The 115,343-nt window shown below is 60.9% G+C and carries 95 protein-coding genes and 1 other RNA gene (2 of these 96 cut by a window edge); 47 read left to right on the top strand and 49 right to left on the bottom strand.

The window, feature by feature from the left end; genetic code table 11:
- Together rpoD and dnaG are read right to left on the bottom strand one after the other, a co-directional pair.
- Positions 1-2,082, bottom strand: the 5' portion of a protein-coding gene (gene rpoD, locus ACTHND_RS04570) for an RNA polymerase sigma factor RpoD (protein WP_440176186.1). 33 nt of this gene lie to the left of the window's left edge; 2,082 of the gene's 2,115 nt are visible here — the first part of the coding sequence; its start codon is at positions 2,080-2,082; its stop codon lies off the left edge, out of view.
- A 112-nt stretch (positions 2,083-2,194) separates the two neighbouring features.
- Positions 2,195-4,102, bottom strand: coding sequence for a DNA primase (gene dnaG / locus ACTHND_RS04565; protein WP_440176184.1), 1,908 nt, complete (start codon positions 4,100-4,102; stop codon positions 2,195-2,197).
- A 98-nt stretch (positions 4,103-4,200) separates the two neighbouring features.
- On the opposite strand from dnaG, the gene ACTHND_RS04560 reads away from it, so the two are divergent.
- Complete coding sequence (locus tag ACTHND_RS04560) at positions 4,201-5,205, top strand: cellulase family glycosylhydrolase (protein WP_440176182.1); 1,005 nt, start codon at positions 4,201-4,203, stop codon at positions 5,203-5,205.
- A 119-nt stretch (positions 5,206-5,324) separates the two neighbouring features.
- Complete coding sequence (locus ACTHND_RS04555; RefSeq protein WP_440176180.1) at positions 5,325-5,696, top strand: hypothetical protein; 372 nt, start codon at positions 5,325-5,327, stop codon at positions 5,694-5,696.
- Between the two features lie 6 nt (positions 5,697-5,702).
- On the opposite strand, the gene otsA is transcribed toward ACTHND_RS04555, so the two are convergent.
- Positions 5,703-7,100, bottom strand: a complete 1,398-nt coding sequence (gene otsA / locus ACTHND_RS04550) for an alpha,alpha-trehalose-phosphate synthase (UDP-forming) (protein WP_440176177.1) — start codon at positions 7,098-7,100, stop codon at positions 5,703-5,705.
- Complete coding sequence (gene otsB / locus ACTHND_RS04545; protein WP_440176175.1) at positions 7,075-7,902, bottom strand: trehalose-phosphatase; 828 nt, start codon at positions 7,900-7,902, stop codon at positions 7,075-7,077. The genes otsA and otsB overlap by 26 nt, the downstream gene beginning before the upstream one ends.
- A 425-nt stretch (positions 7,903-8,327) precedes the next feature.
- Here otsB and ACTHND_RS04540 point away from each other — a divergent pair, with 425 nt between their 5' ends.
- From ACTHND_RS04540 to ACTHND_RS04530, 3 genes are all read left to right on the top strand, one after another.
- Positions 8,328-10,127: a glycoside hydrolase family 15 protein gene (locus ACTHND_RS04540; RefSeq protein WP_440176174.1), complete on the top strand. Its 1,800-nt coding sequence runs from the start codon at positions 8,328-8,330 to the stop codon at positions 10,125-10,127.
- Positions 10,128-10,425: 298 nt separating this feature from the next.
- A complete protein-coding gene (locus ACTHND_RS04535; RefSeq protein ID WP_440176173.1) occupies positions 10,426-10,785 on the top strand; it encodes an ArsR/SmtB family transcription factor in 360 nt (119 codons plus the stop codon).
- Positions 10,766-11,257, top strand: a complete 492-nt coding sequence (locus ACTHND_RS04530; protein ID WP_440176171.1) for an SRPBCC family protein — start codon at positions 10,766-10,768, stop codon at positions 11,255-11,257. Before ACTHND_RS04535 ends, ACTHND_RS04530 begins: the two co-directional genes overlap by 20 nt.
- Here the strand turns inward: ACTHND_RS04530 and ACTHND_RS04525 are convergent.
- Positions 11,254-12,894, bottom strand: coding sequence for a Na+/H+ antiporter (locus tag ACTHND_RS04525; protein WP_440176169.1), 1,641 nt, complete (start codon positions 12,892-12,894; stop codon positions 11,254-11,256). The genes ACTHND_RS04530 and ACTHND_RS04525 overlap by 4 nt on opposite strands.
- A 184-nt stretch (positions 12,895-13,078) precedes the next feature.
- Between ACTHND_RS04525 and carA the strand changes: the two genes are divergently transcribed.
- Complete coding sequence (gene carA, locus ACTHND_RS04520; RefSeq protein ID WP_440176167.1) at positions 13,079-14,254, top strand: glutamine-hydrolyzing carbamoyl-phosphate synthase small subunit; 1,176 nt, start codon at positions 13,079-13,081, stop codon at positions 14,252-14,254.
- Here the strand turns inward: carA and ACTHND_RS04515 are convergent.
- From ACTHND_RS04515 to ACTHND_RS04505, 3 genes are read right to left on the bottom strand one after another with little or no spacing between them, the layout of a single operon-like run.
- Positions 14,251-14,856: a hypothetical protein gene (locus tag ACTHND_RS04515; protein WP_440176165.1), complete on the bottom strand. Its 606-nt coding sequence runs from the start codon at positions 14,854-14,856 to the stop codon at positions 14,251-14,253. The genes carA and ACTHND_RS04515 overlap by 4 nt on opposite strands.
- A 23-nt stretch (positions 14,857-14,879) precedes the next feature.
- Positions 14,880-15,449 (bottom strand): hypothetical protein, encoded by a 570-nt coding sequence (locus ACTHND_RS04510; RefSeq protein WP_440176163.1) that lies wholly within the window; start codon positions 15,447-15,449, stop codon positions 14,880-14,882.
- Positions 15,446-16,294 carry a hypothetical protein gene (locus ACTHND_RS04505; protein ID WP_440176161.1) on the bottom strand — a complete coding sequence of 283 codons (849 nt, stop codon included), beginning with the start codon at positions 16,292-16,294 and terminating at the stop codon, positions 15,446-15,448. The genes ACTHND_RS04510 and ACTHND_RS04505 overlap by 4 nt, the downstream gene beginning before the upstream one ends.
- Positions 16,295-16,632: 338 nt before the next feature.
- On the opposite strand from ACTHND_RS04505, the gene carB reads away from it, so the two are divergent.
- Positions 16,633-19,935, top strand: coding sequence for a carbamoyl-phosphate synthase large subunit (carB, locus tag ACTHND_RS04500; protein WP_440176159.1), 3,303 nt, complete (start codon positions 16,633-16,635; stop codon positions 19,933-19,935).
- A gap of 51 nt (positions 19,936-19,986) precedes the next feature.
- Here the strand turns inward: carB and ACTHND_RS04495 are convergent, their stop codons facing one another.
- A complete protein-coding gene (locus ACTHND_RS04495) occupies positions 19,987-21,465 on the bottom strand; it encodes a nucleoside hydrolase-like domain-containing protein (RefSeq protein ID WP_440176157.1) in 1,479 nt (492 codons plus the stop codon).
- A 183-nt stretch (positions 21,466-21,648) separates the two neighbouring features.
- Here ACTHND_RS04495 and ACTHND_RS04490 point away from each other — a divergent pair, with 183 nt between their 5' ends.
- The 4 genes from ACTHND_RS04490 to ACTHND_RS04475 all read left to right on the top strand — a co-directional run bounded on the left by ACTHND_RS04490 (position 21,649) and on the right by ACTHND_RS04475 (position 26,583).
- Positions 21,649-22,239, top strand: coding sequence for a hypothetical protein (locus ACTHND_RS04490; protein ID WP_440176156.1), 591 nt, complete (start codon positions 21,649-21,651; stop codon positions 22,237-22,239).
- Positions 22,240-22,473: 234 nt separating this feature from the next.
- Positions 22,474-24,765, top strand: a complete 2,292-nt coding sequence (locus tag ACTHND_RS04485) for a DUF6311 domain-containing protein (protein ID WP_440176154.1) — start codon at positions 22,474-22,476, stop codon at positions 24,763-24,765.
- Positions 24,766-24,975: 210 nt separating this feature from the next.
- Positions 24,976-25,449 carry a transcription elongation factor GreA gene (gene greA, locus ACTHND_RS04480; protein WP_090650332.1) on the top strand — a complete coding sequence of 158 codons (474 nt, stop codon included), beginning with the start codon at positions 24,976-24,978 and terminating at the stop codon, positions 25,447-25,449.
- A 147-nt stretch (positions 25,450-25,596) separates the two neighbouring features.
- Positions 25,597-26,583, top strand: coding sequence for a mitochondrial fission ELM1 family protein (locus tag ACTHND_RS04475; protein WP_440176152.1), 987 nt, complete (start codon positions 25,597-25,599; stop codon positions 26,581-26,583).
- A gap of 66 nt (positions 26,584-26,649) precedes the next feature.
- On the opposite strand, the gene ACTHND_RS04470 is transcribed toward ACTHND_RS04475, so the two are convergent.
- Positions 26,650-26,910 carry a GlsB/YeaQ/YmgE family stress response membrane protein gene (locus ACTHND_RS04470; protein WP_090650335.1) on the bottom strand — a complete coding sequence of 87 codons (261 nt, stop codon included), beginning with the start codon at positions 26,908-26,910 and terminating at the stop codon, positions 26,650-26,652.
- Between the two features lie 220 nt (positions 26,911-27,130).
- On the opposite strand from ACTHND_RS04470, the gene trxB reads away from it, so the two are divergent.
- Entirely contained in the window at positions 27,131-28,171 is a 1,041-nt protein-coding gene (gene trxB / locus ACTHND_RS04465) for a thioredoxin-disulfide reductase (protein ID WP_440176151.1), read from the top strand.
- 143 nt (positions 28,172-28,314) lie between these two features.
- Entirely contained in the window at positions 28,315-28,800 is a 486-nt protein-coding gene (locus ACTHND_RS04460) for an Hsp20 family protein (protein ID WP_440176150.1), read from the top strand.
- 228 nt (positions 28,801-29,028) lie between these two features.
- Here the strand turns inward: ACTHND_RS04460 and ACTHND_RS04455 are convergent, their stop codons facing one another.
- The 11 genes from ACTHND_RS04455 to ACTHND_RS04405 form a co-directional block, all read right to left on the bottom strand.
- Positions 29,029-29,367: a hypothetical protein gene (locus ACTHND_RS04455; RefSeq protein ID WP_440176148.1), complete on the bottom strand. Its 339-nt coding sequence runs from the start codon at positions 29,365-29,367 to the stop codon at positions 29,029-29,031.
- A complete protein-coding gene (locus ACTHND_RS04450; protein WP_440176146.1) occupies positions 29,357-29,785 on the bottom strand; it encodes an EVE domain-containing protein in 429 nt (142 codons plus the stop codon). Before ACTHND_RS04450 ends, ACTHND_RS04455 begins: the two co-directional genes overlap by 11 nt.
- Positions 29,782-30,156, bottom strand: coding sequence for a GFA family protein (locus ACTHND_RS04445; protein ID WP_440176143.1), 375 nt, complete (start codon positions 30,154-30,156; stop codon positions 29,782-29,784). The genes ACTHND_RS04450 and ACTHND_RS04445 overlap by 4 nt, the downstream gene beginning before the upstream one ends.
- A 52-nt stretch (positions 30,157-30,208) precedes the next feature.
- Positions 30,209-31,462, bottom strand: coding sequence for a pentapeptide repeat-containing protein (locus ACTHND_RS04440; RefSeq protein ID WP_303829633.1), 1,254 nt, complete (start codon positions 31,460-31,462; stop codon positions 30,209-30,211).
- Between the two features lie 62 nt (positions 31,463-31,524).
- Positions 31,525-32,151, bottom strand: a complete 627-nt coding sequence (locus ACTHND_RS04435; protein WP_440176141.1) for a bifunctional diaminohydroxyphosphoribosylaminopyrimidine deaminase/5-amino-6-(5-phosphoribosylamino)uracil reductase RibD — start codon at positions 32,149-32,151, stop codon at positions 31,525-31,527.
- Positions 32,148-32,861, bottom strand: coding sequence for a 2,3-diphosphoglycerate-dependent phosphoglycerate mutase (gene gpmA, locus ACTHND_RS04430; protein WP_440176139.1), 714 nt, complete (start codon positions 32,859-32,861; stop codon positions 32,148-32,150). The genes ACTHND_RS04435 and gpmA overlap by 4 nt, the downstream gene beginning before the upstream one ends.
- Positions 32,862-32,907: 46 nt before the next feature.
- Entirely contained in the window at positions 32,908-33,711 is an 804-nt protein-coding gene (locus ACTHND_RS04425) for an MOSC domain-containing protein (protein WP_440176137.1), read from the bottom strand.
- Complete coding sequence (locus ACTHND_RS04420) at positions 33,708-33,914, bottom strand: hypothetical protein (protein WP_440176134.1); 207 nt, start codon at positions 33,912-33,914, stop codon at positions 33,708-33,710. The genes ACTHND_RS04425 and ACTHND_RS04420 overlap by 4 nt, the downstream gene beginning before the upstream one ends.
- The gene (locus ACTHND_RS04415) at positions 33,914-34,282 is read right to left on the bottom strand and encodes a hypothetical protein (protein WP_440176133.1); all 369 of its coding nucleotides are present in this window, start codon (positions 34,280-34,282) and stop codon (positions 33,914-33,916) included. The genes ACTHND_RS04420 and ACTHND_RS04415 overlap by 1 nt, the downstream gene beginning before the upstream one ends.
- A gap of 8 nt (positions 34,283-34,290) precedes the next feature.
- Positions 34,291-35,364, bottom strand: a complete 1,074-nt coding sequence (prfA, locus tag ACTHND_RS04410) for a peptide chain release factor 1 (protein WP_440176293.1) — start codon at positions 35,362-35,364, stop codon at positions 34,291-34,293.
- 102 nt (positions 35,365-35,466) lie between these two features.
- Positions 35,467-36,066, bottom strand: a complete 600-nt coding sequence (locus ACTHND_RS04405) for a glutathione S-transferase N-terminal domain-containing protein (protein WP_440176130.1) — start codon at positions 36,064-36,066, stop codon at positions 35,467-35,469.
- 207 nt (positions 36,067-36,273) lie between these two features.
- Here ACTHND_RS04405 and ACTHND_RS04400 point away from each other — a divergent pair, with 207 nt between their 5' ends.
- A complete protein-coding gene (locus ACTHND_RS04400) occupies positions 36,274-38,511 on the top strand; it encodes a putative bifunctional diguanylate cyclase/phosphodiesterase (RefSeq protein WP_440176128.1) in 2,238 nt (745 codons plus the stop codon).
- Between the two features lie 214 nt (positions 38,512-38,725).
- Here the strand turns inward: ACTHND_RS04400 and ispG are convergent, their stop codons facing one another.
- Together ispG and ACTHND_RS04390 are read right to left on the bottom strand one after the other, a co-directional pair.
- Positions 38,726-39,841, bottom strand: coding sequence for a flavodoxin-dependent (E)-4-hydroxy-3-methylbut-2-enyl-diphosphate synthase (gene ispG, locus ACTHND_RS04395; protein ID WP_440176126.1), 1,116 nt, complete (start codon positions 39,839-39,841; stop codon positions 38,726-38,728).
- Positions 39,842-40,007: 166 nt separating this feature from the next.
- Positions 40,008-41,207 (bottom strand): helix-turn-helix domain-containing protein, encoded by a 1,200-nt coding sequence (locus ACTHND_RS04390; protein WP_440176124.1) that lies wholly within the window; start codon positions 41,205-41,207, stop codon positions 40,008-40,010.
- 163 nt (positions 41,208-41,370) lie between these two features.
- Here ACTHND_RS04390 and ACTHND_RS04385 point away from each other — a divergent pair, with 163 nt between their 5' ends.
- On the top strand, positions 41,371-41,784 hold the full coding sequence (locus tag ACTHND_RS04385) for an acyl dehydratase (protein WP_440176123.1): 414 nt from the start codon (positions 41,371-41,373) through the stop codon (positions 41,782-41,784).
- A gap of 175 nt (positions 41,785-41,959) precedes the next feature.
- Here ACTHND_RS04385 and ACTHND_RS04380 read toward each other — a convergent pair whose 3' ends face one another.
- Both ACTHND_RS04380 and ACTHND_RS04375 read right to left on the bottom strand, forming a co-directional pair.
- Positions 41,960-42,754, bottom strand: a complete 795-nt coding sequence (locus ACTHND_RS04380) for a SapC family protein (protein ID WP_440176121.1) — start codon at positions 42,752-42,754, stop codon at positions 41,960-41,962.
- A gap of 328 nt (positions 42,755-43,082) precedes the next feature.
- On the bottom strand, positions 43,083-45,086 hold the full coding sequence (locus ACTHND_RS04375; RefSeq protein ID WP_440176119.1) for a TonB-dependent receptor: 2,004 nt from the start codon (positions 45,084-45,086) through the stop codon (positions 43,083-43,085).
- A 128-nt stretch (positions 45,087-45,214) separates the two neighbouring features.
- Between ACTHND_RS04375 and ACTHND_RS04370 the strand changes: the two genes are divergently transcribed.
- The 3 genes from ACTHND_RS04370 to ACTHND_RS04360 all read left to right on the top strand — a co-directional run bounded on the left by ACTHND_RS04370 (position 45,215) and on the right by ACTHND_RS04360 (position 47,692).
- Entirely contained in the window at positions 45,215-45,700 is a 486-nt protein-coding gene (locus ACTHND_RS04370) for a transcriptional repressor (RefSeq protein WP_440176117.1), read from the top strand.
- 206 nt (positions 45,701-45,906) lie between these two features.
- Positions 45,907-47,103, top strand: a complete 1,197-nt coding sequence (locus tag ACTHND_RS04365; protein WP_440176116.1) for a pentapeptide repeat-containing protein — start codon at positions 45,907-45,909, stop codon at positions 47,101-47,103.
- A gap of 91 nt (positions 47,104-47,194) precedes the next feature.
- A complete protein-coding gene (locus ACTHND_RS04360) occupies positions 47,195-47,692 on the top strand; it encodes a DUF305 domain-containing protein (RefSeq protein WP_440176114.1) in 498 nt (165 codons plus the stop codon).
- Here the strand turns inward: ACTHND_RS04360 and ACTHND_RS04355 are convergent, their stop codons facing one another.
- The 5 genes from ACTHND_RS04355 to ACTHND_RS04335 form a co-directional block, all read right to left on the bottom strand.
- The gene (locus ACTHND_RS04355; protein ID WP_440176112.1) at positions 47,693-48,658 is read right to left on the bottom strand and encodes a magnesium transporter CorA family protein; all 966 of its coding nucleotides are present in this window, start codon (positions 48,656-48,658) and stop codon (positions 47,693-47,695) included. It abuts the gene before it with no gap.
- 58 nt (positions 48,659-48,716) lie between these two features.
- Positions 48,717-49,601 (bottom strand): CHAP domain-containing protein, encoded by an 885-nt coding sequence (locus ACTHND_RS04350; RefSeq protein ID WP_440176111.1) that lies wholly within the window; start codon positions 49,599-49,601, stop codon positions 48,717-48,719.
- 89 nt (positions 49,602-49,690) lie between these two features.
- On the bottom strand, positions 49,691-50,788 hold the full coding sequence (locus tag ACTHND_RS04345) for an acyltransferase family protein (protein ID WP_440176110.1): 1,098 nt from the start codon (positions 50,786-50,788) through the stop codon (positions 49,691-49,693).
- 278 nt (positions 50,789-51,066) lie between these two features.
- Positions 51,067-51,453 (bottom strand): YdbL family protein, encoded by a 387-nt coding sequence (locus ACTHND_RS04340; protein ID WP_440176109.1) that lies wholly within the window; start codon positions 51,451-51,453, stop codon positions 51,067-51,069.
- 21 nt (positions 51,454-51,474) lie between these two features.
- Positions 51,475-51,657 carry a YnbE family lipoprotein gene (locus tag ACTHND_RS04335; RefSeq protein WP_303829601.1) on the bottom strand — a complete coding sequence of 61 codons (183 nt, stop codon included), beginning with the start codon at positions 51,655-51,657 and terminating at the stop codon, positions 51,475-51,477.
- A gap of 149 nt (positions 51,658-51,806) precedes the next feature.
- On the opposite strand from ACTHND_RS04335, the gene ACTHND_RS04330 reads away from it, so the two are divergent.
- Positions 51,807-52,856, top strand: a complete 1,050-nt coding sequence (locus tag ACTHND_RS04330; protein ID WP_440176108.1) for a potassium channel family protein — start codon at positions 51,807-51,809, stop codon at positions 52,854-52,856.
- Between the two features lie 107 nt (positions 52,857-52,963).
- Here ACTHND_RS04330 and ACTHND_RS04325 read toward each other — a convergent pair whose 3' ends face one another.
- Positions 52,964-56,530 carry an intermembrane phospholipid transport protein YdbH family protein gene (locus tag ACTHND_RS04325; RefSeq protein WP_440176107.1) on the bottom strand — a complete coding sequence of 1,189 codons (3,567 nt, stop codon included), beginning with the start codon at positions 56,528-56,530 and terminating at the stop codon, positions 52,964-52,966.
- Between the two features lie 532 nt (positions 56,531-57,062).
- On the opposite strand from ACTHND_RS04325, the gene ACTHND_RS04320 reads away from it, so the two are divergent.
- The 3 genes from ACTHND_RS04320 to ACTHND_RS04310 all read left to right on the top strand — a co-directional run bounded on the left by ACTHND_RS04320 (position 57,063) and on the right by ACTHND_RS04310 (position 59,843).
- Positions 57,063-58,526, top strand: a complete 1,464-nt coding sequence (locus tag ACTHND_RS04320) for a M23 family metallopeptidase (RefSeq protein WP_440176105.1) — start codon at positions 57,063-57,065, stop codon at positions 58,524-58,526.
- 319 nt (positions 58,527-58,845) lie between these two features.
- A complete protein-coding gene (locus ACTHND_RS04315) occupies positions 58,846-59,640 on the top strand; it encodes a DpnI domain-containing protein (RefSeq protein WP_440176104.1) in 795 nt (264 codons plus the stop codon).
- Positions 59,637-59,843 (top strand): MT-A70 family methyltransferase, encoded by a 207-nt coding sequence (locus ACTHND_RS04310; RefSeq protein ID WP_440176102.1) that lies wholly within the window; start codon positions 59,637-59,639, stop codon positions 59,841-59,843. Before ACTHND_RS04315 ends, ACTHND_RS04310 begins: the two co-directional genes overlap by 4 nt.
- A 1-nt stretch (position 59,844) precedes the next feature.
- Here ACTHND_RS04310 and ACTHND_RS04305 read toward each other — a convergent pair whose 3' ends face one another.
- Positions 59,845-61,119 (bottom strand): MFS transporter, encoded by a 1,275-nt coding sequence (locus ACTHND_RS04305; protein ID WP_440176101.1) that lies wholly within the window; start codon positions 61,117-61,119, stop codon positions 59,845-59,847.
- A gap of 77 nt (positions 61,120-61,196) precedes the next feature.
- Here ACTHND_RS04305 and dapE point away from each other — a divergent pair, with 77 nt between their 5' ends.
- Positions 61,197-62,357 carry a succinyl-diaminopimelate desuccinylase gene (dapE, locus tag ACTHND_RS04300; protein WP_440176100.1) on the top strand — a complete coding sequence of 387 codons (1,161 nt, stop codon included), beginning with the start codon at positions 61,197-61,199 and terminating at the stop codon, positions 62,355-62,357.
- Here the strand turns inward: dapE and truA are convergent.
- The 4 genes from truA to rmuC all read right to left on the bottom strand — a co-directional run bounded on the left by truA (position 62,306) and on the right by rmuC (position 65,939).
- A complete protein-coding gene (gene truA, locus ACTHND_RS04295; RefSeq protein ID WP_440176098.1) occupies positions 62,306-63,088 on the bottom strand; it encodes a tRNA pseudouridine(38-40) synthase TruA in 783 nt (260 codons plus the stop codon). The two genes, dapE and truA, sit on opposite strands and share 52 nt — an antisense overlap.
- A complete protein-coding gene (gene fmt, locus ACTHND_RS04290) occupies positions 63,088-64,017 on the bottom strand; it encodes a methionyl-tRNA formyltransferase (RefSeq protein WP_440176096.1) in 930 nt (309 codons plus the stop codon). The genes truA and fmt overlap by 1 nt, the downstream gene beginning before the upstream one ends.
- 65 nt (positions 64,018-64,082) lie before the next feature.
- Entirely contained in the window at positions 64,083-64,616 is a 534-nt protein-coding gene (def, locus tag ACTHND_RS04285) for a peptide deformylase (protein ID WP_440176093.1), read from the bottom strand.
- 24 nt (positions 64,617-64,640) lie between these two features.
- Positions 64,641-65,939: a DNA recombination protein RmuC gene (gene rmuC / locus ACTHND_RS04280; protein WP_440176092.1), complete on the bottom strand. Its 1,299-nt coding sequence runs from the start codon at positions 65,937-65,939 to the stop codon at positions 64,641-64,643.
- An 82-nt stretch (positions 65,940-66,021) separates the two neighbouring features.
- Here rmuC and ACTHND_RS04275 point away from each other — a divergent pair, with 82 nt between their 5' ends.
- Positions 66,022-66,573 carry a VUT family protein gene (locus ACTHND_RS04275; RefSeq protein ID WP_440176090.1) on the top strand — a complete coding sequence of 184 codons (552 nt, stop codon included), beginning with the start codon at positions 66,022-66,024 and terminating at the stop codon, positions 66,571-66,573.
- Here the strand turns inward: ACTHND_RS04275 and recR are convergent.
- The 4 genes from recR to ffs form a co-directional block, all read right to left on the bottom strand.
- Positions 66,570-67,172, bottom strand: coding sequence for a recombination mediator RecR (gene recR, locus ACTHND_RS04270; protein WP_440176088.1), 603 nt, complete (start codon positions 67,170-67,172; stop codon positions 66,570-66,572). The genes ACTHND_RS04275 and recR overlap by 4 nt on opposite strands.
- 113 nt (positions 67,173-67,285) lie before the next feature.
- Positions 67,286-67,618, bottom strand: coding sequence for a YbaB/EbfC family nucleoid-associated protein (locus tag ACTHND_RS04265; RefSeq protein ID WP_440176291.1), 333 nt, complete (start codon positions 67,616-67,618; stop codon positions 67,286-67,288).
- Positions 67,615-69,435 (bottom strand): DNA polymerase III subunit gamma/tau, encoded by a 1,821-nt coding sequence (locus ACTHND_RS04260; protein WP_440176087.1) that lies wholly within the window; start codon positions 69,433-69,435, stop codon positions 67,615-67,617. Before ACTHND_RS04260 ends, ACTHND_RS04265 begins: the two co-directional genes overlap by 4 nt.
- A 191-nt stretch (positions 69,436-69,626) precedes the next feature.
- Positions 69,627-69,720, bottom strand: an RNA gene (gene ffs / locus ACTHND_RS04255) — signal recognition particle sRNA small type.
- 235 nt (positions 69,721-69,955) lie between these two features.
- On the opposite strand from ffs, the gene ACTHND_RS04250 reads away from it, so the two are divergent.
- From ACTHND_RS04250 to ACTHND_RS04180, 15 genes are all read left to right on the top strand, one after another.
- Entirely contained in the window at positions 69,956-71,581 is a 1,626-nt protein-coding gene (locus tag ACTHND_RS04250) for an alpha-amylase family glycosyl hydrolase (RefSeq protein WP_440176085.1), read from the top strand.
- Positions 71,582-71,685: 104 nt separating this feature from the next.
- Positions 71,686-72,186, top strand: coding sequence for an arsenate reductase/protein-tyrosine-phosphatase family protein (locus tag ACTHND_RS04245; protein WP_440176084.1), 501 nt, complete (start codon positions 71,686-71,688; stop codon positions 72,184-72,186).
- A 40-nt stretch (positions 72,187-72,226) separates the two neighbouring features.
- Positions 72,227-73,258: a class I SAM-dependent methyltransferase gene (locus ACTHND_RS04240; protein WP_440176083.1), complete on the top strand. Its 1,032-nt coding sequence runs from the start codon at positions 72,227-72,229 to the stop codon at positions 73,256-73,258.
- Positions 73,255-73,956, top strand: coding sequence for a pseudouridine synthase (locus ACTHND_RS04235; RefSeq protein WP_440176082.1), 702 nt, complete (start codon positions 73,255-73,257; stop codon positions 73,954-73,956). The genes ACTHND_RS04240 and ACTHND_RS04235 overlap by 4 nt, the downstream gene beginning before the upstream one ends.
- A gap of 269 nt (positions 73,957-74,225) precedes the next feature.
- Positions 74,226-75,344 carry an ABC transporter ATP-binding protein gene (locus ACTHND_RS04230; RefSeq protein WP_440176081.1) on the top strand — a complete coding sequence of 373 codons (1,119 nt, stop codon included), beginning with the start codon at positions 74,226-74,228 and terminating at the stop codon, positions 75,342-75,344.
- Positions 75,344-76,258 (top strand): carbohydrate ABC transporter permease, encoded by a 915-nt coding sequence (locus ACTHND_RS04225; protein WP_440176079.1) that lies wholly within the window; start codon positions 75,344-75,346, stop codon positions 76,256-76,258. The genes ACTHND_RS04230 and ACTHND_RS04225 overlap by 1 nt, the downstream gene beginning before the upstream one ends.
- Positions 76,258-77,127: a carbohydrate ABC transporter permease gene (locus ACTHND_RS04220; RefSeq protein WP_440176077.1), complete on the top strand. Its 870-nt coding sequence runs from the start codon at positions 76,258-76,260 to the stop codon at positions 77,125-77,127. The genes ACTHND_RS04225 and ACTHND_RS04220 overlap by 1 nt, the downstream gene beginning before the upstream one ends.
- Complete coding sequence (locus ACTHND_RS04215; RefSeq protein ID WP_440176076.1) at positions 77,124-78,422, top strand: ABC transporter substrate-binding protein; 1,299 nt, start codon at positions 77,124-77,126, stop codon at positions 78,420-78,422. Before ACTHND_RS04220 ends, ACTHND_RS04215 begins: the two co-directional genes overlap by 4 nt.
- Positions 78,419-79,996, top strand: a complete 1,578-nt coding sequence (locus ACTHND_RS04210; protein ID WP_440176074.1) for a glycoside hydrolase family 28 protein — start codon at positions 78,419-78,421, stop codon at positions 79,994-79,996. The genes ACTHND_RS04215 and ACTHND_RS04210 overlap by 4 nt, the downstream gene beginning before the upstream one ends.
- Positions 79,993-81,156: a glycoside hydrolase family 88/105 protein gene (locus ACTHND_RS04205; protein WP_440176072.1), complete on the top strand. Its 1,164-nt coding sequence runs from the start codon at positions 79,993-79,995 to the stop codon at positions 81,154-81,156. Before ACTHND_RS04210 ends, ACTHND_RS04205 begins: the two co-directional genes overlap by 4 nt.
- Before the next feature lie 276 nt (positions 81,157-81,432).
- Positions 81,433-84,402: a TonB-dependent receptor gene (locus ACTHND_RS04200; RefSeq protein WP_440176070.1), complete on the top strand. Its 2,970-nt coding sequence runs from the start codon at positions 81,433-81,435 to the stop codon at positions 84,400-84,402.
- Positions 84,403-84,489: 87 nt separating this feature from the next.
- Entirely contained in the window at positions 84,490-86,082 is a 1,593-nt protein-coding gene (locus tag ACTHND_RS04195; protein WP_440176069.1) for a family 43 glycosylhydrolase, read from the top strand.
- 1 nt (position 86,083) lies between these two features.
- Entirely contained in the window at positions 86,084-86,938 is an 855-nt protein-coding gene (locus tag ACTHND_RS04190; protein WP_440176068.1) for a rhamnogalacturonan acetylesterase, read from the top strand.
- Between the two features lie 10 nt (positions 86,939-86,948).
- Entirely contained in the window at positions 86,949-88,256 is a 1,308-nt protein-coding gene (pelA, locus tag ACTHND_RS04185) for a pectate lyase (RefSeq protein WP_440176067.1), read from the top strand.
- Positions 88,253-89,872, top strand: a complete 1,620-nt coding sequence (locus ACTHND_RS04180; RefSeq protein ID WP_440176066.1) for a carboxylesterase/lipase family protein — start codon at positions 88,253-88,255, stop codon at positions 89,870-89,872. Before pelA ends, ACTHND_RS04180 begins: the two co-directional genes overlap by 4 nt.
- Here the strand turns inward: ACTHND_RS04180 and ACTHND_RS04175 are convergent.
- Positions 89,853-90,602 (bottom strand): alpha/beta hydrolase, encoded by a 750-nt coding sequence (locus ACTHND_RS04175; RefSeq protein WP_440176064.1) that lies wholly within the window; start codon positions 90,600-90,602, stop codon positions 89,853-89,855. The genes ACTHND_RS04180 and ACTHND_RS04175 overlap by 20 nt on opposite strands.
- Entirely contained in the window at positions 90,602-91,963 is a 1,362-nt protein-coding gene (locus ACTHND_RS04170; protein ID WP_440176062.1) for a pectate lyase family protein, read from the bottom strand. The genes ACTHND_RS04175 and ACTHND_RS04170 overlap by 1 nt, the downstream gene beginning before the upstream one ends.
- 168 nt (positions 91,964-92,131) lie before the next feature.
- Here ACTHND_RS04170 and ACTHND_RS04165 point away from each other — a divergent pair, with 168 nt between their 5' ends.
- The 3 genes from ACTHND_RS04165 to kduD all read left to right on the top strand — a co-directional run bounded on the left by ACTHND_RS04165 (position 92,132) and on the right by kduD (position 94,984).
- Positions 92,132-93,190 carry a LacI family DNA-binding transcriptional regulator gene (locus tag ACTHND_RS04165; RefSeq protein ID WP_440176060.1) on the top strand — a complete coding sequence of 353 codons (1,059 nt, stop codon included), beginning with the start codon at positions 92,132-92,134 and terminating at the stop codon, positions 93,188-93,190.
- Between the two features lie 127 nt (positions 93,191-93,317).
- Positions 93,318-94,178, top strand: a complete 861-nt coding sequence (gene kduI, locus ACTHND_RS04160; RefSeq protein WP_440176059.1) for a 5-dehydro-4-deoxy-D-glucuronate isomerase — start codon at positions 93,318-93,320, stop codon at positions 94,176-94,178.
- A gap of 50 nt (positions 94,179-94,228) precedes the next feature.
- Complete coding sequence (gene kduD, locus ACTHND_RS04155; protein ID WP_440176057.1) at positions 94,229-94,984, top strand: 2-dehydro-3-deoxy-D-gluconate 5-dehydrogenase KduD; 756 nt, start codon at positions 94,229-94,231, stop codon at positions 94,982-94,984.
- Between the two features lie 4 nt (positions 94,985-94,988).
- Here kduD and ACTHND_RS04150 read toward each other — a convergent pair whose 3' ends face one another.
- From ACTHND_RS04150 to ACTHND_RS04140, 3 genes are all read right to left on the bottom strand, one after another.
- Positions 94,989-95,747 (bottom strand): FadR/GntR family transcriptional regulator, encoded by a 759-nt coding sequence (locus tag ACTHND_RS04150; protein ID WP_440176054.1) that lies wholly within the window; start codon positions 95,745-95,747, stop codon positions 94,989-94,991.
- Positions 95,748-95,825: 78 nt separating this feature from the next.
- Entirely contained in the window at positions 95,826-97,466 is a 1,641-nt protein-coding gene (locus ACTHND_RS04145) for a GH35 family beta-galactosidase (RefSeq protein ID WP_440176052.1), read from the bottom strand.
- Positions 97,467-97,563: 97 nt separating this feature from the next.
- Positions 97,564-100,647: a TonB-dependent receptor gene (locus ACTHND_RS04140; protein WP_440176050.1), complete on the bottom strand. Its 3,084-nt coding sequence runs from the start codon at positions 100,645-100,647 to the stop codon at positions 97,564-97,566.
- A 609-nt stretch (positions 100,648-101,256) separates the two neighbouring features.
- Here ACTHND_RS04140 and manD point away from each other — a divergent pair.
- The 4 genes from manD (at position 101,257) to ACTHND_RS04120 (ending at position 108,858) form a co-directional block, all read left to right on the top strand.
- A complete protein-coding gene (gene manD, locus ACTHND_RS04135; RefSeq protein ID WP_440176289.1) occupies positions 101,257-102,465 on the top strand; it encodes a D-mannonate dehydratase ManD in 1,209 nt (402 codons plus the stop codon).
- A gap of 209 nt (positions 102,466-102,674) precedes the next feature.
- Positions 102,675-103,955 carry an MFS transporter gene (locus tag ACTHND_RS04130; protein WP_440176049.1) on the top strand — a complete coding sequence of 427 codons (1,281 nt, stop codon included), beginning with the start codon at positions 102,675-102,677 and terminating at the stop codon, positions 103,953-103,955.
- Positions 103,956-103,964: 9 nt separating this feature from the next.
- On the top strand, positions 103,965-106,064 hold the full coding sequence (locus ACTHND_RS04125) for an alpha-glucuronidase family glycosyl hydrolase (protein WP_440176048.1): 2,100 nt from the start codon (positions 103,965-103,967) through the stop codon (positions 106,062-106,064).
- An 85-nt stretch (positions 106,065-106,149) separates the two neighbouring features.
- A complete protein-coding gene (locus ACTHND_RS04120; RefSeq protein WP_440176047.1) occupies positions 106,150-108,858 on the top strand; it encodes a glycoside hydrolase family 3 C-terminal domain-containing protein in 2,709 nt (902 codons plus the stop codon).
- Here ACTHND_RS04120 and ACTHND_RS04115 read toward each other — a convergent pair whose 3' ends face one another.
- Together ACTHND_RS04115 and ACTHND_RS04110 are read right to left on the bottom strand one after the other, a co-directional pair.
- Positions 108,859-109,026, bottom strand: coding sequence for a hypothetical protein (locus tag ACTHND_RS04115; protein WP_440176046.1), 168 nt, complete (start codon positions 109,024-109,026; stop codon positions 108,859-108,861). It lies immediately after the preceding gene.
- 90 nt (positions 109,027-109,116) lie between these two features.
- Entirely contained in the window at positions 109,117-110,475 is a 1,359-nt protein-coding gene (locus ACTHND_RS04110; protein WP_440176045.1) for an FAD-containing oxidoreductase, read from the bottom strand.
- Positions 110,476-110,696: 221 nt separating this feature from the next.
- On the opposite strand from ACTHND_RS04110, the gene egtB reads away from it, so the two are divergent.
- The gene (gene egtB, locus ACTHND_RS04105; RefSeq protein WP_440176044.1) at positions 110,697-112,844 is read left to right on the top strand and encodes an ergothioneine biosynthesis protein EgtB; all 2,148 of its coding nucleotides are present in this window, start codon (positions 110,697-110,699) and stop codon (positions 112,842-112,844) included.
- Here egtB and ACTHND_RS04100 read toward each other — a convergent pair.
- A complete protein-coding gene (locus ACTHND_RS04100) occupies positions 112,828-113,634 on the bottom strand; it encodes a quaternary amine ABC transporter ATP-binding protein (protein ID WP_440176043.1) in 807 nt (268 codons plus the stop codon). The two genes, egtB and ACTHND_RS04100, sit on opposite strands and share 17 nt — an antisense overlap.
- Positions 113,627-115,343: the 3' portion of a glycine betaine ABC transporter substrate-binding protein gene (locus ACTHND_RS04095; protein WP_440176042.1), read on the bottom strand. Its footprint extends 155 nt past the window's final position; only the last 1,717 of its 1,872 coding nucleotides appear in the window; its start codon lies beyond the right edge, outside the window; its stop codon occupies positions 113,627-113,629. The genes ACTHND_RS04100 and ACTHND_RS04095 overlap by 8 nt, the downstream gene beginning before the upstream one ends.

Raw genomic sequence — 115,343 nt, 5'->3', positions numbered from 1 at the left:
CCGCGACGGGTGCTTCAGCTTGCGCAGGGCCTTGGCCTCGATCTGACGGATACGTTCGCGCGTCACCGAGAACTGCTGGCCGACCTCTTCCAGCGTATGGTCGGTGTTCATGCCGATGCCGAAACGCATCCGCAGCACACGTTCCTCACGCGGGGTCAGCGAGGCCAGAACCCGCGTCGTGGTTTCGCGCAGGTTCGACTGGATCGCCGCATCGATCGGCAGGACGGCATTCTTGTCCTCGATGAAGTCGCCCAGGTGGCTGTCCTCTTCGTCACCGATCGGGGTTTCCAGCGAGATAGGCTCCTTGGCGATCTTCAGGACCTTGCGCACCTTTTCCAGCGGCATGGCCAGCTTTTCAGCCAGTTCTTCCGGTGTCGGCTCGCGGCCGATTTCATGCAGCATCTGGCGCGAGGTGCGGACGATCTTGTTGATCGTCTCGATCATGTGGACCGGGATGCGGATGGTGCGGGCCTGGTCGGCGATCGAGCGGGTAATCGCCTGACGAATCCACCAGGTGGCGTAGGTCGAGAACTTGTAACCGCGGCGGTATTCGAACTTGTCGACAGCCTTCATCAGGCCGATATTGCCTTCCTGGATCAGGTCGAGAAACTGCAAACCGCGGTTGGTGTACTTCTTGGCGATCGAGATGACGAGGCGCAGATTGGCCTCGACCATTTCGGTCTTGGCCTGACGGGCTTCGCGCTCGCCCTTCTGAACCGTGCCGACGATGCGGCGGAAGTCATCGACCGCCACGCCCATATCGGTGGCCAGTTGCGTGACTTCACCGCGAATGCGGTTGATCGCCGGGCCGTCATTATCGATGAACTTCTGCCAGCGGATGCCCATGTCGCGCACCTTATCGCCCCAGGCGGGGTCGAGTTCGCGCGTATAGTAGGCGGTCAGGAATTCGGTGCGGGAAATGCCGTAAGAATCGGCCAGCCGCAGCAGACGGCCTTCCAGCCCCATCAGCTTCTTGTTGATGGTATAGAGCTGCTCGACCAGGGCTTCGATACGCTGGTTGTTGAGCTTGAGCGTCTTGAGGTGGCGGGTGATCGTCGCCGTCACCTCGTCATAGGCCGCCCGGTCCGCCGGATCGAGGGGCAGGCCCTCCAGCTTGGCGGTCAGCATCTTTTCCTGGGTGTGGCGATAGGTTTCGAACTCGCCGGCAATGGCGTCAAGCGTCGCCATCACGCCTTCACGCAGTTCCGATTCCATGGCCGAAACCGACGGGCCGGCGCCATCGTCGAAGTCGTCCTCTTCCTCTTCCTCAGATTCGGGCTTCTTCTCTTCCTCGTCCATCGGGACGTAATCGTCGTCATCGTCCTCATCACCGGCGGCGCGGGACTTCTTCGGCTCGACGACCTTTTCCGAGACGGCTTTAGATTCAGGCTTCGGTTCCGGCTTGACCGGTTCCGGATCGGGAATCTTGATGACCGGCGGCACGAAACGCTGCGGACGCGGTCCGGGCTGGATCACTTCCTCGATCTCTTCGCCGTCTTCGCCCAGCGCGCCCGGCGGCGGACCTTCCTGCGGGCCACCGCCATAGGTGCCTTCCAGGTCGATGATTTCGCGCAGCAGGATGCGGCCGGAGCCCAGTTCCTCGCGCCAGATCATGATGGCTTCGAAGGTCAGGGCCGATTCACACAGGCCACGGATCATGGTGTCGCGGCCAGCCTCGATGCGCTTGGCGATGGCGATTTCGCCCTCGCGGCTCAGAAGCTCGACCGAGCCCATTTCGCGCAGATACATGCGCACGGGATCATCGGTGCGGTCATAGTTCGAGGTCTTGGTAGTTTCGACCACCGCGCCGGCTTCCTCACGGACGACAACCTCGCCGCCCTCGGACGCCTCTTCCTCGGACTCGATGACATTCACGCCCATTTCGGTGAGCATGGCCAGGGTGTCTTCGATCTGCTCGGAGGTGAATTCTTCCGACGGCAGCACCTTGTTCAGCTCGTCCATGGTGACGTAGCCGCGCGCCTTGGCCGCCTTGATGAATTTCTTGACCGCGGAATCGGTCAGGTCGAGCAAGGGACCGTCGGACGAAGCCTCATTTTCAGGTTTTTCTGTCGCCGTGCTCATTTTGTCACACTCATATGGGTCTCCGCAACGTGCCTGAAAATTCAGGAGCCGCTCATGTGTCTTATTAAGAACAGTCTGAATGAAAGCTTAACCACATGACTTCTCATGCTTTTTAGGTTGGGCTTTCGTCGCCGTCCTGCCAGATTTGTCCGCTTCTCAAGGACTTCCGCAGGGCATCGCGTTCGAGCTTGAGCCGTGAAAAAAATTCTGTCCCCACCTGTTCGCGGGCCGAATTAAGCGCACGGTCCAAGGCCGTCAAACGCGAGACCGCGTTGAACGCCTGTAACCAGCGGGCATGGGCATCAGCTGAAGATATGTCCGGTGAGAGGAATGGCGCGCCGCTCTTTAGGGCCGCCTTCTGTATCTCGCTTAACAATGCACCAAGTCCTTGCTTTTGCAGATGGCGACTCAAGGCGGACCTGTCAAGCCCTTCGTGCTGAAAACTGAGGGCGATGAGCGCCTTGGCCAGCGGATTGAGCGCCTCGTCGCCAAACCCATAGGCTTCGAGCCCCTCCACCTGGTCGAGCATCCAGTCCGGATTATCGACCAGGCCCTGCGCCAGACTGGCCGCCGTCGGATCAAGGGCGGCGGAGAGATTAACGGCGGCGCGGCGCGTTTCCTCCATCGCCGGCGGGATATAGATTTCGCGCTTCTGTCCCGGTTGCCAGGGCTTGCGCGGGGCAGCCGACGCGCCGTTTGGCACGAACGGGGCCTTCCCCTGAAAACCGGCTTGCCGCTGAGGCGCAATCAGGGCGTCATAGCGCTCCAGCAGATCCTGGCGATAGGCTTCGGCGAGATCCTTATCCTCGATCTGCGCCGCCAGCGCCCGCAGGCGCTTCTTGAAACCGGCCTTGCGCTCCGGCGTATCGAGCGGCTCGGCTTCCGCCTCGCGGCTGAACAACACCTCCACGAACGGCCGCGTCTCCTTCAGAGCCTCGCGCAGGGCCAGCGCCCCCTTTTCGCGCAGCACATCGTCCGGATCCTTGCCGCCGGTGATCAGGCAGACCTTGAACGAGCGGCCGGGCTTGAGCTTCGGCAGGGCACGATCGAGCGCGCGCGAGGCGGCACGCTGCCCGGCCTTGTCGCCATCGAAACACAGGGTCGGCTCCGGATGGCGGCGCCACAGGATATCGATCTGCTCCTCGGTCAGGGCCGTGCCGAGCGGCGCCACGGCGGCCACATAGGCGCGCTGGCAGGCAATGACGTCCATATAGCCTTCGACCACCACCAGTTCGGCGTGATTTTCCTGGGCGCCGAGCAGCTTCAGCGCCTTGGGCAGTCCAAACAGCATCTGGCCCTTGTGGAACAGGGTCGTTTCCGGTCCGTTGAGGTATTTCGCCTTGTCGTCCGGATTGAGCGCCCGCCCCCCGAAGGAGACGACGATGCCGCGCTGGTCCTCGATCGGGAACATCAGCCGGTCGCGGAAGCGGTCATAGGGGGCCGAGCCGTTCTCGACCTCGATCAGCAGGCCGCATTCGACCAGTTCGGAAACCTTTGCGCCGCGCTGGATCAGCGCGTCTTTCAGCGCCGTACGATCGCGCGGTGCATAGCCCAGGCCAAAGGTAACGATATCTTCCTTCGAGAGCCCGCGCCGTTCGAGATAATCACGGGCATTCTGGGCGGCGGGGGTCTTGTCCTGTAAACGCGCGACAAACCACTTCTGCGCCAAGTCCATCCAGTCGGTCAGGGACCGGCGCTTCATCTCGGCCGCCTTGGCCTGAGGGGTATCGACCGGCAGGGCCATGCCGGCCTCGGCGGCCAGTTTCTCGACCGCCTCGTTGAAGCTCAGGCGCTCGGTTTCCTGCAGGAAGGAAATGATGTCGCCGTGCTTGCCGGAGGAGAAATCATGAAAGAAACGCTTCTCGTCATTAACGTAGAAGGACGGCGTCTTCTCCTTGCTGAAGGGCGAAAGCCCCACCCATTCGCGGCCATTCTTGCGCAGCTTGACGCTCTTGCCTATGACCTCCGAGGGCCGCAGACGCGTCTTGAGTTCTTCCAGGAAATGATCATCGAACCGCACCGGCCTATATAGGCATTTCGCCGCCAAAATGAAGAACAGATATTATCATCTTGGCAAACTTTTGCCGCCATTCTGCGGGTGACGCGGAGAACCTGCAAATGGCGGTAAAACACTGGATCAAGGCTATGGCAGCGGTTTGCCTGACACTGACGGTGTCCGGTTGCACCACCCTGCAATCGGCCCTTGATGCCCTGCACAAGGCCCCGGCGCCGGTTTTCCATACCGAAGGCAGCGACATCCTCAGACCCGATGGTACGCCCTTCATCGCCCGCGGCATTAATCTGCAATATGGTGACAACCCCAAGGCCGCCCTGCCGGCCATCAGGGCCATATCCTCAACCGGCGCCAATATCATCCGCCTGCAACTGCGACGGAACACCTCGGCGAAAGATTTGCGCAAGGCGCTCGATGCCGCCGTCAGACGAAAGCTGCCGGTCATGGTCTTTTACTGGGAAAGCGACATCACCTGCGGCACCGACAGCGCCCGCCTGCGCCGCGACACCCGCGACCTGTGGCTGACGCGCTGGGCCGATGTGCTCAACGAGCGAAAATATCAGCCGTACCTGATGCTCAATATCGCCAATGAATGGGGCACCTCAAAAGACAATTACGCCGGCTACATGGCGACCTATACCGACCTGGTCCGCGCCCTGCGCGCGCGCGGCTATCGCGCGCCGATCGTGATTGACGCCGCCGATTGCGGGCAGGCGACCGGCAGCTTCCTGGAAGGGCGCGGCAAGACTCTTCAGGCCCTGGACCCGCTGCACAACCTGATCGTCTCGGTCCATGCCTATAACAAACCATGGAATTCACCGGAAAAGATCGACCGGAATATCGCCGATCTGCGCGCAGAGGGCGTGCCCTTCCTGCTCGGTGAATTCGGCGACCGCGAACTGGTCGAGGACGGCAATGCCGTCGATCACCTGCACCTGATGCAGGTGGCGCAGGAGACAAGCACGGGCTGGATCACCTGGAGCTGGAAAGGCAATGGCGGGGTCACGAAAGTGCTCGATATGTCCGAAAGCTACGGCAAGGTGAAACTGACCCGGCGGGGGCGCGATATTGTGGACGGCCCCTATGGCCTGCGCGCCACGGCAAGATAACGACGTTTTTACACTCCGTTTACTTTAAACACCCGACAAAGAATGCACGTCCTTACAAGGGGAGGCATAGGCTCCCGCGCGCGGTCGCCTGACCGCGTTTCCCGACAAGGACATTTCCCATGAAAGCCTTTCTGCCCCTGGCGGCCACGGCTGCCTTTCTCACCGGCGTGGCGGCGCTGCCCGCTTTCACCCAGACGCAAACACCACCCCCTGCGAATACGCAGGGCGCCGGCGCCTCAAGCACCAGCAGTTCCATGATGGCCTGCGGCAGCATGTCCCAAAACCTGGCCCAAGGCATGGGGCAAGGCATGGGGCAAGGCATGGATCATAATATGTCCCAGAGCATGGGCATGAGCAGCATGAGTCATATGAGCGACATGCCGGCCGCTCACGGCGCTATGGATCAGTGCCCCTCCGGCAGCATGAGCGGAATGAACATGATGAGCGCTTCCTCGGACAGCGCCGCCTCTGAGAGTTCATCCTCGCAATAGCCGCGCCTATTCCACCCCGGCCAGTTCGGTGATCGGCGTTTTCAGGCAGGCGACGAAATCATCCCGCCAGCGCGAGACGTCATTTCTGCGCACGTTTTCCATCAAGGATTCCCAGCGCCGTTTGCGTTCCTTCAGCGGCATGGACAGGCCGCGATGCACGGCCTCTGAGACATCCTCGCGGCTGAGCGGATTGACGATCAGCGCCTCCTTCATCTGCTCGGCGGCGCCGGCGAACTGCGACAACACCAGCACGCCCGGATTTTCCGGATCCTGTGCCGCCACATATTCCTTGGCCACCAGGTTCATGCCGTCGCGCAGGGGGGTCACCAGGCCGATATCAGCGGCGCGGTAGATGCCGGCCAGTTCGTCGCGGCGATAGGCGCGGTTGACATAGCGCAGCGGCACCCAGTCGACCGTGGCATAGGCGCCGTTGATCTTGCCGGAGAGGTTATCGAGCCGCCCGCGCAGATCCTGATAGGCGTCCACCTCATCGCGTGACCGCGTGGCGATCTGCAACAAGAACAGGTGCCCGTGCATTCCCGGATTATTGGCCAGCAGGGTTTCATAGGCGGTGAAGCGTTCCTCCAGCCCCTTGGAATAGTCGAGCCGGTCGACGCCCAGCAGCATCTTGCGGCCGGCCTGGCTGTTCAGCATGGTCTTGTAGAACAGTTCGGCGCGTTCGCTTTTCAGCGTGGCTTCAAAATCCGTGGCGTCAATGCCGATCGGGAAAGCGCGGGCGCGGATGCGTCGGCCATAAGCACTGATCACGCCGTCCTTTTCCAGCGCCGCACCGGCGTCATGGATGGCGTAATCGGTAAAGGCTTCGACATCATCCTCGGTCTGGAAACCCACCAGGTCATAACTGAACATCGATTCAACCAATTCCGCATGGCGTGGCAGGGTGGAGAGGATGCGCCGCGCCGGCCAGGGGATATGCAGGAAAAAGCCGATGCGGTTCTTCACGCCGCGCTTGCGCAGTTCGCGGCCCAGCGGGATCAGGTGATAGTCCTGCACCCAGATGATGTCATCCGGTCCGATCAGCGGCAGTAGGGTCTCGGCAAAGCGCGTATTGACCCGTTCATAGCCCTCATCGAAGCTGCGCTCATAGTTCACCAGATCCGGCCGGTAGTGGAACAGCGGCCACAGGGTACGGTTGGCATAGCCGTTGTAATATTCCTGCTCGTCCTGGGTATCGAGATCGAGCAGGGCCACGGTGACGCCGCCGACCACCTGCATGGACAACTGGCCGGTATAGGGCTCGACGGTGTGGCCGCTCCAGCCGAACCACAGCCCCTTGTCCTCGCGCAGGGCGGCCGAAAGCGCCATGGCCAGGCCGCCGGCAGTGCCGACACCGGGATCGGCCGGCGGATTGACGCGGTTAGATACGACGATAAGACGGCTCAATGGCGGTCTCCAGTTCAAGACATTCAGTTTGCAGCCCGCGCGCGAGCCAGTGATGGACGGCCTCCACATTGCCGAGGCGGTAATCGGCGAAGGTTTCGCGCAGTCCCCCGACCAGCACGCCGATGCCGCCGAAAGAGCGCACGACGCGGAAGCCGTCCTCGTCGGTGAGATCGTCGCCGACGAACACCGGCCGGGTGCCGGCAAAGGGCGGCTCGACCATGAAGGCGCGCACCGCCCGACCCTTGTCCATGCCGGGGGTCAGGAATTCGATCACCATGACGCCGCGTTGCAGCTTGAGGCCGGTGCGACGCGCCAGATCCTCGGCGAAGACATCGACCACCGGCTCCAGGGTCGGTTCCGCACGGTAATGCAGGGCCACGCTGAGCGGCTTTTCCTCGACATGCAGTTCCGGATATTTGCGCACGAAGGTGGCGATTTCCTGCCGGGCCTGCGCCACGCCGGAATGGATCGGCGCCACGATCATGTCCAGCCGCGCATCACGCCTTTGCAGGCCATGACTGCCGGCCACGGCCGGCACCACGCCTTCCAGGATGCGGTCGATATCTGCGATCGGCCGGCCGCTGACGACCGCCAGCCGGCCTTCCAGGCGCATGGCCAGGTTGCGGATCAGGGCATTGCGGGCAATATCCGGCCCCACCGCTTCCGGCATGTCGGTAAAGGGCGCCAATGTGCCGTCGAGATCGAGAAACAGGGAGATATCATCGAGGGCGCAGCGCATCAGGGCGTTGATCTTGGTGGCGACCGTCATCCGGGCAGCACCCTGCCGTTTACGACTTTGCATATATTCATTAGCCCGTTCCACTTCATTAACGCCGATGGACACGGCAAATACCTTCGCCGACCATCGTTTTCAAAGTACAGCCCAGCCTCAATTGTGACAAAATAAGAATATTTATTGAGATTATTGAGATGAATATGGAAAATAAAATTTCCATAAAGACAATATTTTCGTCTTGAGGCCGTATAGCCATGCGTCTATCAACCTAACACCCATGAGAAACTCTTTTCAACCGACCTCGCGTTTCTGTGATCGATTGTGAGGGGTTTTGTGATCACTGCGAATGCCCATTCGCGTATCAAGATATATTGCCCGGAGCTATTCAGAGCGTTTTCCAATCTGACTGTGTCAGATCGGCGCTCTGAATTTTTAGCTCTACCGCACTTTTTAACCCGAAAAGTGCGTCACACTTTTCGGAAAGTGCTCTCGTGCCTGAACAGACCAATCTCGACCTCTCCCCCATCGGTAACTGTGCCGCCACCGCCCTGATCGACCGCCGGGGTCGCTTTGTCTGGGCCTGCTATCCGCGCATCGATGGCGAACCGGTCTTTTCCGCCCTGCTGGAACCGGCTTGTGGAGGCTCGGAAGAGGCTGGCTTCTGGAGTGTCGAGATGGCCGATGTCAACGAAACCACCCAAGCCTATATCCGTAATACTGCCGTGCTGCGCACCGAAATGCGCGATCGTCACGGCGCCGTGGTCGAGGTCATCGACTTCGCTCCGCGCCTGCATCATCTCAACCGCACCTACAAGCCATGGGCCTTTTACCGCCTGATCCGGCCGGTTTCGGGCACGCCGCGCATCCGTATCCGCATGGCCCCGACCGGAAACTGGGGACGCGACCTCGGCGCCGCCACCTATGGCTCCAGCCACATCCGTTATGAATGCGGCCCGGCGGTGATGCGCCTGACCACCAATGCGCCCCTCACTTACTTACGAGAAGACCAGACCTTTCGGCTGGAAGGCCCGCTCGGTTTCCACCTGGGTCCGGACGAGCCCTACCCCAATGACGTGCTGACCGACGCCGAGCACATGCTGCGCGCCACCATCGCCTACTGGCAGGGCTGGGTGCGCACCCTCACCATCCCTCTGGAATGGCAGGAGGCGGTGATCCGCGCCGCCATCACGCTAAAGCTCTGCTCCTACGATGACACCGGCGCCATCGTGGCGGCCATGACCACCTCCATCCCCGAAGCCGCCAATACCGGCCGCAACTGGGATTACCGCTACTGCTGGATCAGGGACGCCTATTATGTGGTGCGGGCGCTAAACCGGCTGGGCGCCGCCGACATGCTGGAAAGCTATCTCGTCTACCTGCGCAACCTGACCGACCAGGCCGCCGGCGGCCATGTGCAACCACTTTACAGCGTGTCCCTGCAAAGCGACCTGACCGAGCGCATCGCCCCCGATATGACAGGCTATCGCGGCATGGGGCCGGTGCGCGTTGGCAATCAGGCTTACGAGCATCACCAGCACGATGTCTACGGCCAGATGATTTTGCCGCTGACGCAATCCTTCTTTGATGCCCGCTTTCTGCGCGTCGGCACGGTGGCCGATTTCCACGCCCTAGAAAAGGTCGGCGACCGCGCCTTTGCCGTCTATGACAAGCCCGACGCCGGCCTGTGGGAGTTCCGCACCATCGCCCGCGTCCACACCTATTCCGCCCTGCTGTGCTGGGCGGCCTGCGACCGGCTGGCCAATGTGGCGTTGTCGCTCGGCCTGAAAGACCGCAGCAGCTTCTGGAGCAAACGCGCCGGCATCATCCGTAAGGCGATCGAGGAAAAGGCCTGGAACGAGAAACTCGGCATCTTCACCGGTTCCTTCGGTGGCGAGGAGGTCGATGCCAGCCTGCTCCAACTATTCGAACTGGGCTTCCTGCCGGCCGATGATCCGCGGTGCGTGGCCACTTTTAAGGAATGCGAACGGCAATTGCGCAAGGGCGACAACTTCTACCGCTACGTCGAGCCGGATGATTTCGGCGAACCGGAAACCGCCTTCAACTTCTGCACCTTCTGGTACATCGAGGCCCTGCACCTGATGGGCCGCACCGAGGAGGCGCGGGAGCTGTTCGAGGCCATGCTGGCGCGTCGCACCCATTCCGGACTGCTGTCGGAGGACGTGAAGGTCGATACCGGCGAATTGTGGGGCAATTTCCCGCAAACCTATTCACTTGTGGGGTTGATTACCTGCGCCGTCCTGCTCAGCCGTCCATGGACGACCGTGCGGTAGGTTTAGAGTTGGATAAGGGAATCACGGACAGGCACGGAAAAAGACGGACGGACACGGAATTCTTTGCGTGACGCCTTCTGCGCGAAGCGCCTTCATGACGCCATTGCTTAGGCACACGCAAATGAAAGCCCTTCGGGCACAGGATTAGCGCAAAACTCATATTTCGTGTGTTTCCGTCTTTTTCTGTGCCTTTCCGTGATCTTCTTAAATTTACCCGAGCAAAGCACTCCCTTCCCGAATTCCGCACTCAGCCTTACCCCTTGCGTGTCGTTCATTTAGGGGGTATATACTGAACCAAATGGTTCAGTATATACCCCCTCTTGATAGCTCTTTCGCCGCGCTCTCCGATCCCACCCGGCGCGGGGTGCTGGAACAGCTTGGCCGGTCTGACGCCTCGATCACCGATCTGGCCGACCGGTTCCACATGACCCTCACGGGCATGAAAAAGCACGTCAGTGTTCTGGAAGCGGCGGGCCTTGTCGTCACGAAAAAGGTCGGCCGCGTGCGGACCTGCAAGCTGGGCCGGCGCAAAATGGCGGAAGAAGCCGCCTGGATCGAACGGTATCAGCAGCTTTGGGCCGCGCGGTTCGAAGCGCTGGATGAGATTGTCGAAGAATTGAAACAGAGGGAGCTAAACAATGAGCCAGACGCAAAATAATCCTACGACCGCGGAACGTGTCTCCGACCGCGAGTTCGTCATCACGCGGACCGTCAATGGCCCGGCCCATGTCGTCTTCAGGGCATGGAGTGATCCCGACCTGTTCCGGCGCTGGTGGACGCCAAAGTCGTTCGGCATGACCATACTGTCCTGCGAAATGGATGTCCGCACAGGCGGCAGTTATCGCCTGGTGATCAGCCACCCCTCGATGGAACAGCCGATGGCCTTCTTCGGCAAGTATCTCGACGTGGTGCCGAACGCGCGCATCGTCTGGACCAATGAGGAAGGTGACGAAGAAGGCGCCATCACCACCGTCACCTTTGAGGAACGCGACGGCCAGACCCTGGTCGTCTGGCACGATCTCTATCCGTCCAAGGAAGCCCTCGACGAGGCCATGGTCTCCGGCGCGACAAGCGGGTTCGGCGAGCAGTTCGAGCAACTGGAAGGCATTATCGCCACTCTTGCGGCCTAGCTGCCGGTCAGGCGCGCCTCGGCCAGGTCGGCCTCTCGGATCAGCCGCCGGGATATCTCGTCGGACAGTTCCCGTGACCGGCTCAGTTCGTAATAGACGTCACGCTCGGCGCGGATGCCGGCCAGGCGCAGTTGCCGCTCGATCTCCTCCAGCTTACGCAGGTGCGATACGGCCTCACCCTGCAGGCCCTGCTTTTCTATACGGCGGCGATAAACCTCCATCACCCGCGCCGCGGCCTCGCCATAAAGCTCGGTTTCGTTGCGGCCCACCCTCTTCGCTTTCTGAAGCTGTTCGATCGCCTCGATGGCCGCTTCGGCGGCGGCGGCGCGGGCATTGTCTTCTTCCGCCAGGGCCTTCGGTTCCGGCGGCAGTTTCAGGTTCTTCAGCAGGAATGGCAGGCCGATGCTGGCCAGCAGCAGCGAAACGACGATCACCGACGCCGCCAGGAAGATGATCAGGTTGCGCGACGGAAAGGCCGAGCCGTCGGCAACGAAAAACGGAATGGTCAGAACACCGGCAAGCGTTATGGCGCCGCGCACCCCTGCAAGCGATGTGGCGGCGATCAGGCGCAGGCTCGGCCGCTGCACCGGCAGCCCCTTGCGCACCGCCCGGAACAGGGTGAAGCGCAGGGCCACCCACACCCACAGGAAACGCAGGGCGATCAGGGCAAAGCTGATGGCGGCGACATAGACGATCAGCCACAGCGGATCGGTATGGCCCGTAAACTGGACGACATGGGCGGCGCGCGAGGCGATGCTCGGCAACTGTTCGCCCAGCAGCACGAAGATGATGCCGTTGGCCGTAAACTGGATCATGTCCCAGACGGCATTGCGGCGGACGCGCGTATCGGCCAGGGCCTGACCACTTTGCTCGGCATAGCTCATGGTGATCCCGGCGGCGACCGCGGCCAGGATGCCCGAACAATGGAGGCGTTCGGCCAGCAGATAGGCGCCGAAGGGAATGAGCAGGCTGATCAGCACCTGCGACCCCGCCTCCTCGCCGATCCGGCGCGAAATCAGCCCCTTTACGCGCGTCACCACCCAGGTGACGCTAATACCGATGGCCAAACCGCCGATGGCCAGCCACAGGAAAGCACCGAAGGCATCGACCAGCGAGAAGCTGCCGGTCACGACAGCGGCCACCGCGAAACGCATACAGACCAGGCCCGACGCGTCATTCAGCAAGGACTCGCCTTCAAGAATGTGCATCAGCCGCTTGGGGATCGGCACCTTGGTCGATATGGCGGAAACGGCTATGGGATCGGTGGGCGACAGGATCGCCGCCAGGGCAAAGGCGGCTCCCAGAGGCATCAGCGGGATCATCCAGTGAATGAACAGGCCGAGCCCCACCACCGTGAAAACTACCAGCCCCAGGGCAAGCTGCAATATGGTGCCCTTGTCGCGGAACAGGCCCTCTTTTGGGATCTTCCAGCCATCATAGAACAAAAGCGGCGGCAGGAAGAGCAGAAAGAAGACGTCCGGCTCCAGGTCAACCGCGGCGCCGGTGGACAGCGCGATAACGGCGCCCAGCGCGATCTGCACCACCGGCGTCGGTATGGACAGGGGCGACAGCCGCGACAGCCAGCCGCTGACCACGACGGCCAGCAAGAGAAACAGGGAGATAGCAACGCTTTCCATGTCCGCCTTAGACCCGATTTGGAACTAAGAGGTCAATGCCGTGTTACACACCTTCTTACAAAAGGCGCGGAATCGTGATGTCTTTTTAGTCATTAACAATTGACCTTTCGGCCCTCGCCCCCTATGTGTCCGGCCGTTTGCGCGCCGGGTGGCGCTGCTTGTTTCAAAAAGGAGATGATACGCCATGACAACTGAACTTCTGGAAGGTTGCACGGGCGTATTGGTTCTTTCGGACGGCACGGTCTATCAGGGCCTCGGGTGCGGCGCCACGGGCGATGCGCTGGGCGAGGTCTGCTTCAACACCGCCATGACCGGCTATCAGGAAATCCTCACCGATCCCTCCTATATGGAGCAGATCGTCGCCTTCACCTTCCCGCACGTCGGTAATGTCGGCGTCAATGCCGACGATGTCGAACAACTTGGTAACGACCCCAAGCGTGCTGCCAAGGGCGCCATCTTCCGCGACGCCCCCACCCCGCCAGCTAATTGGCGTTCGACCCTGTCCTTCAATGACTGGCTGGTCCAGCGCGGCGTCGTCGGCCTGTCCGGCATCGATACGCGGTCTCTGACGAAGAAAATCCGTGAACACGGGATGCCGCATGGCGTCATCGCCCATTCGCCCTCCGGCGTCTTCGATCTTGAAGCCCTAAAGGCGAAAGCGCGCGAATGGAAGGGCCTCGGCGGCCTCGATCTCGCCATCGACGCCACGGTGACGCAACAGGCCGCTTACACCACCGACCTGTGGCAATGGCCCCAAGGCTTCAGCGACGGCACCAAGAAAGAATTCAAGGTCGTGGTTATCGATTATGGCGTCAAGCAGAACATCCTGCGCGCCCTCGTCGACATCGGAGCCGAGGTGCAGATCGTGCCCGCCAAGACCTCGGCCGAAGACATTCTCGCCCGCAAGCCGGATGGCGTCCTGCTGTCGAACGGCCCCGGCGACCCCGCCGCCACCGGCGAATACGCCGTGCCGGTTATCCAGAAGCTCGTAAAGTCGGGCGTTCCGGTCTTTGGCATCTGCCTGGGCCACCAGATGCTCGGCATCGCCCTGGGTGCCAAGACCATCAAGATGAGCCAGGGCCATCACGGCGCCAACCATCCGGTGAAGGACGAGACCACCGGCAAGGTCGAAATCGTTTCGATGAACCACGGCTTCGCCATAGACCGCGACTCGCTGCCGGAAGGCGTGGTCGAGACCCACGTTTCGCTGTTCGATGGTTCCAACTGCGGTATCGCCATGACGGGTAAGCCTGTGTTCTCGGTGCAGCACCACCCGGAAGCCTCGCCCGGTCCGGTGGACAGCCTCTACCTGTTTGAGCGCTTTGCCCAGAACATGCGCGCCGCCAAGGTTTCGGCTTAAAGAATATCCCGCCAATGTGCGCTGTGATCCCCGGCATGGTTTTCCATGCCGGGCTTTGTCAACCAACCCTTCGGGTTTACGTAACTGTAAATTCGACGCTTCGGCGCTTCATTCCAGTTGATATTGAACGCCCAGTACTTCGGAAAGAACTCAAGTTCGCTGTAAGGCAGATTGTCGTGAACCCACCACGCCAGCTTCTGCCAGTCGCCTGCCTGCTGAAACCGGTCCCAAAAGGCTGGAACGATTACGCAGGCTGTCGCTCCCATATGGCCATTTGCGTCGAGCCTGTCCCAGATATGACCGGCATAATTGCTCTCATTGCTGGCACAATTATAACCTTTTTCATTGCCGAATTGATTGACGTCTTCAGAGCGATAGGCCGACCGTACGGCAACGCGCCCAAACGTCTCTTGCAAGGGTTCAAGCAGGTCTGCGCATAGCTTCTTTCCTGCCTTGATGGCCAAATCAGGATCATAAGGGATATTGGAAAGACCATGAATCGCCGCAATATCTGAGAATAGAAAATCCCGCATAAAGAACGATTTAGACAACCGCACGCGACCGAATTCGGTCAGGCTATCTACAGAGGCTGGCTTTCGCATGTTTTTCTCTGAAAACTGTCAGTCTATCTGAGCGCCAGCGGCTGCGCAAAGCGATATTCCGCCGGCAGGTCCAGCATTTTGATATCGCGGCTGATCACCGGACGACCCGCCACCCGCACCAGCAGGGCCAGGCCACAGGTGCCGGCCCCGACCGATTCCAGCCGGCTGTCACGGATCGTCAGGGCAATGCCGTCAAATGTCCCGGCCAGCCCCAGCCCGACATCCAGGTCAAAGCTCTTCTCAAAGCCGATGGTCACCTTGATGGCCGGATGGATATCACGTTCAATGCTGTGGGAAGACAGTTTCAGCACAATCGGCGCGTCCGTCTTTGCGCCTTCACGGCAGGCAGCGCGGATATCCTTCGCCGTACACCAGCCATCGGCCAGCAGGGCCAGCGGATCGAAATGCAAGGCCGTCCTGACGGCCCGCAGGATGGCACTGCGCAGGATGGGCGTCGTCAGGATGAGGTCGCGCAGAACGCGATCCCGGTTCGCCGCCTCAATGACCTCTGTTTCAATCTCGGCACGGGTGTCCGCATCGATCAGGTCATCGAACCAGATTGCGCCGGCAGGTGTTTCAGTCGTCAGCGTCATGGGGATACTCCGCTTTCCATGACCAGCGGCCCGCTGGCGCTGAGGCGGCTGGGTCCGAAGACGAACCGCGCACTGACCTGCGGCACCCGGTCATAGGTGATTTCCGAGCGCGGCCGGCGCCCGCGCCAGACGAAAAACAGCAGGACACCGACCAGGGCCGTGCCGATCCATGCCCAGGCGAGACCGGGCCGCAGCAGGTAGGCCGGGAAGGTCAATCTGGGCACAGTGATTTCAGGCAGGTGGAATTTGGGCAGGTCAAATTTGGGCAGGGAGAGTTTCGGCCAGGCGAATTTCGGCGGAACATTATGAGGCGCCTCCGCGGCCTTGGGTTCGGCCATCGGGGCCTCGGCAGAAGCCGCCGGAACGGCATCCTCGACCGGCGCTTTTTGAACAGGTGGCGGCAGGTCGGCCTGAGCGTCCGCCACAGGTGTTTCAATTACAGGTGTTTCAGTCATTGGCGCCTCCGTTGAAGGCGAATCCGTTGAAGAAGAAATGGCCGACGTTTCGGCGGTTTGCGGCCCACGCGCCGGCCCGACCGAGACCTGCAGGGCCAGTTGTCCGCCGGCGGTCAGCGGCTCACCGGCCGCCGGGGTCTGCTGAAGTATGGTGCTGGAGGCGTCATCGCCCGGCGTTTTGGTCAGGGCGGGGAAAATAGCAAAATACTGGGCCAGGGGCACGGCCACGTCATCATAACGGCAGCCGACCAGGCGCGGGGCGACCTGCTTCGCCGCCGCGGCCCGGATTGCGCCGGCGCCACAGCTCCGCGTCCCTTGCGCCGCAAGAGCCGGAATAGCCAGTATCAGGAAAGCACACGCACTCAGTACAGGTACAGCGGCCGGTTTCATGCAGCCCCCCTTAAGTTTACGCGCAGGTTGCAAAAGTCTTAACACCAATCCCCTGGCTCTGCCAGTCCACGTTAACCATTACGGGACGGGTGTTGAATTGCGGCATCAGCGGCCGTGCCGATGTTTCCCGTTATTACATATCTTCACATCGTGATGATCGGTCCGAGATTCTCGATTCAAGGGTTGCAACGCGGGAACATAGGCTCTAAAGCACCCGCTTAGCCATAAAACATGCAGCGCCCGAAGCGGCGCGATTTTTTTAACCGGACTGTGGACTCACAGCCCGCTCTAATTTTGCGCAACTGGCAAGGTTGCGCCTTGTGTTACGAAAGACCGAGATGCCCAAACGCACAGATATCAAGTCCATTCTCATTATCGGCGCAGGCCCTATTGTGATCGGCCAGGCCTGTGAGTTCGATTATTCCGGCGTACAAGCCTGTAAAGCCCTGCGCGAGGAAGGCTACCGCATCATTCTGGTCAATTCGAACCCGGCGACGATCATGACCGATCCGAACATCGCCGACGCCACCTATATCGAGCCGATCACCCCCGAATTCGTCGAGAAGATCATCGCCAAGGAGCGCCCGGATGCGCTGCTCCCCACCATGGGCGGCCAGACCGCGCTCAATACGGCGCTTTCGCTCGACGCCGCCGGCGTTCTGAAAAAGTATAATGTCGAGATGATCGGCGCCAAGGCCGAGGTTATCGACAAGGCCGAAGACCGGCAGAAGTTCCGCGACGCTATGGATAAACTCGGCCTCGAATCGGCCAGGTCCGCAGTCGCCCACACCTGGGATGAGGCCGTGGCCGGTCTCGAAGCCATTGGCGGCCTGCCGGCGGTTATCCGTCCGTCGTTCACCCTGGCCGGCACCGGCGGCGGCATTGCCTACAATCAGGAAGAATTCAAGGAAATCGTCGAACGCGGCCTCGACCTTTCGCCCACCAGCGAAGTGCTGATCGAGGAATCGATCGTCGGCTGGAAGGAATACGAGATGGAGGTGGTGCGCGATACCGCCGACAACTGCATCATCGTCTGCTCGATCGAGAACGTCGATCCGATGGGCGTTCATACCGGCGATTCGATCACGGTGGCCCCCGCCCTGACCCTGACCGACAAGGAATACCAGATCATGCGTTCGGCAAGCTTGGCCGTGCTGCGCGAGATCGGCGTCGAGACCGGCGGGTCGAACGTGCAGTTCGCGCTCAATCCGCGCGACGGCCGCATGATCGTTATCGAGATGAACCCGCGCGTATCGCGCTCCTCGGCGCTCGCCTCCAAGGCCACCGGCTTCCCGATCGCCAAGATCGCCGCCAAGCTGGCCGTCGGCTACACGCTCGACGAATTGCAGAACGACATCACCAGGACCACCCCGGCCTCGTTCGAGCCCTCGATCGACTACGTCGTCACCAAGATTCCGCGCTTCGCCTTCGAGAAATACCCCGGTTCGGAGCCCCTGCTCGGCACCTCGATGAAGTCTGTCGGTGAAGTCATGGCCATCGGCCGCACCTTCGCCGAGTCGATGCAGAAGGCCCTGCGCGGCCTGGAAACCGGCCTCAGCGGCTTCGATGAAGTCGAAATTGCCGGTGTGAAGACTGCTGAAAATCCCGACGCCATCCGCGATGCCGTCATCCGCGAACTGGGCCGCCCGACGCCGGACCGCGTCCGCGTCATCGCACAGGCCTTCCGCCACGGCCTGTCGGTCGAGGACATCCATGCCGCCTGCGAATACGAGCCGTGGTTCCTGCGCCAGATCGAGGCCATTGTCTCGGAAGAAGCCAAGATCGGCGCGCTCGGCCTGCCGACCTCGGCCAAGGCGTTCCGCAGCCTGAAAGCCATGGGCTTCTCCGACAAGCGTCTGGCGCAACTGACTGGCAAGACCGAGAAGGAAGTCCGCAAAGTCCGTCAGGAACTCAATGTTCGCCCGGTCTTCAAACGCATCGACACCTGCGCCGCCGAATTCGCCTCCTCGACCGCCTATATGTATTCGACCTACGAATCGGGCGCGCTCGGCCAGGTGCCGGAAAACGAGGCCGAGCCTTCGGAACGCGCCAAGGCGATCATCCTAGGCGGTGGTCCGAACCGGATCGGCCAGGGCATCGAGTTCGACTATTGCTGCTGCCACGCCGCCTTTGCCTTCAAGGACATGGGCATCGAGGCCATCATGGTCAACTGCAATCCGGAAACCGTCTCGACCGATTACGATACCTCCGACCGCCTCTATTTCGAGCCGCTGACGGCCGAAGACGTGCTGGAACTGATCCATGTCGAGCAATCGAAGGGCGACCTGCGCGGCGTGGTCGTGCAGTTCGGCGGCCAGACCCCGCTCAAGCTGGCCCAGGCGCTGGAAGACGAGGGTATCCCCATCCTCGGCACCTCGCCGGACGCCATCGACCTGGCCGAAGACCGCGAGCGCTTCCAGCACCTGCTGCGCGATATCGACCTGAAGCAGCCGGTCAACGCCATTGCCCGCACCCCGGAAGAAGCCTTCAAGGGCGCCCACGAGGTCGGCTATCCGATCGTCATCCGCCCGTCCTATGTGCTCGGCGGCCGCGCCATGGAAATCGTCCGCGATGACGAGCAACTGGCGCGCTATGTCCGCGAAGCCGTGCAGGTTTCGGGCGATAGCCCTGTGCTGATAGACCAGTATCTCTCGGCCGCCATCGAAGTCGATGCCGACGCCCTGGCCGATGGGTCCGGCAATGTCTTCGTCGCCGGCATCATGGAGCACATCGAAGAGGCCGGCGTCCACTCGGGCGACTCCGCCTGTAGCTTGCCGCCCTTCTCACTCAAACCGGAAACGGTGAAAGAACTGGAGCGCCAGACCATCGAACTGGCAAAAGCGCTGAAAGTGCGCGGCCTGATGAACGTCCAGTTCGCCATCCTGCACCCTTATTCGGACGCGCCGGAAATCTTCGTGCTCGAAGTCAATCCGCGCGCCTCGCGCACCGTGCCCTTCGTCGCCAAGACCCTGGGCCAGCCCCTGGCCGGTATCGCCGCCAAGATCATGGCGGGCGAAACCCTGGCCTCGTTCGATCTCAAGCCGCGCGACTACAGCCATGTCGCGGTCAAGGAAGTCGTCTTCCCGTTCGCCCGCTTCGCCAATGTCGATACGGTGCTTGGGCCAGAAATGCGCTCGACCGGCGAGGTCATGGGCCTCGATTGGGTGCGTGACGGCGAGAGCATGATGGACGCCTTCTCGCGCGCCTTTGCCAAGTCTCAGCTCGGCGCCGGTGTGAAGCTGCCGACATCGGGCAAGGTCTTCGTCTCGGTCAAGGACATGGACAAGCCGGTCATTGTCGAGTCGATCCGCACGCTTCTGGACCTCGGTTTCAAGGTCGTCGCCACCGGCGGCACTGCCGATTACCTGAAGGCCCAGGGCCTCGATATCGAGCCGATCAAGAAGGTGCTGGAAGGCCGTCCGAACATCCTTGACGCCATCAAGAACGGCGAGATTGACCTGGTCTTCAACACCACAGAGGGCAAACAGTCACTGGCGGATTCGTTCTCGTTGCGCCGCGCCACCCTGATGCAGAAGATCCCGTACTACACCACGGCATCGGGCGCCGTGGCCGCCACCCGCGCCATCAAGTCCGGCGCCAATGAAGGGCTCGATGTCCGCCCGATCCAGGCCTATGCCTGACGGTATGAACCCGCGGCGATCCTCAAAAATCACCGCGGGTTCATGAACTGATCAGGGCTGGATTTTCACCGTCACCCGTTTATAGCGCGTCAGGGGCGGCGTACCCTTGTCCGTTACGCGAACAATAAATTCCGTCGTTTCCGGCCGGGTGACGGTCGTGCCCTCCACCCAGACGCCCTGAACGTCTTCCGCGGACATTTTCATGATTGTCTTGAGGGTGCCGGCTTCGGGATACTGGAACCAGAGATAGGTCAGGCTGTCGCCGTCGGGATCGGTCGTTCCCTTGGCGCTGAGCGCGAAGCCCTGACCGGATTTCACGGTCAGGACTTCAGGCACATCGAGTCGCACGACGGGCGGATGGTTCGCTTCATTGAACGGTTTCGTTGTCCACGCCATGCGCGCGGCGAAATCGTTCTGGAAATCGTCCCGCCAGCGCCACAGGCTGACCTTGTTGCCTGAAAACGTCTTCGTGCCGAAATGTATGGCGCGGTTGTATTCCCCCATTTCCGGCGGCGCATAGTCGTCACTCGCATTAGTCCAGATAGGCCGCGTTTCCGGCACATAAGGCACGCCGCCCGGCATATTCCCCGCTGCATCGGCATAGGGCTGCGGCTTGTAGAGTTCATAACGGCCGCCCCAGCCCCCTTTGTCGGGATGCTCCGGATCATTCAGTCCGTTGGGGATCAGTGACAGGAAGGAGGGCGTGTCCCCTTCCATGCCATAGCCGACATCGGGATAAATGGCGCCCAGCGGGCCATGCCCCTGCTGGATATTGTCCGCCAGCCATTTATTGCTGATGGTTGTGTTGTCTATGCCGGGAATGACCGAGTTGATCGCTATCCAGGTTGAGGCACCATAATCGCCGGGACTGACGATATAGAACAGGCTGGGGAAATTCGTCCTGATCCATGTGCCCGTATCGTCCTGGTCGGAAATGGTATGGACCCTGAGTTTGGCGATAAGCCTGGCAGCTTCGGCTTCGCTCATCGTGTGCTTTATCTTGTAGAGCGCCTGGGCCAGTGTATTGGTGCCGCCCCAGGCGGTCACCCAGACCGGGCGGTCGTCCTTTTCCTGCAACACCTGAATGATACGGTCAGAACCGGGCGAATCCTTGCCTTCGCCGACACCGGCCATGCCATAGACCGGCAGCCCCTGACGGACGAGCGAGAGCAGGTCGTTCGCCTGCGGATAGTCTTTCTCATGCAAAAGCAGATTATCCCGGACCTGACCATAGGCGCCAATCACCTCACGAACGGACTGCGGATTGACTGTGCTTTTCATCCAGACAGAAGTGGTCGCTATCAGCCCCTCGATATCGATCTCGTTTGAATAGAGCATCAAGCGGACAAGTGATTCCGTATCGTCCGGGTCGGCGCCGACATCGGTGAGCACAATGAGCCGTTGTTTGTTGGTTTGGGCCGGTGCATTCGCCGCGACCGTTGCCGCTTGAGCTGCCAGTGGAAAAGATGCGGACAGGCCGGCCAGACACAGGGACAGGGCAAAAGGAAAGAAAGTTGTTTTCTTTAGCATGTTATCGCTCCCATTTTTATGAATGCACGCTAACCTAAACCTGCGGTCGCGCAAGCCCCAATCGTTCACTGCCTTGCCGGTTGCCCCGGTCAAAAAATGCCGGTCTCTTAAAAAGCCCTTAAGGCTGATATTCTAAAATCGCGGGCGGATGCGCAGGTATCCATTGTTTTTGAGGTCAGGTTCATGGAAGTCACCCCCGTCCCGTCCGTCAATGCCTCGCTGGCGCCGCTGCGCGTGCAGCCGGTCACGGCCGCGCCGGAACGCCTGCCCCCAGAACGCCTACAGAGTGACCGCTACGCCACCGCCTTCTCGCTCAATCAGGCACAGTTCAATGCTTTGACGGCCTTCCTTGGCAGCGCCGAGGCCGGCACCCAACTGGATAAGCGCCTCAAAGCCATTCAGGCCCTGCGCGGCCTGGCGGCGCGCGGGCAGTTGCGTGGCATCGACTCGAAGAATGCCCGCCTGTTTCATCAGTTGACGGATCAAAGCGATCTCGGCCAGCGCGAAGCCGCCATCCAGCAGGATGAGGTGGCCGCCATCAATGCCGCCATCGCCCGTCAGACGCCGCCGGCCCAGGCGCAGAAGACCTTCTTCGATCATCTGTCCCCGGACGATCAGGCCATCCACTTCGAACTGAACGTCAACGCCATCAATATGCACGGTTTTCAGCGCTACGGTTCGCTTGAGGACTATCGCCGCAAGCTGGCCGAAGCCGCGGCCAAAGCCTCTCAGGACGCCCTGCCGCCGGCGGCGCTCGTTTCCGGTGTCATCTGACCCGCTGTCGCCCGTAACAAAAAGTCAACCGTTCACATGCTTGTGAACTGCGGCAAATGCGCTATGATTGCGCTGCAAAAAATTGCGACCGCCGCGCCTTCTATTGCCGCAAAAAAGTCATGCGGCTTGGGCAAAGGCACGATTGTTGCACACCCGCGCCCTACCTTAATCTGAGTACAAGACACAATGACCTTGCCGAATTGGCTCCGTCCCGGCCAGCTATACGCGAAACTCATGCAAGCCCTCAGGCAGACCCCGCCCGCCGTCTGGACCGGCCTGCATCGTGGCCTGTGCGTGATTGCGCCGCTTTTGCTGTTCGCTGCCTTTTTCGACGTCAATGTAGTCAACCCGACGCGCATCGGCTGGCTGATGGAGCATGACTGGGGCCAGCATGTGCTGGGCTGGAACGCCTGGCGCCGGATGCCCTGGTCGACCTTCAACCACGAGACGCTTCTGGGTGCGCCGGTCGGCAACACCATCTTCTCGACCGACTCAAACCCTTTGTTTGCCTTTATCTTCAAGCCTTTCCGCCAGTGGCTGCCGGATAATTTCCAGTATATCGGCCCGTGGTTCCTGTTCTGCGTGGTGATGCACTTCACCTTCGCCTACAAGCTGATCCGCCCGCACGCGCCCGGCAGGTGGACCGCGCTCGGCGGCGCGATCGCCCTGTCCGCCCTGCCGATGCTCTACTATCGGATGCGCCACGATACCCTGGTGGCCCAGTGGCTGATCCTGTGGGGCTTCCATCTCTTCATCAATGTGAAGGACGACAGGCTGCCCGAAGGTTCCGGCTGGCGTTTCGTCCTGAGCTGGTTCCGTAATGGCGAAAAAATGCTCGGCTGGTCGGCCCTGCTGTTCGTTACCGGCATGGTCCATCCCTATCTGCTGTTCATGATCGCTGCCATATTTGGCGGTGACTGCATCAAGCGCTTCTTCGGCGGCGTCCAGGCGGATTTTTCCGAGCGCAAACTCAAGCTGACCGCCGACTGGAAAACCCTGCTCGACGCCGTGATCCGCGCCATCCCGCCGCTCGCCCTGGCCGTGCTGGCCCTCTATATCGGCGGCAGCTTCAACAAGGGCATGAGCCCCGGCGCCGGCGGCTATGGCTACTATTCCTTCCCGCTCGATGGCTGGTTCAATCCGGTCAAACCGGAGTTCTCAACCATTCTCAAGGCGTGGCCGCTCGATGGCGGGCAGTCCTTTGAAGGCTACCAGTATCTCGGATTCGGCCTGATCGTGCTGGTGATCGCCGCCATCGTGCTCTACATTACCACCCCGGAAGCGAAAGCGGCGCGCGGCTTCATTGCCGCTTTGCGCCCCCTGACCATTCCCTTCCTGCTGCTGCTGCTGATCGCCACTTCCAATCACGCGCAGTTCTACGGCTACGACATCTGGAGGTTCAGGCTGCCCGACGAACTGCGCAATCCGGCCGCCATCCTGCGTGCGTCCGGCCGCCTGACCTGGCCGATCACCTACCTGCTGGTCGCAACCGCCCTTGTGGTCCTGTTCAAGAGCCGTCCGAAGACCATCGCCATCCTGCTGCCGCTGGTTCTGGTCGTGCAGGCCTATGACATCTCCGGCATGTCCAAAGCCATGCGCCAGGCCACGCAACTCGCCGCCTCCGACCAGATTTTCTACGAGACGCCGAGCCCTGAATGGGACCAGTTGGTCAGTGCCGCCAAGGGCATCGATTTCTACCCCGCCAATGTGCACATGAACGACAAGTTGTTCTATGAACTGACCTGGCGCGCCACCTCGCAGGTCAAGCCGGTCAATACCATGTATGCGGCGCGTGAAAACCTGATCCAGATCGCCAATCAGGAAGCCGGCATGGACGCCTTTAAGCGCGGCGAGGTCAAGTCCGACCACCTGTTCGTCTTCCTGAAGCAGTGCGATGCACCGCAGGAACTGTGGCCGCGCCTGCGGATGCTTGACGGCGTGTGGATCATCCCGCCAAAGGACAGCCATATCGACCTGCCGAAGCCCGAATGGTCGCCGCTTCGTTCGGAGGTCCGCTTCGGCTGGCTGGATCAGGGCACCTGCCTGCTTGATGAAAACTGGTCGCGCCCGGAATATGACGGCGTGTGGAGCGAGGGCCCGGCGGCCAACCTGCGTATCCCGATCAAACACGTCCAGTTCGATACGCCCAAGCCCAAGGAACTGGACATGACGATGAAGGCCAAGAGCCGCCAGCCGGTCCTGGTCAGCGTCTTCGTCAACGGCGTCAAGGTGGGCGAGGTCAATCTCACCAACCGCACCACGCTCAATACCCTGCCCCTGCCGGCCTCGGCCCTGCGCAGCGAAAACCTCCGGATCCGCTTCCTGGTCGAGGAGCCGGCGAAGGATGAGGAAGAGGTCGTTGCCACGAAAGCCGCGGAAAAATTCACCGGTCGCGGCGCCGCCTTCAAAGCCGCCAAGGCCGCTGCCGCCATTCCGGTGGATGCCCGCGCCCTCGGCATCAAGCTGATCGACATCAAGCTTGTCGATCCGAATGCGCCGGTGCCCGCCGCGCCGCTGGCCGGCTGAATCCATTCGATAAACCGGCAGCCCGCAAAAGTTCTTTTAAATCACGGCAAATAGAACTATAAGGGCTGCCGGTTTCGTTTTGTGCACTGCGTCAGCAGGAAACGAACAAGCCCACCATCGAAAGTATTCGTCCTGACCGGTTGTTGTCCCCCTCAACCGACGTCAGGATTTTTGTCATTCCTCAGGGCGGAATAAAGATTTTAATCGCACATGGAAAAAGTGCCGATGACCGTCGCGGGCTACCAGGTTCTCGACGATGAACTGAAGCGTTTGAAGTCGGTCGAGCGCCCGAGCGTGATCGCCGCCATTTCGGAAGCGCGCGCCCATGGCGACCTGTCAGAAAACGCCGAATACCACGCCGCCAAGGAGCGTCAGGGCTGGATCGAAGGCCAGATCGCCGAGATCGAGGACAAGATCAGCCGCGCCCAGGTGATCGATGTATCGAAGCTTTCCGGCAATAAGATCAAGTTCGGCGCCACGGTCACCGTGATCGACGAGGACACCGAGGAAGAAGGCCGCTACCAGGTGGTCGGCGACCATGAGGCCGACGTGAAATCGGGCAAGATTTCGCTGTCGTCGCCGCTGTCGCGCGCCATGATCGGCAAGGAGGTCGGTGATGTCGTGGAGGTCCAGACCCCCGGTGGCGTCAAGGCGTACGAAATTCTCAAGGTTGAATGGCTCTGACGGAAATGCGGGACCAATAAGGTCTTGCTTTTTTGCGCTGCAATGAACACAACGGCTTGCGCGGATCTGGTCAATATCAGGTCCGCGCACGTTTTTGACGTTTATCGTGAATCGCCCGGCCTGGCCGTGTGAGGATGGGAGTGAGGTATGCCTCTGCCGCTCATAATCTGGGCCGTGTCCGATGGACGGGCGGGCATTGAAAACCAGGTTCTGGGATTGGCCGAAGCCGTGGCGCGGATCAGCCCGGCCAAGATCATCAAGAAACGTATTCGTTACAACGATCTGTTTGACCGCCTGCCCTCGGCGCTCAAGATCATGCCTGACCGAATGTTAAGCCCTGGCAGCGATACGCTGGATGCCCCCTGGCCGGATATCTGGATTGCCGCGGGCCGCGCCACCATTCCGCACAGCAGCCGGATGCGGGCCCGGTCCAAAGGACAGACCTTTGTGGTCCAGCTCCAGGATCCGCGCCATAACCTGAAGGCGTTCGATCTAGTTATCGCCCCCGAGCATGATCATGTCGAAGGCGGGAATGTCCTGTCGATCATCGGCTCCACTAACCGTATCGAAGCCACGAAGCTGAACAACGGCCTCAAGGCGTGGCGCAACAAGCTGAAGGGCCTGCCGAAGCCCCGCGTCGCCGTCCTGATCGGCGGGCGGTCGAAAGCCTATGACCTCGACGCCGCCCATGCCCGGATACTCGCCGAGGAGGTTCATGCGGCCATTACCCAAGCCAAGGGCTCAGTGCTGCTGACGGTATCCCGCCGCACGCCGCTGGAAGCCCGCGTCGTAATCGAGGACATATTGAAAGACCTGCCCGGCATTATCTATGACGGTCTGGGCGACAATCCCTATTTCGCCTTCCTCAAGGCCGCCGATCATTTCCTGGTGACCGAGGATTCGGTCAATATGGTCACCGAAGCCGCGTCTACCGGCAAGCCGATCCAGATCCTCAGCCTGGAACGGCGCTCTCTCGGTTCCGGGGAAAAATTCGAGGATTTTCACGAGACCCTGCGCGCCAAGGGCATTACCCATCCGTTTAACGGCTCGCTGGCCGGCGCCCCCTATCCGCCGCTCGATGAAACCCGCCGTGCCGCCGAATACCTGCTGGATATGTATCACAGCCGGAAATAACCAAAAAAACAGCCGACGAAGCTCTCACTCTTCGCCGGCTGCTTTATAAGGGCTGAAACGTTTAAGTTAAACGTGTCGGCCCCGCATCATGCGACCGAGCGCAATCAGGATACAGGCGCCGATAATGCCGGCGATCAGGTAACCGATCACGCCGCCGAAACCGATACCGACCATCGAAAACAGGGCGTTGGCGACGATCGAACCGACAATACCCAGGATGATGTTCATCAGAAGCCCCTGGTTGGACTTCATGATCTGCTCAGCGACCCAGCCGGCGGCCGCCCCTACAATAATGGCCAGAAGCCAGCCAATGCCTTGTTCTTGCATGATATCACCTCTTTCATGACCTCCGCGAACAGCCCGCGGATTTAGGACAAGCCTAATCTGCCCAAAAAGGTTTTGGGATATGGTTCGGCGGCCAGATTGCAAAGTTTCGGAAAAGAACAAGGTGTTGAAAAGCGCCGCCAGCCTGCAATTACTGATGACATTCGCCGCATCACTACCTATCTAATGGCCGTTAACTTTTCCGATTCCGCAGGTTCCCGTCATGTCCAAGCCCCGTCCCCTTCGCTGCGCCATCATCGGCACCGGCCCCGCCGGCTGGACTGCCGCCATCTATGCGGCGCGCGGCCTGCTGTCGCCGGTCATCTTCACCGGCCCGCAGGACGGCGGCCAGTTGACGATCACCACGGACGTGGAGAACTATCCCGGTTTCGCCGAGGTGGTGCAGGGCCCGTGGCTGATGGACCAGATGAAGGCCCAGGCCGTCCATATGGGCACCGAAATCATCGGCGAAATTGTCACCAAGGCTGACCTGTCGAAGCGCCCCTTCCTGCTGGAAACCGAGAGCGGCGCGCAGTTCCTGGCCGAGACGGTCATCATCGCCACCGGCGCCCAGGCCAAGTGGCTGGGTCTCGAATCTGAAAAGACCTACCAGGGTTTCGGCGTTTCGGCCTGCGCCACCTGCGATGGCTTCTTCTACCGTAACAAGGTGGTGGCCGTGGTGGGCGGCGGAAACACGGCGGTTGAGGAAGCGCTGTTCCTCACCAAGTTCGCCGCCAAGGTCTATCTGATCCACCGCCGTGAGCAACTGCGCGCCGAAAAGATCCTGGTCGAGCGCCTGCTCAATGATCCGAAGATCGAACCGATCTGGAATGTCGCCATCGATGAAATCCTGGGCGAGACCAATGAATTCGGCGGCGCGGGCGTGGTAGGTGTGCGCCTGCAGGACGTCAATACGGGCGAAAACCGCGTCGTTGATCTCGACGGTGTCTTCATCGCCATCGGCCATGCGCCTTCCTCGCAACTGTTTGAAGGCCAGTTGGAAACCAAGTCAGGCGGCTATCTTGTCGTCGAACCGGGCACACCGAAGACCTCGATCAAGGGCGTCTTCGCCGCCGGCGATGTCACCGACGATGTCTATCGCCAGGCCGTAACGGCCGCCGGCATGGGCTGTCAGGCGGCGCTGGAGGCCATCCGCCTGATCGCGGAAGAGGACCACCACCACAGCCTGCTGACCGCGAAAGAAATCGCTGAAGATTTTTCGCACCTGACCCTTGAACAGCAGAAAGTCGCTACCAAATCATAAAGCGAAGGCGCCGATACCGGGCCTTCTGGTTTAGCAACACCGCCCAGTTGGGGGTGTAGATGTTGAGCCAAATCAAACCTTTACGGATTAAGAAGCAGCGCGCCTGCACACCCGTAATGTCTCGCTTTTTGAAGGAGAGCCCTATGCGTACCGCAATTGATTTTTCCCCCCTGTACCGTTCCGCCGTTGGCTTTGATCGTCTGGTCAACCTGCTCGACAGCGCCGCCCGCACCGATACGGCGCCGGGCTGGCCGCCTTACAATATCGAGCGCCTGCCGGCTGCCGAAGGCGAAGACCAGGGAGATTCCTACCGCATCGAAGTGGCTGTCGCCGGCTTCCGCCCCGACCAGCTCAATATCGAAGTGAAGGAAAATGTCCTGACCGTCACCGGCAAGAAGGACGATGATGCCGCTACCCGCACCTTCCTGCATCGCGGCCTCGCCGAACGGTCTTTTGAGCGCCGTTTCCAGCTCGCCGATCATATCAAAGTGACCGAAGCCGACCTCGCCAACGGCCTGCTCTCGATCACGCTCAAGCTTGAAGTGCCGGAAGCCAAGAAGGCAAAGACCATCGCCATCAAGACGGCCAACACCAACGACTCCGCGCCGGTCCTGACTGCCGCCGAGTAATCTCTGCCGCGTGCCTGAGATAGGCGTCTCGGGCACGCCTCCTGTTGCTCCCCAAACTCAAGCACTTTCTGAAAAGTGTAACGCACTTTTCAGATTAAAAAGTGCGTCAACTAAAGTGTGTGTTGCGCGGTTCCCTGACGGTAGACCGCGCCCAAGACCCCCGGCCCCTCTGATCTCCGCCTGCCATCCCTCGGGCGTTTGACGGTCAGGCGACAAGCCGGGGGTCTTTTATTTTGCCGGCAAGGTCTCGACGAAGTGCCGCGACAGGTCCAGCAGACGGTCGAACACCGGCGGCGGGCACTCCGCTTCATCGATGAAAATAAAGCCCGTCATGCGCCGCCCGCCGTGAATCATCGGCCGCGTGCCGGCAATAGCCAGGGCTTCGGCTTCATTGTCGTGGCCGGGCCGGAACATCAACTGCTCCTCACCGGTTTTCAGCGTTCTGTGGCTGACCAGCATATTGCCGTTCAGCAGGAAAACCAGGCCGCCCATCATCCGCTTTTCCGTGATCTTCGCCGCGCCCAGCGCATCACGGATGCGCAGCGACACCGGTTCACTACAGGCCATCTTTTTCTCCCGTCATCGCCGCGCCGATCACGGCGAAATCACCGGCGCTGAGCTCCAGCAGACCGAAGCGCAAAGCATACCCCCAGTTACGCTCTTTTGTCAGGTCGAGCGTGCCCAGCAGGGGACGGATCGGCTGCTCGCGGCTCTCTGACCATTCAACATCCCGGCGAAAGGGCTGGAAACCCTCCGACATATATCCCTGGTATGGCTCGCCTTCCCGGATACGGCCAATGGCGGTGAAGGATTGAAAACCGTCCTTCACGCCCATCTTCTCCGAAGGCGAATAATAAACGATCCCATCGCCCGCCTTCATGCGCTTGAGCGGTCCCAGGTTGCCGTGATTGACCTGCATGAAGCCTTCCGCCCGCCCACGCCGGACATGCTCACCACAGGCTACGGCCAGCCAGAAGCGCGTCACCACAGGTTCCGGCCGTCGAGAACCTGGACCGGGGCGGCGTCCAGGTCGAAACCCTCAAGCAGGCGCGCATTTATGGCGATCTGCGGATGGTCGAAATCCGGCTTGTAATCGACCCAGCTCGGCGACACATTATAGGTGGTGCACCCGCAGCCATTGCAGAAATGCAGCCCCACCATCCGGCTTTGCCAGCGATATTCGCTGTCCTTCGCCGGATCATTGGCCGGGTCGAAAACAATCTGGTCCGGCGTGTAATAGGCCCACAAGGCGCCGCGCTTGCTGCAGATCGAACAGGTGCAGCGCGTGACCGTTTCCGGCGCCTTATCGATGGTGAATTGGGTGGCGCCGCAATGGCAGCTTCCTTTGACAGTCATGACAGTCTCCTCAATGCTGGAGACATCTTACGCATCATACTGCCAATTTATGTCAGGAGGCGATGCGTCCGCGCAGAGCCACGCAGGTGGTATGCTCCAACGCTTCCAGATTCATCATGGCGCCCTGGAGATTTGAACGCGAAATATCCGCGCCATCGAGACGTGCCAGTTTCATGTCGGAATCGGTGAAATTGACATTGCGCATACGGGTGTCACGCAGATCCGCCGGCAGGAAGCGCGTGGCGTCGATCTTCAGCGCACCGAGATTGGCGCCTTCGAGATTGGCGCCATCCAGACGCGCCCGCGCCATGCGCACGCCGCGCAGATCGGCGCCGGCCAGGTTGCAGTTGCGCAGGTCGGCGTCTTCGAGATGCGCGCCTTGAAGTTGCACACCACGCATGTCCAGTCCGTAAAAAACTGCGCCCTTGGCCGAAAGCGCCGCCAGGTTCAGCCCCTTGATCGAGCCCAGGCCACGCAGGTCGGCATTATCGAATTTGGAAGGTGTGCCTTCCTTGCCGAGCGTATCGACCCACAGGGCATGATCGCGCAGCATCTGGCCATAGGGCAGATTGGTGACATCCGTGCCCTGCGGCTTGTCGGTCAGCACACCGGTCATGTCGGTTTGGGAAGTCCGCCACATGTCGGTCTTGGCGCCGATCAGCACGGCATCGCGCAAGGAGGCCCCGGAAAGGTCGGCACCGGAAAGATCGGCCCCCGCCAGGTCGACATTGTCCATGATGCACTGCTTGAGATTGGCGCGGATCAGCTTGCACGACTTCATGGTCGCGTCGGTGAAATCGGCCTTCATCGCCTGGATGCCGGAAAGCTTGGAACGCTCCAGATTGGCCCCGCGCAGATTGGCATAGGTGGCTTCCGATGAGCGCATGGAGATTTCGACGTAAGATAAGCCCGCCTGCTTATCCGGCAGGGCCAGGGCGCCTTCGCGCAGGTCGGCTTCGTATAGGTCGCAATCGGAGAGGTTGGCGCCGCGTAATGAGGCGCCGCGCAGGTCGGCCCGGCGCATGGAGGCATGGCTGAGATTGGCCAGTTGCAGGTCGGCGCAATAGAGATTGCAGGTATCGAGCACCGTATTGGTCAGGTCGCAATCCATCAGGATGGCGGCGGTGAAATCGGCATCATTGAGCACGCGGCCGGAGAGATTCAGGCCCGACAGGTCACACCACGCGAAGACTGCCCGCGCCCCGCCCGGCTTCATGGCGCGCAGGCGTTCGTGCTTCGTGCAGATCGTGTCGACCTGCGTCTGGTTAAGCTTGGTGTAGCGTGTATCGCCGGCGGTGGCGGTCATGCGGACGGGCTTTCCTCGATATCAGGACAGGCAGTCTTCCACAAAAACCTTAAAAATTTGGGTTATCCAGCCATTAAGCCTGATGCGACGAGCGCCAGCGCCAGGTCAGACCCGACCGGAACCGACAGATGGCGGTAACCACGGCCCGCCCACGCCACCAGTTCGGCTTCCAGATCATCGCTTTCAGGCGCGAATACGGCGTCGAAGCCCTGCCCTTGCGTATCGGCCTGAACGAGCGGCCGGCCGGTGCGGTGATAGTAGGCGGTCGGGGCGATCAGGCCGTCGGCTTCCCCCGCCAGCAGGCCGGATTCGACCCTGATCCCGGCAGCTTTCATGCGTTCTACGCCGATATGCGAGGCGAAGGGCGACGGATCATCGCAGGCATAGACAACGCGGGCCACGCCGGCCTCAACGAGCCTCTGCGAGCACGAGCAGCCACCATTGGAGCGCTGGCCGCAGGGTTCGAGCGTGACATAGGCGGTGGCGCCCCTGGCCGTCATGCCCGCCTTATCGAGCGCGATTTCCTCGGCATGGGGACGCCCGCCATCGCCCGTGGCGCCCTCAACGATCACCTTGCCATCTTTCACGATGATGCAGCCGACCGCCGGATTGGGCCAGGTCCGCCCCGCCTGGGACAAACCCAGCCGGAGCGCCTGTTTCATAACGGCAATGTCAGCCTCTATCGTCACTTGATTTCCGGCAGCGGGTTGGCGCGGGCTTGATCGAGGTATTTGACTGACACCGGCTTCAGGTTATCATCCAGCTTGACTACCAGCGGATTGCCGGTCGGGACTTCGATTTCCAGGATCGCCTCGTCCGACAGATCGAACAAAGACTTGATAATGGCGCGGATCGAATTGCCGTGGGCGGCCACCAATACCGTGTCGCCCGCTTTCAATGCCGGCACGATATCGCCGGTCCAGAACGGCATGACGCGGTCGAGCGTGGTTTTCAGGCTTTCGGTATCGGGCAGGTCGGCGCCGGCATAGCGACGGTCGCCCTTGAAATCATAGAGGCTGCCGGCTTCGAGCGGCGGCGGCGGTACATCGTAAGAGCGGCGCCAGATCTTGACCTGGTCCTCGCCGTGTTTGGCGGCGGTTTCGGCCTTGTCGAGGCCTGTCAGGCCGCCATAGTGGCGCTCATTCAGGCGCCAGTCCTTGACGACCGGCACAAACGACTGGCCGGCCGCTTCCAGAGCCAGGTTGCAGGTGCGGATGGCGCGGGTCAGGACCGAGGTGAACGCCTTGTCGATCTCGATGCCCTCGGCCTTGATCAGTTCGCCGCCGCGTGTCGCCTGGGCTTCGCCCTCGACGGTCAGGTTGACATCGACCCAGCCGGTGAAGCGGTTTTCCAGGTTCCACTGGCTTTGGCCGTGGCGAAGCAGGACGAGTGTAGGCATAAGGTATCTCCGGTCTGTAGAAGCTCCGGAAGGCTATAAGGCGAGTTTAATACAGGTGCAATACGTCGCCGGGCCGAACCGTTCCGCCCTTGATGATCCGGGCATAGATGCCGCAGTCACGGTGTCCGTAATTCTGCCACAGCGCCTCGCAGATATCGATATCGCGCTCGGCCGTTTCCGGATTCACATGGGTGGCGACGCAGCGGACGATAGGCTTCAGAACCTCGAATTCCGGCCCGTCCTCGCCCAGCCGGATATGTTTGCCTACCCAATCGTGATCCTCGAAAGCCGTCTGGTCTTCGACCCAGATATTGGCGCGCAGCCGCAACGGATCAAGCTCGCGGCCGATGCGCTGGCCGAGGTCACGCAGGCTGTTGAGATTGAGGAAGGAGACGAAGCCCTTGCCGGAATCGGTAAAGCGGAAGTGCGAATGCACCTCGTCCCAGCCCGGCGCGCGCAGCAGGTTGAGCGGAAAGGCGGTTGGGTCATAATCTTCGTGACGCGCCAGAATGGTCTCGATATGCCGCGCCAATGAATGACTTCCGGCCTCACTAGCCAGGTCGAAGACCCACGACTTGCCGTCCTCGTCCGTCACCTCGAAGGCATCATCCACCTCATCATAGCGGGTGCGCAGCCGCGCTACGGCGGCGAAGCGCGCCAGCACGGCGAACTTCATCTTGGAGATAGTGACTGGATTTTTGACATCAAAGCCGGAGCGGCCGGCTTCCAGCGCATAGAGCCGGTCAAACGGAAAGAAATCATCCGGGTACAGCAGCGCCTCCGGCACGGGCTCCGGAGTGAAACCCTTAACCGGATGGCGCCGGAGCGCAGAGATGACGCCCTTGTTCATGGCCGGTTTTTATACTGCAACCAGGTGATCAGGAACAGCATCAGGCTGGCGCCGGCCAGAACCGGCTGCATACTGAGCAGGGCATTCAGCAAGGGCACGCCCGTCATCAGGCTCTGATAGATCACCGCCGCCGCCAGCAGGAACTGACCGATCAGCAGCATGGCCCACAGGATGAGAACTTTGCGCAGCAGAGACTTGGACATCAGTTTTTACCTTTGGCTGCCCGCCATTTTTCATAACCAAACCAGGCCAGCAACATAACAGGCAGGTAAAGCACCAGCAGTGTCACGTCCCAATTGGTTATAAGAACCTGATGCCAATCAACCGGATTGGTGAGATAAAACTTCATCGCAAAAACGGCAATAATTACAAAATAAAGAACATACAAAAGATATGTCCACCACCTTGGTGTTTTTTGTACATTGATACCGAGAGGCAACGCGATCAACAAAAATGGCCAGAAATTCTGATCCTGCAAAGCCAGAAAGAGGGCTGCCGCAAGAAGCAAAAACGCATATAATCCAAATATAATCTGCCTGACCGTCATCACTTTTCCCTTCAAGTCAGGCAAGCCTATACCTATCCCAGCTCCTCTTCAAGCATGGCCAGCCGCTCGGCCTGATCCTCGGCGATCAGGGCATTGATCATCTGGTCCATATCGCCTTCCATGAACTGCGGGAGGTTATAGAGGGTCAGGTTGATGCGGTGGTCCGAAACACGCCCCTGCGGATAGTTATAGGTACGGATGCGTTCCGAGCGATCGCCGGAGCCGACCTGGGACTTGCGGGCGTCCGAACGCGCCGTATCGAGCGCCGTGCGCTGCATGTCGTAGAGACGGGCCTTCAGATTGCGCATGGCGATCTGGCGGTTCATGTGCTGCGACTTTTCCGACGATGTCGCCACGATGCCAGTCGGCAGGTGGGTGATGCGCACGGCGGAATCGGTCTTGTTGACGTGCTGGCCGCCGGAACCGGAGGCGCGGTAGGTATCGATGCGGATATCCTTGTCGAGAATCTCGATCTCGACATCTTCCGCTTCCGGCAGCACCGCCACGGTCGCCGCCGAGGTATGGATGCGGCCGCCGGCTTCAGTGGCCGGCACACGCTGGACGCGGTGGACGCCGCTCTCGAACTTCAGCTTGCCGAAGACGCCTTCGCCCGTCACCGAGGCGATGATTTCCTTGTAGCCGCCCATTTCGCCTTCGGAGACGCTGTCGATTTCAACGCGCCAGCCCTGCGCCGACGCATAGCGGCTATACATGCGGAACAGATCGCCGGCGAAGAGCGCGGCTTCGTCACCGCCGGTGCCGGCGCGCACTTCGAGAATGGCCGAGGCGTTGACGTCCTTGTCCTGTGGCGCCAGCAGCAGGGCCACGCCATGCTCCAGCTCCGGCAGGGTGGCCTTCAGATCCTGTAGTTCCTCGGCCGCCAGGGGCGACAGGTCGGGATCATTCAGCGCTGCCATCTCTTCCAGTTCGGGCACCGACTGACGCGCCTTGTGCAGGCGGGTCACGGCGTCGAAGACTGGCTTCAGTTCGGCATGTTCCTTCGACAGCCTGACAATCTCGGCGCCATCGGTCGCGGATTCCATGCGCGCTTCGATCATCTGGAAGCGGTCCATGACCTGGGCCAGCTTGGCGTCGGGAAGGTGTATCAAGCGTTCTCTCTCGTCAAAACAGGGGGCAGGGAAAGCCCCTCCCACCACTTCGTGGTCCCCCCTCCCCGCTTCGCAGGGCGGGAGAAGGTCGCTGTACCCCTATTTCGGATAGGTATCAATGAAGCTCTGCCGCTTTTCCAGTTCGGACTGCAAGGCGGCGACGCGCGGCGCAATGGCCCGCCAGTCGAGATGGGCCATGCGGAAATCGCAAAATGTTGCCGCCACACCCAGAGTCAGGGTTCCCATGTCGAAAACATTCGCGTCCGGACACATCCCATCGGCCACGGCGAAGGCGCGCTTCAGATTATCTTCCCAGCGCTCCAGCCAGAAGGGTGACCGCTCGGTTTCCGGACGGCGGTTTTCATAGACGATCTTGGCCATCATCTCGTTGAGACCGGCGGCCACGGTTTCCACGCGCCTGACCCGCCAGTAGTCATCGGTGCCATAGTCGGGCAGCAGGCGCGGCCCCTCGCCTTGCGTCGCCAGCCACGCGCTGATCAGGCCGCTGTCGGTCCAGCAAACGCCGTCATCATCGATCAGGGCCGGAAGCTGCGACAGCGGATTGGCAGCTACCAGATCCGGCGCGGCCTCCACCGGGAGACGCGATACCTCCTCGATCCGCGCTGCCAGCCCTCTTTCCCTTACGACAACACGGACCTTCCGTACAAAGACGGATGTGGAACTGACAAATAATTTCATAACCGCGTTACCCAATTAAGATTTCAACTGCTCTGGTCGTGACGCGCAAAACCTTGCTCGTCAAGGATGCGGCCATCTATTTTATCCTGTTTTCCGGCACAGAATTCTTAATAATCGTTTAAATAAAAATGGCCGATGTTTGCCTTAATTTAAGATATCTACAGTAACCTTACCCTGACATATAACTCACCTCAGAATGAGGACCTGGTGAAACGTAGTTCAGGCGAATTAAAACTGCTGGCGCCCATGGCCCTGATTGTGGTCGTGGCCGTGTGTGCTCTGGTGGGCAGTCTGTGGGTATGGGCCGAGCAAGCCGACCATATGTCGCGCACCCGTGAGGAAAAGCTCGTCATGCTGGGCCTCAACCAGATGGCGGACGACCATTCGCAACTGATGACGCCGATCACCATCTGGGACAAGGCGGTCGAAAGCACCGCCGTCAAATATGACGACACATGGGTAAAGAGCAATATTGGCGACTATTTCAACAATTTCCTCAATTTTGAGTCCAACCTCCTGCTGAACGACAAGGGCGAGGTCGTCTTCGCCTACCAGAACGGCAAGGAGGCCGATATCGCCCGCCTGGCCGGCGCCGCGCGCCAGACCAGCAGTCTGGTGGCGGGGCTGCGCCAGACCTATGAAGACCGCCGCGCCCGCGGATTACCCGCCACGACCGAAAGCAACCATACCGGCCGCCTGATGGCGATGAATGGCCATATCTATGTTGTGGGCGCCAGCCTGCTGCTTTCCGACAAAGCCGATTCCCCCTTGCTGAAATACAAGCCGTTTGTCGCCATCGGTATGCACGAACTGTCGAGTGACGAACTGATCGCGCTGTCGCAACGTTACATGGTGTCCGATATCAGGCTGCTGCATCCCGGCCAGCCGCGCCCCAAAGGCTCGGCGCTGGTCGCTTTCAAGGATGACAACGGCAAGGTGCTTGCGGAACTGACCTGGATGCCGGATACCCCCGGCCATACCCTCTTCATCCGCACGCTCGGCCCGGTCCTGATGATTTCGCTTGGTCTCGGCCTGATCGCGCTCGTCCTGCTGCACCAGAGCCAGCGCGCCGCGCAGGGGCTGATCGCCTCAGAAGCCAAGGCCAAACACATGGCCCTGCATGACAACCTGACCGGCCTGCCCAACCGCACCCTGTTCGCTGATCGCCTGAACCAGGCCACCGAGCGCCTGAAGCGCCAGGGCGGGCACGTCGCGGTCATGTGCATCGGGCTGGATCGGTTCAAGGATGTCAACGACACGCTGGGCCATTTGGCCGGCGATGAACTGATCCGCCACAATGCCCACAAGATCACCGGCATGATCCGTTCCGGCGATACGCTGGCGCGCCTGGGCGGCGATGAGTTCGTTATTATCCAGACCGATACCGATGGCTCTTCGGCCGCATCGCTGGCCAAGCGCATCCTCGAAGGGCTGACCGGTACGGTCAACCTCGAATCCGGCCAGGTATTTTCCTCCTGCTCGATCGGCGTCACCCTGATCGGTGATGGCGATATCGATCCCGCCGAAGCCCTGCGCCAGGCCGACCTCGCCCTCTACCGCGCCAAGGATCTCGGCCGCGGTCAGTATGCCTTCTTCGAAGTCGAGATGGACGCCACCATCAAGCTGCGCAAGACGCTGGAAACCGGCCTGCGCGAAGCCATCCATGTCGGCGATATCGACGTCGTCTACCAGCCGCAGGTCGATCACTTCGGCCATATTGTCGGCGTCGAGGCCCTGTGCCGCTGGACGCACCCGACGCGCGGCCCGGTCTCGCCCGCCTATTTCATTCCGCTCGCCGAGGAATGCGGCCTGATGAACGAACTGGGCACCCTGATCATGCGCCGCGCCATGCAGGATTCGCACCGCTGGCCGGGCCTCAAGGTCGCGGTGAACGTCTCGGCCACCCAGATGCGCAATCAGGGCTTCCTGGCCACGATCAAGGGCCTGCTGTCGGAAACAAAAACAACCGCCGAGCAGATCGAAATCGAGATTACCGAAGGTGTGCTGCTCAATGACGACAACACCACCCAGATGGTGCTGCGCGACCTGCGCCACATGGGTTTTACCATCGCGCTCGACGATTTCGGCACCGGTTATTCGTCGCTCGGTTACCTCAGCCGCTATCCGGTCGACAAGATCAAGATCGACCGGTCGTTTGTCTCCAACCTGGGTGTCGATCCGGAAGCCGAGGCGGTTATACGCGCCATCGTCAAGCTGTCCAAGGCCCTGAACCTGAACATTGTAGCCGAGGGCGTGGAAACACGCGCGCAAAAGAATATCCTGCGCCAGACGGGCTGCAATATCATCCAGGGCTACCTGTTCTCGAAGCCGGTCGCCTCTGGCGCCATCGACGAGATGATGAAGAACGAGCGTAAGCTGGCGATTATCGACGAAGAGGGTTACGTGGCACCCAAGGCGATCAAGATGACGCCACGGATGTCTTAAGACGAATTAGACGCGCTCCGAAGATAGCGGTAGCGCGAAATTACCAGGAATATCTGTGTAATCTGTGGATACTCTGTTTTCCAACGCCAAGACTCGCTTAGACGTTCTTTTTTGATCCACAGATTACACAGATATTCGAGGCAACCGCACGCTACCGCTATCGCCGGTGTATCGAATAATCAGGTTTGTCCGCTTCGCGCGGAATACCCCCGAGCTACAGCTTTTCGGCGTGGGCCTCGACCAGTTCGACGATATGTTCGATCATGTCGGCATTGCTGAGCTTGTGATCCGGCTTACCAGCCAGATAGACCATGCCGGAGCCCGCGCCCCCGCCGGTAAAGCCGACATCGGTATAGAGCGCCTCGCCAGGCCCATTGACCACGCAGCCGATGATCGACAGCGACATCGGCTTGGCAATATGGGCCAGGCGTTCTTCCAGCTTCGCCACCGTATCGATGACGTTGAATCCCTGGCGGGCGCACGACGGACAGGCAATGATATTGACCCCGCGATGGCGCAGACCAAGCGATTTCAGCAGGTCGAAACCGACCTTGATCTCCTCGACCGGATCGGCGGCCAGCGATACGCGCAGGGTATCACCGATGCCGGCCCACAGCAGGTTCCCCAAGCCGATCGCCGACTTGATCGTGCCGGTACGCAAGGGCCCCGCTTCGGTCACCCCGATATGCAGCGGGCAGTCGATGGCGTCGGCAAGCGCCGTATAGGCGGCGACCGTCAGGAAAACATCCGACGCCTTTACCGAGATCTTGAACTCATGGAAATCGTGATCTCGCAGGATATTGGCATGGAACAGCGCGCTTTCCACCATGGCTTCCGGGCACGGCTCACCGTACTTTTCCATCAGATCCTTTTCCAGCGAACCGGCATTGACGCCAATACGCATGGAGCAGCCATAATCTTTGGCGGCCTGGATCACTTCCTTCACGCGATCGGGCGAGCCGATATTGCCGGGATTGATGCGCAGGCAGGCGGCGCCCGCCTTGGCGGCCTCGATGGCGCGCTTGTAGTGGAAATGGATGTCGGCCACGATCGGCACATTGGCGTTGTCGACGATCGTTTTCAGCGCCGCGGTTGAGTCCACATCCGGGCACGATACGCGCACGATATCGGCACCCGCCTCTTCCATGGCCGCGATCTGGCGCAGGGTCGCCTGGGCATCCGAGGTCAGGGTATTGGTCATGGACTGCACGCTGATCGGCGCATCGCCACCGACGGCCACCTTGCCCACCATGATCTTGCGGCTCGGCCGGCGCTGGATCATCCGCCACGGGCGAACGTGTGTATGGTCGTGAGGTTGGTGGCTGTCCATGAACTACTGAATCTCATTATTCTCCAGCTCTTTGAGCTGGCTAGGGCAAGCGCCCGCCAAAAAACGCCATTGGGCCCATGCGAGGAGCCTCGCGGCGCTTGAGCGGATCAATGGCGCCTTATATCAGGATGCGGGTCGTTCGTCACAACCGGAATTTCAAATAATATTACTGGCTGTCCGGCTCAATCGCGGGAGGACTTTCGGACGCCGCCGCCCGCTGGCTGGGCAGGTAAGGGATCGGCCCGTTCGGCTTCTCCGCCGTCAGCGGGGCGATCGGTGCAGAGGTGGCGCGCGGCGCGCCCGCCAGTTCCCCCGCCTGGGCCTGTTTCTGGTCGAGCGCGTCAGAAAGCTGGGCGGCCCGCGCATTGATGCGGCCGACGGGCGTGACTGCGCTTTCCAGCGTCCCGGCATATTCGCCGTTGTAATACATCTCGAAGGCCGAAACATCGGACACATCGATCAGTAAATTCTGCTGGTCGGTTTCGGGCAGGCGATAGGCTTCGCCGGCACCGATGGAATGGGCGAAATAGACCGTGCCGTTCGCCGGATCGCGCACCACCAGATTGACCGTCTTGGTGGCCTGGATGGTCACCGCGGAGTTTTCCGGGGCCGCGCCATAGACCGCGCCCCGCGGATTGAACGCCTTGCGCATCTGCAGCACGTCACTGACCGGCACCGGCGCAGCGGAATTGGCGTTTCGCGCGGCCTCTATGGAGGCGAACCCTTCTTCCAGCCCCGGCGTCACATAGGGCACCGGCACGTCCTGGTCGCGCGGCGCCGGCTGCGGCTGCGACACGAAAATGGCGCCATTCAGCATGTTAGGGACGCCGGCGGCCCAGGACGAATTGCCGAACTGCGCCTCGTGGCCGCCATTGCCGAACCTGATGCTGGGCTGGCGCTGCACCACGTTCCAGATGACGATCGCAGCCACCAGACTGGCCGCCGCGCCGATATAGAGCCTGTAATTGGGCTTGTTGACATCATCGAGCGACGCACCCGATGGTGCGTGAAGCTTGGTGGCCGCTGGAGAGACCTCGCGCTTGTACATATCCGCCAGGGTTTCCTCATCAAGCCCCAGCGCTTTTGCATAGGCTTTGACATAGCCGATGGCGAAGGCGCGCGGCGGCAGAACGTCATAAGCCGCCTGCTCGAAGGCTTCGAGATAGGCGCGCCGCACGCGCGTCATTTCCGAGACCTCGGCGAGCGAAAGCCCCTGCGCCTCGCGTGTCTTTTTCAGGATTTCAGCCAGATCGAAGCGATCGGGCAGACGGCCATCGGTCGTGCCCTTGAAGGCGGAATTCGCCTCACCGCGATAGAGGCCCTGATAGGGCTCATCCTCGATGACATTGGGCTCGGTCGTACTCATAACTGTCCTGTGGTGGCGTCGCGCGACCAAACCATAGGCGGGCACAATAATCAACACGGACATGGCCTATGGCCGCGCCCCGGTAACGCAATTTTTGGTGTTTGATATCAATGTGAACTCAGTTATGAACAACCCCTCTTTGGCTTTATCTGGATATACCCCAATGCCCGCAGCCTTCGATGATCTCTATATCGGTCAGAGTGTTTCCATCGGCGCGGGGGTCATTTCCGAAGAGGAACTGGCGGCGTTCTGCAAGTCCTATGCGCCGACCTGGGATGTCAATGACGGCGTACCGGATGCGCTGATCTTCGCCCTGTGGTCCAAGTTGGAAACCGAAGCCGCCTCGCACTGGCCGCAGACCAAGCGCCTGGCGGTCGATGCCCTGCGCTGGTCGCGCAATCCGCCGCCGGGCGAACTGCTGCGCGGCCGCCTGACGGTTATGGGCAAGGATGCCGTGGGCGACACCAAGGGTGTGGTCATCGCCCAGAACGATGTGCTCGATGAAGCCGGGCGGCTGGTCTTTTCCTGCCTGACCCGGTCGGTATTCCAGCGCCTGCCAAAAGCGCCGATTGATTAGGCCGGTCGCCGGTTTAAAGGCGACGAACCACGAATGAACACGAATACACACGAATAAATGGGGAAACTGGTCGTTCATTCGTGTGAATTCGTGGTTTCAAACTCTTCCGAATAACAGTTAAAAAAAGCTCCGGCCTTGCGACCGGAGCTTTCTCATTTTCACAAAGCCGTAAAGCTTAGTTGGCGTTGGCGGCCGGTTGGGCATTGTTGCGCTCGATCGTCATGGCGATCAGCTTGTCCCAGGCCAGCAGCGAGTTCAGGTGCGCGTAGATGTGCGTCAGCGCACCATTGTCGCGCAGTTCGACGAGCTTGTCGCCGGACAGTTCGCCCAGCTTCTTTTCATCGACGGCGAAATATTCGGCGATCTTTTGCGGCTCGCCCGGCGTGCCGTCCGGATTTTGCGGACGATAGAGGGTTTCGCGCGCGGCCAGCAGGTCCAGTTCACGCAGCAGGCCAACAAAGCTTTCGGTGCGGCGGCGCTCGTTTTCGAAATCCGAGCAGAACTGCATCGCGTTTTCGACGTAAGGCGTGGCCTTGCCGGCTTCGAAGAACGGCACGTCGGGATTCGACTTGGCCACCATGGCGGCGCCGGTATCGACGCACAGGATCATGCGCTCCTGGCCTTCGTCATTGGCGAAGACGAACGGATAGCGGCGGGCGAAGGCCGGCAGGTAGCTGTCGGACTTGAAGACGCCTTCCGGCGACACGAAGACGTTCTGGCCGGCAGAAAGACCCATGGCCGCGACGGGCATGTAGTTTTCACCGATGAAGACGATCGGGAAGCTCAAAGAGGCGGCGGGAAATTCGGCCACGGTCAGCGGCACGACATTGGTTTCGGCGACGAAGGCGTGCGGCGCCGGGATCGACTTGATGCCCATATTGGCGTGCGCTTCGGGGCTCAGCGGCTCCGGGGATTTGTAGAAAAGGACGTTTCCGGTGAGCGTCGCATCGTTGGTTTGTTCTTGTGCCATGGTCGCTTTAAAGAAGGTTAGAAGAAAAAAGGAGCTTCGCTTCTAGCGCAACCCTTTGCTTCCGGCAAGCGCCGTGACGGTTTGCGGGAAACGGCCCCAGGCTTTTCAGCTTCCGGCGGGTGTTTGCGCGAAAATGGCACAGGATTCCAAGCAAGAAACCCCACCACCATCTTCACTGCGTTCGATGGTCCCCCTCCCCGGCATAGCCGGGGAGGTATAGGTAAGAGCAGATTTCCTTTTCTTATACCTCACCAACTTGTTGGGGAGGGGGACCGCGAGCCGAAGGCGAAGTGGTGGTGGGGCATCTTGCTTACCTCCTTACATGACCTCAGAAATTATAAACCAGCCCCACGCGCAGGTTGCGGCCAGGATCGACCACCGCGTCCTTGGTACTGCTCGTCGCCTCGCGCATCTCGACATCGCCGATATTGCGCACCTCGGCGAACAGCGAGGTATCCGGCCGGATCTTGTACGAGGTAAATATATTGGCGGTGACATAACCATCGGTCGGGGTCTCGAAGGCCGCCAGACGCTCCTTACGGGCGTCGACGCCGCGGACTTCAAAGTAAGAATCCCACTTGCCGCCCTTGCTTTCCAGCTTCAGGGTCAGGGCCTGCGGCGGGATGCGGATGATTGGCCCGATGCTCGTCTGGCCATGGACGTAATCATAAGCAATATCAAGCGCGATGGCCTGTGAGCCGAGCGTAAACAGCTTCGTATTGGCCTCGACTTCCACGCCGTAGAGATCGGCATTGGTCTGGATATACCGGAAGACCGGCAGGTCGTCCTGCACGGCTCCAGTGGGCCGCAGGTCGATGAAATTGTCAAAATGGCTGGTGTAGACATGGGCGTCGATGGCGAAGCGGTTGTCATGATCGACCACCACATGCCCGGTCAGTTCGAGCGAATAACCGATCTCAGTGCGAAAAGCCGGGTCGCCGATGATGAACTGCCCGGTGCCGCCATGCGGCCCATCGGCCAGCAGTTCGACATCGGACGGCGCCCGCTCTGACCGCGTCAGGCTCAAGCCGACAAAGCTGTGGTCCGACGGTCGGTAGAAGCCGCCTAAGGATGCCGACAGGGTATTGAAATCCTTGTCGTATGCGGTGGCGGCCGAGGTCAGATGCGTGTCATCGACGCGGGCGCCGCCTTCCAGCCCCCAGGCGCCATCATCATAGCGGTATTGCGTGAAGATGCCGGCCTGTTTGGTGGTGGTCGATGGCACAAAGGCTTCCTCGCCGATCGCCTCGAAGTCGCGCTTCAGGCCCGACAGCCCCACCGTGCCGCTCCACTTACCCTGGCCGTCACGGATCAGGGCGGTGCGGAATTCGCTGCCTTTCGAAAGGAACTGCGTCCCCAGCGCACCATCCTCGATCTCGGCGTGGTTATAGTCGGAATAACCGGCCGAGGCATCGAGGCGGTTGAAGCCCGCCCAGTTCAGGTTGAAAGCGCCGCGCGCATCCCAGCGCGTCTGGTGCAAATCGATGGACACATCGGAATCGATGGCGGTGCCGTAGAGATAGTCGGTTTTCTTGTAGCTCAGGCCGACATAGCCGAAATCACCGACATAGCTGACACCGCCGCCAACATTCTTCATATCCTGGAAGGAATTGTGCTGCTTGTCGCTGGTATCGGCCGGCAGGCCGTTCGCCTCGGTATAGGCCAGGGTTTCGGCCGGCACGGGGATGCTGTAGTCGGAGGTCTTGTGGCGGAAGGCATCGAAGGTGAAGACCCACGGCCCCTTCCCGGCCTTGATATCGAACGCGCCCTGAAGCCCCTGATCAACGGACGAGGCTTGCAGCGTGGCCGTGCCTTCGTAGCCTTTTTCCGGCGCCACGGCGGGGATGCGGTCATCGATCACATTGACAATCCCGCCTATGGCATTGCCACCATAGGCGAGCGCGGAAGGTCCGCGCAGCACCTCAATACGCTTCGCCTCGGTCGGCGATGACGGCACGGCATGGTCCGGTGACAGGGCCGACACATCAACCACCCCCATGCCGTTATTGAGCACCAGCACGCGGAAGCCATCCAGCCCGCGGATCATCGGACGGCTGGCGCCCGGCGCGAAGCTGGAGGAGCGGATACCCGGCAGATAGGCCAGCATATCGCCTAAGCCCGCCGCCGGTTTCTGGTCGATCTGGTCGCGCGTCAGGATATCGACATGCGACATCAGCGCGTCCTTGGAAATCCGGTAACCGGAACCCGTCACAACCACTTCCGTGGGCTTGTCATCGGTGGCCGGCGTCGGATCATCGGCGCGGGCTACGCCGGCAATGGTCAGGGCGATCAGGGACAGGCTGGCGAAAAGGGCGGATTTCGGGAAAGACATGGACACCTCAGATTATTGCGCTGCGGTATTTGTTATGTAATAATATTACAGGAGTCAAGCGCCGATGTTACATTATTACACCTCGGGCGCCGCTTGCGAAATCGGCCGAGTCCTCTTACCTTCTGCGTATGAGCCATGCCTGCGCACACACCCACGATCACGACCATGCCCCGACGCCCGATGCCCGCGCGGCACGGCTTGAGGCGGCGCAGGTGCTTTGTGCCGATTCCGGCGAGCGCATGACCTCCTCCCGCCTGCGCACCTATGAGCTGATCCTGGAAGCCAACGGGCCGATCAAGGCATATGATGTCATCGACCGCTTTCACCCCGAAGGCGCCGCCAAGCCGCCGACCGTTTATCGCGCCCTGTCCTTCCTCGAACAGATGGGCCTGATCCATCGCATCGAGAGCCTGAACGCCTTTGTGGCCTGCGACACCCACGACCATAAGCACACCGCCGGTTTCCTGCTGTGCGAATGCTGCGGCCAGAGCGAGGAAATCGCCATTCCCAATGTGGCAGATGTCGAAACCCGCGCCGCCAAAACCGGCTTCAGGGTCAGCCACATCACCCTGGAAGCCCGCGGCCTGTGCCAGGCGTGCCAGAACGACGCCTGAAGGTGGCCCGCGACTGTCGCAGATCGCGCCAGAGACAGTCAGCCTGACAGCATAAACAACGTGATCGCACTTCCGGCTGCGCTGTAAATTTCCACAACGGTCTTGCCACGGCGCGCGCACTGATTCACAAGGCGGGTGAGATCACGAAATCGCCGTTATGCGATTCGCACGGGTCACCCTTTTCGAAAAAGCGCTTCAAGGCCACCATGTCCACTACGCTGCAAATGCTCGACCAGGGCTCGCTTCGTCATATCCTGGAAGCCCACGCCCTGTTCAAGCTGCGCAAGGCCGGCGGGCGGATCGCCAATCTGTCCTATATCGACCTGACCGACATGAAGCTGGAAGGCGTTGACCTCAGCGACGCCAACCTGACCGGGGCGCGGCTGTATGGCGCCTCCCTGCGCGATGCCAATTTCACCCGCGCCAATCTCTATGGCTGCGACCTGCGCAATGCCGACCTGCGTTTTGCCCGCTTCGATCGTGCCGATCTGCGCGGCGCCTGCCTGCGCGGCGCTAACCTGACCGCCGCCTCGCTGATCGGGGCCGACCTGCGCGAAGGCATGATCGCCTTCAAGGACGAAAAGCAGGGCCTGCGCCTGATGAAGCATGAGAAGCGGGCTGGCGAACTGGATCATGCCATTTTCAACGGCGCCGACCTTTCCGGTGCGCGCATGAACGGGATGCAGGCGGTCGCGGCCGATTTCCGGGACGCCAACCTGGCCGGGGCCGTCATGTCACAGGCAAAACTGCGCAAGGCCAATCTCAGCGGCGCCAACCTGACCGGGGCCGATCTCAATGGCGCCGATGTCAGCGGGGCCGATCTGAGCGGCACCGTCATGGTCGAGACACAGACCTCCGGCTGCAATCTGCGCGAAGCCGATACCACCGGCACACTGGACACGCCCAAAGAGGTCTTTATCGACGAGCGCCCTCTGCGCGATTTTGTCGCCCTGCACGAAGACTGGGCGAAAACCGGCGGGGCGAAAGGCAGCCGTCAGGTGCTTTCCGGCGTCGATTTCCGCCTGGCCGGTGACCTGCGCAAGCGCGTCCTGACCATGCTGGAAGCCGATGGCGCCGTCCTCTTCGGGCTGGACCTGAGCGGCATCGAGCTCCAGGGCGCCAACCTGATCAATGCCGATCTGCGCCGCTGCAATCTCTCCGGTGCCGACCTGCGCGGCGCACGATTGATCGGCGCGAAACTGACTCACGCCAACCTTACCGGCGCCAATCTCGGCCCGCTCGACCTGGGCGGCGGCCGCCTGATGCGCAGTGACCTCTCCCGCGTCCATCTTAGCCATGCCAATCTGACGGGCGCCGATCTGACCCGTGCCCGGATGCTGGAAGCCGTCACTGACCATGTCATCGACAAGGGCTGCAACTATATGCTGGCGGAACGCGCCTGAACTTGCCGGATACTGATGATTTCAGGCGGCCTTTCGCAGGGAAATCGAACTCCGCATGGGTCTATCACGGGGGCTTTTTAGGAGCCCGCTTATGACCATGTCCTATGGCCGCTTTGCCGCGATGGTCGGCGTATCCACCGTGCTGATGTACGGCATGATGTATCTGAATACCTATCAGGCGGATCACATCGCGTTCAGCCAGACGCGTCTGTGGATGACCGTCGTCATGGGATCGGCCATGGCGGCCGTGATGATGGTCTTCATGGGATCGATGTATGAAAACAAGCGGCTGAACGGGTTGATCATAGCAGGCAGTTGTGTGCTGTTCGCTGCCTCGCTCTGGCTGGTGCGCAGCCAGGCGACGGTCAGTGATGTCGGCTATATGGAGGCGATGATTCCGCACCATTCCATCGCCATCATGACCAGTGAACGGGCGCATATCAAAGATCCGCGCGTGCGCAAACTGGCCGACGGCATCATCGAGGCCCAGGTCAGGGAAATCGGCGAGATGAAAACTCTGATCCGCGATCTGAAGTCAAATCCGGCGCCGGAAAACCAGCCGGATATACCCGCGAGACCCGCTAGCTAATCAGAACCAGCGGCGCGCCTTGAAGTAGCTCAGCATCCCGATGATGATGGTGATCATCAACGCACATACGGCCTCGAAGGCATAGGGCTGGTGCAGGAACGGCATGTGGTCGAAATTCATGCCATAGATGCTGGCGATCAGGGTCAGCGGCAGGAAGATGGCCGAGACGATCGAAATCACCTTGACGATATTGTTCTGCTCGACATTGATCAGCCCCAGGGCCGCATCAAGCAGGAAGGCGATGTGGCCGGAGACATGGCTTGAATGATCGTTCAGGCTGGCCACGTCCTGGCTCATGGTGCGCAGCCGATCGTGAAACTCCTTGAGTTCCGTCGTCTTGCGGAAACCGACGATCTGGCGCTCCAGCCCCGCGGCAAAGACGGTCAGCCGTGCCAGCGACACCAGCGAATCTCGCACCTTGGCGATATCGTTCTGCGCCGCGCCCAGGCGGATCAGCACGGTTTCCAGCTTGGTGCGACGGCGCGTGGTGAAGACCTCCTTCGACAGGTCGTCGATACTGTGGCTGGTCTTTTCGATCAGATCGGCGGTGCGGTCGATGATCAGATCGACCAGATTGAGGAAGGTCGTAGGCCCGTCGGCGCAATGGCTAGGCTGCTTTTCAAGCTGATCGCCGAAAATCTTGAACGAGGCGGGCTCAATATAGCGGATGGTCACCAGCCGGCCGCCGGTCAGGACAAAGGTCACCGGCCCGGACTGCAACTGCGACAATCCACCGAAGAACGCCACCTGGGCCGTCATGAAGGCGGCGCCATCCTCGATATAGAGCCGGCTGGACGTCTCGATCTCGTCCATGTCCTCGCGCGTTGGCAACAGGACGCCAAGCTGGGCTTCCAGCTTCAGTTCTTCATCGCGGGAGGGATTGAAAAGGTCGACCCAGGTCGTATGCGGATCAAAGTCGCCGGCCTCGGCCGCAACGTGAAATCCCTGCGAATGGAGTGTCAGCACGCGCGATATCCCTTTGATCAGGCGGCATAATTAACCGCAAAGGGGTAAGGCGTAAAGCCTACTTCTTGTGTGTGTGCTTGCGTGCCGTGGCCTTGGGCGTCTGGGCCTTTGATTTCGCCTTCGCCGACTTGGGCTCCGGCTTGATTGCCTTTTTGGCGACGGCATGGCCGGCAGCGGCCTTATCCGAATCGATCTGCGCCACCAGTTCGGCGGCGGGCTTGCCGCTAACATGGGCGGCGACGGTCACCGGCTTGGCGGTCATCTTGCTGCCGGCAGGGCTGAGGGCGGCTTTCAGATCGGCCGGCATGTCATCCGTATTGGCCGAGGCGATCTGCTGATACGGACGGGCGGTCGAAGGGGCGGCTTCCGGCTGGGCGATCGTGGTGACGTGTTCGCCCATGCGGACCTGCGACGGATCCTGGTAGATAAAGCCGTAGGTCGTATAGACCGTGGTGCCGAGGTCATTCGACGGACCATACCACACCTTGACCTTCGACCAGTCACCGGCCTCCGACACGTCCATGACGTTGACATTGTCTTCCACCTGGCCGCGGCGGCCATTGATCGGCGACCAGTTGGCGTGGGTGACCTGGATATAGCGGTCGGTGATGATCTGGGAAACGACGGCGACATGGCCGAGCTTCATGCGCCCTTGCGAGCGGAAGACGAGAACGGCGCCGGGCTTGGGCGTATTGCCCTCTTCATAGCGGCCGGTGGCTTTTTCCCACCAGGTCCAAGCATCGCCGAAGATCTGCATTCCGGTGAACTGGCGGGCGAAGGTGACGCATTGCAGGTAGGCGGAACCGGCAGGCGTCTTCTGAGCGGCAACCTTTACAGCGCTGGCTTTGCTGGCTTTATGGGCTTTCGTGCGGGCATCGGCAGAGCCGGCGGCACAAAGGGCAAGAAGGGCAAAGGCAATCGCCGAAAGGGTCTTTTTCTGCACGCAACACACTCATTAACTATTCGTCCTGTGTCTTTGCTACATCAGAAAAATTAATTTTCAAATACTTTTTCGCCCATCCGGCGCAAAAATTAACCTTCCTTAACCCACGAATGCGTGATCGCGCCGTGAAGACGTTCGCCATAATGACGCACAATCTTGCGGAACGGACGCTCGACCAGATGATGCGCCAGCATCGACAGCGGCACCAGGGCCAGCAGGCCGGCGAGCCACCACAGGAACGGCAGAGGCGCGTGATCGGTGCCCAGCAGCGCATTGACGCCCTTGAGATATACCCACTTCCACGGCACATAGATCATGTAGGTGGCGAAGGAAATTTCGCCGAGATAAACCAGGGTCTTGCCGGAGAGGACGCCCTTTTCATTCTGAGCCAAGCCAGAGATCGACAGGACCAGCAGGCCCAGGGCCACGACTGTCAGGATATCCGACTGGCCGAAGGAGGTCGAGAACACCACGGTCAGCAGGGCAATGCCGGTGCCGATCAGCGCCACGCCCGATTTGGCGACCGCGCCGGAACGCCAGGCCAGGTAAAGCGCACTGCCATAGAGGAAGCTCGGGACGATACGCAGGGCGCCCCACTGGAAGGTGGCGTTCGTCAGTTCGAAGCCGGCGAAGGCGGCGAAGATCAGGTTGACAGCGACCAGGAAAAGAATCGCCAGCGATACCGCCAGAATCGGGCGCTCGCGCAGACGCCAGGCGAGATATGCCACCGCCGGGAAGCCAAGATAGGCAAACCATTCGGCTGAGATCGACCAGGACGGATGATTGAATGAGGCGGTCGGCGCCAGTCCCCAGGCCTGGGTCAGGGTCAGGTGCGCCGGCAGGGCCGCCCAGTTGGCGGCGTTTTCATCGAGCGTCACGCCCTTGATGGCGGCGGCGGCGATCAAAAGCAGGGTAAACAGCAGGGTGGCGATATGCAGCGGATAGACCCGCGCCAGCCGGTGGATAACGAACTGTCCGTATTTGAAACGGCCTTCGCCGAAGCCATTCAAATAGACATAGGAGAGGATGAAACCGGACAGCACGAAGAACAGATCGACGCCGAGATATCCCTTTTCGATCAAGCCCAAACCGATATTACCGCTCAGTTCGTGGATATAGGTGTACAGCACCACCCAAAAGGCGGCAAAAAACCGCAGGCTCGTCAGGGGTTTGAGGTGATCGTTCATGTCTCCGGCCTTCTCGCTGCCACTCTCCGAAAAGAACGGCCCAAAAGAACAATGTTGTCCTTAAAAATAACGCCCAAACAGGCGAACGGCTGGGGCCATGCACGAAGTGTGCCGGGGAAAACTAGATATTCAGTTAATTCGCTCAAGCGCCGCGAAGGCTACCTCGCAACAGCTCGGGCGCACTTTGTGCTTGTCAGGCGTAAACGCCTGGAGAGATAAACGCGCATAAAAAAGCCCTCCGTGTAGGAGGGCTTTTCATCTCATCAAGGGGTGATGTCTTACTTCTTCACCCAGTTGCCGCTGGCATCCTGGTAATACTCGCCGGCCTTCAGCTTCGGTACGATGACATTGGCATAGGCCGAGATGCCGGCAGCTTCCGGCGAGACGCCGTTTTTCGCCGCCGCCTGGCCGTAGACGCTCTTGCGGCCGGCATTGATTTCATCAACGGCGGCCTTGGTGGCAGCATCGCCGGAACCCGACACGAAGCCGAGATAGCCGTTATTGCGCTCGCCGACCGTGCCCTTGGCCTTGGCGGCATCGACCATCGCCTTCGAGGCGGCGACATCGGCGGCCGCCGGCGTGGAGATAACGGCGCTGACCGCAACAACGGAAGACGCCATGGCGAGGGCCGCTACAGCGGCTTTAAACAAAGAGGTCTTTTTCATGAGAGTGCTCACTTTCTAACCTTAGAACAGATCGGGGTTCTGCTGGATCAGGGCCTTCACGTCCTGGTCAAGCTGGACCTTCACATTGACATCAAGCTTGGCATAGATGGGCGCCAGGTTGACATTGACATTGACCGAGGGCGTGCAGGCGATGAGCATGATGCCACCTGCCCCCAAAGCTATCGCCGCTATCGCTTTCTTCATAAATGGCTCCCTCAATTCCGAGCTGTAAATACCGTTATACCCATATAGCCAGATATAGGCTGAACCGTGGCTGAACGAAACGGATATTTTGACTCGACATTTTACACCCTTTTGCCACACACAGGACAAGGGGCCACGGAAGATCACAGATGCTGAAAAACGACGCGACCACCGCGCCGATCATCGCCCGGCAGAAACCCCGCCTGAACGTCTGGCAATCCCTGTGGCTGCGAGGCGTTCTGGTGCTGGTCCTGCTCGGCATCGCCCTCACCGGTCACTGGCTCGACCGCAAGGGCCTGCATGACAATACCGATGGCGTGGTGTCGTTCAGCGATGTCGTCTATTTCACCGCCATCACGGTCACCACGGTCGGCTATGGCGATATCACGCCGGTCACCGACCGTGCCCGCATGTTCGATACCTTCGTGGTCACGCCGGTGCGGCTTTTTATCTGGATAATCTTCTTCGGCACGGCCTATACTCTGGCCCTGAAAAGCACCTGGGAGCAGATCCGGACGCGCATGATCCGCAAGGGCCTGAAAAATCACATCATCGTTTATGGCTATGGCTCAACCGGCGAGGCGGCGGTCGGCGAACTGCTGCGCCAGGGCGTGAAACCGCAGAACATAGTTGTGGTCGACAGCAATGCCGCGCGCATCGCCCAGGCCATCGAATGCGGCGTGACCGGCATAGAGGGCGACGCCACCTATAACGCCACCCAGGACGCCGCCTGCATAAAGACCGCCCGCGCCGTGATGGTGGCCACGCACCGCGACGACTCCACCGTCCTGATCGTGCTGAGCGCCCGCCAGATGAACGCGACCGTGCCGATCAGCGCCACGGTGCGCGCCACCGAAAACGAAGACCTGATCCGCCAGGCCGGCGCCGACAACATCATCAATCCGGTCAGCATGGGCGGCCACCTGCTGGCCCGCGCCTCCGAAGGCCGGCATGTCGCCGAGTGCATCGCCGACCTCGCCTCGGCCGATGGTCAGGTGGTCATGCGCGAACGCGAGGTGACCGCCAGGGAAATCGGCAAATCCCTGAGCGACATCACCACCGGCATGGGGCTGCGCATTTCGCGCGGCAGCCGCATCCACGGCTACTGGGAACGCGCGGCCCAGAGCCTGAAGGCCGGCGATATCATCGTCGAGATTGTCCGGACGGACGCCCGTCCGACATCGGTTCCGGCGCAATAGCTTTCGGTGAGTCGAAAAAGACTGGCTGGCGAGAAACGGAGCGCAGCGTATTTTTATACGTGAGCACCGTATCGCAGGCAGACGGCCTTTTGCAGACCACCGGAACGCTATTGCGGCGGTTTCTGGGCCGTGTTGGAATAAAAGGCCGCCAGATCGGTCAGCACCTCATCGAGATTGACCGGCACTTCGAGATAGAGCTCGACCGGTGTTTTCGACGGCAGCTTGATCGGCTTCTGCATCCACTTGCCGCTGATATAGTCCATCAGGCTGATCTTCGCCTTCTGCTTCTGCGGCGGATCGTAATAGCCCTTGATGTGGAAATTGATATTGAGGATGCCGCCGTCGATCGAATTGAGGCGCGCGTCGATCTGGTCATAGGCGACGTGTTCCATCGCCTGGAAGGCCAGGTCCTGGAACGGATTGAAATTAGGATCGGCGGCCGCGGCGGCTTGGGCGTTCTGGCTGGCAATGGCAGCAGTGGCCGGCGGTGCGTCGGTCGTCACCGAACCGGTGGCGGTATTCACCCCGGTCACGGCGGTGCGGTAAATCGAAATCTGGCCGGGCGCATCGGAGGTCATGGTGCCATTGGCGAAGGCGATATGCCCCTCAGTGTAGGTAAAGGGCAGATGACCGCTGAGGTTACCCTTGAAGCTCATGCTGGTATTCAGGTCGGAGGCTGCGACCACCTTGCCGAAATCGAGCCCGTCGAAGGCCAGGACGCCGGTGATCGGCTTTTTGGCATCGAACCAGATATCGGTCGGCTCCAGCCGGACCGGACCGCCGGGGCTTTCCACCGTGGCCTGCTCCAGCGCCATGTGATCGCCGAGGATCTGGAAGCGGACATCGAGATCGGTCAGGGGCACGCCGAGCTTCGTCTGCGCCAGGCGGATGGTCTGGCCCGGCGCCGTATGCAGCGGCGCCAGAGAATCGAAGACGATCTGCCCGGTCAGCCCCTGCGACGGGCCGGTGGCGCCGAAAAAGCTCATGCCGACGCCATAGGGCGCTTTCTCGGTAGCCGCCACGAAATCGCCGACGCCGATATTGAGCACACCGCCACTCGAACTCGTGGTCTTGGTCCAGTTGAACGCACCGTCGAAACTCATCGGGCCGGTAACGTCGCGGCTGAAAACGGCCGCCACCACAGGCGACAGATAGACCGGTTGCAGGCCGGTCGGGACGAAATTGAGGTCGAGCGTCTTGAAAGACAGGCTGCCCGCACCGCTCGCCACATCGCTGTCGAGATTGATGGCGGCAATGCGCAGTGGTTTGTCATCCGTCCCCTTGGTCGAGGGGGTAGAGGCGAAGAAGCGCCCGGTCGTGGCCTTTCGGTCCTGCGCGATGGCGCCATCGATCAGCAACGGATTGAAACGCGTCTGGTCGGCCGGCACACCATCGGTCAGGGTGGCGCCGGCTAGCGTCGCCTTGTACCCCAGGCCATCGCCCAGGCTGTAAGCCTGAAAATCGCCCTGCCCGCCGGCCAGTTTGACGATGACATTGGGGGCTGTCAGGGCGAGATCGCGGTAGGCGCCGGTGACGCGCCAGCCCTGCGGCGTATAGACGAGGAACGACTTCCCGGTCTGGACGATGGTGCCGGACAGGTCGGTCAGGTTGTCGCCGATCTGCGCCGAGGCCGCCGTAAAGGCGGCGCTGTCCGCCAGGGTGACGTTGAAACCGCCGCCAGGCAGGGTATTGAAGCGGCCGTGACCATCGACCTTGGCCCCCTGCAGCGGATCGAAATCGAACTGCGCCGCCAGGGTATAGCCGCCGGAGAGGATGCCCTTGTCATCCAGCGCCAGGCCATCCAGCCCCAGCGCCACCTGCGGCAGGCCGTCGCCGGTCAGGGCGATACCCGCCGCACCGGATTGGCCGCTGGCGATCAGAGGCTTCGAGCCATGCGGCACCAGGGTCGCCTTGCCGCCGCCATTGAGCGTTGCGTCAGCGCCCTGAACACGCAGCGCCATCTGCGCCGGGGTATCGGCATCGCCATGCAGGCTGAGGCTCAGCCCCCTGATGCGCAGGGCGAAACGCTGGAACGCCTGATCGAGCGTGAAGATGGCGTCCGCCGGCAGGGGATCTGGCGCGCCGGGGATCGGCGGTTTGCCGGCCGCTTCGGCACGGGCGGCGGCGCGGTCCTTCGCCATTGCAGCCAGGCCGCTGTAACGCCCGCGATCGGAGCGGATATCGCTCTTGATCGTCACATCCCATGGACCATGATCCGCGCCCGCCTCGGCGCCTCCATCAAGCGCCAGCGTCGTCTGGTCGAGGGACAGATCGGTGCCCTGCGCCAGGTGGCCCACGGTCATGCCGCCCGTAAAGGTCGCCTTGGCGCCGTCATCATCGGAGGCCATGCTGAGGTCGGTCAGGTTCAGGCGCGCCGCCTGGACCGACAGATCGCCCTGTGTGAACCGGCCGGCTTCGCCGGTCACCGGACCATTGAGATTGAAAGCCAGGCCGGTTTCGCTGGAAAAGCCGGTATTGAGCGTCAGATCATCGCCGGCGACACGCAGGGTTTCGGCCTGCATCCCGCCCGATTGCAGACGATCAGTGCTGGCGTCCAGCCTGGCCTTGCCGGAATAGGCGACGCCCTTTTCCGTGGTCTTAAGCGTCCCGTCAAAACCGACCTGAGCCTCGAAGGCATCGGCCCTGGTGCCTTCGCTGATCACCTCGTCGCCGGTCAGGGTAATGGCCGCATCTATGGCGCCGCTAAACGCCTCATAGACAGATTTTGAATGGCGATACGGCAGATGGCTGTCGAGATCGAGCACGACATTCTGCGCATGGAAGCGTTGGTCCTCGGCGCCGATGGTCTCGACCAGGTTGCCGCCGCCCTTCACCGTCCAGTTATCGCCCACCAGGTGCGCCCTGACCTGCAACTGGTCGCCATTCTTGCCCGTATTGACCGAATGCGCCGTCACGCGGCCTTCGCGCAGGTCGCCGGCGCCGAGCGTGCCGGTCAGGTGCGTGGCCGGCAGTTTCAGGTCGAGCAGGGTCAGGAGGCCGTTGCGCAGGCTCAAGCCGCCATGACCTTTCAGCAGGCCGTAGTCGCTGTTGAGGCGGATATCGGCATCGGTGACGACGATTTCTTCCGGCGGCGGCGCATTGGACGGCTTGGCCGACAGGGCATCCTGCACCACCTTGTCCAGCGAACCAAATTTCAGCTTGCCGTCTTTGATGGAGATGGCAACGACCGGCCGGGTGATATGCAGGGCCTTGATCCGGGCCAGCGGCAGGCCGTTGCCGGCGAAGGGCGTCAGGGCATAATCTACATCGAAACCGCCGACCGACATTTCCGGCTTTTTCATATCGCCGATCAGCACGCTGCCGGAAGCATGGCTGAGCGACAACTTGTCGATCGTCACATGGGCGGTGACGCCCTGCCCTTTCAGCCAGCTTTCGGCCACCGATTCCGCGATGACCTTGCGGCCGGCCACGCCGACAATGCCGAGCGCGGTGACGCCGCACAATGTGATCCACAGCCAGCTTGCGGCGCGGAAATTGCCGCCAGAGCCGCCGCCGCGTTTGCCGGAAGGCCGCCGCCCCGGCAGGCCGATGTCATCTTCCGGTGGCGCGCCATCGATCCCTGTCGGACGCGAGAAGCTGTCCCCGGTGCTCATATGCGCCGGAAACCACAGGGCTTCATCAGACAGGGAGGTTGACGGGGAGGTTGGGCTCATCAATCGGTCTTGTTGTTCTGCGGCATTCGCCTGCGGGATTTGTAACGCATCATGAACCATACCTTTTTAAAAAGTGTGGATATCAACGATTTTCTTTTGCAGCCTATGGCCCGTTTTAGCCGAAATTCCGGCATATCCGCCGATTACCGGCGCCTTTTATGACCCAAAATCGATTTGTGCTGTTTTTTGCAGGTTTATGAAAGAGTTATCCACACAGGGCACGCCTGGCCGTCACAAAAGGTTAACGCGTTAAGACCTCGTTAATATCTTTTAAGCAGGATTTTAAGGATAACAAGGTAATTTCTTGCGCGGACAGGGCTGGCAGCCGGGGCAAAATCGCCTCATTTTCGCCTTTTTTTGGCGTAAGCAGGGCCTTCCACTGTTTTGAGACTCAAGGCATGTTCCTTGTCTTTTACGAGTCTTGTCTACCGCTTGACCGACGGATGACGGTTTTAAGCAAAGCTATTTTAGTCCGCCGGCATCTGAAACAGAGCCGTCGCCTACCGCTAAAACAGGACGAATTCGCGTACCCATGGCCCAACTCGATCCCCGCCGCCAACCTGTCAGACTGACGCCAATGGTCTTCGCCTTGGCCACCGCGCTGACGGTCGGCACCCTGCTGTGGAAGGTGGTCCAGCCAATGAACGGCGCGGTGCAGCCCATGGACCCGGCCGCCGCCATGGCCCTGGAAACCCAGGCCTATGCCGAAGCCGCCGCGCGCCCCGGTTACGAACAGCCGGTCGATGTGCCGGTATCGGTGCGCTCCGGCGAAACCCTGGCCAGTGCGCTTATTCGTTTAGGCGTTGCCCCGGATGAATCCAAGGCCGCCGTCAGCCTGCTGTCCAAATCGTTCAACATTACCGATATCAAGGCCGGCCTGACCCTGGAAGCCGCCATCGCCAAGCCGTCAGAAGGCGCGGGCCCGGCGCAGCTTTTGGGCCTCACCGTCCGCACCGGCCCCGCCCGGCAACTGACGCTCACCACCTCGCGCGACGGCCAGATGCGCCTGCGCGCTCTGGAAGAGGCCGTGCGCGACGAACGCCGCGTCGCCATCGGCACGATCAGCGGCTCTTTGTTCACTTCGGCCGCCACCATGGGCGCCACCCCCACCCTGACCGCCCAGGTCGTCAAACTCTTCGCCCACAAGCTCGATTTCGAACGCGACATCCAGTCCGGCGATACCTTCAAGCTGGTCTTCGACCGCAAGGTGACCGAGAGCGGCCGCACGGTCGAGGCCGGTAACCTGCTCTATGCCGAAATCCAGGCCAAGGGCGGCGTCGACCGCTTCTATTCCTTTACCCCCAAGGGTACCAACTCCACCGAATATTATGATGAAAACGGCAAGAGCATCAAAGGCTTCCTGCTGGCGACGCCGGTTTATGGCGCGCGCACCTCGTCAGGCTTCGGAATGCGGTTCCACCCGATTGTCGGTTTCATGAAGATGCACACCGGCATCGATTTTGCCGCCCCTTCGGGCACGCCGATCCAGGCCGCCGGCGATGGCGTCGTGATGGATGCGAAATGGTGGGGTGGCTATGGCCGCTGGGTGCGCATCGCGCATAACAAGGAATGGGAAACCGGCTACGGCCACATGTCCGCCATTGCCGTGCGCCCCGGCCAGCATGTCAAGCAGGGTCAGGTGATCGGTTATGTCGGGACCACCGGCCGCTCGACCGGTCCGCACCTGCATTTCGAGGTGTGGCAGAACCACCACCCGATCGATCCGAAGGGCGCCAAGGTGCCGCAATCGAGCACACTGGTCGGCAGCGACCTGGTCGCCTTCCGCGCGCGCAAGCATGAGATCGACACCATGATCGCCCAGGCCGAGGCCAGCCCGACCGGCGCGCTGGCCAATACCGACAGCAACGGCTTCCGCTTCGACATGAATACCGATGCGGCCCAGCCCCAGGCCCTGGCCCAGACGGAAACCAGCCCCCTGCGTAATGGCAGCCATCCGCTGCGATCGGCCATCACCACCACGCGCGGCACGCGGTAGGAGAACTATTAGGTAGCTCAATACTTATTGCTTGAGAAAGACAGTAATAACTTATCCAAAATGATAGAATAAATTTCTGCATATTTGAGTCTTATACAGCTATCTCCTCGCAGCTTTCTGCGCCGCATTCATCGCATATTGTGTAATCGTATACGCAGTGCAGCACCCATTGTTGGGCTTTTGTGTCCCATTGGGCGTAAGCATCTTTAAGGATATTTTCCGAGTGACAGAAGCGACATATATATTTAACACGCATAGCAATATCTCCAATTATCGTACTATCGCATAACTAGCATATGTTTCTCATGAATTTGACAGCATGTCTTATTATCTTACCGAAATTGATATATCCCGCTACTCCAGTTCAACCCAAATCGCACGTTTAAAAACTGAAGCGTGGGTAGCTGAGGCTATGTTTTGCCCCAGTTGCGGCAACAAGCTAAAATCTGAAAGCAACAACAAGAAAGCTTGTGACTTCACTTGCTTATGTTGCATTGAAGAATTTGAGTTAAAAAGTAAAAATGGTAAAATTGGCCCTAAGATTGTAAACGGCGCATACTTTACACTCACAAATCGTTTGGAAAGCGACACAAATCCCAACCTATTTGTATTGCAATATCGCAAATCGGATTGGGGAGTAGAAAATTTTTTTGTTATCCCAAAGTATTTTTTTACTCCCAATATCATAGAGAAACGAAAACCACTATCCCTTTCCGCTCGAAGAGCAGGATGGATTGGTTGCAATATACTGATTGGCTTAGTACCGGATGCAGGTCGCATTCACTATGTAAAAAACAACCAAATAATCAACTATAAAGATGTCATTGAAAACTGGAATTCGACACGATTTTTAGCCGAACAAAAAGCAGGCACCTCAAAAAATTGGCTTTTGGACGTAATGAGTTGCATAGATCACATCGGTAAAAGTAATTTTTCTCTTGAAGAGCTATATAGCTACGAAAAATATTTGAGCGAAAGACACCCAGACAACAGCCATATCAAAGAAAAGATTCGGCAGAAAGTACAGATTCTTCGAGATAATGGATATCTTACGTTTATGAGTCGTGGCCATTATAAGCGTTGCCTGAATAACTCGGCCCGCAAGTCAATATGATCCAAACCCGTAAACGCGAACATAGCCGCAAGCCCGATGAACAGTACGATTTGATAGAAGCCTGCTCACCCGGCCCTTATCTGGAGCTTTTTGCTCGCGGGGAGCGTAAAAACTGGACTGTCTGGGGCAACCAGGCAGATGACTCTTATACGCCGGACTGGAAAACCTACGCCTATAACTCCAGTATTGCCGCGGCAGAATAAACTATTCCAGGCGATCGGCCTTCCAGAGCGCCGGGAAGAGCTTGATCCAGCTCCCGGTGACGATCAGCGAGCCGATGCCACCGAACAGCGCCGCATTGACCGGTCCCATCAGGCGGGCCATGACGCCGGTCTCGAATTCGCCCAGTTCATTCGACGCGCCGATAAACAGGTAGGAGACCGAAGCGACGCGGCCGCGCATATGGTTGGGCGTGACGATCTGCACCAGGGTGCCGCGGACATAGACGCTGATCATATCGGCCGCGCCCAGTACGATCATGGCCGCGATCGACACCCAGATCATTTCAGAGAGGCCGAAGACTATGGTCGAGATGCCGAAAATGGCCACGCCGCCGAACATCCACGGCCCGGCATGGCGGCGGATCGGCGACCACGACAGGATAAACGAGGTGATGATGGCGCCGATCGCCGGCGAGGCGCGCAGAAGGCCGAACGTCTGCGGGCCGGCGTGCAGGATATCCCTGACATAGATCGGCATCAGGGCCACCGCGCCGCCGAGCAGAACGGCGAACAGATCGAGCGAAATGGCGCCGAGGATAACCTTGTTCGACCAGATATAGGCCATGCCTTCCTTCAGCATGGTCATCTTGGAGCCGGACGGGGCATCCGGCGCCGTCGGCGTCTTGATGGTCAGGATCAGAAGGGCGGCGATCAGGCAAAGACCGGCGCAAAAGCCATAGGCGAAGCGCGGCGAAAACCCGACCAGAACCCCGCCCAGGGCCGGCCCGACGATCAGCCCGGTCTGGAAGGCCATTGAATTGACGGCGATCGCCTTGGGCAGGATGTGTTTCGGCACCAGCATGGGCCCTATGGCCGAACTGGCCGGCGCGCTGAAGGCGCGGCAGGCGCCCAGAACGGCGCTCAGGGCAAACAGGCCCCAGAAGGGCGGATGCGGGATAAAGGAATAGGCGAAGAAGGCCAGGGACAGCAGCAACTGCGCGAACAACACCACGCCGACAATCTTCTTGCGGTCATGCCGGTCGGCCACGATCCCGGCCGGCAGGGTAAAGGCAAACAGGGTGATGAACTGCGCCAGACCGATCAGCCCGACATAAAGCGCCGATTCCGCCACCCCTTGCGTGCGCCGGGCGATTTCATACACCTGCCAGGCAATGGCTGCACTCTGGGCCGAGGTGCCGAGCACGCCGGCCAGCCGCGAAGTCCAGAAGGCACGAAAATCGGGAATTTGCAGCGGATGCCGATTGTCTTCCTCAAGCGGCGGCAGGTCGATGGCGGGCGGTTCGGCAGGCGCAGTCACTGTAAAGCCTTCAGAAATGCAGACACGACTCGAATTTGAGTCTTCCCCCGGTCAACAAAGGGTCTTAGAGCAAGGGCATGGCAAATGCATCTAAAAATCTCGACGTTGTCGCGCTGACTCAGGCGCTGATTTCACGGCCCTCCGTTACCCCCGCCGATGCCGGCGCCATGGATACGGTGCAGCGCACGCTGGAGGATCTGGGCTTCACCTGTCACCGGCTGAAATTCGGCGAGATCGAGAACCTTTATGCCCGCCGCGGCACGGCCTCGCCCAATCTCTGCTTCGCTGGCCACACCGATGTCGTGCCGGTCGGCACGCGTAACCTGTGGCGCTATGATCCCTTCGGCGCCGAAATCCATGACGGCGCGGTGATCGGCCGCGGCGCGGTTGATATGAAGGGCGGGATCGCCGCCTGGATTGCGGCGGTCTCTCGTTGCGCAGATCAGGCAGGATCGCTCTCCTTCCTGATCACCGGCGACGAGGAAGGCGTGGCGAAGGACGGCACGGTGCGCGTGGTGCCGTGGCTGAAAGAGCGCGGCGAGGTCATCGATCACTGCATTGTCGGTGAGCCGTCGTCCTCGGCGCAACTGGGCGACATGATCAAGGTGGGGCGGCGCGGTTCGGTCAACGCCACCTTCACAGTCAGCGGCAAGCAGGGTCATGTCGCCTACCCGCAGCGCGCCTTGAATCCCCTGCCCGTTCTGGTCGATCTGCTCAGCGCGTTGAAAGGCCGGGTATTGGATGACGGCTATGCCGATTTTCAACCCTCGAATTTGGAAATCACCACGATCGATACCGGCAACGCGACCTCAAATATCATCCCGCAGGACGCCCGCGCCCGCATCAATATCCGCTTTAATCCGGCCCATACCGGCGCGGAACTGCAAGCCTGGTTCGAATCGCTGGCGGCGGAACATGCGGCGCGGTCAGGCGCGAAAATCGAGGTGCAGACCGCCATTTCCGGTGAAGCTTTCCTGACTGAGGCGGGGCCGTTCGTCGATCTGATCGCCGATGTGATCCAGGCGAAGCTGGGCCTTGAGACCGACCGTTCGACGACCGGCGGCACATCAGATGCCCGCTTTATCCGCGACCTGTGTCCGGTCGTCGAATTCGGGCTGGTCGGCCAGACCATGCACCAGATCAACGAGTGCGTTTCGGTGGCCGATCTCGAAGCCCTGACCGATGCCTATTCGGCCTTGATCGAGGCGTATTTCTCGAAGTTCGGCTCTTCTTCATAGGTGACGTGGGTCAGATAGAGGCCGTGCGCCGGGGCCACCTGACCGCAGATCGCCCGATCCGCCGCCTTCAGAGCGTCCGCCATATAGCTGACCGGATAACGCCCGGTGCCGATATCGACCAGGGTGCCGACCATGGAGCGTACCTGGCGATGCAGGAAAGACCGCGCCGCGAACACGCAATGGATCTCCTCACCGATCCGCTTTACCCGCGCGATATCGAGCGTGCGCATCGGTGACTTCGCCTGGCAGCCGATAAAGCGGAAGGTCGTGAAATCATGATGACCGATCAGGGCCTTTGCCGCCCCGGACATGGCCGCGACGTCGATCGGCTTCTTGACATGCCAGACGCGCCCCTGGTCGATCGCCGGCGGGGCTTCACGGTTGAGGATGCGATAGAGGTACATCCGGCCGGTGGCGGAAAAGCGCGCGGAAAAGTCATCGTCGCATTTTTCCGCCGCCAGCACCGAGACCGGTTTCGGCATCAGGTAGGCATTCATGGCGTCGCGCACGACCTTGGCCGGGAAGTCCTTTTCGAGATCGAAGGTTACCACCTGGCCGGTGGCATGGACGCCGGTATCGGTGCGGCCGGCCACGATCAGACGCAGGCGCTGTCCGCTGAATTTGAAGATGGCTTCCTCAAGCGCTGTCTGTACGCTGGGTTGGTCGCCCTGCGCCTGGAAGCCGTTGAACGGCCGGCCATCATATTCAACGAGACATTTATAGCGTGGCATCAGAGCAGTATATCGCCGGGTTCAAGCGCCGCGCCATTGAGGAAATCAGCCGCATCCTGCGCCGCCTTGCCTTCGCGCTGAACGCGCAGAAGTTCGATAACGCCGCCGCCGGTGGCGATTTTCAATCCGCCAATAAGGCGCGTCCCTGGTGTTTCGCCGGTGGCTTCGTCGGTTAGCCGCGACATCAGCACTTTCAGGCGCTGCTCGCCCTTAGGTGTTTGGAGCAGGCACCACGCGCCGGGGAAAGGCGACAGGCCACGGATATGGAAATCGAGATCGCGTGCCGGGCGGTTCCAGTCGATGCGCGCCTCTTCGGAGGTGATTTTTTTGGCGTAGGTGGGTTCGCCGACCTGTTCCTGGCCGGCCGCGCCGCCGCGTTCGATAGCCGCCAGGGCGACCGGCAAAAGCGAAGCACCCAGCGTTGCCAGCTTGTCATGCAGGGTCTGGGCCGTATCTTCAGCGGTGATTTCCTCACGGCCGGTCAGGATGATCGCGCCTTCATCCAGACCTTCGCTCATGCGCATGACCTCGACACCGGTATGGGTATCGCCTGCCATGATGGCGCGCTGGATCGGAGCGGCCCCGCGCCAGCGCGGCAGCAGCGACGCATGGAGATTGAAGCAGCCGAGAGGCGGGTGATCGAGCACTTCCTTTTTCAATATCTGGCCATAGGCGACGACGATGCAGGCATCGATATCCAGGGCCTGGAATTCGGCAATGGCATCGGACGCCTTCATCGATTTCGGGGTACGGACCTCGATGCCCAGGCTCTGGGCGAAGCTATGCACTGGCGACGGGCTCAGCACCTGACCACGTCCTTTCGGCGCCGGCGGCTGACTGTAGACACAAACGATCTCATGACCGCTGGCCACCAGTTCGGCCAGGGCTTTTACCGCAAATTCGGGCGTACCCATGAAAGCCAGACGCATAAAGAAAAACCTCGTCGTATCGTAATGCGGCGAGGTCTAAGCTCAATTGACTTTGGGGGCAAGCCTTATGCCGCGCGAGTCAATTTCTTCACCTTGGTAACAGCTCTGTCCCGCTTGAGTTTCGACAGGTGATCGATAAACAGAACGCCTTCAAGATGGTCCATCTCGTGCTGGATACAGACGGCGAAAAGGCCCTTGGCCTCTTCCTCGACCTGCTCGCCCTGATAGTTCAGATAACGAATCTTCACATGCGCCGGACGCTGCACCTCGTCATAGATTTCGGGGATGCTCAGGCAGCCCTCTTCATAAGGCAGGGTGTCTTCCGACTTCCAGATGATCTCCGGATTGACGAAATAGCGCGGATTTTTAACCGGCTCGGCATCGTCCGCCGCGCCTTCCGGCTTTTCCTGCAGATCCATGACGATCACCCGGACCGGTTCACCGATCTGGATAGCGGCCAGGCCGATGCCCGGCGCGTCGTACATGGTCTCCAGCATGTCATCCATCAGCTCGCGCAAGGCGTCATCCACCTTGTCGACGGGCTTGGACACCTGCTTCAGAAGCGGGTTCGGAACTGTAATGATTTCACGTATAGCCATAAGGGTGATGTAATCGCGGGCGCTTTAAAAATCAAGTTTGGCCGCATCACCCTCTGTCGATTCCAATAGTTTCAACTTGTTAGAAGCGCGCGGCTGGGCTTCGACCGGTGGCAGTTCGGGCACCGGCTTGCCCTGGTGCTCAACCTGCAACTCTTCGAACTTCTTCGCCTGGGTCAGGACCTGGCTATCGAGCGAACCGACAAAGGCATTGTACTTGTCAACCGCACGCCCCAGCGCTGTCCCCACATCGGAGACATGACCGCCCATGACCGACAGGCGCTTATAGAGTTCGCGTCCCAGATCGGCGATATGCGAGGCATTCTTCATCTGGTCCTCGACCCGCCAGCCATAGGCCACCGCCTTGCACAGGGCGAACAGGGTGGTGGGCGTGACAATGATGACCTTCTTGTCCATGGCCTCGTTCATCAGTTGCGGCATCCGGTCGAGCGCCGCCGCCAGGAAGCCGTCGCCCGGAATGAACAGGGCGACGAAATCGGGCGACTGATCCTTGAACTGGTCCCAATACGCCTTGCCGGCGAGATCGCGGACATGGGCACGCAAGCCCTGCGTATGACGCTGCAGGGCGGCTTCGCGCGCCTCGTCATCGAGCGCATCCATCGAATCGAGAAAGGCGGTGAGATTCACCTTGGAATCGATGACGAACACGCCGTTCGATTTATCACCCGGCATCCGCACCACCACATCCGGACGGCGGCGGCCTTCGTCGGTATCGAGATTTTGCTGCTCGATAAAATCGAACCGTGTCAGGCCGGCGGCCTGCAGAACATTGCGCAGGGTCTCCTCGCCCCAGCGCCCCTGCACGCCGGCGCCGCGTCGAAGGGAGTTGGCCAGTTTCTGCGTCACTTCACGCGTCTGGTCAGAGGCATTCAACAGATGCTTGATCTGCTGTTCCAGTTCCCCGCTGTTCTTCGAGCGCGCCTCTTCCATGGCCTTCACCTGGGCTTCGAAACGCGTCAGGGTTTCGGATACCGGCTTGAGGCTCGAATTCATCCGCTCCAGCGCCAGCTTTTCCCGCGCCACAAAGGATTCCTCGGCCCGCTTCAGCAATGAATCCGATGACGCCTGCATGGCCTGGTGCGACACCAACTGGAACTGCTCGCTCATGGCAGCTTTCGCGTCTTCGAGGTTGCGCGCCCGCTCCTTCGCCGCCGAAAGCTCGGCCATCACATCGGTCAGCCGGTCGGCCAGGTCTTCGTTGCGCGCACGCAGGCGCTTCGCCTCTGCCAGCGACAAAAACCATGCCCCGGCAAAAACCGCGGCAACGAGCAAAACGGCCAGCAAACTCAGCATTGACATGTTCATGCTATGTTCCTAACTTCCCGAAACGAACTTGGCAAGTTCTATTTCACTGCTACAGTTCGCGCAATCAATGGAAGGGGCACATATGATCGACGCCAAAGCGGCCGCCAGAAAAGCTTTTACCGGCCGCGCGCCCTGGACCTATCTCTATCTGTTCCTGATCCCGTTCATCAACTGGTGTTGGGGCGCCGTCCCAACCGTCCCCCTGCCCGATCACGGCGAATGGACACCAATGGCGATCGTCACGGGACTGGTTCTAGTGGTACGAGATTTTGCTCAACGCGAAGTAGGCCATTGGATATTTATTCCGCTGATCGTCGGCATTTCCGCCTCTTATTTTACGTCTCCTTCGGAAATCGCAACCGCTAGTGCTGTTGCCTTTGCCATCTCAGAAACCGTAGACTGGGCACTGTTTACCTTCCTAAAGCTACCACTTTCAAAGCGCGTCTTTATTTCTGCTGCAATAGGATCACCAATTGATACGACTGTTTTCTACTTGATGGCCTCCGCAGCCAAACCCGGCATATTCAATATCTGGGCCATCGGTGCCTCGATCCTCAGCAAACTGGTTGGCTGCGTGATCGTTTATCTTCTGATGAAGAACCGTGAACAAAAAGCTGCTCTGGCTGCGACCTAACGCCGGCTTTTTAAAGCATGGGCGATGGTGTTGTCGTCCAGCCAATCCAACTCACCGCCGACCGGGACACCGCGCGCCAGGAAAGTGATTTCCACCTGATTATCGAATGATTTCAGGCGGTCGGCGATATAGTGCGCCGTGGTCTGGCCCTCGACGGTCGCCGGCAGGGCCATGATAATCTCGCGCACGCGGCCTGAGCGCACACGCTGAACCAAACCATCCAGCCGCAGATCTTCCGGCCGGATACCATCGAGCGCCGAGAGCAGCCCGCCCAGCACATGATAGGTGCCGGTAAAGGCCCCGACACGTTCCATGGCCCAAAGGGCGCTGTCTTCCTCCACTACACAGATCATGGTCTGGTCGCGCGCCGGATCGGTACAGGTCGGACAGGGATTCTGTGTCGAAAGCCGCCCGCAGATGCGACAGGTTTCGACCCTGTCGGCGGCGTCCTGCATAGCGCGCGTTAAGGGAATCAGAAGCTGATCCTTGCGCTTTAGCAGGGCAAGCGACGCCCGCCTGGCCGAACGCGGCCCAAGCCCCGGCAGCTTGGACAACAGGGCCGTCAGGCGTTCGATTTCAGGACCGGCGCCGGAGACCATTAGACGCACTCAAAGAAAGCAAGAAACCCCACCACCAAAGCGCAAGAGCGCTTTGGTCCCCCTCCCCGACAAGTCGGGGAGGTATAAGAAGGGATTGGCGCTTTGTCCATTTATCAGAAGAACTTCGGCATATTGGGCAAACCGCCGCCGGGCCCCAGATCCTTGGCGGCTTCGGCCATGACCTGCGAATTCAGGGCATCGAGATGACGGCGGGCATCGGCATGGGCGGCGCGGATCAGATCGGCCAGCACCTCGCCTTCGCCCGGCGTCACCAGGCTTTCGTCGATGGTGAGCGCCGACATATCGCCGGAGCCCTTCAATTCCATTTTTACAAGTCCTGCGCCGGCGGACCCCTGCACGGTGCTTTCGCTCATTTTCGCCTGCGCTTCATGCAGCTTTTGCTGCACCAGTTGCGCCTGCTTCATCATGGCGGCAAAATCCATCAGTCATTTTCCTTATCGATGTCTGGGCGTTCATCTTCGGGCACGACGGGCTCGATGGTGTTCACCACGGGTTTCGGCTTGGCGCGCACAGCGGTGATTTCGGCGCCGGGGAAGGTCTCCAGAACCTTGGAGACAAAGGGATTGGCCTGCAAACGCGCTTTCGCCGCGTCACGTTCGCGGTTGTCGCGTTCCATGATCGATTCCGCGCCGCCCGTACCTTCGGTGGCGATCAGCCAGCGCTGCCCGGTCCATTCACGCAGTTTCAGTGAAAGTTTGCGCACCAGATCCCCCGGCGCATTGGGCGCGGGCTCAAAGGTGATGGCGCCGGGCCGGAAAGCGACCAGACGGACGAAGCGCTCGACATCAACACGCAGGCCGATATCGCGCTTGTCAGAAATCAGCTTCAGCACCTCCTCGAAGGTCTGCGGACTGGGCAGGGCCTGCTGAACGGGACGCATCTGAACAGCGGTCGCACCACTTCCGCCGCCACCGCCATGCGTGGGAAGGCCGCCGGGCCCATTCAGCACAAGGGGTTCGCCGCTTTGCAGGCGCTTCATCAGAAGCTCCGGTCCCGGCAGGTCGGCGGCATAACACAGCCGCACCAGCGCCATTTCAAAGGCAGCACAGGCATCCGGTGCCCGGCGCAACTCCTCGAACGCCTTCAGCATCAATGTCCACAGGCGGCTGAGCGTGCCGGCTGAAAGCTGCGAGCCCAGCGCCGTGACGCGCATGGCCTGCGCCTTGGGCAGGCGCGTGGCATCGGCGCCGAGGATCTTGGCGACCGAGGTGGCGTGGGCATATTCCAGCATGTCGCCCATGATCTGCGACGGATCGGCACCGAAACCATAGAGCGTGCGGAAAGCCAGCAGGGCCTCGCTCATCTGGCCGGAAATGATGTTTTCAAAGAGACCCAGAGTCGCCGAACGATCGGCCAGGCCCAGCATATCGCGCACCACTTCGGCGCTGGTCGTCTCGCCGGCTTCGCTCTGCACCAGGGCCTGATCGAGCAGGCTGAGGCCGTCGCGCACGGAGCCTTCGGCGGCGCGGGCGATCAGGGCCACGGCATCGGGCTCGATCTTGACGCCTTCGAGGGCGCAGATCTTTTCCAGATGCGGGGTCAGGGTTTCCGGCTCGACACGGCGCAGGTCGAAACGCTGGCAGCGCGACAGGATGGTGACCGGCACCTTGCGGATTTCAGTCGTGGCGAAGATGAACTTGGCGTGGGGCGGCGGCTCTTCCAGCGTCTTCAGCAGGGCATTGAAGGCGCCGGTGGAGAGCATGTGGACTTCATCGATGACGTAGACCTTGTAGCGCGCCTCGACCGGGGCATAGCGCACGGATTCGAGCAGGTCGCGCATGGCATCGACACCGGTGCGCGAGGCGGCATCGAGTTCGAGCACGTCGATATGGCGGCCTTCGATGATAGCCTGACAATGGACGCCCATGACCGACAGATCGACGCTCGGCTGATGGACGGTGTCGCTCTCATAGTTGAGCGCGCGCGCCAGCAGGCGGGCCGTCGTGGTCTTGCCGACGCCGCGCACGCCGGTCAGCATGAAGGCATGGGCGATCCGGCCTGCCGAGAAGGCGTTGGTCAGGGTGCGGACCATGGCCTCCTGGCCGATCAGATCCTCGAAGGTGCGCGGGCGATATTTGCGCGCCAGGACCGTGTAGGCTTCGGATTTCTCGATCGGCTTGGCCACGGCAACGGGCGCCGGTGTTGGCGCTCCACCGAACATGTCGTCCGTGTTCTCATCGCGCTCCGGAAGGTCTATTTCCGCGGCGGCAAATGGATCGTCAAGGTCGGGATGTTCGGACATGAATTCTATATAGTGGCTTTTTGCACAGACGTCATCACAATGCGCGATTCTTCAACAGGCGCAATTGTCAGCAAAGAAGGAAAGCCATCCGGCGCTTGAGGCCAGGCCAAGAGCCGCCCCAGCCGTTGCGAGGAGCCCATTCTTCTAAATTAAAGGATGGTGGCGCTTGAGCGGAAACGAACCGAGCGAAGCGAGGTGAGACGACTGACCCGAAGGTGAATTCGTTGTGGCTGCTGCCTTCCGGCCCTGACCAGATTGGCGAGGCCTCCGCCCAGCCGTCTCGCGGCCTATATGCATATTTTTATCCGTCATTGCAAGAGGGGATTTTTGCGGCCAGAGTGTGTTGAAGTCAGAAACCCCACCACCACTTCGCTTCGCTCGTGGTCCCCCTCCCCGACAAGTCGGGGAGGTATAGGGTCGTCTTTTCTTATACCTCCCCATCTTTGATGGGGAGGGGGACCGCGCCATTCTTATGGCGTGGTGGTGGGGCTTCTTACTGCTGCATAAGGAAAGCCCGCCCATGTCAGAAACCACTCCAAACGGCTATATCAAACGCTGGTGGAAGGAAGCCGTCGTCTATCAGGTCTATCCGCGCTCGTTTTATGACAGCAATGGCGACGGCATCGGCGACCTTCGCGGCGTCCTGGAAAAGCTTGACCACATCAAGGGCCTGGGCGTCGATGTCATCTGGTTGTCACCGCATTTTGACAGCCCCAATGCCGATAATGGCTATGATATCCGCGATTACCGAAAGGTCGGAGCCGAATTTGGCACCATGCAGGATTTCGACGACCTGCTGGCAGCGATCAAAACGGCCGGCATGAAGTTGATCATCGATCTGGTGGTCAATCATACGTCCGATGAACACCAGTGGTTTGTCGAGAGCCGGTCGTCACGCGAGAATCCGAAGCGCGACTACTATATCTGGAGTGACAAAAAGCCCAACGACTGGACCTCGATCTTCGGCGGCCCCGCCTGGACGCAGGGAGAAGACGGGGACTGGTATCTCCATCTGTTCGACCGGAAACAGCCGGACCTCAACTGGGATAATCCAGCCGTGCGCAAAGAGGTTTATGACCTTATGCGCTTCTGGCTCGACAAGGGCGTTGACGGTTTCCGCATGGATGTCATCCCTTTCATTTCAAAGGATAAAACCCTCCCGAACCTGCCGGAAGATCTCCGCGCCAAACCGCAATATGTCTATGCCAACGGGCCGCATGTGCATGACTATCTGCATGAAATGAACCGCGAAGTGCTGTCGCAATACGATGTCATGACCGTCGGTGAAGCCTTTGGCGTGACGCTGCAAGACACGCCGAAACTCATCGATGAGCGCCGTCAGGAACTGGACATGATCTTCCAATTCGCCGCCGTGGAGGTCGATCGCGGACCAGATGGCCGCTGGAAGCCATGGACCCTGCTGGAATTCAAGGCGGTTTTTATCCGCCAGGACCAGGCGCTGGACACCCATTGCTGGCCAACCTTTTTCCTCAGCAATCATGACAATCCGCGCATCGTCTCGCGCTTTGGCGATGACAGCCCGCAGTGGCGCGAAAAATCAGCCATGCTGCTGGCGACGCTCACCCTGACCATGAAGGGCACGCCTTTTATTTATCAGGGCGATGAGATGGGCCTGACCAACCGCAACTTTACCGACATAGACCAGTTCAACGATCTATGGACGAAAAACGCCTGGCAGGAAGAGGTGGGCAGCGGCAAATGGAGCGCGGAGGCCTTTTTTGCCAACCAGAATAAGGTCAGCCGCGACCATGCGCGAATGCCTCTGCCCTGGACAGCCGAGGGCGGCTTCACCACCGGCCAACCCTGGTTCGCGCTCAACCCGAATTTCACCGAGATCAATGCCGAAAGTGGCCGCGCCATCTATGACCACTATGCCCGCCTGATCGCCCTGCGTCATGCCGAACCGGCCCTGGTCTATGGTGATTACCAGGATATCGCGCCCGATCATCCGCAGGTCTTTGCGTTCAAAAGTACACTCGGCAAGACCGCCTTTCTGATCGTCCTGAATTTTTCCGGCCAGCCCGTAGACTTCGACCTGCCGGACACCACGCCGTGTCTCGGCAACTATAGGGATGCCCCTACGTACCTGCGCCCGTGGGAGGCCCGTGTTTACCGGATAAAATGACGGGAACGGATTATTAACCCTGTCTTCTGAGGCGCCGTTAAGCTTTTCAGTTGTAATATCCTTTTCGGCAGGGGCCGTTTTAAAAGAAGTACAGAAAAAGTCATATGCCAACACGCAATATCCTCTTCCTGTGCAGCTTTAATGCCGGCCGCGCCATGGTGGCAAAGGGCATACTCAATGCCTTCGCCAGTCCGGATTATCGCGGCTTTGCCGCCGGTGATGAACCGGAGCGCACCCCTTGCCCGGAAGCCCTGTCAGTCCTCGCCCGTCACCTCGAAACGGTCCAGGGCGTACGCGTCAAGCACTGGAGCGTGTTTACCCGGCCCGGCGCCCCGAAAATCGACGTGGTTATCAGCCTGTGCAACAATGCCGTGGGCGAAATCTGTCCGGTCACCTTGCCGGGCCGCCCCCTGACGGCGCACTGGAACATTACGGACCCCTCGACAGCCTCGGATGCCGCGGGTCGTCGCGCCGCCTTCGAGCAGGTCTATCAGGAGCTTTACGACCGCATTGCCGACCTGATCGAGATTCCCCTCACCAAGGAGGGCAAGAAACTCGAAAAGACCATCAATGCCATTGGCTGGCTCAACGCCAGGGCCGCCTGACGCGCTTGGCATATGGCCTGCTCTGTGCGATAGCGTCGCCATGCCTAATGATCCCGTTCTAGATACCCTGTTCCTGCCGCTTGAAGACGGCCTAATTGACTGGCCGGCAAATGGCCCGGCCCTGTTCCTGCGCGCCCGAACGGGGGATGCCCTTGATGACATATCGCGCGACAAACTCATCTGTGAACAGAGCTTCAAGCCGGCCCATGACGCCCTGATCCGCGCCGGCTTCCAGATGCGCGAGAGCCATGCCTGGGCCGAACTGACTCTGGTCCTGCCGCCGCGCCAGCGCGAGGAAAGCCGCGCCCTGCTCGCCCGCGCGATTCAGGCAACCACCAGGGGCGGCATCGTCATGGCGGCGGTGTCGAATAATGAAGGCGCCAAAACCATCGAAGGCGACCTGAAAGCCCTGGCCGGGAATGTCTCCAGCCAGTCGAAGAACAAATGCCGCGTCTTCTGGGCGACGGTCGATGGCCGTACCGATACGACATTGCTGGCCGAATGGCTGAAACTGGATGCGCCGCGCGACATAGTGGAGGGCCGCTTCACCAGCCGGCCCGGCCTCTTCGCCTGGGATCATATCGACGCCGGCTCGAAACTGCTGGCCGATCACCTGCCCAGGACTTTCAAGGGCAAGGTCGCCGATCTTGGCGCCGGTTTCGGCTATCTCAGTGATGAGGTGCTGACACAAAACCCCGGCACTACCCATCTGGACGCCATCGAGGCCGAGGGCCGCGCCGTCGAGATGGCGAATCTGAACCTGGCGACGCATGGTGATCGCGCCACCGTGCATTGGCTCGACGCCACCAAAGCCCTGCCCGATACCTATGACGCCATCATCAGCAATCCGCCGTTTCATGTCTCGGATCGTGCCGATCGCCACGATGTCGGCAAGGCGTTCATCACCTCGGCGGCGAAGGCTCTGACCTCCGGCGGCCAGTTGTGGATCGTCGCCAATCGCCACCTGCCCTATGAGGAAACGCTGGAAGCCAGCTTCAAGCATGTCACGGTCGTGGCGCAGACGAATTTCTACAAGGTCTTCAAGGCGGTCGGCCCGAAAGTGACACGATGAAGCTGATCAGGCGACTGGCCAATCTGGGTTACGGCTCGCGCAAGGAGATGCAAAAGCTGATCCGCATGGGCGCGATCACCAATGCCGTGGGCGAACGGCTCGATGAGGATGCCGACACGGCGCACGACGATATCCGCTACAAGAGCCGGCCGCTCGATCCCGATTTCGGCATGGTGCTGATGCTCAACAAGCCGACCGGCTATGTCTGTTCGCTCAAGGATCGCGGCAATCTGGTCTATGAACTGCTTCCCAGCCGCTTTTCAGAACGCAAGCCGGTGCTGTCCACCATTGGCCGGCTCGATTCCGATACCTCCGGCCTGCTGCTGTTCACCGATGACGGCGAATATCTGCATAAAATCATCTCGCCGAAGAACCATGTCGCCAAGATATACGAGGTGACCTGCGCCCGGCCGCTGGAACCGCACTATGGCGATATCTTCGCTTCCGGCACGCTGATCCTGGAAAGCGAAAAGGATGCGCTGAAACCGGCCTTTCTGGAAGTGACCGGCGAAAAGATCGCCCGCCTGACGCTTTATGAAGGCCGCTATCACCAGGTGCGGCGCATGTTCGCGGCCGTCGGCAACCATGTCGAGGCCCTGCACCGCGCGCAAATGGGCGATCTGACGCTAGGTGACCTTAAACCCGGCAAATGGCGGCTGCTGAGCGCGGCCGAAGCCCTAGGGCTGCTTAAGGGCTGATTGCGATCACCGGCCGGCCTCCACCCAGTCAAGCGGTGAAATACCCACATCGCGGCTGGGTATTATTGCACCATAGATTAGCAAGCCAGGCGGCAATTTTCGCAAGCTAGAAATCAGCCAACGGCATGGCATGGAAATATAAAATCGGTCCGATAAAACGATAGCGATTGAAAATGACACCGGTTTCCTATAGGCTCCATTTCAACCGATCACCCATCACCAGGGGGCCAAAAGGCCGGATCACGCAACAAAAAGCAAACGGGGAATAAGTGAATACGTCCAGCGTCATCCTGGACCAGGTCACCAAGTCGTTCAGCGGCCATGATGTCATCAAGGGCGTCTCGCTGGAGGTCAAGAAGGGTGAACTGGTCGTCTTCGTCGGCCCTTCGGGCTGCGGAAAATCCACCCTGTTGCGCCTGATCGCCGGCCTGGAGACACCCACCAGCGGGCGTATCGATATCGCCGGCGAGAACGTCACCTACGCCCATCCGTCAAAACGCGGCGTGGCGATGGTCTTCCAGTCCTACGCCCTGTACCCGCACATGACGGTCGAGGACAATATCGGTTTCGCCCTGCGCATCAAGGGGATGCCGCGCGCCGAAATAAAGCTCAAGGTCCGGGCCGTCGCCGAAACCCTGCAACTGGGCCACCTGCTCCACCGCCTGCCCAAGGCGTTGTCTGGCGGTCAAAGGCAGCGCGTTGCCATTGGTCGCGCCATGGTACGCGAACCCGACGTTTTCCTGTTCGATGAACCCCTGTCCAATCTCGATGCCTCCCTGCGCGGCCAGATGCGGGTGGAAATCGCCGGCCTGCACGCGCGCCTGGGCGCTACCTCGGTCTATGTGACGCACGATCAGGTCGAGGCCATGACCCTGGCCGACAAGATCGTGGTGCTCAATGGCGGCCGCATCGAACAGGCCGGCCCGCCGATGGAGCTTTACCGCCGACCGGCCAACCTCTTCGTCGCCACCTTCATCGGCTCGCCCGGCATGAATATCCTGCCGGTGACACTCGCCGGCGCGGAACGTGATCAAGTGACCATCAACACGGCGCAGGGGCCGATCACCCTGCCGCGCGTCAATGCCCGCGTCGTCTCCGGCGCGGAAGCCAGCCTCGGCCTGCGCCCGGAAAGCCTGTCGCTCACCACGGCCGGTCAGGGCCAGCTATCGGGTTATGTCAACCTCATCGAACGGCTGGGCGGCGAAACCTTCGCCTATGTCGCCCTGAAAGGCTTCGAGGCGCCGCCAATCATCGTCCGGCTGGACGGCGAGGCCGAATTGCGCGTGCATGACGAGGTGCATCTGGCCATCGACGGCCAGCGCGCCCACCTTTTCAGCGCTGATGGCCTGGCGCTCGGCCATGCGCCGGATGCAAAGGCGGCCTCCTGATGTCCGGCGCCTCCATCTATGCCAGCCGCCGCGCGGGGTCGCTCTATATTGCGCCCTTTGCCATCGGCTTTCTGCTGTTCACTGCCTTCCCGTTCGTCGCTTCTTTTATACTCAGCCTGACGGATGCGCGGTTGCAGGATCAACTTGGCGATGCCCATTTCATCGGCTGGCACAACTATGCCGGCATGTGGGCGGACGCCACCTTCCGCAAGTCGCTGGGCGTTACCTTCTTCTATGTCTTTGTTACCGTGCCGCTGAAACTGGCCTTTGCCCTGCTGATCGCCGTGGTGCTCAATTTCAAGCTGCGTGGCATCGGCCTGTTCCGCACCGCCTTTTACCTTCCGTCGATTCTGGGCGGCAGCGTGGCCATTGCCGTGGTCTGGCGTTTCGTCTTCGCCAGCGACGGCCTGGTGAATCAGTTTCTGCATGGCGCGGGCTTCGGCGGAATCAACTGGCTGGGTGAACCCTCGACCGCCATGTTTTCGATCATCCTTTTGCGCCTGTGGCAGTTCGGCTCGGCCATGGTGGTCTTTCTCGCCGGGCTGAAGGCCATTCCCGAAGACCTGTACGAAGCCGCCGATCTCGATGGCGCCTCCCGCCTGCGCCAGTTCTGGATGATCACCCTGCCGCTGCTGACGCCGGTACTGTTCTTCAACTTCATCATGCAGATCGTCCAGGCGTTCCAGGAATTCAACGGCCCCTACATCATCACTGGCGGCGGGCCGATGAAATCGACCTACCTCCTGCCGCTGATGATCTATGAGGAAGCCTTCAAATACTTCAATCTCGGCTATTCCTCGGCGCTGTCATGGGTGCTGTTCGTCATCATCGCCCTGTTTACGGCCCTGGCTTTCTGGTCGCAACGCTTCTGGGTTTTCTATGCCCAGGAACGCGACAATAAAGGAGGGCACTGATGCAGAACGCAACCCGCCAGGGCTGGCGCCGCTACCTGCCCCTGATAAACGCCTTTATCCGTTACGGACTGCTGATCGGCATCGGCTTCCTGATGCTGTATCCGCTGTTCTGGATGATCGGCGGGGCCTTCAAGAACAATCATGAAATTTTCGCCTCGCCCGGCTTCATTCCGGCGCATCCGACGACGGACGGCTTCACGAAGGGCTGGAAAACCTCGACCGAATATACCTTCACCACCTATCTGCTGAACACTATGAAGATCGTCATTCCCAAGGTAATCCTGACGGTTATTTCGTCGGTGATCGTTGCCTACGGGTTCGCACGCTTCGCCATTCCCGGCCGCAAGCTGCTGTTCGCGCTTTTAATGGCCACCGTGCTGCTGCCCAAGTCGGTCCTGCTGATCCCCCAGTATCTGATGTTCCGTGAATTCGGCTGGCTCGATACCTATCTGCCGCTCTATATCCCCCAGGCTTTTGCGGTCGAAGGTTTCTTCGTCTTCCTGATCATCCAGTTCATGCGCAGCCTGCCGGTCGATATGGAGGAGGCCGCGGTCATGGACGGCTGCAACTCGTTCCAGGTGCTGACCCTGATCGTCTGTCCGGTGATCCTGCCGGCGATCATTTCGGTGGCCCTGTTCCAGTTCATGTGGAGCATGAACGACTTCCTGCAGCCGCTGATCTACCTGTCGAGCGTCGAGAAATATCCGGTGGCGCTGGCGCTCAAGATGTCGATTGACGTCACCGAAGCGACCTCATGGAACGAGATTTTGGCCATGTCCGTCATCGCGCTGGCGCCATCGCTGATCCTGTTCTTCGTGGCGCAGAAATACTTCGTCGAGGGCGTGACCTCGGGAGCGGTGAAAGGATGAGCACGTCATTCACCCGCCGCACTGCTTTAGCCGGTATGGGCGCCTTAGCCGCCTGTTCTCCGCGCACTGCGCCCGGCCTACAGCGTCAGGTCACCCTGCGCATGAGCTGGTGGGGCGGGGCCTCGGCGCACAAGGCGACGCTGGAGGCCCTGCATCTCTTCATGCAGCGCTACCCGCATATCGAAGTGCGTGGCGAGTATACCGGCTTCCTTGGCCACCTGGAACGCCTGACAACCCAGATCGCGGGCCACACCGCGCCGGACCTGATGCAGATCAACTGGTACTGGCAGGTGCTGTTTTCGCGTGATGGCCGCGGATTTTACGACCTAAACCGCCTGTCGAAAGAGATCGATTTTTCACAGTATGACGCCCGCACCCTCGGCATGGGGGAGCGCAATGGCCACCGCAATGCCCTGTCGGTCGGCAATGCGGCGCGGCTATTCTATTTCAACCGCACCACCTATGACAAGGCGCGCCTGGCCCTGCCGGATTCCTGGGACAGTCTGCTGGCGGCTGGCCCGAAGATGCGGGAGGCCCTGGGCGATGCCTACTACCCGATCGACGGCACCTTCCAGGATTTCATCGCCATGGCGCGGTCGCGTATCGTGCAGAAAACTGGCAGGCCGCTGGTCGATGACGTTCATAAGCGACTCAACTGCACGCGTGAGGATATGGCCGAAATGGCGCGGCTCTATGCCGGGCTGACGCGCAACCATTCCCTGCCGGCGGCCCGCGTCCGCGCCGCCTTCGGCAATGTGGCCCAGCAGGAAATGCGACCGTGGATCAACGGCCAGTTCGCCGGCTGCTATCTGTGGAACTCGTCGATCGACAAGTTCACCGATACGCTCAGGCCCGGCGAGCATGTCGAACTGGCCTCCTATCCGCTCATCCCCGGCGCCACGGATGCCGGCCTGCTTTATCGCCCGGCCATGATGTTCGCTATCAACCGCCAGACGGCGCATCCGCAGGAGACCGCCCTGCTGCTCAACTTCCTGATGAACGATCCGGTCGGGGTACGTGCCATGGGCCTGAGCCGGGGCGTACCGTCCTCGGCCATTGCCCGCCGCACCCTGACCGACGACGGCATGATGACCGGCCTGAAACTCGACAGCGAGGCCGAACTGGCACGGCTGCCGATTACCGTGCTGGAAAGCCCGTGGTTCGAGCATCCGCGCGTGCGTGACGGTTTCCAGGATATCCTGGAAATGCAGGGCTATGGTGTCATCGACGAAGAGACGGCAAGCGCGCGACTTTATGACGACATCAACGCCATACTGGCGCGCGTGATCCGATGACGCTTTCCGTCATCGCCGCCCTGCCGACCGCGTTGGCTTTGGAAATGTCCAATGGCCAATGCTATCGCAGCCCCGCGCCGCATCACGTCCAGGTGGATGGCGTCGAGGCTCCCGCGACCGACCGCAACAGCTTCACCCTGCGCGACCTGAAAAGCGATACGGCCTACCATGTCGAGGTGGAAAGCGGCGGCCAGACCCATAGTCTGACGGCGCACACCCCGCCGCTCACAGCTATTCTCGATCCGCGCGCTTTCGGCGCGAAGGGCGACGGCATAAGCGACGACACCCGCGCCCTGCAGGCCGCTCTGTCCGCCTGTCCGCCAGGCGGTCTGGTGCGGCTGGCCGATGGCGATTTCGTCTCCGGCCCGCTGTTCCTGAAAAGCCATACCCGGCTGGAAGTGGCGGCTGGCGCAAGCCTCCTCGGCCTGCGTGAAATCGCTGCCTGGCCCGTACTGCCGGCCACCCTGCCCGGTCTTGGCGGCGCACCGGTCTTTCTCGGTTCATGGGAAGGCGAACAGCTCGCCTGCCATGCCGGCCTGCTGAATATCCTGTCGGCGGAAGATGTCATGATTTACGGCGAAGGCACGATCGACGGTCGCGCCGGTTTCGATACCTGGTGGGCGCCTGATCGGATCGCTTACGAGAAGCGACCGGAGCGCGGCGCTCACCCCGGCGGCGCGGCTTGCGCCTGGCGGCCCCGCCTGATCTATGCCGTCGACAGCCGTGACCTGGTCTTCGAAGGCGTCACGTTGACTGGCAGCCCGTCATGGACCCTGCATCCCCTGCACTGCGCCGATGTCCGCGCCGTCAATCTGTCGATCGCCGCTCCCGCCGACAGCCCCAATACCGACGGCGTTAATCCCGAAAGCTGCACCGGTGTGACTATAACCGGCGTTCACTTTACGGTCGGCGATGACTGCATCGCGCTGAAGTCTGGCAAGCTCAGTATGGCGAAACAGGCCCTGCGCCCGACGCGCGACGTGACCATTTCCAACTGCCATATGCAGGACGGCCACGGCGCCGTGGTCATCGGCTCGGAAATGGCGTCCGGCGTTTACGATGTCCGGGTCCGCGACTGCCTGTTTACCGGCACCGATCGCGGCCTGCGCATCAAGACCCGGCGTGGCCGCGGCCAGGACGCGATTGTGCGCAATATCGCCTTCGACAATATCCGCATGGAGAACGTCGGCACGCCCTTTGTCATCAACAGTTTCTACTGGTGCGATCCCGATGGCAAGAGCGACTATGTTGGCAATACAAATCCCCTGCCCGTCGATGACGGCACGCCCTCGCTCGGCGACTTTACGCTGACGCGCATCCGCTGCACCGGCGTCCGGTTGGCGGCGGCCTGGCTACTCGGCCTGCCCGAACAGCCGATCGACGGCATCACTATCGACGACTTTTCCGTGCGCTATGCCCCCGATGTCACACCGGAAGCGCCGGATATGGCCGCGTCCATCCCCGCCGTCGCCTGTCAGGGAATTCATATCCGCAATGCCCGTCATGTCCGCCTCGATCATATCGATATCGAAGGCCAGGACGGCGAAATCCTCACCCTGGAGTCTGTATCGTGATCGTTATCCCGAAAATTCCCGAAGACGTCACGCGTGCGCCGCTGCAACGCGCCTTCCAGTTGGCTAATGGCACGATCCACGTTCTGTCGGCCTTCGGCGCGCAGGTGCCCGTCTTTGTCGAGGGCTATATCCGAAGCTGGAAGCCCTACAAGGCGGCCTGGAATTACGAGGACGGCATGATCTGGCTGGGTGCGCTTGATCTGTATGAAGCCACCAATGATGCCGCCCTGCTCGATTTCGTCCGCACCGAAGCCGAACACCGCATCACCCCGGAAGGCGTCATGACGACCTTTGATTCGGATGAATACAATATCGATAATATCCACGCCGGCCGCATCCTGCCCCGCCTCTATGCCCTGACCGGTGACGACCGTTACCGCCGCGCCATGGACCGGCAGTTTTCCCAGTTGCTGACCCATCCGCGCACACAATCCGGCAATTACTGGCACAAGCAGATCTATCCGTGGCAGGTCTGGCTGGATGGTCTTTACATGGCCCAGCCGTTCCAGACCGCCTATGCGCGGGCCACTGGCAAGCCGGACCTGTTCGCTGATACGATCCGCCAGTTCCTCGCCGTCGAAGCCCATCTGAAAGGTGAAAGCGGCCTCTATCATCACGGCTGGGACGAATCGCGCGCCGAACGCTGGGCCGATCCGGATACCGGCCGTTCGCCCTGCGTCTGGAGCCGTGCTATGGGCTGGTGGGTGATGGCCCTGGCCGATGTCTGCGAAGCGGCGGAGGGCCTTGACGGCCATGACGACATCGCCCGCCTGCTGAAGGAGAGCCTCGATGCCCTGCGGCGTGTGCGCAAACCCGGCGGCCTGTGGTATCAGGTCGCCGACCAGGGCGGACGCGTAGGCAATTATGAGGAGGCATCGGCCTCGCTGATGATCGCCTATGCCCTGATGAAGGCTGAGCGGCTGAGGGTCGCGGAAACCGCCGCCGAGGGACTTTCGGCCCTGCGGATGATCTGCGATCGTTTCGTCACGCCTTCCGCGCTCGAAGGCATCTGCGGCGTGGCGGGGCTCGGCAATACGCCCTATCGGGACGGCTCTTACGCCTATTACCTGTCGGAAAAGATCACGCCCAACGATCCCAAGGGCGTCGGGGCACTGATGATGGCGCTCTCCGAAGGGGTGCGTTTGACCACCAAACCATAACCTCTTCCGAAAAGCATGAACTCAACTATGGCAAAATTATCGCAGTTTTGACAGAACGGTGATTTTTAATGCCACCGGTGTCATTCTTTGCCGCCGCAGGGCTTGTCAGCCTAAAATTTCTATGCCTAGTTGTTGATCATCGACGTTATGCGGATCTTGCGTGATCCGATGACACCGGTGTCAATTTATAAGCCGAAGCGGGGGCCAAAAGCCTTCCATTCACACGAACAGCCGGATGATAGTCCGGACTGTTGGCAAAACGGGGAGTAAAAACCGATGCTGAAACCGACCGACGCCCGAACTGCGTCCACATTCACCAAAGCCCTCGCCCTGAGCGCATCCGTCGCCGCCATTACCCTGGCCGCCGGCAGCCTGTACGCGGCGCCCGCCATGGCCCAGGATGCAGCACCGGCCGCCGCACCTGCCGCCGCGCCGGCCGATGATTCGACCCTCGTTATCGTCACAGGCTTCCGGGGTTCGCTGCAAACCGCCATCAGCGAGAAGAAGCGTTCCACCGATATGATCGACGTGATCAAGTCGGAAGATATCGGCCAGTTCCCTGACCTCAACCTGGCGGAAAGCCTGCAGCGCATTCCGGGCGTCTCGATCGACCGGGACGGCGGCGAAGGCAAACAAATCACGGTGCGTGGTCTCAATTCGGAATTTTCGCGCACCCGCCTGAACGGCCTGGAAGCCCTGGCCACCACCGGCTCCAAGGATTCTTCAGGCGGCACCAATCGCGGCCGCGGCTTCGACTTCAACGTTTTTGCTGCCGACCTGTTCAACTCGCTGACCGTGCGCAAGTCGCTGTCGGCCGAGATCGAGGAAGGCTCGCTCGGCGCCACGGTCGACCTGCAAACTGCCCGCCCCTTCGACTACAAGGGCTTCACCATGGCCGGCTCGCTTCAGGCCGGTTATAATGACGCCTCCAAACAGACCGAACCGCGCGGCACCTTCATGATCTCCAACCGCTGGGCCGACGGCAAGCTGGGCGCCCTGCTCTCGGTCGCCTACGGTACGCGTACGGTGATCGAGGATTCGACCAACACCACGCGCTGGGAAAATGCCTATGCCAATGGCAATGCCGGCCGGATCGGCAGCTACAGCACCGACGGTGGCCTGACCTTCATCCCGGTCACGCCTTGCGCCAACAATTCGTCCAGCCAGTGCAACAAGGCCGAAGACAATTCCAAGAACCCGGTCCTGACCGATCCGGAAGCGATCAAGATCAGCCACGCCCTGCACCCGCGCATTCCGCGCTACAATCACTTCGAGACCGACCAGGAGCGCCTGGGAATCACCGCCGCCTTCCAGATGCGGCCAAACCCCGACACCCTGTTCACCCTGGAAGGCATGTACGCTACCTTCGGCTCCAACCGCGATGAATGGGAAATCGAGGGCATTTCCTTCAGCCGCAACGGCGCGGGTTTCCCCAATTCGGGCGTCTATAACTACACGATCGACGACGAAGGCACCATGACCAAGGCGTCGTTCAACGATGTCGATATCCGCGCCGAACACCGCTATGACGAACTGAAGACCACCTTCCAGCAACTCAACCTGACCTGGGACCAGAACTGGGGTGATCGCCTCACCTCCAAGCTGCTGATCGGCGCTTCGGATTCGCTGCAGGACAACCCGGAACAGACGACCTTCACGTTTGAATCCTACAATGTCGATGGCTACAGCTACGACTATTCGGACATGACGCATCCGGTCTTCGACTATGGCACCTCATCGACCGGCTGTTCGCCTGATCAGGCCTGTTACTGGACCTATTCCAGCAGCAAGACCAATGGCGACGCTTCGCTGATCCGCCTGCGCCCCCAATCGGTCGAAAACAGCTTCGCTACCGCCAAGCTCGACCTGAAATACGAACTGACCGACAATATCGACATCAAGTTCGGCGCCTCCAGCAAGAAGTATGAATTTAACTCCACGGAATACGGTCGCTTCACCAGTGATCCTCTGAAACGCGACGAAGACGCCTCCGGTGCCATCGTTGACGCGATCAACACCGATATTGCCGGCTATTCCGAGACGGTGACGGTGGGCGGCAACACCTATCTGATCCCCAATCTCGATAAGATCCGCAGCACTTTCGATTACAACTGCAACTGCACCAACAGCTACGGCACATTCACAGTCAATACGACCAACTCGTCTTCGCTCGCCGGCAACCGCGATGCCGAGGAAGTCGATACCAGTTATTACGTGCAGGCCGATTTCAAGGGCCAGCTCGCCGACATGCCGTTCCGCGGCAATATCGGTACGCGCCAGGTCCGGACCCAGACCACTGTCAGCGGTTACATCGGCGGATCCGGCGCGCCGACCCTGACCACCATCCGCCGCAGCTATGACGACTCGCTGCCTTCGATGAACGTGATGATCGAGCCACTGGAAAATGTCTATGTCCGCTTTGCGGCCGCCAAGACCATGGCGCGTCCGACCCTGCTCTCAATGACACCCGGCGGCGGTTCGATCGACACCACCAAGAAGACGCTGAAAACGGGCAATCCCTACCTCGATCCGGTTCGCGCCAACACCATGGACGTCTCGCTCGAATGGTATCCGGACAAGGACACGCTGGTCACGCTGGGTGTGTTCCAGAAGGACATCAAGAGCTATATCCAGTCGCGCGTCACGTCCGCCAAGCTGAGCGAACTGGGCTACAATTATGCCGACCTGGGCGAGACCAGTGACGTTGAATATGACGTTACCACCCCCGTCAACACGCCGGGTGGCGATCTGAAGGGTTTTGAAATCAATATTCAGAAGCCGTTCACCTTCCTGCCCGGCTTCCTCAGCCGGACCGGCGGCATCCTGAACTACACACACGTCGAATCGCAGATTCAGTATTACATCGGTGCCAGCGACACGACGACGACCGAAGCCGATCTGCTGGGCCTGTCTCCGGAAGCCTGGAACGCCACGCTCTATTATGAAGGTGAAAAGCTTTCCGGCCGCATCGCCGCTTCGTACCGCGACGGCTACCTGTCCCAGCTTTCGCCCGGCTCCTCGGCCGATTTCTGGGGCAAGCACGAGACCCTCAACTTCGATGCCCAGATGACCTACAAGATCAACAACCAACTGACCCTGGTCCTGGAAGGCATCAATCTCACCAACGAAGCGGATGACCGTTACGTTGCCTACAACACGGTCCAGGGCAATACCGCCCAGAACCTGCTGTACGACTACGGCACCTCGGGCCGCCAGTATTATCTCGGCCTGCGTTACAAGTACTAAGCGTATCCCTCCTCCTGTCATGACTGGGGCGCCGGAGTCATCCGGCGCCCCCTTTTTATGAGCGGGGATGTTTTTGAAGGAGAGGTCATGCCGAAAGCCAGCCGCCGCGACGCCCTGAAATCAGCCGGACTGGGTGCCCTGCTCTTCGGCCTGCCCGCTGGCAGCGATGCAGCTTCGCCTGCATCGGCGCGTGGCGTGGAGGGCCAGCGCCGGGCCGATCTCGGCGACGGCACCTTCCTCAATCCGATCATGGCCGGTGACCATCCCGATCCGTCGATCCTGAAGGACGGCGCCGACTATTACATGACCTTCTCGACCTTCGAAGCCTATCCCGGCCTGCTCATCTGGCATTCGCGTGACCTGGTGAACTGGCAGCCGGTAACGGCGGCACTGACCCGCAATATCGGTTCTGTCTGGGCGCCGGAGCTTTGTAAACACAAGGGCCGCTACTACCTCTACATCCCGACAAAGCAGACGAAGACACCCGGCAGCAAGACCACCTCCTGGGTCATCTGGGCCGACGACATCAGGGGGCCGTGGTCGGACCCGATCGATCTCAACCTGCCTGACCATATCGACCCCGGCCATGCGGTCGGCGAAGACGGCGCGCGCTGGCTTTACTTAAGTGGCGGCGACCGTGTGCGGCTGGCCGATGATGGCTTATCAACCATCGGCGCGCCGGAGCATGTTTATGACCCGTGGCATTATCCGGCGGAATGGGATGTCGAAAGTTTCTCACCCGAAGGCCCCAAGGTCACCCGTCACGGCGATTATTACTACCTGATCCTGGCGGTCGGCGGCACGGCGGGACCGCCCACCGGCCACATGGTCATCGCGGCGCGATCGCGCTCGATCAATGGCCCGTGGGAACAGCATCCGCGCAATCCGCTGGTTCATACGGCCTCGCTCGAAGAAAAATGGTGGTCGCGCGGCCACGCCACGCTCGTGGAAGGCCCCAAAGGCGACTGGTGGGGCGTTTATCACGGCTATGAGAATGGCTTCTGGACCTTGGGCCGCCAGACCCTGCTGGCGCCGGTCACCTGGAGCGCTGACGGCTGGTTCGATTTCGGCGGCGGCGACCTGTCGCAACCGATTAAAAAGCCCCTGCCGGGTCCGGCCACGCCGCACGGCCTTGCGTTGTCCGACGATTTCACGGCCGACAAATATGGCCGACAATGGAACTTATTCAATCCGGCCGCCGATGAAACCAGTCGCATCCGCCGCGAAAACGGCATCCTCCACCTGGCAGCGCGTGGTGAGGCCCCGTCCTCTTCCGCGCCGCTGCTGTGCGTGGCCGGCGACCTGGCTTATGAATTCGAGTGCGACATCGAAATCGATCCGGGCACCCGCGCCGGCCTGTTGCTGTTTTACGATTCCAGCCTCTATTGCGGACTGGGGTTCGATGAAAACACCTTCATCACCCATCAGTACGGCATCGAGCGCGGCCGCCCCGCCAATCCCCATGGCCGCCGGATGCATCTGCGCGTGCGCAACAACCGTCATATCGTCAGTTTCCATACGTCGGCGGACGGTCAGAGCTGGACGCGTTTTGATCGCGGCATGGAGGTTTCCGGCTACCACCACAATGTGCGCGGCGGCTTCCTGATGCTGCGCCCCGGCCTTTATGCCGCCGGCAAGGGCGAGGCCCGTTTCCGCAACTTCATCTACAGGGCGCTTTGATATGAAATCTGTCCTCACCACCCTGGCCTTCGTCTGTCTCGCCACCACGGCGCATGGACAAACCCTGACTCAAGCCGACGCCGAAGCACGCGCCCAGACCAAGCAGATCAGCGCGGTCAGGGTCATAATGGTCGGCGATTCGACCACGGCGGTGCAAAGCGGCTGGGGCGGCGCCTTTTGCGCCGATCACCTGACCTCTTTTGCCGCCTGTATCAACCTGGCGCGCGGCGGACGTTCCAGCTTCAGCTACCGCGCCGAAGGGTCATGGAATATCGCCCTGGCCGAGATGAAATCCGGCGGCTATGCCAAAACCTGGGTGCTGATCCAGTTCGGCCATAACGACCAGCCGGGCAAGCCGGGCCGTTCCACCGACCTGAAGACCGAGTTTCCCGCCTTTATCCGGCAATATGTCAGCGAGGCCCGCGCCGCCGGCGCCATTCCGGTGCTGGTCACGCCCCTGACGCGGCGCAGTTTCAAGGACGGCCAGCTAGATGACGATCTGGCGTCCTGGGCGGCGGCCACGCGTCAGGTGGCCGCCGACATGAATGTGCCTCTGGTCGATCTCCATGCCCGCAGCCGCGCCGTGGTGCAGGCGCTGGGTCCGCTGCAGGCCATGTCACTGGCCCAGGTGCCGCCGCCGCCCGACGTCGTGGCGGCTGCCGGTACGGGCACCACCATTTCTGCCGCCAAGGCACCGGCCTCGCCACCGGCGCCAGCCTTTGATCAGATGGCCTTCGCCAAACAGGCTTTCGATTATACGCACCTGGGCAAGACGGGTGCCGACATGATTTCCGGTCTTGTCAGCGAGGAACTGTCCAAAAACGTGCCTGATCTGCGTCCGTATATTATCCCATAGGAGTGCCACCATGAAACTACGCCTTTCTGCCCTTTCCATCATGACGGTACTCCTGGCTACCCCTGCCTTCGCCGCAGTCGTCGGCGTCAATACCGCGGCTCAGGCGATCACTGCCGAGCGCATCAACACCCTGCCGCCGGATGCGCAGCCGGCCTGGCGGACCTATCTCGATCGTTCCATAGCGCAGATGGCCGCCGATCGCGCCGCCCTGGCCGCCGAAGGGACGCCGGGCGATTTCGTGCCTGTGAAAATGCGTGGCGACAGTGAGAAGACCATGCCGCTCGATCGCGCTTCTGAATGGTACGCCACGCCGGAAGCCCGCCATATCGCCGATGTTATTGTCAGTTTCCAGACCCCGGCCGGCGGCTGGAGCAAGAACCAGTCACGCGACGGTGCTCTGCGCATACCCGGCCAGCCGTGGGCGGGAGACAACAATTCGCATTTCGTCGCGCCCGGCGATTTCGATATCGCACGTGACGAGCACTGGCACTATGTCGGCACGCTCGATAACGACGCCACCATCACCGAACTCCAGTTCCTGGCGCGCGTCATCACGGCCCTGCCCGGCTCTGACGGCCTGCCCTACCGCGCCGCTTTCGATAAGGGCGCGGCCTATCTGTTCAATGCCCAGTTCCCCAATGGCGGCTGGCCGCAGGTCTGGCCGCTGGAAGGCGGTTATCATGACGCCATCACCTTCAATGACGACGCCCTGGTTCACGCCGCCGAACTGATGTCGGATATCGCCTCTGGCAATGGCGATTACGCCTTCGTGCCGGAGGCCACACGCCAGAAGGCCGCCGCCGCGCGTGATAAGGCCATCGCCTGCATCCTGGCCACGCAGGTGCGCGTCAATGGCCATCGCACCGTCTGGGGCCAGCAGCATGATGCTCTGACCGAACAACCGGTGGCGGCGCGCAATTTCGAGCCCGATGCCCTTTCCAGCGCCGAAAGCGCCAGCCTGCTCGTCTATCTGATGAAGCTGCGCGATCCGTCGCCGCAGGTCGTGGCAGCGGTGCATGACGGCGTCAAATGGCTGCATGAGGTGGCGCTGCACGATGTCGCCTGGACCGATGGCGGCGATAAGGCCGCGGGCCGTAAGCTGATCGCCAGCCCCGGCGCGCCCGACCTGTGGGCGCGCTATTATGTGGCGGCCACCGGCAAGCCGATCTTCGGCGACCGCGACAAGACGCTGCACGACGATGTCAACGAAATCAGCCTGGAGCGCCGCAATGGCTATGCCTGGTTCAACACCGCGCCGCAGAAGGTCTTCAAGGCTTACGCCAAGTGGAGCCTCGCCCATCCGCAGGCCGCGCAATGAACCGCCGCGACAGCCTGAAGTTCATGGGCGCCGCCGCCGGCCTTATGGCCGTGCCTGCGCTCGCCAGGACCAACACACCGCAAGTGATGACGCAAGCCGGTCCGGTGATTGGACAGTCAAAGAGCGGCGTCGATGTCTTTCTCGGCCTGCGTTACGGCCAGGATACCGGCCCAAATAACGGCCCAAATAACGGCAAAGCGCGCTTCAGGCCGCCAGTAAAGCCGCAACCGTGGACAAAACCCTATATCGCCGATCATTATGGTGCGGCGGCCCCGCAAGCCGGTACGCCCGATCCTTACGGCCAAAGCGAAGACTGCCTGTTCCTCAATATCTGGACGCCGCAAGCCAGCGCGGGCAAGCAACGGCCGGTCATGGTCTATATCCACGGCGGCGCCTACAATACCGGCTCCGGCGGCAGCCCGCTCTATGACGGCACCAATCTGGCCTTGCGCGGCGATGTGGTGGTGGTAACCCTCAATCACCGCCTGAACGCCTTCGGTTATCTCTATCTGGCACGGCTGGAACACGAGGTCACAGGCGCGCCGGGACCGCTGGCCTTTTCCGGCAATTGCGGCCAGCTCGATATCAATCTGGCGCTCGAATGGGTGCGTGACAATATCGCGGCCTTCGGCGGTGATCCCGGTTGTGTCATGGTCTTCGGCCAGTCCGGCGGCGGTGCCAAGATTGCCACAATGATGGCGACCCCGACAGCCAGGGGCCTGTTCCACCGCGCCACCACCATGAGCGGCCAGCAGGTCACCGCCTCAGGCCCCGGCAACGCCAGCCAACGCGCCATAACCTTCCTCGCTGAACTTGGGCTCAAACCTGATGCCGCTGGACTGGCGCAGGTGCAGACCCTGCCCATGGCTGACCTGGTGGCGGCGCTGAAGGCCACCGATCCGGTGATCGGCAAGGGCGGGCTGTACTTCGGCCCGGTGCTCGATGAAACTGTCCTGTTCCGCCATCCGTTCTGGCCCGATGCCCCGGCGCAATCCGCTGACATACCGATGATGATCGGCAATACGCACGATGAAACCCGCGCCTTCCTGGGGGGCGATCCGCATAATTTCGCCCTGACCTGGGAAGAACTGCCAGCAAAACTGCCGCCGCAATACCGCGTCGATATCGATCCCTATATGGTGATCAATACCTACCGCCGGCTTTATCCGCAGATGTCGCCGTCCGATGTCTTTTTTGCCGCCACCACGGCCGGACGTTCGTGGCGCGGCGCGATCGAGGAACTGGAGGCCCGCGCAAAGTCAGGCGCGGTCACTTACGCCTATCAGGTCGACTGGCAAACGCCGAAAGACGGCGGCCGGCTGGGTGCGCCCCACACCATCGATATCCCTCTGGTTTTCCGCACCACCGGCGTGCCCGACAGCATCACCACTGACAGCACAGACGCCCGCAAAATGGCCGATCTGTTCTCGGATGCCTTCATTGCTTTTGCCCGCACGGGTTCACCGCAAACCGCCGCCCTGCCGGACTGGAAACCCTATTCAATGGCAAAGCGCGAAACAATGCTGATGGACCTGCCGCCGCAACTGGCCAATGATCCGCGTGGCGAGGAGCGCAAGCTCTTCGCCAGGGTGCCCTTCACCCAGCAGGGCACCTGATCTCAAGCCAGCGCGCCGCCAGATCAGGCCAGGCAGCATGAGTTCCATCCCTGTGACGCAGGGCGAAGCCATGCGGCGCTGTTCCGAAAATATGCGCGTCCAGATCGATGCCGGCGTCGCGCGCGGCGGAAATGAAACGCAGCGCATTTTCGACGGGGACCACGCCATCATGCAGCGCATAGGCCAGGAAAACCGGACCGTCCGGCATGACGGACAGGCCCACGGGCCACTCGTCGTAAAAGGCTTGCTTTTCCGGAGGCGCGAAATCAGTCTTACCCGACGGCACCTTATGATCACGATGATTACCGCTCAAGGGCGCATAAACCGCCAGCACGCCGGCAACCGCCCTCTGACTTGCCAACACCATAGCCAGATGGCCGCCAGAGGACAGTCCCATAATGAATAGCGGCAAATCCCGGCCCAGATGATCCAGCGCCAAAAGGCCATCGGTCAAAGCAATGTCGTGCGGATGACCATCGGCACCAGGGAGGCGATGAATGAGTACGCTGGCCTCATAACCCAGTCCGCCCAGCCAGGCCGCGATTTTCGCGCCTTCCTTGTCAGCCATCAGGCGCGTGTAGCCGCCGCCGGGACAGACCAGAACCCGCGCCGCCGGTCTGTCCACTGGATAGACGTGCAGTTCCGGATGATGAATATGCACGGCGATGCATTCACCATCCATGCACTCAAAAATATTCTCCGCCCCCGCCGCCAGCCGGATGACCTGCATCAGTGCTTCGGCGCCGACTTCGCATATAGCGACGCCCAGCCGGCCTTGGGGCTCATGTCGTCAAGGTTCCAGTCGGCTTCGTTGAACGGCGCATCGGTGCGCTGATATTTCGGATAGCCGTAATAGTTCTGCGTCTCGGAATCGATGATCTCACCGCGCCCCTCGGCCACATCCGACAGGATCTTGAAATCGACGTCGTCACGGTCCCAGGGACGGGCGCCGACGGATTCGTAGATTTCATCCTCCAGCCGCGCTGCCGGAATGATCGGCATATTCTCCGGCAGATAAGGCGTCTGGGCCTTGACGATTTTCGCCGAACCGGTGGTGTAGCGGCCGGTCTGGGCCACCGGTGTTCCATAGGGATCGACGGCGATATTATCGCGCATGTACAGCGACACGTCGCCATCGCCGCCTAAGCTGAAGAGCGGCGTGGCGGTCACCGTATCCGGCCCCTGGCGATAGACATTGCCGATCAGGGTGATCATCCCGGTCTCGAACGGATGGGTTTCCCATTCATGGGCGATCAGGTTGTAATGAACCGCCTTCTGTCCCGGATTATAGATCATCGAATTGACCTCGGCGGCATGAACCCCGCCCTTGAACAGGGCATTGCGCTCCTCGTTCGAGGCATAGAGATTGGCATAGAGCAGGATGCCCGTGGCATTGTCGTGGATCAGGCCGCCCTTGGAATGCTCGCCCTTGCCGTGGGTCGATTTCGCCAGCCCTTCATAAACCAGGTTATGGCTGTAGGTAATGTCATGCGAGGTGTTCTGCCGCCATTCGCTGATGCCCGCCCCCTTGAAGCGCGGCCCGGACGCCGACAGGTTCTCGTCGGTCGCCCATGAGAAACTGCAATGATCGACAATGACATTATAGGCCCCGTTGGCGGAGAGGCCATCGGCTTCCCAGCCGCTTTTCGTGGGGTGGCCGGCCTCGCCGGTGCGGACCATGATATGCTGCACGATCACATCATGGGTGGCTATGTTGAACTCGCCCTTGATGAAGGTGATGCCTGGCGAAGGCGCCGTCTGGCCGGCAATGGTGAGGAACGGATTTTTGATGCGGATCGAGGCGCTGTCGAGATCGATGACGCCGCCAACCTCGAAAACCACGATGCGCGGCCCTTCGGCTTCCACCGCCGCGCGGAAGGAGCCCGGCCCGCTTTCATTGAGATTGGTGACGCGAAGGATGCGCCCCCCCTTGCCGCCCTGGGTGGCCGCGGCCCAGCCCAGGACATCATAGGTCGACCGGTTCAGATGAAAATCCGCTGTCGCCGGCGCTGCCGCCATGGTTAGAGAAGCCTGGAATGGGGCAGCGAGGGCCATGACGCCGCACAGCCATAATATCTTTTTGAAAGACATAGCGTTTCCTTCTTTTCAAACCCTGTTTCGGCCGGTTCGGCCGTCTTCGGTCCGCCCGCTCGACTCCTTGCGTGAAATCGATGCGTGACGTCCGCCTTATAGTATGGTAACCGGTGTCATAAAGCTAATCAACGCCCTTTGCAAGGGGGCGAATTCCGGGGAGGCGGGATGACGGAGACGATTGAAGCCTTTCTCGGCCGTCGCAGGAAGGCGACCATAAATGATGTGGCCCGGCTGGCCGGAGTCTCCAAAAAGACCGTCTCGCGCGTCATCAACAACTCGCCGAGCGTCCATGCGCGGACCCGCGACGAGATCGCCGACATCATTACGCGCATCGGCTTCCGGCCCGATCCGCAGGCGCGCGGTCTGGCCTTTCGCCGGGCCCTGCTGATCGGCCTGATCTACGACAATCCCAATGCCCAATATATCGTCAACATGCAGATGGGCGCGCTGGACCGCCTGCGCGGTTCGGGCATCGAACTGGTCGTCCATCCCTGTACCTGGCACAGCGAAACCTTCATTTCCGAACTGCGCGACTTTCTGGAAAGCCAGCGGCCCTCCGGCGTCATCGTCCTGCCGCCGATCGCCGAGGACCGCCGGTTGCTGGACCTGCTCGACGAACTGAAGGTACCGCGCGTGCGGGTAACGGCGCGCACCTCCGGCGATAGCAATACTTCCATTGGGCGGGAAATCGTATCTTGCGATGATATCGGCTGCGCCGAGGCCGGCGCGCATATCGCCGCGCTCGGTCATCGCCGCATCGGCTACATCGGCGGCAATCCTGACTATCCTTCGGCCCATGTCCGCCGGCACGGTTTCGAGACCGGACTGGCCGCGCATGGCATCGCCATCGCGCCGGACCTCGATGAAACGGGAAATTACAGTTTCGAGTCCGGCTATGCCGCAGCGAGGCGCCTTCTCAGCCGGCCTGACCGCCCCACGGCGATCATCTGCGCCAATGACGAAATGGCCGCCGGCACCTACAAGGCCGCTTTTGAAGCCGGCCTGGCTATACCCGGCGATCTGACCCTGATCGGTTTCGACGATGCGCCGATCGCCGACCGCCTGTCGCCGCCGCTGACGACAGTTCGCCTGCCGACCCGCGAAATGGCGCGCATGGCCGCTGATCTGCTCGTCACCAAGGCTTCCCCCACTGACCCGGCCATAACGGTGGCCTCGGCCCTGATCGTGCGCGGCTCTTCAGGGGTGCCTCAGGCCGACCTGTGACGCTGCTCCAGAATTGTGTTGCCAAAATAAATGACACCGGTTACCAAACGTACAAACCACAACACATAAACAACGAGGAATCGAACGGAAAACGTCCGAATAAGCCTTTTCAAACGGGAATAAGACCATGTGTACCAGCCACTACGCCAAGACGCTTTACGCCACCCATCCGGACATGATGAAGGGCGCGGATAATGCCGACCTTCGCGACAAATACCTGATGACGGGCCTGTTCGCGCCGGATGCCGTGGTGCTGAACTACACCCATTTCGAGCGTTTCGTCATCGGCGGCGCCGCGCCGGTCAAGGGCACAGTCAAGCTGCCCGACCAGACAGAACCGGCCTCCGCCGCCGGACATCCGTTCCTTGAGCGCCGCGAACTGGGCGTCATCAATGTCGGCGCTGGCACGGGCAAGGTGTCGGTCGATGGCGTGGTTTACGACCTGGCGCAAAAGGATGGCCTCTATATCCCCATGGGCTCGGCCGAGGTGCTGTTTACCTCAGATGACGCCGCCAATCCCGCCCTCTTCTACCTGACCTCGACGCCGGCTCATGCCCGCTACGAGACGGTCAAGATCTCCATCGACAAGGCCGTGCCGCTGGAGCGCGGCTCGCTGGAACAATCCAACCAGCGCGTCATCTATCAGTATATCGTGCCGACCACGGCCAAATCCTGCCAGTTGCTGCTCGGCCTGACCATTCTCGCTCCCGGTTCGGTATGGAACACCATGCCGCCGCACCTGCATGACCGCCGCTCGGAGGTCTATTTCTATTTCGGTCTCGGCGAGAATGACCGCGTCTTCCACTTCATGGGCCAGCCGGATAATGCCCGCCACATCGTCATGGCCAATAACGAGGCCGTGGTCTCGCCGCCGTGGTCGATCCATATGGGCTGCGGCACCAGCAACTACGCCTTCATCTGGACCATGGGCGGGGAAAACCTCGACTATACCGACATGAATGTGCTTGATATCTGCCAGTTGGCCTAAGCAGGGTCACGGACGCTGCACCCATAAGTTATCAGTGGAAACGACATTTTATGAGCAAACTCTTCGACCTGACCGGCAAGGTCGCCCTTGTCACCGGCGGCAACAAGGGCCTGGGTCAGGGCATCGCCCTGGCGCTCGCAAAGGCCGGGGCCGATATCGCCGTTATCTCCACGCGGACGGAAACCAAAACGGTCGAGGCGGTCAAGGCACTGGGCCGCAAGGCCATCCACATCGCCGCCGACCTGACCTCAATCGAACCGATAGATCGCATCGTCTCGACCACCCTGTCAGAGCTTGGCGGGCTTGATATCCTCGTCAACAATGCCGGCATGATCCGCCGTGCCGACAGCGTCGATTTCACCGAAGCCGACTGGGACGCGGTGATTGATCTCAACCTGAAATCAGCCTTCTTCCTGGCCCAGGCCTGCGGCCGGCACATGATCGCCCAAGGCGCCGGCAAGATCATCAATATCGCCTCGATGCTCAGCTTCCAGGGCGGTATCCGCGTGCCCTCCTACACCGCCTCGAAATCGGGCATTGCCGGCATCACCAAGCTGCTGGCCAATGAGTGGGCGGCCAGGGGCGTCAATGTCAACGCCATCGCGCCGGGCTATATGGCCACCGACAACACCGCTGCCCTCCAGGCCGATGAAGCCCGCAACCATTCGATCCTAGAACGCATCCCCGCCGGCCGCTGGGGCCAACCGTCGGACATGGCCGGCGCCGCGGTCTTCCTCGCCTCCAGCGCCTCGGATTATGTCAACGGCATCACCCTGCCGGTGGATGGCGGCTGGCTGGCGCGATAGGCTTTTAGCGCCCTTTTTTCAGCGCCTTCATGCGCGTGGCAACGGCCATGCGGCGCTCGCTGCTGGCCTTGCGCGCGTTCTCGACCGCCACCATCTCGGTAGCGCGCAGCAGGTGCTCGATCACCCGATCCATATGTTCGTGCATGGCCTGACGCGCCGCCGCCACCGAGCGGTTCTTCAGCGCGGTCAGGATATCGGTATGTTCGGCAATCCGGTCATTCATGCCGAGATCGGCAGCGCGCGCCAGCACATTGCGCGCCAGCGGCGAATGATAGCGCCAGTCCCACAGATTTTCGACACAAGTGGTCAGGGCGCCGTTGCCGGTGCTCTGGGCGATCAGGATATGGAATTCGCGGTCGGCCTTTTCAGCCGCCACCGGATCGGCATCGCCCATTTTCTGAACCAGCGCTTCCAGTTCGGCGATCTGTTCCTCGCTGATCAGGGTGGCAGCCAGCGCCGCGACCTCCGCTTCCAGCAGACGGCGGGCCTCGATCAGTTCGAAGGCGCCGATCTCGGCATCGGTAAAGGCCGGCGCACGCTGCTTCTTGCTTGACACCGTGATGCCGAGGCCGTGTTTGGCCTCGATCAGGCCCAAAATTTCCAGGGCGATCATCGCCTCGCGCAGGGACGGTCGGCTGACGCCGTATTGCAGCGCCAGTTCACGCTCGGTCGGCAGCCGGTCCCCTGGCTTATAGCGACCTGATTCGATCTCGGCGGCGATGGAATCGGCGATCTTGCGGTAAAGCTTTCTGGAATCTGACATCGGTGCGGAAAATGAAGGATGAACGCGGAATCATATGATCGTTAACATGTCCGCGTTCAATCAAAAAGCCCCTGCCCCTCAGCGGAATTTGTACAGCTTCAGTTGCTGGATGCCAAACCCGTCGGCATTGATCTTCAGATGTCGACCCTGGTGGCTTTCATCGCCATTCAGCCAGCGGCCGGGCTTCCACACGCCATCCACATAGCGCCCCTCGACAATCTGTTCTATGCCGACGGCCTGCCTGGCCGCTTCCGCGTCCTCAAAGGTGACCACCACGCCCTTGCCGGCCACGATGAAACTGTCATCGCCGGTCTGGATGATCAGGCCGCCATTCGAAGCGATGTCCTGCTTGTCCTTTGGTGTCCACGGATCGACGAAGCTGACCGTGAAGCGATAGCCGCCGAGTATAAAGGACTGCGGTGTCTCATCGACCACGCCATCGAAGGAGACGCGCGGGCGGTAACCGCGCATCCGGCCCGTGCCTTGCGCCGCCAGGATCTGCGGCGACAATTGCTTCAGCACGTCATAGGCCCCCGTCAGATTGGCGCTGTTCTCCGGTTTGATATTGTCGATCGAAAACGGCGAAAAGCTGATCGAATCGAGCTGGCCGATGGCATAGAAGGCATTGGCGCCGGCTTCCGGCTTGCCCGCCTGATTGGCCTCCGGAATGAAGAACGGATTATCCGGCCGCTTGAATTTATCGGCCCATTCCATGAAGTTCGGGAAATACATGTCGATGGCCAGGATATCGATATCGGGCGCCGCGGGCTTCCAGACATCGAACAGATGCGGCAAAGGCCCGGCGCTCGGATACTGGCCCGGCGCCTTGCCTGGCCGGATCAGGGCGGCATTGACATACATCGGCAGTGGATACTGCGCCTTGCCAGCTTTCGCCAGGCCATTGGCGAAGCTGGCGAAATACCACGCCTGGAAGACTTCCTGCGCCTGGATGGAGGGGCCGAAAACCTCCGGCCAGGTGCCGCTATCCTTCAGGCCGTTGGCTTCCCACAGCGTGCGCACGTAAGGGTCCAGCGTCTCCCGATGTGCCTTCAGGTAAGCGATCAGGTCGGCCGGCACCGGCCCGTTCCAGGCCGCTTGCGCCTGCGGACTGTAGTCGCGCACAACCGGCAACATGCCGATCTCGTTTTCCACCTGTATCATGACCACGGTATGGGCTGTATCCACCTGCTTCAGATGCGCCATCACCGCCGAGAAAGCGCCGGCATCGGCGGCCAGGGTATCGGGATCGAACGGCGACAGGATATCCTGCGGCTGCCCCTTGTCATCCTGCGCTCTCGAATAGGTGGCGTAATCCCGCTTCACCCACGCCGGCACATAGGTCGACATCGAGTTCTTCCAGGCGCCAAACCACAGCAACACCAGTTTCACATCATTCTGCCGGGCCTGTTTGATCATGCCGTCGAGCACGGTGAAATCGTACTTTCCGGGTTGCGGCTCAACCTGGTCCCATTCGACCGGGGCGATGACCGTATTCAGCCCCACGGATTTCAGGGTCGGCCATTTGGTATTGAGATAATCGAGGCTGGAGGCCGTTGAATTGGCCAATTCGCCCCCCAGGATCAGGAAGGGCTTGCCATCGACGATCAGTTGCTTCGTAGTGCCCTGGGTGGCCAGGTGCGGGATATCGGCGGCCAGGGCGGGGGTCGATAAAAGCGCGGCGCAGGCCACGGCGGCAAGAGGTCTGAACAGACGGGTCATGGGGTTTCCTTCCTGTGCAAGGACATTATCCAAAAAAAGGGTGGCACGCCAGAAGACGCACCACCAGAGCGGGGAGGTTTACCTGGATGGGAAGTGGCTAGAACTTGCCGCGAATACCGACCGAAATCGTGGTGCCCGCCTTGTACCAGTAGTTGGGCGCGCCATCGAACTGGAAGTTCTGGGTCTGGGTCGCGTCGGTCAGGTTGGTGGCATTCAGAGTCAACTCCATGTCGCGGCTGAAGCCGAAAGCCTGTTTCAGATTGACGCTGGCCGCCAGATCGAGCTGCTCGTAGCTTTCGTTGAACAGGGTCGCCGCGGCAATGCCCTGTTGGTTGCCGAGCGTCGCCTGCGAACCGTCACGATAGGTATCTGACAGGCGCACCGACCAGCCGTTCTTTTCGTAGAAGGCCGTGAAGTTCCAGGTCTTTTCCGGAACGCCCAGCGCGATGGCCGGAGCGGCGCCGGTGCCCTTCTGCTTGATATAGGTGTAGTTGGTGCTGTAGCCGAAGCCCTCCAGCGGCGCCCAGAAGCGGTCGAGCGGCTGGACCCAGGCGAATTCAAGACCGTCAATCTTCAGTTCGCCGCTGGCATTGAACGGCTGGCTGATATTGACCTGGGCCGCGGACGGGCCGCCGCGCAGATCGATAGCGTCCTTCTGCGACTGGTTCAGGGTCTCATAGGTCACGCCGTACTGCGCCAGGAACGAGAACGGATAGAGGGTGTTCTGGTTCAGGGTGAAGCCGTTGATGCGCTTGTTGAAGGCGGCCAGCGAGACATAGCCTTCCTTGCCGGTATACCATTCCAGACCGAAATCGAGGTTCTTGGAAATATAGGGCGTCAGCGACGCATTGCCGAGGCTGCCATTGAAGGCCGAGATATCGCCGAAGCTCAGGCCCGGCAACATGCTCGACGGGTTAGGCCGGGTCATGGTGGTAGAGGCGGCGAAGCGGCCGATCAGGTTGTCCTTGATATTGTAGGCGAAATTGGCCGACGGCAGGTAGTTTTTGTAGCGCGTCGTGTTGTAGGTGAAGACGACGATATTGGGGTACTTGGCGCCATCCAGCGTGGTCGAGGTGTTGCGCGGATCGGGGATCGAGTTCTGGCCGCCGATGATCTGGTCCGTGGTGATCGCCCGGACGCCGAAATCGTAACGCAGGCGATGACCGAAGAGGTCCCGGTCGCCATTGATCTGGATATAGGCGCCCTGTACCTTTTCACGCAGGAAGGAGCGCGGCGAGTTGATGTTCGATCCGCCGGCCACCGGCGCGCTGGCCAGGAAGTCGTAATAGTGAGAATCGGCGGCGAACTTGTCCCAGTTGATGTTGACGTAGCCGTAGGGGCCCGGCACCAGGTAATCACCCAGGCTGGACTGCGGGATCAGGGAGCCGCCATAGGCCAGGGCCGGCGTACCGGCAGAGAAGCCGGTGCCGAGGCCCGGATAGGCCGGATAGCCCGCGGCAACGGCCGAGGCCAGGTCGGTGATGACCTCGCCCTTGCAGGCCGGCTGCGAATTCGGCCCTGGCAGGTAGACGTTCGGATTGTTGCCGCAGGCGGCGTTTTGCCAGGCTTGGGAATTGTCATACGGCGTGATCCGGCGCGACGTGTCGTCATAGGCCAGGCCCAGCTCCATATTGAACTCCGGCGTGCCCCAGTTGATATTGGTGTGGAAGCCGCGCGTCATGGTGGTCCGCGCCTCGGACTGGATGTTCAGGCGGCCGCCGGCCCAGCCAAAGCTGGCCGGATCGTTCAGATCGACATTGGAGGTGAAGGTCGGGTTGCCGTCATGATTGGTGTAGGTGGCCGTGACGCCCGAGCTGGCCGGGGTAATCAAGAGGACGGTCGGCGAATCGCGGCGGAAATCGCTGTGCGTGTAATTGGCGTCGAAGGTCCACTTCAACTGATCATTGATGTTCCAGGCGAAGCCGGGATTGATCGAATAGAACTTGTTGGTTTCGATGAACGGCCGGTATTCGAGGAAGAACTGGGCATTGGCCAGGGTGGCATCGGTTATCACGCAGCCATTGGTGCAGTCCGAGCGATCGACCTTCATATTGAGCGGGATGAATGAACCGCTGCGGCCGACGAAATTCATGTCGGTGCGCTGCTGGTCATTGTCCTTCTGCGCGGCCATGCTGTCGAGCCAGAAGCGCAGGGTGTCGGACGGGCGGTATTCGAGGCTGAGGATGCCGCTGGTGCGGTCGCGCGAGCCGTAATAGTGCATGGGGCGGCCGAGGCGCGGGATGATGCCGTTGTCGATGGCCTCGATGCTGACGCCGGGATTGAGCGCCAGCAGCAGGGCCTCGTCGATGGTGGCGCCGGTGGTCAGGCCATTGCCGGCATTGGCGGGCACGGTGGCCGGAATGGTCCAGTTGCCGCCGCCGGTATTGTTGCGGGTGGAGGCCGGATTCATGGCGGCATTCAGGCTGGCATTGGTCCAGCCGACCGATTCAAAGCCCTCGGCATTGATCGGGCTGTGCTGATAGGCCACGCCGGCCAGGACGCCGAAATTGCCCCACTTCTTAGAGAACATCAGCGAGCCCTTATAGCCCATGTCATCGGCCTGGCTGTTCTTGCTGCCTTCCAGCGAGAACTGGACCTTGTCGCCCTTGAAATCGAACGGGCGCGCCTGGCGCATATTGACAGCGCCGGCGGCACCGCCCTCGACCTGACTGGCCGAGGCCGATTTGGTGACAGTCAACTGGGTGAACAGTTCCGGCGGGAAGATATCGAGGTCGACTTCGCGGTTGGTGTTGCTGGTATTGACATCACCGGTCGAGGCCACGGCCACCGGCGCGCCGTTCAGCAGCACTTTTGTGAAGCTGGAGCCCAGGCCGCGAATGGCGATGGTTGTGCCTTCGCCGGTGATTTCGCGGGCAATGGTGATGCCGGGAATGCGGTTGAACGATTCCGCCAGGTTGGTATCGGGGAACTTGCCCATGTCTTCGGAGAAGATCGAATCCTCGAAGCCCGTGGCGCGCTTCTTGGCCGAGGTCGAATTCAGCAGGCTGCCGCGATAGCCGGTGACGACGACAACCGTATTGTCATCCGCGGGTGCGGCGGCGGGCGCTGCATTCTGGGCGGCGTCCTGGGCATTGGCGATGCCGGCAAGGCCGGTCAGCAGGGTGGCGCCAAGCAGCGCGACCTTGAACGTATGGCGGGCGTGACCCGAAGTTTTTGGCATGATGGTTTCCCTGTCTGGATTTGCAGTTCGTGTGCAATTCTTTGGCGCCGCCACAATCTGGTAGCGATCACATGCCGCCTTCGTAATTGGCCTGTCTGAAATTGTCAATAATGGCCTGACCAATTTTGACGCAACAACATCACGTTTTCGCCATAAGTCGCACTAAAAGCGCGAAAGGTAAAACATCGTTACCCGAAGTAAAATCTGCTCAAATCACTGAGTTTATTTTTATTTTTATAAATTTGCACCTCCCGCGCCCATGTCGCTGCATAAGAAGAATTTTCACTTATTGGTCAGATGTGTTGCGCTTTTGAAACGCTGCTGACGCGCGAAAACCACATAACATCAGGACAACGCCCCTCGCGCACAGTCGCCACAACGTAGACTCTGGAGGCATACACCTGTCCCTCGACACAAGACGCCGGAATCAAGGAAATGAATCCGCATTTTCGGTTTACATCAGGTCAGAATAGATTATTGGTATGACCAATATAAGCGATACGGGCGAGTGAAAGGCCAAGTGTACCAATGGATTCCCCCAAGACCTCCAATGCCGAACCCAACAACAATGCTACAGGCGCCAGCGGCTCAGAAAACGGTCAGTCCGGCCTGGTCATCCGGTCGGCCAAGGTCATCATCACCTGCCCCGGCCGCAACTTCGTGACGCTCAAGATCGAGACCAACCAGGGCGTCTACGGCGTAGGCGATGCCACCCTCAATGGCCGCGAACTGGCGGTGGCCAGCTATCTGACGGACCACGTCATCCCCTGCCTGATCGGCCGCGACGCCCACCAGATCGAGGACATCTGGCAATATCTCTACAAGGGCGCCTACTGGCGGCGCGGCCCGGTCACCATGTCGGCCATCGCCGCCGTCGATATGGCGCTGTGGGACATCAAGGCCAAGGTGGCCGGCCTGCCGCTTTATCAATTGCTCGGCGGCGCCAGTCGCGAGGCCGTGATGGTCTATGGCCACGCCAATGGCGTTTCGATAGAGGATACGGTCAATGTGGCGCTCGATTACAAGGCCCAGGGCTACAAGGCCATCCGCCTGCAATGCGGCGTGCCGGGACTGGCCTCGACCTACGGCGTCTCAAAGGACAAGATGTTCTATGAGCCAGCCGATGCGGACCTGCCGACCGAGAACCTGTGGAACACCGAAGCCTATATGCGCGTGGTGCCTGACCTTTTCAAAGCCGCCCGCGAGGCCCTGGGCGAAGAGGTCCACCTGCTGCACGATGTCCATCATCGCCTGACACCGATCGAGGCGGGGCGGCTGGGCCGTGATCTCGAACCCTACCGACCCTTCTGGCTGGAGGATGCGGTCGTCGCCGAGAACCAGGACAATTTCCGCCTGATCCGTCAGCATACGACGACTCCGCTGGCCGTCGGCGAAATCTTCAACACCATCTGGGACTGCAAGGAGCTGATCCAGAACCAGTTGATCGACTATATCCGCGCCACGGTCGTCCATGCCGGCGGCATTACGCACCTGCGTCGGATCGCCGCCTTTGCCGACATATATAATGTGCGCACCGGCTGCCACGGCGCCACCGACCTCTCGCCAGTCTGCATGGCCGCGGCCCTGCATTTCGACCGCTCGATCCCCAATTTCGGCATCCAGGAATATATGCGCCACACCGAGGCGACCGATGAGGTCTTCCCGCACGGCTACTATTTCAAGGACGGCTTGCTCTATGCGTCGGAAACGCCAGGACTGGGCGTTGACATCGACGAGGAAAAGGCCGCCCAATATCCCTACAAACGCGCCTACCTGCCGGTCAACCGCCTGCAGGACGGCACGATGTTCAACTGGTAAGAGGCTTAAAGTAAGATACCCCACCACCCCGCCCATGAAGAATGAGCGCGGTCCCCCTCCCCAACGAGTTGGGGAGGTATAAGAAGCGCATTACTTATACCTCCCCGGCTCCGCCGGGGAGGGGGACCATTTGCGCAGCAAATGGTGGTGGGGTTTCTTGCTTAACAAAAACAACGACGCGGACAATTCCGCGCATACAGGAAAATACCATGGAAACGACCGCCACAGCCATACCCAAGCCCGCCGGCTATATCCGCTGGATCGTTTGCGGCATTCTGTTTCTGGCCGTGGTCATTTCCTATATCGACCGGCTGGTCATTTCTGTGCTCAAGCCGACCCTGGCCGCGCAATATAACTGGTCCGAGACCGGCTATGCCGATATGGCTTTCTACTTTCAGCTTGTCTATGGCATTGCCTTCCTGATCTCCGGACGCATCATCGACAAGATCGGCGCCAAGGCCGGCTACAGCTTCGCCATGATCATCTGGACGGCCGGCCACATGATGCACGCCCTCTTCACCTCCACCACCGGCATGATCCTCGCGCGCCTGCCCCTGGCCATGGGCGAGGCGGCCACCTACCCCGCCGCGCTGGTGGCCGCCAATTCCTGGTTCCCCAAGAAGGAACGCGCGCTGGCCATCGGCATCCTCAATGCTGGCGCCAATGTCGGCGCCATCGTCACGCCGCTGATCGTGCCGGCCATCGCCCTGGCCTGGGGCTGGCGCGCCGCCTTTATCGTCACCGGCCTGTTTTCCGTGGTTTGGCTGGTGGTGTGGCTGATCTTCTATCGCAAACCGCGCGACCACAAGCTGGCTTCCCCTGCCGAAGTGGCGTGGATCGAGTCGGACACCACCGTTGAGGAACCCGCAAACAAGGTCTCCATCCTGCGGATGCTGAAGTACCGCCAGACCTGGGCCTATATGTGCGGCCGCTTCCTGATCGATCCGGTGTGGTGGACCTTCCTGTTCTGGCTGCCGGCCTTTTTCGCCAAACAGTTCGATGTCAAGCTGTCTGGCTTCGGCCCGCCGCTCGTCGCCATCTACCTGCTGGCCGATATCGGCTCGATCTTCGGCGGCTGGCGCTCCTCCAGCTACCTGAAACGCGGCTGGGAGCCCAACAAGGCGCGCAAGACGGCCATGCTGATCATGGCCTTTGTCGTCCTGCCCGTGGCGGCCGTCACCTTCATGCCGAACATGTGGTGGGCGGTGCTGCTGATCGGCCTGGCCTGCGCCGGCCATCAGGGCTTCTCGACCAACCTCTTTACCATGCCGGGCGATCTCTATCCGCACTATGCCTCAGGCACCGTGGCCGGCCTCGGTGGCCTGGCCGGCGCGTGCGGCGGGATGCTGATGGCCAAGTTCGCCGGCATCATCCTGCAAACCACCGGCGGCAATTACACACCGATCTTCGTCGTCTCGTCGGTCATGTACCTGCTCGCCTTCTGCGTTGTTCATCTGCTTTGCCCGCGCTGGGAAAAGGTTTCTTTGTAAGGACTTGCCATGCGTCGTCTGATTGCCGCTGTCGTTTTCGCTTTAACAGCACTCACAACCTCAGCCCATGCCGAAGACGGCTATGATCTGTGGCTGCGCTATCATCCGGTCGAGGCCGATTATACTGCGCAATATAAACCGCACGCCACGGCCATTATTGGCGGCGATACGCCAGTCCTTGTCAGCGCCAAATCGGAACTGAAGCGCGGGCTGGATGGCCTGCTGGATCAGGATACGCCGGTTGTTACCGCACCCATCGATGGCGCCATTGCACTGCAAACCGGCGACACGACCCGGCCTGAAGAGGGTTTCCGTATCGAGGCCCAAACCATCGATGGTCATCCGGTCACCGTGATCAGCGCCAGAAACGACCAGGGCGCGCTTTATGGTGCGTTCCGTTTCCTGCGCGAGGTTCAGACCCGTACCCCCCTCGCCGATATCAGCGACGCCCCGAAAATCAAACTCCGCGTCATCGATCACTGGGATAATCTCAATGGCTCGGTCGAGCGCGGCTATGCCGGCACCTCGATCTTCGACTGGTGGCGCCTGCCCGATCTGGTCGATCCGCGCCTGACCGACTATGCCCGCGCCGAAGCCTCGATCGGCGTCAACGGCGTGGTGCTCAACAATGTCAACGCCAAGGCCGACAGTCTGACCGCGCCCTACCTGCAAAAGACCGCGGCCATTGCCAAGGCCTTCAGGCCGTGGGGCATCAAGGTCTATCTCTCCGCCCGCTGGACCGCGCCGATCGAGCTGGGCGGGCTGAAAACCGCCGATCCGCTCGATCCCGCCGTGCAGGCGTGGTGGAACGCCAAGGCCGATGAAATCTACGCCCTCATCCCCGATTTCGGCGGTTTTCTGGTGAAAGCCAATTCCGAAGGCGAGCCCGGCCCCGGCGATTATGGCCGCAACCACGCCCAGGGCGCCAACATGCTGGCGGCGGCGCTGAAACCCCACGGCGGCATCGTCATGTGGCGCGCCTTCGTCTATTCCGAGCACGACGCCAATGACCGTGCCAAACAGGCCTATAACGAGTTCAAGCCGGTCGAGGGCCAGTTCGCCGATAATGTCCTGCTCCAGATCAAGAACGGCGCCATCGACTTCCAGCCGCGCGAGCCCTTCCATCCCCTCTTTGGCGCCATGCCGAAGACCAACGAGATGCTGGAAGTGCAGATCACCAAGGAATACTTGGGCCAGGGTACGCATCTTGTCTATCAGGGACCGCTCTACGAAGAGACGCTAAAGGCCGACACCTATGCCGAAGGCAAGGGCTCGACCGTGGCGAAAATCATCGACGGCACGCTGGATCATCACACGCTCACCGGCATGGCCGGGGTTTCCAATGTCGGTGATGATCGTAACTGGACCGGCCATGATTTCAGCCAGGCCGACTGGTACGCTTTTGGCCGGCTGGCCTGGGATCCGGAAGCCTCCAGCCGCGATATCGCCACGGACTGGGTCAAGATGACCTTCTCCAATGACCCGGCCTTTGTTAAGCCGGTGGTCGATATGATGATGGCCTCGCGCGAGACGGCAGCCAATTACATGACGCCGCTCGGCCTCGCCCACCAGATGGCGACCGGCCATCATTATGGCCCAGGCCCGTGGGTGTGCGATCTCGCCCGTCCGGAATGGAACCCATGCTACTACGCCAAGGCTGACGCGCAAGGTATCGGCTTCGACCGCACAAAAACCGGCTCCGACGCCCTGGCGCAATACGCCCCCGCCGCCGCCAAACAGTGGGCCGATCCCAAAAAGATGGATGAGCGCTATCTGCTGTGGTTCCACCATCTGCCGTGGGATTACAAGGTAAAATCCGGCCGCACCCTGTGGGACGAACTGGTCACCGATTACGACACGGGCGCGAAACAGGCGATGCAGATGCAGATCACCTGGGCAGCCATGAAGCCTTACGTCGATCCGGAACGCTTTGCCGCCGTCTCGGCCAATCTCGGCATTCAGGCGCGCGAAGCCAAGTGGTGGCGCGATGCGTCGATCGCTTACTTCCAGTCAAAATCAGGCCTGCCCCTGCCCGCCGGTATTGCGCCACCGGAACACGATCTCGATTACTACAAGTCGCTCGATTTCCCCTATGCGCCGGGGCATTAGAGGGCATGGGTTGACGATCCTTCGCTTTAGATGATACCGCTAACACAACCATATCCAAGACCATAAAAAACAGAGGAAATGCCCAATGAACCGTCGCGTCACTTTCGCGGGCCGCCTTCTGGCGTCCGCCGCCCCGCTGGCCCTCGCCCTGATCCTTTCCCAGCCCGTCCACGCCGCCACGCCAGATGCCTGTGTATCCACCGCTTGCGCTTTTCTCGATAAAAGCCTGACGCCGGAAGCACGGGCCAAAGACCTGGTGTCGCGCATGACGCTGGAGGAAAAAGCGGCGCAGATGCAGGATAATGCCCCGGCCATTCCGCGCCTTGGGCTCAAGCGCTACGGCTGGTGGAACGAAGTGCTGCATGGCGTGGCCCGCGCCGGCGACGCCACCGTCTATCCGCAGGCGATCGGTCTGGCCGCGACCTGGGATACCGCCCTGATGGGCCGGATCGGCGACGCCATCGCCACCGAAGGCCGCGCCAGCCACAATGCCGCCCTGGCCCGCGATCCGTCCGGCACCGACCGGTATTTCGGTGTCAACTACTGGTCGCCCAATATCAATATCTTCCGCGATCCGCGCTGGGGCCGCGGCCAGGAAACCTATGGCGAAGACCCGTTCCTGACCGGCCATATGGCGGTCAGCTTCATCCACGGCATCCAGGGCGATAATCCGCTGCTCTACAAGGGCGTGGCCACGCCGAAGCACTTCGCTGTCCATTCGGGCCCGGAACCCTTGCGCCACGGTTTCAATGTCGATGCCTCGCCCTTCGATCTGGAAGACACCTATCTGCCGGCCTTCCGCTCGGCCATTGTCGACGGCAAGGCCGATTCGCTGATGTGCGCCTATAACGCCATCGACGGCTATCCCGCCTGCGAAAGCCCGCTGCTGCAAAATCGCCTGCGCGGCGACTGGGGCTTCAAGGGCTTTATCGTCACCGACTGCGATTCCATCGACGACATGGTGACCGGCCACAAGAAATACCCCGACGCGGCATCAGCCTCGGCGGCGGCGATCAAGGCCGGGGCCGATCTCGATTGCGGCACCACCTACAAGGCCATTCCGGAAGCCGTTCAGCGCGGCCTGATCGCGCAGGCCGATCTTGATGTGTCGCTGGAACGCCTGATGGCGGCACGTATCCGCATGGGGCTGATCGACGGCAGCCCCTATGACCAGATTCCCGCCAGCGAAATCAACTCGTCCGCTCATCGCGCCCTGGCCCTGAAGACGGCCGAGGAATCGATGGTGCTGCTCTCCAATAAAGGCAATGCCCTGCCCCTGAAAGGCACGGAAAAGATCGCCGTCATCGGCCCGAATGCGCAACTGCTGCAAAGCCTGGAGGGCAACTATACCGGCGCGCCGGTCGATCCGTCCTATCCGCTCGATGCCCTGAAAACCGCGTTCGGCGCCGCCAATGTCTCTTACGCCGCCGGCGCGCCCCTGACCGAAGGCATGCGCACGCCGGTGCCGACGACCTTCCTGAAAACCTCTGCCGGCAGCGCCGAAAACGGCCTAAAGGGCGAGTATTTCGATAACCTCACCTTCGCTGGCGCACCGAAGATGACGCGCACCGATCCGGTGATCAATTTCGACTTTTACCGCACCGCACCGGCAGGCTTCCAACCGCTCGGCTTCAGCATCCGCTGGACCGGCGTCATCACCCCGCCGGCGCCGGGCAAATACCAGATCGGCTTCCGGATGCAGACGCCGCGTCCTGGCCAGCCGGCGCCAGACGTCAAGGTGTGGATCGACGGCAAGCTGGTGGTGACGCCGGAACTTTCCGCTGCCGCCGGTCGTGACGAAGCCTATTGCGGCGGGGCCTGCGCCAAACCGCCCATGGCGCCGGTCGCCTATGAATTCACCGACACAAAACCGCATGATATCCGTATCGAATATGTCCGCACGGTCGAGGATCGCGCGTCGTCGCTCGACTGGATTGCCCCCGTCCAGCCCCTGATCGACGGCGCCGTTGAAACGGCGAAACAGAGCGATACCGTGGTGGCCTTTGTCGGCCTGTCGCCTGATCTCGAAGGCGAGGAAATGGCCGTCAGCTTCCCCGGTTTCAAGGGCGGCGACCGTACCTCGCTCGCCCTGCCGGAAGCGCAGCAAAAGATGCTGGAAGCCGTCAAGGCGACCGGAAAAAAGCTGGTGGTCGTCTACATGACCGGCGGCGCGATTTCCGATCCGTGGGTGTCGGAAAACGCCGATGCCGTACTCCAGGCCTGGTATCCCGGTGAAGCCGGCGGCGAGGCCATCGCCAACACACTGACAGGTAAGAACAATCCCGGCGGCCGCCTGCCCTATACCATCTACCGCGATGTGGCCGATCTGCCTTCATTTGAGGACTACTCTATGAAGGGCCGCACCTACCGCTACTTCAAGGGCCAGGTGCTTTATCCCTTCGGTCACGGCTTGAGCTACACAAGCTTCACATATGACACGCCGGTGCTCTCCGCCAAAACCCTCAAGGCGGGCGATACTGCCACGGCCAGCGTCACGGTGCGCAACAGCGGCAAACAGGATGGCGACGAGGTGGTTCAGCTCTATCTGGCCAAGCCGGGAGACACGGCCAATCCGGTGCTCGCCGGCTTTACGCGGGTGTCGCTGAAAGCCGGTGAAAGCCGCACGGTGTCCCTGCCGCTTGATGCACGCACCCTGTCGCAGGTCGGCCAGGACGGCAGCCGCAAGGTGCTGCCGGGCGACTACATTGTCAGTCTCGGCGGCGGCCAGCCCGCTTTCAGCCAAACCGTTTCCGACAAGCTGACCGTCACCGGAACCGCCGTCCTGCCGAAATAATCAGCCGGCCTTTTGGGGGTCGTCGTCGGGTTCCTCGTCGACGCGGCCCCTGAATACCGACTGGCCATCCAGTTCATTGGCCGGCCGAGGAATGGCCACCGTATTGCGGTCGCTGTCGAGCGCGGGCGTGCCGCCGGAAGGCGGGTTGGATTTCTTTTGTTCAGTCATGGCAGCCTCCTTTATGGAGGCCCATCCTAACGCGCCGGCCATAAATATCCGGACAGGATCGGCGGCGCGATCATAAGTCTTCGGCAAACCTCAGGCGGGTTTCAGCCCCTTCAGTACCGTAGGCCACAGTTCGGAAACCGTCGGGTGGATAGGCACCGCCCATTGCAGCACATCAAAGGCGACGCCGGCATTCATCATGTCGAGCACGCCGTGGATGGCCTCGTCGCCGCCGGTGCCCAGGATGGCGGCACCAAGAATTTTCCGGCTGTCGGCATCGACGACAACCTTCATGAAGCCTTTGGTTTCGCCCTTCTCGACCGCCCGGCCGACGCGCGTCATGGGCCGCGTACTGACCAGGACTTTGTGGCCAGCCTTTTCCGCCTCGGTCACGCCGATCCCGACCCGGCCAAGCGGCGGATCGATATAGAGGGCATAACCCAAAATCCGGTCGCTGACCTTGCGGCTTTCGCCATCGAGCAGATTGGCGGCGATGATCTCGAAATCATTGAAGGCGGTATGGGTAAAGGCGCCTTTGCCGTTGCAGTCGCCCATGGCCCAGATGCCCGGCACACTGGTCTGCAGGTCGTCGCCAACCTCGATGTAGCCGCGCGCGTCAAGCCTGATGCCGGCGGCCTCAACGCCGAGATCATCCGTATTGGGCCTGCGGCCGGTGGCCACCAGCAGGTCGGAACCGGTCACCTCGCCGTCTGACAGGCGCACGGTGATACCATCGCCGCCGTGCGACACATCATGGATATCCACGCCGGTACGCACGCTGATGCCCTCGTCTTCCAGTATCCCGCGGATGGCCTCGGAAATATCCGAATCCTCGCGGGCGACCAGATGCGCGCCCTTTTCGATCACCGTCACCTGCGCGCCGAAGCGCCGGTACATCTGGGCAAATTCCAGCCCGATATAGCTGCCGCCGAGAATGATCAGATGTTCGGGTACACGGTCAAGCGTCACGATAGAGCTATTGGTCAAATAGGGCACCTCAGCCAGACTCGGAATCGGCGGCACCGCCGCCCGGCCGCCAACATTGAGAAAAATCTTCGGGGCGGAAATCTGTTCATCACCGACCTGCAAGGTGGTGGCGTTCTGAAAGCGGGCATGACCCGTCATCACCGTCACGGTCTTCATGCCATGCAGCCAGTTCTCGACGCCGCTGCGGGCATCCAGCGTTACCTTATGGGCGCGCGCCGCCACGGCCTTCATATCGATGCAGACATCGCCGGTCATCACGCCGAAATCCGCGCCGCGCCGCGTCTGATGAGCGGCATAGGCGCTGGCCACCAACGCCTTGGTCGGCATACAGCCGGTATTGACGCAGGTGCCGCCGAAGAATTTTCGCTCGACGACGCAGACCGCTTGCCCGGCCGCGCTGAGACGTTCAGCCAGTGACGGACCGGCCTGGCCGGCCCCGATGATAATGGCGTCAAAGGTTTTCATGGCGGCTCCTGCATTTTCGCTGATCGTTACGCCTGGTAGAATAAAAATACAGCCGGAAATCAAAAACCGTGATCAAGGTATGCCAGAACCTGTCAGCAGTGAACAATAGCACTCTGGCAAGTCTCCAGCGCCCGCCCATCTTAAACGCAGGAAGCGCGTACCTGCTCATTTAAAACTTATAATTTCCAGACGATAGTCAGCCACAAAACAAGGGCCCGCCAATGGATACCGTTCACTACCCGACACCGGATGTAACGACCGAACACCGGCCGCTGGCCTGCGCCTTCACGAAAATGCGTTCCCATACCCTGGCCCTGATCAGGCCCCTTTCGCCTGAAGATATGGTTGTCCAGTCCATGCCCGACGCCAGCCCGGTCAAGTGGCACCTGGCGCACACCACCTGGTTTTTCGAGACCTTTCTGCTGAAGGGCCAGCCCGGTTACAAGCTGTTCGATCCGGACTATGCCTATCTCTTCAACTCCTATTATGAGGCGCTCGGCCCGCGCCAGCCCAGGGCGCAACGCGGCCTGCTGACCCGGCCGCCGCTCGCCGATATCCTGGCCTATCGCGCCCATATCGATCAGGCGATGAACCATCTGCTGCAATCCGATCTGCCGGCTGAAACTCAAGACCTGATCCGCCTCGGCATCGCCCACGAAGAACAGCACCAGGAACTGATCCTGATGGACGTGCTGCACCTGCTGGCGCAATCGCCGCTGAAACCGGCCTACTGTCCGCGCACCCCGGCGGATGCTGGCGGCAGGCCGGGACGTTTCCAACTTCGGCCCGGCGGCCTGGTCGATATCGGACACGCAGGCACAGGCTTCGCCTTCGATAATGAAGCCCCGCGTCACCGTACCTGGCTGCAACCTTTTGAAATCAGTGACCGGCTGGTCACCAATGGCGAGTGGCTGGCCTTCATGCAGGACGGCGGTTACAGCCGGGCCGACCTGTGGCTTTCCGATGGCTGGGCGCAGGTTCAGGCCCTTGGCTGGAATGCGCCCTTCTACTGGCAATCAAGTGAGGATGGCTGGCAGGAAATGACCCTGCGCGGTCTGCAAGCCATCGCGCTTGATGCACCGGTCACCCACATCAGTTATTACGAGGCTGACGCCTTTGCCCGCTGGGCCGGCGCACGCCTGCCGACCGAAGCCGAATGGGAGGCCGCGGCCGCCGATGGCGTGCTGGAACAGATGGATGACGTCGCCTGGCAATGGACCGCCAGCGCCTACCTGCCCTATCCCGGCTTCCAGCCCGGCGCCGGGGCGGTCGGCGAATATAATGGCAAGTTCATGAGCGGCCAGATGGTGCTGCGCGGCGGCTCCGCCTTCACCCCCGCCGGCCATGCGCGCCTTACCTACCGCAATTTCTTCGCGCCGGAAAAGCGCTGGATGCGGTCTGGCCTGCGGCTGGCACGGGATATCTCCGCCGGCACGACTGGCGATGTTTCTGACGACGGCTTTGCGGCCGATGTGGTGCTCGGCCTGTCCTCCCGACAAAAATCCCTGTCGCCGAAATATTTCTATGATGCTACGGGTTCCGAGCTGTTCGAGGCCATCTGCCGGCTCGACGAATATTATCCGACCCGCACCGAAACGGCCCTGCTCACCCGCATCGTCCCGGAACTGACGGCAGACATCCCCGCCAACGCCGTGCTGGTCGAATTCGGCAGCGGCGCCAGCGACAAGACGCGCCTGCTGCTCGATGCCGCGCCGCAAATCACCGGTTATGTGCCGATCGATATCAGCGAGGACGCCCTGCGCCAGGCTACATTGCGCCTTAAGGCTGCGTACCCGAAGCTGGCGGTGACGCCAGTGGTCGGCGACTTTACGAGCGATGTTCAACTTCCCAGCGCCCTGAAAGGCCGGCCGCTGATCGGCTTCTTCCCCGGTTCGACCATCGGCAACTTCAGTCATGCCGATGCGGTTACCTTCCTGCGCAATGTACGCGGGCTACTTGGCCATAATGCCCGCCTGATCCTGGGCGCCGACATGGTAAAGGACGAGGCGACACTGGTCGCAGCCTATGACGATGCGAAAGGCGTCACCGCACAGTTTAACAAGAACCTGCTGGTCCGCATCAACCGCGAACTCGATGGCAATTTCGATCCCGACGCCTTTGATCACCTGGCGGTCTGGAATCCGGTCTATGAACGTATCGAAATGCACCTCGTCTCGCGCAAGGATCAGATCGTGACCGCCGCCGGCCATGCCTTTGCCTTCAAGGCCGGCGAACGCTTCCATACCGAAAATTCGCACAAGTTCACCCCGGCGTCACTGGCGCGGCTGGCGACGGATTCCGGCTGGAAAATCGAGCGGCAATGGATCAGCCCGGCGCCGGAATTCGGTATTTTCAGCCTCGGTGCCTGATCTGCACGAACCGGGCGACGTAATCATCCGCCGGATGAGTGAGAATGTCCTCCGGCGTGCCGGTCTGCACGATCTCCCCGTCCTTCATGATGGCGATGCGATTACCCAGCCTCAGCGCCTCGTCGAGGTCGTGCGTAACGAACACGATAGTCCGCTTCAACCGCTGTTGCAGCCCCTGAAGCAGATCCTGCATGTCGGCGCGGGTCAGGGGATCGAGCGCCGAAAACGCCTCATCCATCAACAGGATTCCGGTCTCGACCGCCAGGGCCCGCGCCAGCCCGACGCGCTGCTTCATGCCGCCCGAAAGCGCATCAGGCCGCGCCTTTTCATAGCCTTCCAGCCCCACCGCCGCGATCCATTCCCGCGCCTTATCATGCGCCGTCTGACGGTCTTCGCCCCTCGCCACCAGACCGAAGGCGACATTTTCCAGCACATCGAGATGCGGCAGCAGGCCGAAGCCCTGAAACACCATGCTGACCTGGCGCCGGCGGTATTCCCGCAAGGCCCTGGCATCGAGCACCCGCACATCCACACCATCGACGCGGATATCACCGGCTGACGGCTCGATCAGCCGGTTGATATGACGGACCAATGTCGATTTGCCGGAGCCCGACAACCCCATCAGCACGCAGACCTCACCCGCCGCCGTATCAATCGTCACGTCGCGCACGGCCAGGGTGCAGCCGGTCGCCTTCAGGATTTCCGCCTTGCCGGCGCCCTGACGCGCCATATCCAGCGCTACGGCTTCTTTGCGGCCGAAAACCTTGGTGAGGCGACGCAGCTCAATCATGGCCTGCCCTTTTCCCGCCGAACCCTTGCGTGATGCGATCGAGCACAAAGGCCAGGATGACGATGCCCAGCCCCGCCTCCAGCCCCATGCCGACATCGAGCGTCTGGATGCCATTCAGTACCTGCTCTCCCAGGCCGCGCGCCCCGATCATCGAGGCAACGACCACCATGGAAAGCGCCAGCATGATGGTCTGGTTTAAGCCGGCCATTAGGGTCGGGCGCGCCAGCGGCAGTTCCACCCGCCACAGCCTCTGCCACGGCGTCAGGCCGAACGAATCGCCAGCCTCGCGCGCTTCGTTATCGACACGTTCTATGCCCAAGGTCGTCAGCCGGATCATCGGCGGCAGGGCGTAGATGACCGTGGCCAGGATCGCCGGCACCTTGCCGAGGCCGAACAGCATCAGGGCCGGAATGAGATAGACGAAGGCCGGCAGGGTCTGCATGATATCGAGCACCGGCAGGCTCAGGCTCTTGATCCAGCGCGATTTCGCCGCGGCGATCCCGACCGGCAGACCGATCATCACGGCCAGAAAACTGGCGATCAGCATCAGGGTCAGGGTCTGGGTCATCAGGCTCCACAGGCCGAGCAGCCCGATGACGAGCATCAATCCACCGACCGCCAGCGTCAGGCCAGTCCGCCGGGTGCCGGCCCAGGTCAATCCCATGAAAACGGCGATCAACAGCCACCACGGAACGGCGCCCAATAGACCATCAAGCGCCACGATGACGCTCAGACCGGCATTGGATATCGCCCGAAAGCCGGCACCATGGTCGCGCACCAGCCCGGCCACGGCGTCATTGACCGGCTGGCGGATCGATAACATCCACCGCGCCGGGAAGTTCGATTTCGCAACGGGCGCAGCGGTCCTCAGGCTGGCCGAAATCCGCCCGGCGGTCTGCGCATCCACCCATTGCCGCCACAGGTCCGGACGATTCTGCAAGAACCACATCGCTTGCGCCCGCGCTGTTAGTTTGCCATCGGCGCGTCGCACCAGGTTGGCGTTCAGGTCGTCAATGGGGAAGGTCGCCTTCGCCAGCATGGCGGCGATCGCCGGCGCTTTGGTAGCGAACCGCGTCGATACCCCATAGGCGACATCGGCCGGCGGTGCGGCGCACCCTTGCGTGTGTCGGCCATTGCGGCTCGTCAGATCGGCCCAGCAGGCGGCCGACCACGGCGGCTCCTTCAGTTGCACCAGTTTCAGCCGGCCGGCGATCGGGCTTGGTGACCAGTAATAGAAAAGGATGGGCTGTTTCTGCGCATAGGCGGAGGTAATAGCCGCATCCATGGCCGGTCCGGTGCCAGGACGAAAATCGACATAGGCGCCGGTCAGCCCGTAGGCTTTCAGCTTGGCGCTGTTGACGCCCTCGCATGTCCATCCGGACGGGCAGTTGAGAAATCGCCCCTTGTCCGGCTGCTCCGGATCGCGGAACAGGGCGACATAGCGTGGATCGGCAAGCTGGCCGACGCTGTTCAGGCCAGGCGCCGACGCATCCACCCCATGCACCATATAGTCGGGCACATACCAGCCTTCACGCGCTTCGGTGAACGGGTGGCCGATGGCGCGGACACTCCCGTCATCGGCCGCCTTTTTCCACACATCGCTGCGGCTGACCCATTCCTCGGCGAGAATCTGGATATCGTCATTAGCCAGGGCCTGTTCCAGCGTGACGGTATTGCCGGGCACCGTTTCGGTGGTGCACCCATAGCCG

Source organism: Asticcacaulis sp., from assembly GCF_051954415.1.
Classification (GTDB): domain Bacteria; phylum Pseudomonadota; class Alphaproteobacteria; order Caulobacterales; family Caulobacteraceae; genus Asticcacaulis.
The sequence above is the reverse complement of the archived record's forward strand: the minus strand, read 5'-3'. Positions and strand labels throughout refer to the sequence as shown.

Excerpts from the sequence above, each read along its gene's own strand:
- ACTHND_RS04365 (WP_440176116.1), top strand. The coding sequence starts at position 45,907 with ATGTCCACTACGCTGCAAATGCTCGACCAGGGCTCGCTTCGTCATATC.
- ACTHND_RS04225 (WP_440176079.1), top strand. The coding sequence starts at position 75,344 with ATGTCCGGCGCCTCCATCTATGCCAGCCGCCGCGCGGGGTCGCTCTAT.
- ACTHND_RS04460 (WP_440176150.1), top strand. The coding sequence starts at position 28,315 with ATGCGTACCGCAATTGATTTTTCCCCCCTGTACCGTTCCGCCGTTGGC.
- ACTHND_RS04315 (WP_440176104.1), top strand. The coding sequence starts at position 58,846 with ATGTCTTATTATCTTACCGAAATTGATATATCCCGCTACTCCAGTTCA.
- kduI (WP_440176059.1), top strand. The coding sequence starts at position 93,318 with ATGTGTACCAGCCACTACGCCAAGACGCTTTACGCCACCCATCCGGAC.
- egtB (WP_440176044.1), top strand. The coding sequence starts at position 110,697 with ATGGATACCGTTCACTACCCGACACCGGATGTAACGACCGAACACCGG.
- ACTHND_RS04320 (WP_440176105.1), top strand. The coding sequence starts at position 57,063 with ATGGCCCAACTCGATCCCCGCCGCCAACCTGTCAGACTGACGCCAATG.
- gpmA (WP_440176139.1), bottom strand. The coding sequence starts at position 32,861 with ATGCCTACACTCGTCCTGCTTCGCCACGGCCAAAGCCAGTGGAACCTG.
- ACTHND_RS04470 (WP_090650335.1), bottom strand. The coding sequence starts at position 26,910 with ATGCAAGAACAAGGCATTGGCTGGCTTCTGGCCATTATTGTAGGGGCG.
- ACTHND_RS04130 (WP_440176049.1), top strand. The coding sequence starts at position 102,675 with ATGGAAACGACCGCCACAGCCATACCCAAGCCCGCCGGCTATATCCGC.
- ACTHND_RS04210 (WP_440176074.1), top strand. The coding sequence starts at position 78,419 with ATGACGCTTTCCGTCATCGCCGCCCTGCCGACCGCGTTGGCTTTGGAA.
- ACTHND_RS04390 (WP_440176124.1), bottom strand. The coding sequence starts at position 41,207 with ATGAGTACGACCGAGCCCAATGTCATCGAGGATGAGCCCTATCAGGGC.
- ACTHND_RS04380 (WP_440176121.1), bottom strand. The coding sequence starts at position 42,754 with ATGGCACAAGAACAAACCAACGATGCGACGCTCACCGGAAACGTCCTT.
- def (WP_440176093.1), bottom strand. The coding sequence starts at position 64,616 with ATGGCTATACGTGAAATCATTACAGTTCCGAACCCGCTTCTGAAGCAG.
- dapE (WP_440176100.1), top strand. The coding sequence starts at position 61,197 with ATGGCAAATGCATCTAAAAATCTCGACGTTGTCGCGCTGACTCAGGCG.
- kduD (WP_440176057.1), top strand. The coding sequence starts at position 94,229 with ATGAGCAAACTCTTCGACCTGACCGGCAAGGTCGCCCTTGTCACCGGC.
- ACTHND_RS04325 (WP_440176107.1), bottom strand. The coding sequence starts at position 56,530 with ATGAGCCCAACCTCCCCGTCAACCTCCCTGTCTGATGAAGCCCTGTGG.
- ACTHND_RS04260 (WP_440176087.1), bottom strand. The coding sequence starts at position 69,435 with ATGTCCGAACATCCCGACCTTGACGATCCATTTGCCGCCGCGGAAATA.
- ACTHND_RS04535 (WP_440176173.1), top strand. The coding sequence starts at position 10,426 with ATGGTTCAGTATATACCCCCTCTTGATAGCTCTTTCGCCGCGCTCTCC.
- ACTHND_RS04190 (WP_440176068.1), top strand. The coding sequence starts at position 86,084 with ATGAAATCTGTCCTCACCACCCTGGCCTTCGTCTGTCTCGCCACCACG.
- ACTHND_RS04485 (WP_440176154.1), top strand. The coding sequence starts at position 22,474 with ATGCAAGCCCTCAGGCAGACCCCGCCCGCCGTCTGGACCGGCCTGCAT.
- ACTHND_RS04170 (WP_440176062.1), bottom strand. The coding sequence starts at position 91,963 with ATGTCTTTCAAAAAGATATTATGGCTGTGCGGCGTCATGGCCCTCGCT.
- ACTHND_RS04125 (WP_440176048.1), top strand. The coding sequence starts at position 103,965 with ATGCGTCGTCTGATTGCCGCTGTCGTTTTCGCTTTAACAGCACTCACA.
- ACTHND_RS04555 (WP_440176180.1), top strand. The coding sequence starts at position 5,325 with ATGAAAGCCTTTCTGCCCCTGGCGGCCACGGCTGCCTTTCTCACCGGC.
- ACTHND_RS04140 (WP_440176050.1), bottom strand. The coding sequence starts at position 100,647 with ATGCCAAAAACTTCGGGTCACGCCCGCCATACGTTCAAGGTCGCGCTG.
- otsB (WP_440176175.1), bottom strand. The coding sequence starts at position 7,902 with ATGCAAAGTCGTAAACGGCAGGGTGCTGCCCGGATGACGGTCGCCACC.
- trxB (WP_440176151.1), top strand. The coding sequence starts at position 27,131 with ATGTCCAAGCCCCGTCCCCTTCGCTGCGCCATCATCGGCACCGGCCCC.
- ACTHND_RS04375 (WP_440176119.1), bottom strand. The coding sequence starts at position 45,086 with ATGTCTTTCCCGAAATCCGCCCTTTTCGCCAGCCTGTCCCTGATCGCC.
- ACTHND_RS04405 (WP_440176130.1), bottom strand. The coding sequence starts at position 36,066 with ATGAAATTATTTGTCAGTTCCACATCCGTCTTTGTACGGAAGGTCCGT.
- carA (WP_440176167.1), top strand. The coding sequence starts at position 13,079 with ATGACAACTGAACTTCTGGAAGGTTGCACGGGCGTATTGGTTCTTTCG.
- ACTHND_RS04525 (WP_440176169.1), bottom strand. The coding sequence starts at position 12,894 with ATGGAAAGCGTTGCTATCTCCCTGTTTCTCTTGCTGGCCGTCGTGGTC.
- ACTHND_RS04340 (WP_440176109.1), bottom strand. The coding sequence starts at position 51,453 with ATGAAAAAGACCTCTTTGTTTAAAGCCGCTGTAGCGGCCCTCGCCATG.
- ACTHND_RS04100 (WP_440176043.1), bottom strand. The coding sequence starts at position 113,634 with ATGATTGAGCTGCGTCGCCTCACCAAGGTTTTCGGCCGCAAAGAAGCC.
- ACTHND_RS04360 (WP_440176114.1), top strand. The coding sequence starts at position 47,195 with ATGACCATGTCCTATGGCCGCTTTGCCGCGATGGTCGGCGTATCCACC.
- ACTHND_RS04370 (WP_440176117.1), top strand. The coding sequence starts at position 45,215 with ATGAGCCATGCCTGCGCACACACCCACGATCACGACCATGCCCCGACG.
- ACTHND_RS04420 (WP_440176134.1), bottom strand. The coding sequence starts at position 33,914 with ATGTCCAAGTCTCTGCTGCGCAAAGTTCTCATCCTGTGGGCCATGCTG.
- ACTHND_RS04560 (WP_440176182.1), top strand. The coding sequence starts at position 4,201 with ATGGCGGTAAAACACTGGATCAAGGCTATGGCAGCGGTTTGCCTGACA.
- ACTHND_RS04505 (WP_440176161.1), bottom strand. The coding sequence starts at position 16,294 with ATGAAACCGGCCGCTGTACCTGTACTGAGTGCGTGTGCTTTCCTGATA.
- fmt (WP_440176096.1), bottom strand. The coding sequence starts at position 64,017 with ATGCGTCTGGCTTTCATGGGTACGCCCGAATTTGCGGTAAAAGCCCTG.
- ACTHND_RS04510 (WP_440176163.1), bottom strand. The coding sequence starts at position 15,449 with ATGACGCTGACGACTGAAACACCTGCCGGCGCAATCTGGTTCGATGAC.
- ACTHND_RS04275 (WP_440176090.1), top strand. The coding sequence starts at position 66,022 with ATGATCGACGCCAAAGCGGCCGCCAGAAAAGCTTTTACCGGCCGCGCG.
- ACTHND_RS04330 (WP_440176108.1), top strand. The coding sequence starts at position 51,807 with ATGCTGAAAAACGACGCGACCACCGCGCCGATCATCGCCCGGCAGAAA.
- ACTHND_RS04455 (WP_440176148.1), bottom strand. The coding sequence starts at position 29,367 with ATGGCCTGTAGTGAACCGGTGTCGCTGCGCATCCGTGATGCGCTGGGC.
- ACTHND_RS04345 (WP_440176110.1), bottom strand. The coding sequence starts at position 50,788 with ATGAACGATCACCTCAAACCCCTGACGAGCCTGCGGTTTTTTGCCGCC.
- ACTHND_RS04440 (WP_303829633.1), bottom strand. The coding sequence starts at position 31,462 with ATGACCGCCACCGCCGGCGATACACGCTACACCAAGCTTAACCAGACG.
- ACTHND_RS04425 (WP_440176137.1), bottom strand. The coding sequence starts at position 33,711 with ATGAACAAGGGCGTCATCTCTGCGCTCCGGCGCCATCCGGTTAAGGGT.
- ACTHND_RS04150 (WP_440176054.1), bottom strand. The coding sequence starts at position 95,747 with ATGTCAGATTCCAGAAAGCTTTACCGCAAGATCGCCGATTCCATCGCC.
- ACTHND_RS04310 (WP_440176102.1), top strand. The coding sequence starts at position 59,637 with ATGATCCAAACCCGTAAACGCGAACATAGCCGCAAGCCCGATGAACAG.
- ACTHND_RS04165 (WP_440176060.1), top strand. The coding sequence starts at position 92,132 with ATGACGGAGACGATTGAAGCCTTTCTCGGCCGTCGCAGGAAGGCGACC.
- ACTHND_RS04515 (WP_440176165.1), bottom strand. The coding sequence starts at position 14,856 with ATGCGAAAGCCAGCCTCTGTAGATAGCCTGACCGAATTCGGTCGCGTG.
- ACTHND_RS04110 (WP_440176045.1), bottom strand. The coding sequence starts at position 110,475 with ATGAAAACCTTTGACGCCATTATCATCGGGGCCGGCCAGGCCGGTCCG.
- ACTHND_RS04490 (WP_440176156.1), top strand. The coding sequence starts at position 21,649 with ATGGAAGTCACCCCCGTCCCGTCCGTCAATGCCTCGCTGGCGCCGCTG.
- ACTHND_RS04120 (WP_440176047.1), top strand. The coding sequence starts at position 106,150 with ATGAACCGTCGCGTCACTTTCGCGGGCCGCCTTCTGGCGTCCGCCGCC.
- ispG (WP_440176126.1), bottom strand. The coding sequence starts at position 39,841 with ATGGACAGCCACCAACCTCACGACCATACACACGTTCGCCCGTGGCGG.
- ACTHND_RS04200 (WP_440176070.1), top strand. The coding sequence starts at position 81,433 with ATGCTGAAACCGACCGACGCCCGAACTGCGTCCACATTCACCAAAGCC.
- ACTHND_RS04235 (WP_440176082.1), top strand. The coding sequence starts at position 73,255 with ATGAAGCTGATCAGGCGACTGGCCAATCTGGGTTACGGCTCGCGCAAG.
- pelA (WP_440176067.1), top strand. The coding sequence starts at position 86,949 with ATGAAACTACGCCTTTCTGCCCTTTCCATCATGACGGTACTCCTGGCT.
- truA (WP_440176098.1), bottom strand. The coding sequence starts at position 63,088 with ATGCCACGCTATAAATGTCTCGTTGAATATGATGGCCGGCCGTTCAAC.
- ACTHND_RS04240 (WP_440176083.1), top strand. The coding sequence starts at position 72,227 with ATGCCTAATGATCCCGTTCTAGATACCCTGTTCCTGCCGCTTGAAGAC.
- ACTHND_RS04180 (WP_440176066.1), top strand. The coding sequence starts at position 88,253 with ATGAACCGCCGCGACAGCCTGAAGTTCATGGGCGCCGCCGCCGGCCTT.
- ACTHND_RS04145 (WP_440176052.1), bottom strand. The coding sequence starts at position 97,466 with ATGACCCGTCTGTTCAGACCTCTTGCCGCCGTGGCCTGCGCCGCGCTT.
- ACTHND_RS04250 (WP_440176085.1), top strand. The coding sequence starts at position 69,956 with ATGTCAGAAACCACTCCAAACGGCTATATCAAACGCTGGTGGAAGGAA.
- ACTHND_RS04245 (WP_440176084.1), top strand. The coding sequence starts at position 71,686 with ATGCCAACACGCAATATCCTCTTCCTGTGCAGCTTTAATGCCGGCCGC.
- greA (WP_090650332.1), top strand. The coding sequence starts at position 24,976 with ATGGAAAAAGTGCCGATGACCGTCGCGGGCTACCAGGTTCTCGACGAT.
- ACTHND_RS04215 (WP_440176076.1), top strand. The coding sequence starts at position 77,124 with ATGAGCACGTCATTCACCCGCCGCACTGCTTTAGCCGGTATGGGCGCC.
- ACTHND_RS04220 (WP_440176077.1), top strand. The coding sequence starts at position 76,258 with ATGCAGAACGCAACCCGCCAGGGCTGGCGCCGCTACCTGCCCCTGATA.
- ACTHND_RS04175 (WP_440176064.1), bottom strand. The coding sequence starts at position 90,602 with ATGCAGGTCATCCGGCTGGCGGCGGGGGCGGAGAATATTTTTGAGTGC.
- ACTHND_RS04495 (WP_440176157.1), bottom strand. The coding sequence starts at position 21,465 with ATGCTAAAGAAAACAACTTTCTTTCCTTTTGCCCTGTCCCTGTGTCTG.
- rmuC (WP_440176092.1), bottom strand. The coding sequence starts at position 65,939 with ATGAACATGTCAATGCTGAGTTTGCTGGCCGTTTTGCTCGTTGCCGCG.
- recR (WP_440176088.1), bottom strand. The coding sequence starts at position 67,172 with ATGGTCTCCGGCGCCGGTCCTGAAATCGAACGCCTGACGGCCCTGTTG.
- ACTHND_RS04445 (WP_440176143.1), bottom strand. The coding sequence starts at position 30,156 with ATGACTGTCAAAGGAAGCTGCCATTGCGGCGCCACCCAATTCACCATC.
- ACTHND_RS04475 (WP_440176152.1), top strand. The coding sequence starts at position 25,597 with ATGCCTCTGCCGCTCATAATCTGGGCCGTGTCCGATGGACGGGCGGGC.
- ACTHND_RS04115 (WP_440176046.1), bottom strand. The coding sequence starts at position 109,026 with ATGACTGAACAAAAGAAATCCAACCCGCCTTCCGGCGGCACGCCCGCG.
- ACTHND_RS04385 (WP_440176123.1), top strand. The coding sequence starts at position 41,371 with ATGCCCGCAGCCTTCGATGATCTCTATATCGGTCAGAGTGTTTCCATC.
- ACTHND_RS04195 (WP_440176069.1), top strand. The coding sequence starts at position 84,490 with ATGCCGAAAGCCAGCCGCCGCGACGCCCTGAAATCAGCCGGACTGGGT.
- ACTHND_RS04530 (WP_440176171.1), top strand. The coding sequence starts at position 10,766 with ATGAGCCAGACGCAAAATAATCCTACGACCGCGGAACGTGTCTCCGAC.
- ACTHND_RS04335 (WP_303829601.1), bottom strand. The coding sequence starts at position 51,657 with ATGAAGAAAGCGATAGCGGCGATAGCTTTGGGGGCAGGTGGCATCATG.
- carB (WP_440176159.1), top strand. The coding sequence starts at position 16,633 with ATGCCCAAACGCACAGATATCAAGTCCATTCTCATTATCGGCGCAGGC.